At 74.3% G+C, this 115,343-nt stretch carries 71 protein-coding genes and 1 pseudogene (2 of these 72 running past the window's edge); 34 read left to right on the forward strand and 38 right to left on the reverse strand.

The window, feature by feature from the left end; all coding sequences use genetic code 11:
• From J7W19_RS00420 to J7W19_RS00450, 7 genes and pseudogenes are all read right to left on the reverse strand, one after another.
• Positions 1-2,875, reverse strand: partial view of a type I polyketide synthase gene (locus J7W19_RS00420; protein ID WP_004942673.1) — the 5' portion only. It extends 2,651 nt beyond the left edge of the window; only the first 2,875 of its 5,526 coding nucleotides appear in the window; the start codon lies at positions 2,873-2,875; its stop codon lies beyond the left edge, outside the window.
• A complete protein-coding gene (locus tag J7W19_RS00425) occupies positions 2,872-6,072 on the reverse strand; it encodes a non-ribosomal peptide synthetase (protein ID WP_004942674.1) in 3,201 nt (1,066 codons plus the stop codon). Before J7W19_RS00425 ends, J7W19_RS00420 begins: the two co-directional genes overlap by 4 nt.
• On the reverse strand, positions 6,069-12,488 hold the full coding sequence (locus J7W19_RS00430; protein WP_078587912.1) for a non-ribosomal peptide synthetase: 6,420 nt from the start codon (positions 12,486-12,488) through the stop codon (positions 6,069-6,071). Before J7W19_RS00430 ends, J7W19_RS00425 begins: the two co-directional genes overlap by 4 nt.
• Positions 12,489-12,769: 281 nt before the next feature.
• Complete coding sequence (locus J7W19_RS00435; protein ID WP_078587914.1) at positions 12,770-14,836, reverse strand: condensation domain-containing protein; 2,067 nt, start codon at positions 14,834-14,836, stop codon at positions 12,770-12,772.
• 40 nt (positions 14,837-14,876) lie between these two features.
• Positions 14,877-15,596 (reverse strand): phosphatidylserine decarboxylase, encoded by a 720-nt coding sequence (locus J7W19_RS00440; protein ID WP_004942680.1) that lies wholly within the window; start codon positions 15,594-15,596, stop codon positions 14,877-14,879.
• A 457-nt stretch (positions 15,597-16,053) separates the two neighbouring features.
• Positions 16,054-17,731: pseudogene (locus tag J7W19_RS00445) on the reverse strand (SulP family inorganic anion transporter).
• A gap of 68 nt (positions 17,732-17,799) precedes the next feature.
• Positions 17,800-18,141 (reverse strand): ArsR/SmtB family transcription factor, encoded by a 342-nt coding sequence (locus tag J7W19_RS00450; protein ID WP_004942691.1) that lies wholly within the window; start codon positions 18,139-18,141, stop codon positions 17,800-17,802.
• Between the two features lie 162 nt (positions 18,142-18,303).
• Here J7W19_RS00450 and J7W19_RS00455 point away from each other — a divergent pair, with 162 nt between their 5' ends.
• The 9 genes from J7W19_RS00455 (at position 18,304) to J7W19_RS00495 (ending at position 42,504) form a co-directional block, all read left to right on the forward strand.
• Complete coding sequence (locus tag J7W19_RS00455) at positions 18,304-18,657, forward strand: zinc ribbon domain-containing protein YjdM (RefSeq protein ID WP_040889114.1); 354 nt, start codon at positions 18,304-18,306, stop codon at positions 18,655-18,657.
• Between the two features lie 636 nt (positions 18,658-19,293).
• Positions 19,294-27,756 (forward strand): non-ribosomal peptide synthetase, encoded by an 8,463-nt coding sequence (locus tag J7W19_RS00460; RefSeq protein ID WP_210455238.1) that lies wholly within the window; start codon positions 19,294-19,296, stop codon positions 27,754-27,756.
• The gene (gene gntD, locus J7W19_RS00465) at positions 27,749-28,762 is read left to right on the forward strand and encodes a guanitoxin biosynthesis L-enduracididine beta-hydroxylase GntD (protein WP_004942702.1); all 1,014 of its coding nucleotides are present in this window, start codon (positions 27,749-27,751) and stop codon (positions 28,760-28,762) included. Before J7W19_RS00460 ends, gntD begins: the two co-directional genes overlap by 8 nt.
• A 10-nt stretch (positions 28,763-28,772) precedes the next feature.
• A complete protein-coding gene (locus tag J7W19_RS00470; RefSeq protein ID WP_004942705.1) occupies positions 28,773-29,525 on the forward strand; it encodes a thioesterase II family protein in 753 nt (250 codons plus the stop codon).
• Entirely contained in the window at positions 29,522-30,805 is a 1,284-nt protein-coding gene (locus J7W19_RS00475) for an MFS transporter (protein ID WP_004942706.1), read from the forward strand. The genes J7W19_RS00470 and J7W19_RS00475 overlap by 4 nt, the downstream gene beginning before the upstream one ends.
• 7 nt (positions 30,806-30,812) lie before the next feature.
• Positions 30,813-31,631, forward strand: a complete 819-nt coding sequence (locus J7W19_RS00480; RefSeq protein WP_004942709.1) for an alpha/beta hydrolase family protein — start codon at positions 30,813-30,815, stop codon at positions 31,629-31,631.
• On the forward strand, positions 31,628-33,364 hold the full coding sequence (locus J7W19_RS00485; protein WP_004942712.1) for a non-ribosomal peptide synthetase: 1,737 nt from the start codon (positions 31,628-31,630) through the stop codon (positions 33,362-33,364). Before J7W19_RS00480 ends, J7W19_RS00485 begins: the two co-directional genes overlap by 4 nt.
• Entirely contained in the window at positions 33,361-34,347 is a 987-nt protein-coding gene (locus J7W19_RS00490; RefSeq protein ID WP_004942716.1) for a TauD/TfdA family dioxygenase, read from the forward strand. Before J7W19_RS00485 ends, J7W19_RS00490 begins: the two co-directional genes overlap by 4 nt.
• A gap of 183 nt (positions 34,348-34,530) precedes the next feature.
• Positions 34,531-42,504 (forward strand): type I polyketide synthase, encoded by a 7,974-nt coding sequence (locus J7W19_RS00495; protein WP_040889117.1) that lies wholly within the window; start codon positions 34,531-34,533, stop codon positions 42,502-42,504.
• A 91-nt stretch (positions 42,505-42,595) separates the two neighbouring features.
• Here J7W19_RS00495 and J7W19_RS00500 read toward each other — a convergent pair whose 3' ends face one another.
• Positions 42,596-43,249, reverse strand: coding sequence for a helix-turn-helix domain-containing protein (locus tag J7W19_RS00500; protein ID WP_004942727.1), 654 nt, complete (start codon positions 43,247-43,249; stop codon positions 42,596-42,598).
• 145 nt (positions 43,250-43,394) lie between these two features.
• On the opposite strand from J7W19_RS00500, the gene J7W19_RS00505 reads away from it, so the two are divergent.
• The 3 genes from J7W19_RS00505 (at position 43,395) to J7W19_RS00515 (ending at position 47,804) form a co-directional block, all read left to right on the forward strand.
• Positions 43,395-44,411, forward strand: coding sequence for an alpha/beta fold hydrolase (locus J7W19_RS00505; protein ID WP_004942730.1), 1,017 nt, complete (start codon positions 43,395-43,397; stop codon positions 44,409-44,411).
• Positions 44,412-44,903: 492 nt separating this feature from the next.
• Entirely contained in the window at positions 44,904-47,303 is a 2,400-nt protein-coding gene (locus J7W19_RS00510) for a phosphoketolase family protein (RefSeq protein ID WP_004942733.1), read from the forward strand.
• A 177-nt stretch (positions 47,304-47,480) separates the two neighbouring features.
• Positions 47,481-47,804 carry a hypothetical protein gene (locus J7W19_RS00515; RefSeq protein WP_004942736.1) on the forward strand — a complete coding sequence of 108 codons (324 nt, stop codon included), beginning with the start codon at positions 47,481-47,483 and terminating at the stop codon, positions 47,802-47,804.
• Positions 47,805-47,825: 21 nt separating this feature from the next.
• On the opposite strand, the gene J7W19_RS00520 is transcribed toward J7W19_RS00515, so the two are convergent.
• The 7 genes from J7W19_RS00520 to J7W19_RS00550 form a co-directional block, all read right to left on the reverse strand.
• Entirely contained in the window at positions 47,826-48,530 is a 705-nt protein-coding gene (locus J7W19_RS00520; RefSeq protein WP_004942738.1) for a response regulator, read from the reverse strand.
• Entirely contained in the window at positions 48,527-48,934 is a 408-nt protein-coding gene (locus tag J7W19_RS00525) for a pyridoxamine 5'-phosphate oxidase family protein (protein WP_004942741.1), read from the reverse strand. The genes J7W19_RS00520 and J7W19_RS00525 overlap by 4 nt, the downstream gene beginning before the upstream one ends.
• 118 nt (positions 48,935-49,052) lie before the next feature.
• Complete coding sequence (locus tag J7W19_RS00530) at positions 49,053-50,810, reverse strand: GAF domain-containing sensor histidine kinase (RefSeq protein ID WP_004942743.1); 1,758 nt, start codon at positions 50,808-50,810, stop codon at positions 49,053-49,055.
• 231 nt (positions 50,811-51,041) lie between these two features.
• Positions 51,042-52,601: a YfcC family protein gene (locus tag J7W19_RS00535; protein ID WP_004942745.1), complete on the reverse strand. Its 1,560-nt coding sequence runs from the start codon at positions 52,599-52,601 to the stop codon at positions 51,042-51,044.
• Positions 52,598-53,551, reverse strand: coding sequence for a carbamate kinase (gene arcC / locus J7W19_RS00540; protein ID WP_004942748.1), 954 nt, complete (start codon positions 53,549-53,551; stop codon positions 52,598-52,600). Before arcC ends, J7W19_RS00535 begins: the two co-directional genes overlap by 4 nt.
• Before the next feature lie 33 nt (positions 53,552-53,584).
• Positions 53,585-54,586, reverse strand: coding sequence for an ornithine carbamoyltransferase (gene argF, locus J7W19_RS00545; RefSeq protein WP_004942751.1), 1,002 nt, complete (start codon positions 54,584-54,586; stop codon positions 53,585-53,587).
• 42 nt (positions 54,587-54,628) lie between these two features.
• Positions 54,629-55,852: an arginine deiminase gene (locus J7W19_RS00550; RefSeq protein WP_004942756.1), complete on the reverse strand. Its 1,224-nt coding sequence runs from the start codon at positions 55,850-55,852 to the stop codon at positions 54,629-54,631.
• 354 nt (positions 55,853-56,206) lie between these two features.
• Here J7W19_RS00550 and J7W19_RS00555 point away from each other — a divergent pair, with 354 nt between their 5' ends.
• Positions 56,207-57,193 carry an Acg family FMN-binding oxidoreductase gene (locus J7W19_RS00555; protein ID WP_040889138.1) on the forward strand — a complete coding sequence of 329 codons (987 nt, stop codon included), beginning with the start codon at positions 56,207-56,209 and terminating at the stop codon, positions 57,191-57,193.
• A gap of 382 nt (positions 57,194-57,575) precedes the next feature.
• On the opposite strand, the gene J7W19_RS00560 is transcribed toward J7W19_RS00555, so the two are convergent.
• Positions 57,576-58,451 (reverse strand): universal stress protein, encoded by an 876-nt coding sequence (locus J7W19_RS00560; RefSeq protein WP_004940481.1) that lies wholly within the window; start codon positions 58,449-58,451, stop codon positions 57,576-57,578.
• Between the two features lie 679 nt (positions 58,452-59,130).
• Here J7W19_RS00560 and J7W19_RS00565 point away from each other — a divergent pair.
• Entirely contained in the window at positions 59,131-59,697 is a 567-nt protein-coding gene (locus tag J7W19_RS00565) for an Rv1733c family protein (RefSeq protein WP_004940483.1), read from the forward strand.
• A gap of 198 nt (positions 59,698-59,895) precedes the next feature.
• On the opposite strand, the gene J7W19_RS00570 is transcribed toward J7W19_RS00565, so the two are convergent.
• Positions 59,896-60,528, reverse strand: coding sequence for a CBS domain-containing protein (locus tag J7W19_RS00570; RefSeq protein ID WP_004940486.1), 633 nt, complete (start codon positions 60,526-60,528; stop codon positions 59,896-59,898).
• A gap of 331 nt (positions 60,529-60,859) precedes the next feature.
• Between J7W19_RS00570 and adhE the strand changes: the two genes are divergently transcribed.
• A complete protein-coding gene (gene adhE / locus J7W19_RS00575) occupies positions 60,860-63,520 on the forward strand; it encodes a bifunctional acetaldehyde-CoA/alcohol dehydrogenase (protein ID WP_004940488.1) in 2,661 nt (886 codons plus the stop codon).
• A 254-nt stretch (positions 63,521-63,774) separates the two neighbouring features.
• Here adhE and J7W19_RS00580 read toward each other — a convergent pair whose 3' ends face one another.
• Both J7W19_RS00580 and J7W19_RS00585 read right to left on the reverse strand, forming a co-directional pair.
• The gene (locus J7W19_RS00580) at positions 63,775-64,755 is read right to left on the reverse strand and encodes an Acg family FMN-binding oxidoreductase (RefSeq protein ID WP_004940492.1); all 981 of its coding nucleotides are present in this window, start codon (positions 64,753-64,755) and stop codon (positions 63,775-63,777) included.
• Positions 64,756-65,026: 271 nt separating this feature from the next.
• Complete coding sequence (locus J7W19_RS00585) at positions 65,027-65,530, reverse strand: ATP-binding protein (RefSeq protein WP_004940496.1); 504 nt, start codon at positions 65,528-65,530, stop codon at positions 65,027-65,029.
• A gap of 321 nt (positions 65,531-65,851) precedes the next feature.
• Between J7W19_RS00585 and J7W19_RS00590 the strand changes: the two genes are divergently transcribed.
• From J7W19_RS00590 to J7W19_RS00600, 3 genes are all read left to right on the forward strand, one after another.
• Positions 65,852-66,307 (forward strand): Crp/Fnr family transcriptional regulator, encoded by a 456-nt coding sequence (locus J7W19_RS00590; protein WP_040888191.1) that lies wholly within the window; start codon positions 65,852-65,854, stop codon positions 66,305-66,307.
• 270 nt (positions 66,308-66,577) lie between these two features.
• Complete coding sequence (locus J7W19_RS00595) at positions 66,578-66,724, forward strand: hypothetical protein (protein ID WP_158688731.1); 147 nt, start codon at positions 66,578-66,580, stop codon at positions 66,722-66,724.
• Positions 66,721-67,176: a cyclic nucleotide-binding domain-containing protein gene (locus J7W19_RS00600; RefSeq protein ID WP_004940502.1), complete on the forward strand. Its 456-nt coding sequence runs from the start codon at positions 66,721-66,723 to the stop codon at positions 67,174-67,176. Before J7W19_RS00595 ends, J7W19_RS00600 begins: the two co-directional genes overlap by 4 nt.
• Positions 67,177-67,291: 115 nt before the next feature.
• On the opposite strand, the gene J7W19_RS00605 is transcribed toward J7W19_RS00600, so the two are convergent.
• On the reverse strand, positions 67,292-68,317 hold the full coding sequence (locus J7W19_RS00605) for a 2-hydroxyacid dehydrogenase (protein ID WP_040888222.1): 1,026 nt from the start codon (positions 68,315-68,317) through the stop codon (positions 67,292-67,294).
• Between the two features lie 245 nt (positions 68,318-68,562).
• Here J7W19_RS00605 and J7W19_RS00610 point away from each other — a divergent pair, with 245 nt between their 5' ends.
• A complete protein-coding gene (locus J7W19_RS00610) occupies positions 68,563-69,267 on the forward strand; it encodes a helix-turn-helix domain-containing protein (protein ID WP_004940508.1) in 705 nt (234 codons plus the stop codon).
• Positions 69,268-69,458: 191 nt separating this feature from the next.
• Here the strand turns inward: J7W19_RS00610 and J7W19_RS00615 are convergent, their stop codons facing one another.
• Positions 69,459-70,775 carry an RICIN domain-containing protein gene (locus tag J7W19_RS00615; RefSeq protein WP_040888194.1) on the reverse strand — a complete coding sequence of 439 codons (1,317 nt, stop codon included), beginning with the start codon at positions 70,773-70,775 and terminating at the stop codon, positions 69,459-69,461.
• A gap of 941 nt (positions 70,776-71,716) precedes the next feature.
• Here J7W19_RS00615 and J7W19_RS00620 point away from each other — a divergent pair.
• Both J7W19_RS00620 and J7W19_RS00625 read left to right on the forward strand, forming a co-directional pair.
• The gene (locus tag J7W19_RS00620) at positions 71,717-73,012 is read left to right on the forward strand and encodes a DNA/RNA non-specific endonuclease (RefSeq protein ID WP_233478040.1); all 1,296 of its coding nucleotides are present in this window, start codon (positions 71,717-71,719) and stop codon (positions 73,010-73,012) included.
• A 68-nt stretch (positions 73,013-73,080) separates the two neighbouring features.
• The gene (locus J7W19_RS00625; RefSeq protein ID WP_004940518.1) at positions 73,081-74,124 is read left to right on the forward strand and encodes a hypothetical protein; all 1,044 of its coding nucleotides are present in this window, start codon (positions 73,081-73,083) and stop codon (positions 74,122-74,124) included.
• A 135-nt stretch (positions 74,125-74,259) separates the two neighbouring features.
• Here the strand turns inward: J7W19_RS00625 and J7W19_RS00630 are convergent, their stop codons facing one another.
• Complete coding sequence (locus J7W19_RS00630) at positions 74,260-75,426, reverse strand: ABC transporter substrate-binding protein (protein ID WP_004940520.1); 1,167 nt, start codon at positions 75,424-75,426, stop codon at positions 74,260-74,262.
• A 245-nt stretch (positions 75,427-75,671) separates the two neighbouring features.
• On the opposite strand from J7W19_RS00630, the gene J7W19_RS00635 reads away from it, so the two are divergent.
• On the forward strand, positions 75,672-76,175 hold the full coding sequence (locus tag J7W19_RS00635; RefSeq protein ID WP_004940522.1) for a hypothetical protein: 504 nt from the start codon (positions 75,672-75,674) through the stop codon (positions 76,173-76,175).
• 105 nt (positions 76,176-76,280) lie between these two features.
• On the opposite strand, the gene J7W19_RS00640 is transcribed toward J7W19_RS00635, so the two are convergent.
• The 6 genes from J7W19_RS00640 to J7W19_RS00665 are packed head-to-tail and all read right to left on the reverse strand — an operon-like array spanning position 76,281 to position 91,247.
• On the reverse strand, positions 76,281-77,555 hold the full coding sequence (locus J7W19_RS00640) for an Ig-like domain-containing protein (RefSeq protein ID WP_004940524.1): 1,275 nt from the start codon (positions 77,553-77,555) through the stop codon (positions 76,281-76,283).
• Between the two features lie 34 nt (positions 77,556-77,589).
• Positions 77,590-78,543: a WD40 repeat domain-containing protein gene (locus tag J7W19_RS00645; protein ID WP_004940526.1), complete on the reverse strand. Its 954-nt coding sequence runs from the start codon at positions 78,541-78,543 to the stop codon at positions 77,590-77,592.
• Positions 78,540-80,264, reverse strand: coding sequence for a hypothetical protein (locus J7W19_RS00650; RefSeq protein ID WP_004940528.1), 1,725 nt, complete (start codon positions 80,262-80,264; stop codon positions 78,540-78,542). Before J7W19_RS00650 ends, J7W19_RS00645 begins: the two co-directional genes overlap by 4 nt.
• Positions 80,265-80,266: 2 nt before the next feature.
• Positions 80,267-84,937 (reverse strand): hypothetical protein, encoded by a 4,671-nt coding sequence (locus tag J7W19_RS33350; protein WP_004940531.1) that lies wholly within the window; start codon positions 84,935-84,937, stop codon positions 80,267-80,269.
• Entirely contained in the window at positions 84,934-88,569 is a 3,636-nt protein-coding gene (locus J7W19_RS00660; protein ID WP_004940534.1) for a hypothetical protein, read from the reverse strand. Before J7W19_RS00660 ends, J7W19_RS33350 begins: the two co-directional genes overlap by 4 nt.
• Positions 88,566-91,247: a DUF6603 domain-containing protein gene (locus J7W19_RS00665; RefSeq protein WP_004940536.1), complete on the reverse strand. Its 2,682-nt coding sequence runs from the start codon at positions 91,245-91,247 to the stop codon at positions 88,566-88,568. The genes J7W19_RS00660 and J7W19_RS00665 overlap by 4 nt, the downstream gene beginning before the upstream one ends.
• 799 nt (positions 91,248-92,046) lie before the next feature.
• Here J7W19_RS00665 and J7W19_RS00670 point away from each other — a divergent pair.
• The 5 genes from J7W19_RS00670 (at position 92,047) to J7W19_RS00690 (ending at position 95,965) form a co-directional block, all read left to right on the forward strand.
• Positions 92,047-92,727: a CBS domain-containing protein gene (locus tag J7W19_RS00670; RefSeq protein ID WP_004940537.1), complete on the forward strand. Its 681-nt coding sequence runs from the start codon at positions 92,047-92,049 to the stop codon at positions 92,725-92,727.
• 540 nt (positions 92,728-93,267) lie between these two features.
• Complete coding sequence (locus J7W19_RS00675) at positions 93,268-93,816, forward strand: hypothetical protein (RefSeq protein WP_004940541.1); 549 nt, start codon at positions 93,268-93,270, stop codon at positions 93,814-93,816.
• Positions 93,813-94,184 carry a peptidase inhibitor family I36 protein gene (locus J7W19_RS00680; RefSeq protein WP_004940542.1) on the forward strand — a complete coding sequence of 124 codons (372 nt, stop codon included), beginning with the start codon at positions 93,813-93,815 and terminating at the stop codon, positions 94,182-94,184. Before J7W19_RS00675 ends, J7W19_RS00680 begins: the two co-directional genes overlap by 4 nt.
• 261 nt (positions 94,185-94,445) lie before the next feature.
• On the forward strand, positions 94,446-95,111 hold the full coding sequence (locus J7W19_RS00685; RefSeq protein WP_004940544.1) for a TetR/AcrR family transcriptional regulator: 666 nt from the start codon (positions 94,446-94,448) through the stop codon (positions 95,109-95,111).
• A gap of 32 nt (positions 95,112-95,143) precedes the next feature.
• On the forward strand, positions 95,144-95,965 hold the full coding sequence (locus J7W19_RS00690; protein WP_004940545.1) for an alpha/beta fold hydrolase: 822 nt from the start codon (positions 95,144-95,146) through the stop codon (positions 95,963-95,965).
• Positions 95,966-96,020: 55 nt separating this feature from the next.
• Here J7W19_RS00690 and J7W19_RS00695 read toward each other — a convergent pair whose 3' ends face one another.
• The 3 genes from J7W19_RS00695 to J7W19_RS00705 are packed head-to-tail and all read right to left on the reverse strand — an operon-like array spanning position 96,021 to position 99,096.
• Positions 96,021-96,992 (reverse strand): hypothetical protein, encoded by a 972-nt coding sequence (locus J7W19_RS00695; protein ID WP_158688732.1) that lies wholly within the window; start codon positions 96,990-96,992, stop codon positions 96,021-96,023.
• On the reverse strand, positions 96,989-97,489 hold the full coding sequence (locus J7W19_RS00700; RefSeq protein ID WP_004940549.1) for a potassium channel family protein: 501 nt from the start codon (positions 97,487-97,489) through the stop codon (positions 96,989-96,991). The genes J7W19_RS00695 and J7W19_RS00700 overlap by 4 nt, the downstream gene beginning before the upstream one ends.
• Positions 97,486-99,096 carry an MFS transporter gene (locus J7W19_RS00705; RefSeq protein ID WP_004940552.1) on the reverse strand — a complete coding sequence of 537 codons (1,611 nt, stop codon included), beginning with the start codon at positions 99,094-99,096 and terminating at the stop codon, positions 97,486-97,488. The genes J7W19_RS00700 and J7W19_RS00705 overlap by 4 nt, the downstream gene beginning before the upstream one ends.
• Before the next feature lie 431 nt (positions 99,097-99,527).
• On the opposite strand from J7W19_RS00705, the gene J7W19_RS00710 reads away from it, so the two are divergent.
• A complete protein-coding gene (locus tag J7W19_RS00710) occupies positions 99,528-100,865 on the forward strand; it encodes a hypothetical protein (RefSeq protein WP_004940554.1) in 1,338 nt (445 codons plus the stop codon).
• 7 nt (positions 100,866-100,872) lie between these two features.
• The gene (locus J7W19_RS00715) at positions 100,873-101,289 is read left to right on the forward strand and encodes an SHOCT domain-containing protein (protein WP_004940556.1); all 417 of its coding nucleotides are present in this window, start codon (positions 100,873-100,875) and stop codon (positions 101,287-101,289) included.
• A gap of 72 nt (positions 101,290-101,361) precedes the next feature.
• Here J7W19_RS00715 and J7W19_RS00720 read toward each other — a convergent pair whose 3' ends face one another.
• Positions 101,362-102,381: an AraC family transcriptional regulator gene (locus tag J7W19_RS00720; protein ID WP_051072494.1), complete on the reverse strand. Its 1,020-nt coding sequence runs from the start codon at positions 102,379-102,381 to the stop codon at positions 101,362-101,364.
• Positions 102,382-102,415: 34 nt separating this feature from the next.
• Here J7W19_RS00720 and J7W19_RS00725 point away from each other — a divergent pair, with 34 nt between their 5' ends.
• Positions 102,416-102,955: an anthrone oxygenase family protein gene (locus tag J7W19_RS00725; protein WP_233478041.1), complete on the forward strand. Its 540-nt coding sequence runs from the start codon at positions 102,416-102,418 to the stop codon at positions 102,953-102,955.
• A gap of 165 nt (positions 102,956-103,120) precedes the next feature.
• Positions 103,121-103,573, forward strand: coding sequence for an iron chaperone (locus J7W19_RS00730; RefSeq protein WP_004940564.1), 453 nt, complete (start codon positions 103,121-103,123; stop codon positions 103,571-103,573).
• Between the two features lie 143 nt (positions 103,574-103,716).
• Here the strand turns inward: J7W19_RS00730 and J7W19_RS00735 are convergent, their stop codons facing one another.
• Complete coding sequence (locus tag J7W19_RS00735; RefSeq protein WP_004940567.1) at positions 103,717-105,603, reverse strand: DUF11 domain-containing protein; 1,887 nt, start codon at positions 105,601-105,603, stop codon at positions 103,717-103,719.
• 395 nt (positions 105,604-105,998) lie between these two features.
• Between J7W19_RS00735 and J7W19_RS00740 the strand changes: the two genes are divergently transcribed.
• The gene (locus J7W19_RS00740; protein WP_040888235.1) at positions 105,999-106,559 is read left to right on the forward strand and encodes a PadR family transcriptional regulator; all 561 of its coding nucleotides are present in this window, start codon (positions 105,999-106,001) and stop codon (positions 106,557-106,559) included.
• A 94-nt stretch (positions 106,560-106,653) separates the two neighbouring features.
• Positions 106,654-108,375 (forward strand): acyl-CoA dehydrogenase family protein, encoded by a 1,722-nt coding sequence (locus J7W19_RS00745; protein WP_004940571.1) that lies wholly within the window; start codon positions 106,654-106,656, stop codon positions 108,373-108,375.
• A 159-nt stretch (positions 108,376-108,534) separates the two neighbouring features.
• On the opposite strand, the gene J7W19_RS00750 is transcribed toward J7W19_RS00745, so the two are convergent.
• From J7W19_RS00750 to J7W19_RS00770, 5 genes are read right to left on the reverse strand one after another with little or no spacing between them, the layout of a single operon-like run.
• On the reverse strand, positions 108,535-109,701 hold the full coding sequence (locus J7W19_RS00750; protein ID WP_004940574.1) for an MFS transporter: 1,167 nt from the start codon (positions 109,699-109,701) through the stop codon (positions 108,535-108,537).
• Positions 109,701-110,306 (reverse strand): GNAT family N-acetyltransferase, encoded by a 606-nt coding sequence (locus J7W19_RS00755; RefSeq protein WP_051072495.1) that lies wholly within the window; start codon positions 110,304-110,306, stop codon positions 109,701-109,703. Before J7W19_RS00755 ends, J7W19_RS00750 begins: the two co-directional genes overlap by 1 nt.
• Positions 110,303-111,529 (reverse strand): type III PLP-dependent enzyme, encoded by a 1,227-nt coding sequence (locus tag J7W19_RS00760; protein WP_004940578.1) that lies wholly within the window; start codon positions 111,527-111,529, stop codon positions 110,303-110,305. Before J7W19_RS00760 ends, J7W19_RS00755 begins: the two co-directional genes overlap by 4 nt.
• Positions 111,526-112,848, reverse strand: coding sequence for a DUF6271 family protein (locus J7W19_RS00765; RefSeq protein WP_004940580.1), 1,323 nt, complete (start codon positions 112,846-112,848; stop codon positions 111,526-111,528). Before J7W19_RS00765 ends, J7W19_RS00760 begins: the two co-directional genes overlap by 4 nt.
• A complete protein-coding gene (locus J7W19_RS00770) occupies positions 112,830-113,945 on the reverse strand; it encodes a phytanoyl-CoA dioxygenase family protein (protein WP_004940582.1) in 1,116 nt (371 codons plus the stop codon). Before J7W19_RS00770 ends, J7W19_RS00765 begins: the two co-directional genes overlap by 19 nt.
• A 609-nt stretch (positions 113,946-114,554) precedes the next feature.
• Here J7W19_RS00770 and J7W19_RS00775 point away from each other — a divergent pair.
• Positions 114,555-115,343, forward strand: the 5' portion of a protein-coding gene (locus J7W19_RS00775; protein WP_004940587.1) for a glycoside hydrolase family 3 protein. It continues 723 nt past the right edge of the window; 789 of the gene's 1,512 nt are visible here — the first part of the coding sequence; it begins with the start codon at positions 114,555-114,557; its stop codon lies beyond the right edge, outside the window.

Raw genomic sequence — 115,343 nt, forward strand, 5'->3', positions numbered from 1 at the left:
CCGCGTCGTCCGCGGCCGGTGCGGAGGCGGCCAGGGTGCGCAGGTAGTCCAGGAAGCGGTGGAATCCGGGCAGGACCCCGCTCGCTTCGACGCCGGTGGCCAGGTAGTCGCGGGCCAGGGCGGCGCACAGCCGGTTCAGCCCCGTGCGCAGTCCGGGCCGCTGATCGACGGCGAGCGGCGGATCGCCGTCCGTCCGCAACTCCGCGCGCAGGGCGGTGGCGAGGTCCGTGGGTTCGGACTCGTCCGGCGCGTCGATCCAGTGCCGTACCCGTTGGAAGGGGTAGCCGGGCACGGTGGTGCGGCGGGGGCGCCCGGGGCGGTGGAACGCCGTCCAGTCGACGGCGCAGCCCGAGCGCCAGAGTGCGGCGACCGCGTGGGTCAGAGAAGCCGCCTCGTCGGGGGCGGCCAGGCAGCGGACGGTGCAAGGGGGCTCGCCGGGGCCCGCGGCGCGGCGGGCCAGGCCGGTCAGTCCGGCCCGCGGCCCGGTCTCGACCAGGGCGACGGGGCCGAGGTCCAGGCAGCGCCGCAGGCCGTCGGCGAAGCGGACGGGCCGGCGCAGGTGGGCGAGCCAGTACGCGGGGGTGGTGACCGCGGCGTCGGCCCAGTCGCCGGTGAGGGAGGACACGTACCGCAGCCGGGGCGGCCGCAGTCGGACGCCTTCCAGCACGCCCCGGAAGCCGTCCAGCAGCGGTTCGACGGCCGCCGAGTGGAAGGCGTGCGCGGTGGCCAGCTCGGCGGCCGGCACTCCGCGCCGCGCCAGCCGGGCGCGCAGCTCCGCCACCGGCTCCGGGGGCCCGCCGACGACGCAGCGGCCGGGGGCGTTGAAGGCGCTGAACTCCACCTCCGGGGGCAGCAGCGGGCGCAGGTCGTCCGCCGTGAGCGGGACCGCGAGCATGCGGCCGGGCGGCATGGTGTGCTGCGCTTCCGCCCGGGCCCGGACGAGCGTCAGCGCGTCCGGCAGGGACAGCACCCCGGCCAGCGTCGCCGCGACGTACTCGCCGAGGCTGTGCCCGAGCATCGCGGCCGGGCGCACACCCCAGTCCATCAGGGTGCGGGCGAGGGCGTACTCGACGGCGAAGAGGGCGGGTTGCGCGGCCCTGGTGTCGTCGGCCGGGGCCCCGAGCGCGGCGTGGAGGTCGGTGCCGAGCGGGGCGAGCCCTTCGGCACAGGCGTCGAAGTGGGCGCGGAACGCCGGCACGTCCGCGTACAGGCCGCGCCCGGTGTCCGGCGGGAGGGTGCCCTGCCCGGGGAAGAGGAACACGGCCTCCCTGCCGGGGAGCGCGGTCTCGCCGCGCGCGCCGCCCAGCAGGCGCGCGGCCTCGGGCAGGTCGTGGCACACGACGGCGGCGCGGTACGGGAAGGCCCGGCGCCCGGCCAGCGTGGCGGCGAGATCGGCGAGCCGGGTCCCCGGCTCCGGGGCCGACCACGCCGCCAGGTCCCGGACGGCCTCCGCCAGTGCTTCGCGGGTGCGGGCGGACACCACCAACGGCATGGGCACCCCGGCGGTCCGGTCCGTGCGGGGGGCGGCCGGCGGGGCCTGTTCCAGGATCACGTGGGCGTTGGTGCCCCCGATGCCGAAGGAGCTGACGCCGGCCCGGCGGGGGTGGTCCGCCTCCGGCCAGGCGAGGGTGTCGGCGGTGACGTAGAAGGGTGTGGTGGCGAAGTCGATGGCGGGGTTGGGCGAACGGTAGTGCGGGGTGCCGGGGATGACGCCCTCGCGGACCGCCAGCACGGCCTTGATCAGCCCGGTGACGCCCGCCGCCGCGTCCAGGTGGCCCACGTTGGCCTTCACCGAGCCCAGCGCGCAGAAGCCGCTGCGGTCCGTGTGGGCGCGGAACGCCCGGGTGAGCGCGGCCACTTCGACGGGATCGCCCAGCCGGGTGCCGGTGCCGTGCGCCTCCAGGACGCCGACGGTCGCGGCGGAGATCCCGGCCACCGCCAGGGCCTCGGCGACGACGGCGCTCTGGCCGGTGACGCCGGGCGCCGTGTAACCGACCTTGTCGGCGCCGTCGTTGTTCACCGCCGAGCCGAGGATCACCGCGTGGACGCGGTCCCCGTCGCGCACGGCGTCGGCGAGCCGCTTGAGCAGGACGAGGCCCACGCCGCTGCCGCCCACCGTGCCCGCCGCGCCGGCGTCGAAGGGGGCGCAGCGCCCGTCGGGTGAGTAGATGCCGTCGTCGGCGTGCACGTACCCCTGGCCCTGCGGCACTTGGAGCGAGACCCCGCCGGCCAGCGCCATGTCGCATTCCTCGGTGAGCAGGCTCTGGCAGGCCAGGTGCACCGCGACGAGGGAGGACGAGCAGGCCGAGCCGACGGCGTAACTCGGCCCGGTGAGGCCCAGTTTGTGGGACACGGTGGTGGCCAGGAAGTCCTTGTCGTTGTGGATCAGCAGCGGGAAGCCGCCGAGCAGGCGCTGTGCCGCGCCGCCGGGCAGGACGTTGCGGATCAGGTACGAGCTGAGGCTCGCGGAGAGGAACACCCCGACCGCGGTGCCCGTCGCCGCCGGGTCGTAGCCGGCGGTGTCGAAGACGTGCCACGCCTCCTCCAGGCAGAGCCGGTGCTGCGGGTCCATGACTTCGGCCTCGCGCGGCGAGCAGCCGAAGAACTCGGCGTCGAAGAGGGAGACGTCGCCGAGGACGCCTTCCGCGCCGACGAACCGCGGGTGGCGCACCAGTTCGGGGTCGCGGCCCCGGGCGAGGCGTTCGTCGGCGGTGAAGTGGCTGATGGCGTCCTCGCGGTCGAGCAGGTTCGTCCAGAGGCGGTCCACCCGGTCCGCTCCGGGGAAGCGTCCGCCCAGCGAGATCACGGCGATCCCGTCGGCCGCGTCAGTCGTGTCAGCCGCGTCGAGCCCGTCGCCCGCGTCGGCATGGCTCATCGTCCGCCGCCTTTCCTGCGGCGCGCGGCCACCGCGGCGCGGCGCCGGCCGGCCCGGAGGGCCGCGTCGCCGACGGCCGTCTCGCGCGCGTCCTCCTGCCCGTCCACGAACGCGGCGAGCGCGGCGACGGTCGGCAGCCGGAAGACGTCGGCGAGCCGGAGGCCGGGATGGACGGACGCGACCAGCCGGTGGTGAAGGCGCAGCAGCGACAGGGAGGTGCCGCCCGCGTCGAAGAACCCCTGGTGGATCCCGATCCGTTCGGCTCCGAGCACCTCGCGCCAGATCGCGGCGACCGCCTTCTCGACGCGGGTGCGGGGCGGGGCGTACGCGCCGTGGTCCGGCCGGTGTCCGCGCGCCCGCCGGGCGAGGGCGGCCCGGTCGGTCTTCCCGTTGGCGGTCAGCGGCAGGGCGTCGCACACCACCAGCGCGGCGGGCACGAGGGCGGCGGGCAGGCGCGAACGCAGCGCGGCGAGGGTGCGTTCGGGGTCGACGCGGGCGCCGGGCGAAGGGGTGACGAAGCCGACGAGGCGGTGGTTCTCCGCGGTGGTCCCGGCGAGCACGACGGCGGCCGCGGCGACCGGCGCGCACTGGCGGAGGGCGGCTTCCACCTCGCCCGGTTCGATGCGCACCCCGCGGAGTTTGATCTGCTCGTCCTTGCGGCCGAGGAACACGAACCGGCCGTCGGGGCGGCGTACGGCCAGGTCCCCGGTGCGGTAGAGCCGGGAGCCGGGCGGTCCCGTCGGGTCGGGCCGGAAGGCGTCGGCGGTCGGTCCCGGCCGGCCGAGGTAGCCGCGGGCCGGGGCCGTACCGCCGATGAGGAGTTCACCGACGACCGCGCCGGGGAGGGGGCGCTGCAGGTCGTCGGCGGTCCACACGCGGGCCGCGCCGAGCGCCCGGCCGATGGCCGGCGCCCCGGTGCCGCCCGCGGGCACGAGGGCCGCGGTGGCGTAGGTGGTGGCCTCCGTGGGGCCGTAGAGGTTGCGGACGGCGGCCTTCGGCAGGCGGGCGTGCAGCCGGGCGGCCAGCTCCGCGGTCAGGGGCTCGCCCGCCAGGTTGACGGCCGTCAGACCGTCCGGCAGGCCGTCGGCGTCCAGCAGGGCGGCGGCCGCGGAGGGCACGGTGTTCAGGAGCGTGGCCGCGGGCGCCCAGGGCAGGGCGGGCACGTGCAGGGCGCTGTCGGCGAGGACGACGGTGCCGCCGTGGGCCAGGGGGGCGAACAGCTCGAAGACCGACAGGTCGAAGCCGGCGGAGGTGGTGGCCAGGACGGCGGCCAGCTCCCCGCCGTCGAAGGCGCGGCCCGCCCAGCGCAGGAACGCCGCGGCGCTGTCGTGCTGGAGGGCCACGGCCTTGGGCCGGCCCGTCGAGCCGGACGTGTAGAGGAGGTAGGCGAGGCTGGTGGGCAGGTCGGGGCCGGCGTGGTCGGCGTCGTCCCCGGGCCGGGCCGGCGGTGGCGGTCCGTCCACGTGGTGCACGGGGGTGCCGGCCGGGGCCGGCGGGGTGCCGAGCGCGGTCTCGGTGAGCAGCAGCGCGGCCCGGGCGTCGTCGAGCATCAGCCGTACCCGCTCGGCGGGCAGCGCCGGGTCGACGGGCAGGTAGGCGGCGCCGGCCTTGAGGACGGCGAGGAGCGAGACGAGGAGTTCCGGGCCGCGTTCCAGCCGGACGCCGACCACGTCCTCGGTGCCGATGCCCGCGCGGCGCAGCCAGGCGGCACGCCGGTTGGCGCGGCCGTTCAGCTCCCGGTAGCTGAGGTGACGCGTGCCGCCGACGACCGCCAGGGCGTCGGGCCGGCGGGCGGCGGACTCCTCGACCAGCCGGTGCAGGGGGCGGTAGGGGGCCTCCGGCGCGGTGCGGGGGGCCGTGGTGTCGGTGAGCCGGCGCCGCTCCTCGTCGGTGAGCAGCGGCAGGCGGCTCAGCGGTGTGTCCGGCGCGCGGACCCCGGCGGCCAGCAGGACGCCGAAGTGGCGGGCGAAGGCGGCGAGTTCGGCCGGTTCCCCGTGTCCGTGCTCCGCCTCGACGATCAGCCGGAGCCCGTCGGGCGTCTCGGTGGCGGTGACGGCGAGCTCGTACTTGGCGGCCGGGGCGGGGACGGGTACGACGCGGGCGCGGACGCCCGGTAACGCGGGTGGGGCCGGGGGGCGTTCGTGGGCGAAGAGGATCTGGAAGAGGGGGCTGACGTCCGGGTCCCGGTCGGCGCCCACCGCGTCGACGATGTCCTCGAACGGTGTGGTGCGGTGCTCCAGCGCGCCGAGCAGCGTCTCCCGGGTGCGGGCCAGGACCTCGCCGAAGCCGGGGTCGCCGTGCAGCCGGAGGCGCAGCGGCAGCAGGTTGAGCATCGGGCCGACGGTGGCGAGCCCTTCGGGGTCCTCGCGCAGTCCGACGGGTGAGCCGATCACCACGTCCGTCCGGCCGGTGTACCGGGCGACCAGGCAGGCGAGGGCCGCGAGCAGCAGCACGTAGCCGGTGACGGCGTGCTCGCGGCAGAAGTCCGCGGTCGGGGCCGGATCGTCGGTGCCGTAGTGGACGGTGGCGCGGGCGGGCGGTCCGGCGGGCCGGCCGGTGCCCCGGAAGACGGTCGTGCGGGGTGGCGCGCCGGACAGTTCGCGGCGCCAGAACTCCCGCCCGGCCTCGTCCTGTTCCGCCGCCCGCGTCCGGCACTGCCGTCCGTAGCCCGGCGCGGGTGTGCCGAGGGGGTCCGGGCGCCCGGCGAGGGCCGCTCCGTACGCCTCCTCCAGTTCGCGGCAGACCACGTGGAGCGAGCCGCCGTCGAAGACGATGTGGTGGACGGAGAGGACGAGCAGCGCGTGGCCGGGGGCGCGGCGCAGCAGGGTCCATTCCGCCAGGGGGCCGGTGTCGAGCCGGAACGGCCGGGCGGCGGCGCACCGTAGCGTCCGTGCGGTCTCGGCCTCGGCGGCGGCGGGGGTCAGGTGGGTGAGGTCCACGGTCCGCAGGGGCGCCGCCCGGTCGGTGACCCGTTGGCGGGGGGTCTCCCCCACCGACGGGAACACCGTGCGCAGCGCCTCGTGCCTGCGGCCGAGCCGCCGTACCACGTCCCGCAGCGCCGCCGGGCGCGGTGTGCCGGTGAGCTCGATGGCGGTGCAGATGTTGTAGGCGGGCACCTCGGGCGCGAGCCGGTGCAGGAACCACATGCTGCGCTGGGCCGGCGAGAGCGGGTGGGTGGTGTCGGCGGCCGGGGTCATTCGGCGGCACCTCCGGTGGCCGGGGCGGCCGCGGGGCCGGTGAGGCCGGTCCCGCCGCCCGCGAGGCGGGCCTTGTCGATCTCGTGGGCGAACTCCCGCAGGGAGGGCGCCTCGAAGAGGCGGCGGACGGAGACGCGGGTGCGGAACATCTTGTTGGCCGCGGCGGTGGCCTGCATCGCGCGCAGGGATTCGCCGCCGACGTCGAAGAAGCGGTCACCGGCCCCGATCCGGTCCAGTTTGAGGACGTCGGCCCAGATGGCGGCGAGCGCCCGCTCGGTGTCGGTGCCGGGCTCGACGTACTCCTGGTCCCGGGTGAGCTGGGCGTGGCTGGGGGCGGGGAGCGAGGCCCGGTCGACCTTGCCGGCGGCGGTCAGCGGTACCGCGTCGAGGACGATCACCGCGGTGGGCACCATGTAGCGGGGCAGCCGGTCGCGGACGTACCCCTGGATGTCGGCGGGTTCGGGCCGCCGGCCGGGGGCGGGGAGGACGTAGGCGACGAGCACCTGGTCGCCGGGGTGGTCGCCGCGTGCCATGACGATGGTCCGCTGGAGCTCCGGGTGGGTGTCGAGGACGGCCTCGATCTCGCCGAGCTCGACCCGGAAGCCGCGGATCTTGACCTGGTGGTCGGCGCGGCCGAGGAACTCCAGGTTGCCGTCGGGGAGGTAGCGGCCGAGGTCGCCGGTGGCGTAGGCGCGGCCGCCGGGAGCCGTGGCCTCGGGGTCGGGGCGGAAGGCGGCCGCGGTGTCCCGGGGGCGCCCGAGGTAGCCGCGGGCCACGCCGGCGCCGCCGATGGAGAGTTCGCCGGCGACGCCGAGGGGGACGGTGCGTCCGCGGTGGTCGCGGGGGTGCACCCAGGTGCCCGCGACCGGCCGGCCGATGGGGAGGTGGGGTCCGTCGTGCTCGTTCTCCTGGGACCAGACGGTGCTCCACACGGTGGTCTCGGTGGGGCCGTACTCGTTGTGGAAGGTGCTCCCGGGCAGCAGGTCCCGGCAGGCGGCGGCCAGTTCGGCCGGACAGGACTCGCCCGCGGCGATCACCGTGCGCAGGGAGGCGAGGTCGCCGGGGGCGGCCTGGTCCAGGACGGGCGCCAGCAGGGAGGGGATGGCGAGGGTGTGGGTGGGCCGTTGCCGGGCGATGGTCTCCACCAGCGCGGCGGGGTCGAGTTGCTGTCCCTCGCCGGGCAGGACGAGGGTGCCGCCCTGGGTCAGCGTCCAGAAGATGCCGGCGACCGAGCTGTCGAAGGCGAAGGAGGACAGCAGCAGGAACCGGCCGGGTCCGGCCGCGTAGTGGGCGCCGCGGGCGGCGAGGGAGGCCACGACGTTGCGGTGTTCGACGACGATGCCCTTGGGCTCTCCGGTGGATCCGGAGGTGTACATCACGTACGCGGCGTTGCGGGGCGTGGCGGTGGGCCCGGGGTCGTGCGTGGCGGTGCTGCCGTCGGCGGCGTCGGTGGGGAGCGCGCGGACGCCCGCGGGCAGCCGCCCTTCGAGGCCGGGCCGGTGGAGGACGGCGGCGGCCCCGCTCCCGGCGATGACGGCGGCGAGGCGCTCGTCGGGCTGGGCCGGGTCGAGCGGGACGTAGGCGGCGCCCGCCTTGAGGACCGCGAGGAGGCCGATGATCTGGGCGAGGGAGCATTCGGCCAGGACGCCGACGACGCTCTCCGGGCCGATGCCGAGCGAACGCAGGTGGTGGGCCAGCCGGTTGGCGCGGCGGTCGAGCTCGCCGTAGCTGAGCACGTCGGTGTCCAGCTGGACGGCCGGGGCGTCGGGGCGGTCCGCCGCCCGGTCCGCCACCAGGTCGTGCAGGCACCGGTCGGCCGCCGGCGCCTCGGGCCCGCGGGTGAGGACGGCCAGTGCGGCCCGGTCGCGGTCGGAGCGGAACTCGTGCCGGTCGTAGCGCCCGTCGGGGTCGGCGACCAGGGCCGCGAGGACGCGGGCGTAGCTGTCGCGGACGCTCTCCATGAGGGCGTCGGAGAACTGCAGGCTGTCGTACTCGATGCGGACCTCCAGCTCGCCGGTCTCCCGGTTCAGGCGGAAGATGCCACAGAAGGGGAAGGTGGACTCGCCGTAGAGCTCGTTGGCGACGTGGCCGACGCCGCGGTCGATCCAGCGGTCGAGCACGTGGAAGACGTGGTAGTTGGTGAAGAAGAACAGCGTCTCGGCCAGGGGTTCGTTGCCCTGGTGGCGCTTGAGTTCGGCCATCGGCAGCCGCCGGTACGGCATCGAGGCGCGCTCGGACTCCAGCGTGGCGGTGATCAGGTCGGCCCAGGTGCCGCCGGTCATCCGCACGCGGAGCGCGAGGCTGTTGACGAACAGCCCGATCGCGGTGCTGCCGTCGGCGGTCTCGGGGCGGCCGTTGGTGACGGTGTAGGTGAGGGTGTCCTCGTGGCCGCCGTAGAGGGACATCACCACCATGTGCGCGGCCAGGAGCACGGTCTTCAGCGGGACGGCGTGGGCGGCGGCGACCCGCTTGAGGCCGTCGGAGAGTTCGGTGGGGACGGGGACGGCGATGCGGGTGATGTCCCGGTCGCCCTTGTCGGCCCGGGGTCCGGTGCCGGGCCTGGGCAGCCGCATCAGGGTGGCGTCGGCGAGGTAGGAGTCCCAGAACTCGTAGTTGCGGCGGTCCGCGAGGGCCTCCAGCTCCAGGGCGACGGCGTCGCGCATGCCGGCGGTGGGTGGCTTGATCGCGATCGGCTCGTCGTAGATCACCGAGAAGTAGTGGCTGAACAGCTCGGTGATCATCAGGGCTTCGCTCCAGCCGTCCACGATCTCGTGGTGGAAGCCGTAGGTGAACTGGAAGACCTCGTCCTCCAGGCGCTGCGCCATGAAGCGGATCAGCGGGAACTCGTGCAGCTCGAAGCCGCGTTCCTTCTCCCGCTCGATCCACTCCTCGACGCGGGCGTCCTGCTCCTCGGCGCTCCTGCCGCGCAGGTCCTCGTAGTGCAGCGGATCGGCGAACTCGCGGTGCACCAGTTGCAGCGGGCGGCTGAAGCGGCTCATGTCGAAGGAGGTGCGCAGCATCGGGTGCCGCTCGACGAGCTGGCGCACGACCATCCGCAGCACGGCGAGGTCGAACGGGGCGCGCAGCCGCACGGACGCGATGGCGTGGTAGACGGCCGACTTCGCCGCGAAGTCGCGGTGGAAGATCATGCCTTCCTGGAGCAGGTTCAGCGGGAAGGCGTCCTCGACGTCGTCCGGCACCAGCGCCCGGTCCTCGGCGGAGATCAGCGCGAAGGGTTCGGTGACGGGCGTCCGCGGCAGGTCCTCGCGGGCGTCCAGGTGCGCGGCGCAGGCCCGGACGGTGGGGTGCCGGTGCAGGTCGGCCACGGTGACCTCGACCCCGCGGGCCTGGGCCCGGCTGGCGACCATGACGCTGCGGATGGAGTCGCCGCCCAGGACGAAGTAGTTGTCGTCGATGCCGACGCGCTCGACGCCCAGCACCTTCGCGACGGTGGCCGCGAGGATCTCCTCGGTGGCGGTGCGCGGCGCGACGTACGCCGCGCCGTCCCGGGCCCGGGCGTGCGGCTTGGGCAGCGCACCGCGGTCGATCTTGCCGTGGCCGGTGACGGGCAGGGCGTCGAGGGTGACGAGGACGGCCGGGACGAAGTGCTCGGGCAGCCGCTCCCGGCAGTACGCGATGAGCTCCTCGTGCGGGGGCGCCTGGGCACCGCGGGCCGGGACCACGTAGCCGGTCAGCGTCAGCTCGCCGGCGAGCGGCGACGAACGGCCGGGGTCCTCGTCCAGCCGGGCGACCACGACGGCCTGGCCGACGCCGGGGTGGGAGGCGAGGACGGCCTCGGTCTCGGCGGGCTCCACCCGGACGCCGCGGATCTTCACCTGCGCGTCGGTGCGCCCGAGGTACTCCAGGGTGCCGTCGGCGCGCCGGCGGGCCAGGTCGCCGGTGCGGTAGACCCGGCCGCCGTCCGGCGGGTAGTCGCTGGGGAGGAAGCGCTCGCCGGTGAGTTCCGGCCGCCCCAGGTAGCCGTCGGCGACACCGGCGCCGCCGATCCACAGCTCGCCGACGACGCCGTCGGGGACGGGCCGCCGCCGCTGGTCGAGCAGGTGGACGGTGGTGTTGGCGATCGGCCGGCCGATGGGCACCGGGCCGGTACGGGGCGTGGCGGCGTCGACGACGTGCGCGACGCTGCCGACGACCGTCTCGCTGGGCCCGTACTCGTTGACGACCCGCGTCCCGGAGGCCCGGAACGGCTCCAGGCTCTCCGCCCGCACCGCCTCCCCGCCGACGACGAGGGTGCGGACCGCGCCGCGCAGCTCGTCGGGGGTGAGCAGCTGGTTGACGACGTCGAGGTGGGTCGGGGTCAGCTTGACCAGGGTGAGGTCGCGCCGGGAGCGCAGCGCGGCGATCAGGCCGGTCACGCCGGCGGTCTCGGAGAGCATGACCACCTGCCCGCCGGCGAGCAGGGGGCCGAACAGGGTGGTGAGGGTGAGGTCGAAGCTGATGGAGGTGTGCACGAGGGTGCCGGTGCCCCCGTCGAGTCCGTAGGCGCCGGTGCACCAGGTGAGGTAGTTGGTGAGGCCCCGGTGCGGGACGCGTACGCCGTTGGGCTTCCCGGTGGTGCCGGAGGTGTAGACGACGTACGCGGGGGCGTCGGGGGTGGTGGCGATGCCGGTGGGGCCGGCGGGGTGTGCGGCGATGCGCCGCCGGTCGGCGTCCAGCGCGACGGGTGTCACCCCGGCGTCGTCGAGGGTCCGGGTGCCGACGCGGTCCCGTACGTCGGCGGTGCAGAGCAGGACCGGCGCTGCGGTCTCCCTGAGTACGAACTCCAGCCGTTTGCGGGGGAAGCCCACGTCGACGGGGACGAAGGCGCCACCCGCCTTGAGCACCCCGAGGAGCCCGACGAGCAGCTCGGCGGAGCGGCCGACCGAGACCACGACGTGCCGGCCGGGTGTCACCCCGAGCCCGGTCAGGTGGTGTGCCAGCCGATTGGACCGCTCGTCGAGTTCGGCGTACGTGAGGGCGTCCTCGCCCGCGCTGACCGCGACCGCCCCGGGGGTGCGCGCGGCCTGCTCGGCGAAGAGTTCGTGGACCGCCTTGCCCGGAAGTTCCACGCGGGGGCCCAGCCCCGCTTCCCGGAGCAGCCGAGCGGTCTCGTCCGACAGCATGCGGATGTCGCCGACCGGGCCCTCGGGGGCGGAGACGACGCCTTCGAGAATGCGGGTGAGGCAGGCGGCGGCGTTCTCGGGAAACGTCTCGTCGATACGGCCCTCGTCGTATCCCAGTTCCATGTGCAGCCGGGCGCCGTCGCGTCGGGCGGTCAGGCGGACGGGAATCGGCGTACCCGAATCCTGATGGACGGTGGTAAAGGTGATGCCGGCCCGCCGGACCGGTGTATCGGCCTGGTGGTGGGTGAAGGTGAAGCAGGGGCCTTCCGCGGTGCCGTCTAGGCTGCCGAGCAGTTCCGGGTCGCAATGGTCGAGGAGTTCCTCGCCCTCGGCGACGAGCGCGTCCAGAGCGCGCGCGTATTCCGCGAACGCCGTCTCGTGACGGATCTCGTGGACGAGCGGGAGTTCACGCTCGAAGGCGCCGATCGCGGTGCGGAGTTCGGGGTGGGAACGGCCGTCACGAGTGAGGGCGACGGGCAGGTTCCGCTCGCCGGCGAGCCGCCAGACCGCGATACGGAAGGCGGCGTGCAGCACGGTGGCGGGATCGGTGGACAGCTTCCCGGCGACGCCGTCGATCCCCGCCACCAGTTCGGCGGGCAGTTCCCACTCCCGCGCCCGCCACGGGCCCGGGGCGGCGCCGGGCCGTACGACGCCGGGGAGCGGCCCGGTGCCGGCGGTGGCGGTGTGGGCGGCCCAGTGCGCGCGGTCGGGGGCGGCGTCCTCGGCGGTGAGCAGGTCGTGGTGCCAGGCGGCGAAGTCGGCGTACTGCAAGGGCGGCGGGCCATCGGGGGACACGGTCTCCCCGCTGTACGCCGCGAGGATCTGCCCGGCCAGCAGCCGGAGGGAGAGCCGGTCCGCGACCAGGGCGTGCGCGGTGAGCACCAGCACCGCCCGGTCCTCGCCGGCCCGCGCCAGGGCGGCCCGGAAGACGGGCCCGCCGCGCGGGTCGAGGGCGGCGCGTTCGCGGAGCCGGAGCTCGTCCAGTTCCGGGCCCGAGCCGTCGGCGCACGAGGGCGGCAGGTCGACGACGGACAGCGGCTGCTCGTCCGGGTCATGGACGACCTGGACCGGCGCGGTCCGTCCCGCGAGACCGGTGAAGGTCGTCCGCAGCGGCTCGTGGGCGGCCACCACGGTGGCCAGCGCGGCGCGCAGACGTGCGGCGTCCAGGGAACGGTCGACCACCACGGCGGACTGGGTGAACGCACGTCGCCCGCCGTCCCGCCCGCGGGTCAGCATGGCCCATAAATGCCGCTGCTGAGGTGAGACCCGATAGCCGGAATTCGCCGTCTCCATCACGTTCCAACTCCCTTGGCGCGTTGTGTGGACAGCAGTACTGAGCGCACCTCGGGCACACCGAGGCATTCCACTGATCTCTGAGCGTGCCGACTGGCACCGCGAAGTGTCCGACGCGCCGATGAAGGCGTCGAGACGCAGCCGTGGGGCGGCGCACGCTTATCCGCGTACGCCCTTGGTCGAGGGAGCGCCGACGCGCCCCGGAATATCCGGAACAGCTGACCGAAAAGATTGCCGATCAGTGCGGTTCGATTCCGACCCTACCACTCACTCATTGCGCGTTACACCCTCCGTTTCTCAGCCAAATTGTCCTTCACCATACGCAGGTTGGGAGCGCTGAGGAAGTCGGCGAAGGGCACGGTGACGCCGAAGTCCTCCGCCACGCGGGCCAGGAAGCGGAGGGCGTCCTTATCGGTGACGCCGACGCGGAAGAAGGGCTCGGTCACGCTCTTCGGCGGGGCGCCCAGGATCTCGGCCCAGAGCGCGGCCAGCCGCCGCTCGGACGGGTCCGAGGGGGGCCGGCCCTCCTCGGGAAGCGGGACGCAGTCCTCGGGCGGCGGCAGCGGCTCCGCCCGTTCGCCGCCCGCCGCCCGGGCGGCCAGGGCCTTCCGGATCTCCTCCGGCGGGCGCTCGACGAACACGGTCGGCACCCAGCCGTCGGGCAGGCGCTCCCGCAGGCGGCCGCGGATGTCGTGGGCCGCGTTCGGACGCGGCGTGCCCTCGACGGCGCAGTAGGCGACCAGTTCCCGTACGCGCAGCCCGGTGGCCAGGCGCCGGGGCGCCACCGCGACCAGGGCGGCGGTGATCCCGTCGCGCCCCGCCAACTCGCGTTCGACGCGCCGGACGTCGATCTCCCGGCCGCCGAAGGACGTGGCGGACGGCGGTCGCGGCAGGGACAGCAGGGTGCCGAGGGCGGACAGGCGCACGCCGGGGTCGGCGACGACCGCACGGAGCACCGACCGGTAGTGCCCGGCCCACTCCCGGGCCGTCGCCGGATCGGCCAGCCGCCGGTCGAGTATCACGTCGAACGGCATATGGCCGGTGCCGTAGTCGTAGACGTCGAAGGTCAGGTCGGCGGTCCAGGGCACGTACTCCCCGTCGCCGCTCTCCCCGTCGTCCCCCTCCGGGTTCACCGCCGAGACGACGACGTCGCCGGAGAAGTCCATGACCGCGGGAGGGATGTTGTGGAGGTTGAACCCGAGCTGCTCCAGCGGATGGGGGTGCAACTCGCGTCCGGGGTCCATGACTTCGAGGACCTGTGAGAACGGAAGCCGCTGGTGGTCGTGGGCGGTCAGGCACTCGTCGCGTACGCGGCGCAGGGACTCCAGGAAGTCCGGATCGCCCGACAGGTCCCCGACCAGGGCCAGGTAGTCCGAGAACGGGCCGGTCATCCCCTGTACCGCGCTGCCGTGCCGGGCGGCCACGAGCGAGGTGGTCACCAGCCGGCCGGCGCCCGACATCCGCCCCACCAGCCAGTGGAACGCCGCCAGCAGCACCACGTACAGCGTGACGTCGGCGGTGCGTGCCAAGGCGCGCAGCCGGTCGCTCAGTTCGGCGTCGAAGGTGTCCCCGATCAGGAAGCAGTCCCGCCGGCGGCCCGCGGGGCGGGGCCGGTCCAGGGGCAGTTCCACGGCGGACAGCCCGTCCAGCCGCGCCCGCCACCGTCCGGCCTCCCGCTCGGTGCGGTCCCGGTTCCACCACGCGCGCTGCCACTGCGCGAAGTCGGCGTACTGCGCGACGGGGGTGGGGGCCCGGGAGGGAGTCCCCTCGGCCCCCGCCCTGTAGTGCGCCATGAGCTCGTCGTTGAGCAGGGTCGCGGACCACAGGTCCGCGGTGATGTGCGGGATGCCGACGAGGAAGAGGTGCTCCTCGGGCGCCGCCCGGATCAGCGCCACGCGGACGGGCGGCCGCTTGTCGAAGGGGACCGGCGTGGACAGCGTCTCCTCGCGGATCCTCGCGATCTCGCGCGCGCGAAGCGCCTCCGGGAGGTGGCGCAGATCGATGAGCGGCAGCGGGCCCCCCGCTGCTTTCCCGATGTCCTCGATCACCTGCACGGGCTCCCCGTCGATCACGGGGAAGCGGGTGCGCAGGCACTCGTGGCGCCGCACCAGCCGGGCGTAGGCCATCCGCAGGGCGGCGGTGTTCAGCGGGCCGCGGAGCCGCACGATCGTCGGCTGGTGGCTCAGATCTCCGTCGACGAGCTTGTCAAACACCCACTCGAACAACTGCCCGGCGGACAGGGGTAACGGACGGTCCCGCGGCGCCGACGGCCCGTCCGGCCTGAACCGGGCGCTCTCCCGCCGGCCCGCTCCCGGCCCACCGGCCCTCTGCGCTCGACGGAAACCCACGCTGTGTCCCTCCAGTTCGCCATCGCTTCGTACGCGCTCTTCAACGCCACCGGATCTTGACGAGCGGGTCGAGCCCCGCCTTCACGTGCCGGCCGACGGCCTCCACGGGGACGTACTTGCGGTCGGCCGCCAGCGGGATCACCAGGTCGACCTGCGATCCGTAGCGGATCTGGGAGAAGCGGCGCCCCTGGGAGCGGAACATTCCCTGCCGTCTGCAGAACGGGGTGATGGAGTCGACGTCGTAGTCGGCGATCTGGAGCATCCAGTACGGGCCCCGGAGCCGCGGCGCGTCGACCCGGTTGACCATCCGCTCGTTCAGGTGCAGATACCTCGCGTGAGCCGGATTGACCCGGAGCCGTTCGAGCAGGTCCTGCTCCATGGCCAGCATGGGGAGGTTGAACGTCCCGATGGGCTCCTTGAGCGCGAAGGAGAGACGGCCGCCGTAAGGCATCCGGTTGATGTGCACGTCGAAGAAGGTCATGAAGATGCCGATCACCAGGCACCGGTGACCGAACGATTCGTCACGGAGCGCGGCGGCCAGCGAGTACGGCTTCCCCTTGATGTCGATGATCGACTCCTGGGGATCCACTACTTTCTGGTAGACGATCGCGCCATCGGCCGGTGAGAAGAAGTAGGTGTGATCGACATAGGCGGCTCGCGCCGGGTCGCGGAAGAAGTGGTACTGGGAGATCCATTCGAGAGGCTTCTCCTCGTAAGGGACGACCTCGTCCTCGATCCAGTCGTTCAGGTCCTGTGCCATAGGCTCCCCGGCTCACAGCGCCGCACGACCATCATCGGGCGAACCGCCGGCGCGCGACGCGCCGTCGGAAGCCCCCGTGGCACTTAAACACACCCGGGTGGACGCGAGCATCCCAGTTCCGGTCATATTTCCCTGTCACCGCCGGCGCGGCGCCACCTGCCGGACGGGCGGGAAGAAGCACAGGCCCGGCCGCCGGACCCCGCCGCTACCAGGCACCGCGGCAGGCCACGCCCAGCGCGAGGCCGGCCGCCGCGGTGGCCGGGAACACGGTCCCGCCCACGATGCCGCGGGCGCCCACCCGCGCATGGGCGGTGATCACGCCGATCAGCCCGAGGCCGGCGGCGGCAGGCCGTCCACCGCCGCCTCAAGCCGCGGACGGGCCGTCAGGAGGGACCGCCGGCATGGGGCGGCGCAACCGTGGGTGTCCGGGTGACGGAGGAGGACCTCGGTCGGCTCCTCATCGTCGGGCACTCGGAGCGCACGGTGGGGGTACCGGAGGAGGCGGGCCCGGGCAGGCGGGGGCCAGGACACCGGCGCCGTGCAGGTGGCTTCGGGCGGCGGCGATGGCTTCGGGAGTGCCGGTGTAGTCGTCGCCGGTGGCGGCCCGGAGCAGACCGAGGGCGCCGACGGAGTCGAGGACCCGGCGCTGGCCGGGGCGTACCCCGGAGGCCAGGACGGTGATGCCGCGCCGGTTCAGCTTGGTGACCGCGTCCTTCAGGACGAGGGCGCCGGTGGCGTCCATGGTGGTCACGCGGGACATGCGCAGGATCACCACGCGCACGTCCGCGACGTCCGAGAGTTCCAGCAGGAAGCGGTGGGCCCCGGCGAAGAACAGCGGACCGTCGATGCGGTACGCCACGATGTGCTCGGCGAGCAGCGCGTGTTCCTCGGCGCTGTGGTCGCCGGTCAGGTCCTCCTTCAAGGAGACCTGGTCCAGGCGGACCTGCTTGGCCACGGCCCGCAGGGCGAGTGCGCCGGCGACCAGCAGGCCGATGATGACGGCGTAGACGAGGTCCAGGGCCACGGTGGCGACCGCCGTGAGGATCAGTACCAGGCCGTCGGAGCGCGTGGCGCGGGCCATCGCCCGCAGGCTGCCCACTTCGACCATGCGGATCGCGGTCGCGATCAGCACGCCGGCGAGCGCGGCCAGGGGGATGCGGGAGACCAGTGGGGCGGCGGCGAAGACGATGACGGCGAGGATCGCGGCGTGCGTGAGGGCCGCCAGTCGCGAGCTCGCACCGGTACGGACGTTGACGGCGGTGCGGGCTATCGCGCCGGTGGCCGGGACGCCGCCGAACAGCGGGGCGGCCAGGTTGGCGAGACCCTGCCCGAACAGCTCCTTGTCCGGGTCGTGCTTCTGCCCGACCGTCATGCCGTCCGCGACGGACGCCGACAGCAGCGATTCCAACGCGGCAAGGGCCGCCACGGCCACGGCAGGCGCCAGCAGCGAGCCCAGTGCTCCGAGGTCCAGGAAGGCCAGCGACGGGGCGGGCAGCCCCGCGGGCAGGTCCCCGATCGGGCGGGCCGCGTCCAGGTGGCACAGCTGGGCCACGACGGTGGCACCGATCACCGCGAGGAGGGAGAAGGGGACGACCGGCCGCCACCGCGCGCCGGTCAGCATGACCGCGACGACCGCTGCCGCCAGTCCGGCAGCGGTCCAGTTGGGCGCCCCGGCGAAGGTCTCGACCGCGCGCCAGGTCACGACGAGGACCTTGTCGCCCTCCGGCTTGGCGACTCCCAGGGCGTTCGGCACCTGCTGCAAGCCGATCACGCAGGCGATGCCGAGGGTGAAGCCCTCCACCACCGGGGCCGGCACGTACTGCATGTAGCGGCCGGCGCGGACGAGGGCGAGCGCGATCAGCATCAGTCCGGCGAGCAGGCCGACCGTGAGGACACCGCCGGGGCCGTACCGGGCGACGATGGGCACCAGGACCACGGTCATGGCGCCCGTGGGCCCGGACACCTGGAGATTCGACCCACCGAATACCGCGGCCAGCGCGCCCGCCACCACCGCGGTGGCCAGCCCTGCCTCCGCGCCGAGACCGGAGGAGACGCCGAATCCGAGGGCGAGCGGCAGGGCCACGATCGCCACGGTCAGACCGGCCAGTAGATCAACGTCGCGGGCTGCGGCCCATGCCCGCGAGGTCGGCGCGGGTGGGCAGCACGGAACGCACCCGGGCTCCCACCCGGACGGCGAGGGAGCTCACCGGGCACTGACCTCGGCTTCCCTCAGCTCCTCCAGCAGCTCGTGCTGCCCATTGAGCATCTCGGTCAGGATGCGGCGCGCGGCGGACATCAGCTCCGCCACGTCGCCACCGGCCAGCTCGTAGACGACCGTGGAACCCGTGCGGGTGGAGGTCACGATGCCCGAGCGGCGCAACACCGCCAGCTGCTGGGACAGCGCCGAGGGCTCGATCTCGATCGCCGCCAGCAGATCACGCACCGGCATCGGCCCGTCCTGCAGCAGCTCCAGTACGCGGATGCGGACCGGGTGCCCCAGCATCCGGAAGAACTCGGCCTTCGCCTGATACAGCGGAACCGGCACGGAACCTCAGCCTCTCGCCTCACCGGGCCTCCCGCGCGGTGCGCGGAGGCAGCGTCTGGTGCTGTGCCCGCAGCTACCTGCGGGCACAGCCGGACCATCATGTAGCGACTTGCACAATTTTGCAATTCGTCATCCTTGCGGGTTCGGGCTTACAGTGCTCTCGTGACCGAGAACCTTCCGCCGTGCCCCGAATGCTCCAGCGCGTACACCTATGAGATGGGTGCGCTCCTGGTCTGCCCCGAATGCGGCCACGAGTGGCCGCCCGCGACCGCCGAGTCCGCGGACAACCCCGAAGACGGCGCGATCAGGGACGCGGTCGGCAACGTACTCGCCGACGGCGACACCGTCACAGTGGTCAAGAGCCTGAAGGTCAAGGGCCACCCGACCGGCATCAAGGCCGGCACCAAGGTGCGCAACATCCGCCTCGTGGAGGGTGTGGCCGGCCACGACATCGACTGCAAGATCGACGGGTTCGGCGCCATGCAGCTCAAGTCCAGCGTGGTCAAGAAGGCCTGACCGGTTACGCCGGCCCAGGCCCTGCCCAGGCTCCACTACGCCGCGGCGCAACCGAGCCGGAACGGGGCCCGGGCCCGCTCCAAGTCCCGTTCCCTGCGCGGCCGCGGCAGCCAGGCCGTGTTCACCCTGGGGTCGCCGTCCCCGTTCGCACGCGTCGTACACGCCACCACGCACGGCACGGAACTCCCCGAACTCGCCACGTTCCTCAAGTCCCCGCGTGCCCGGATCCGCCCGGACCGGCGTCGGTCCGCCCGCCGGGCCGCGGCCGGGCCCCCGGGCCGCGGCGGGAGGGGGTCTCGCACCGTGGAACGCCGGCCGGAAATTTACGTATAGGTAGAGATCCCGGCGAAGCGATCGGCGCGTTATGGCAGCATCCGCGCCGGCCCGCCGCGCAGTTCCTCGGTCCCGGACCGATGGCGTCAAAAGTGAGCGACGAAATCGCCGGATCGCGCGAGGACCGTCGCGGGCCGCACGAGGACAACCGGGGGATATATCAGCGCATTCCCAGGTCACGCGTTGACTGGAAATCGCCTACTTATCGCGTCACGCCTGTAGGGATCATGGCCGGGAATGGCCTCAGACGCTTTGAGTGCCCACCTTGAGGTTTCCGACTGTCGGCAGCGCGGGGGGATCACGGTGACGAATGACGGATCTGAACTCGCCGGGCAAAACGTGGCGGCGGTCCGCTTCGAGCGGTATTCCGTGATCGCGCCGGAGCGGACCGCCATCCTGCACAAAGGTGCCGCGACCGGTTACGGCGAGCTCAACCGCCGGGCCGAGTTGACAGCCACGCGCCTGGCGGACGCGGGCGCCGGCCCCTCGACCCTGGTGGCAGTGGCCCTCCCACGCGACCCCGACCTCGTCGCCACCCTGTGCGCCCTGCTCAAACTGGGTGCCGCATGCCTTCCCCTGGATCCCGGCATACCGGCCGGGCGGCTGCGCGAGATCATGGCCGACGCGTCCCCCGACGTTCTCGTCACCACCCGTGCCGTCGCTCCGGCATTCACCGGTGACGGACCCGTCCTTTTCCTGGACGACGCTCCTCCGACCTGCTCCGCCGTCCTTCCACGGCACTCAGCGGGGACCGCGTCGGAAATCGCCTATGTGCTGTACCCGACGACTCCTGACGAGAAGTCCGAAAATTCGGTCGTCTCCTATCGTGATATGGCGCGCTACCTTGACGACCCCACTGCCGGGATTCCGGCGAGGGCGGAGATTCTCCGGCTGGTCGCGCCGCTCCTGTCCGGCGGTCGTCTGGTGCTGGACGCCGACGAGACCCGGCCCCGGCCGGTCACCCGTGAGGCGCCGCGCGACATGGTGGAGGACGTCGTGGCGCAGGTCTGGTGCGCCGTGCTCGGCGTGGACCGGGTGGGCGTGCGGGACCGCTTCTTCGACCTGGGCGGCAAGTCGCTGGCGGCGGTCCAGGTGGTGGCGCGCCTGCGGAAGCTGCTCGGCGTCGAGCTGCCGCTGCGGGCCCTGTTCGACGCGCCGACGGTCGAGGAGCTGGCCGCTCGGGTGCGGGCCGAACAGGCCGGCGGCCAGGGCGTCCGGGAGGAGGCGGCGCTCGAGCCGGTGGACCGGAGCGAGCCGCTGCCGCTGTCGTTCGCACAGCAACGCCTGTGGTTCCTGGACCGCTTGATGCCCGACCGCGCCTTCTACACGATGTGCGATGCGTTCCGCGTCCGGGGCGGGATCGACCTGGGTGCGCTGCGGCGGGCCCTGCGGATGCTGGTGGGACGGCACGAGACGCTGCGGACGGCGTTCGTCGAGCGGGACGGTGTGCCGTACCAGCTCGTCGGTCCGGCCGACGGGCCCGGTGCGCGGCGCGTGGCCGCTCCCACGCGGGTCGACCTGTCGCTGCTGGAGCCCGCCGAGCGGGAGGAGGCGGTGCGGAACCTGGTGGCGGCGGAGGCGCGGACCCCGTTCCGGCCGGCGGACGGCGCGCTGCTGCGCGTGGTGGTGGCCCGGCTGGCGGACGACGATCACGTGCTGGTGGTCAGCACGCACCACATCGTCTCCGACGCCTGGTCCGTGGGTGTGCTGGTGGACGAACTCGGACGGCTGTACCGGGAGTGCGTCACCGGAGATCCCGCCGCGCTGCCCCCGCCGGCCGTCCAGTACGCCGACTTCGCGGTCTGGCAGCGGGCCTGGATGGCCGGTCCGGTGCAGGAGGAGCATCTCGCGTACTGGAAGCGGGCCTTGGACGGCGCTCCCTCGGTGCTGCGGCTGCCCATGGACCACCCGCGGCCCGCCGTGCAGTCCGAGCGGGGCGAGACGGTCGGGTTCGCGCTGCCCGACGCGCTGGTCGCCGCGCTGGAGAAGCTGGGCCGGGAGCAGGGCGCCACCCTGTTCATGACGCTGCTCGGCGCCTTCCAGGTCCTGCTGGCGCGTCACGCCGGGCAAGAGGACATCGTGGTCGGCGTGCCGGCGGCGGGGCGCACCCGGACCGAGACGGAACCTCTGGTCGGCTTCTTCGTCAACACGCTTCCCTTGCGGGCGATCTGCGCTCCGGGCCTGTCGTTCCGGGACCTGCTGGACCAGGTGCGCGAGGCCGCCCTCGGTGCCTTCGCCCATCAGGACCTGCCCTTCGAGGCGCTGGTCGAGGCGCTCGCACCCGAGCGCGACCTCGGCCACAATCCCCTCGTCCAGGTCACCTTCCAGCTCCTGGGCACACCGGCGGCGCGGCCGGACCTGATCGGGGCGGAGGTCGAGCGGTACCCGGTCCAGGAGGCCGTCTCGCAGTTCGACCTGTCCTTGGACATCAAGCGGGCCGACGACGGTTCCTACCGGGGGATCCTGAACTACTGCCCCGACCTGTTCGACCGACGCCGCATGGAGGTGCTGGTCGGCCACTATCTGACGCTGCTCGGCGCCGCCGCCGCGGACCCGGGCCGCCCGATCGGTGAGCTGCCGCTGTCCGACGGGGCCGAACGGCTGCGGCTGCTCGACGGGTTCGGGAAGCGGGACGCGGCGTACGCCGGGCCGGGAAGCGTTCCGGAGCGGTTCGCGGAGGTGGCGCGGACGGCACCGGACGCGCGGGCGGTGACGTGTGGCGCGACAACGCTCACCTTCGCCGAGCTGAACGACCGGGTGGAGCGCCTGGCACAGGCACTGCTCGGCGCCGGGGTCACCCGCGAGACGCCGGTCGCGGTCCGCCTGCCCCGTTCCACCGACAGCGTCGTCGCCCTGCTGGCCGTCATGCGGGCGGGCGGCGTCTACGTCCCCCTGGACCCCGACTGGCCCGCGGACCGCACCGCCTACATCCTGGACGACACCGCGGCCTCCGTCGTCATCACCCGCGACCTGCCCGCACTCCCCGGTCGCCTCCACGTCGACCCGCGCCGGCCCGCGGCCGACGGCCTGGTACCCGCGCCCCGCATCGACCCCGATCAGGCCGCGTACGTCATCTACACGTCCGGCTCGACGGGCGCGCCGAAGGGCGTCGTCGTCCGGCACCGCTCCCTGAACCACCTCACCAGCGCCCTGCAGGCCACCTTTCTCGGCCACGACCCGTATCTCGCCGGGGCCGACGGCGTACCGCCCGGGGACGCGAAGCTGCGTACGACGCTCACCGCGCCCTTCACGTTCGACGCGTCCATGGAGCAACTGAGCTGGATGCTGGCCGGTCACGAGCTGTTCATCGTGCCCGAGGACGTGCGGCGCGACCCCTCGGCGCTGGTCCGGTTCGTCCGGGAGCACCGGATCGACGTCATCGACACGACCTCCTCGCAGCTCGAACTCCTCGTATCGCACGGGCTGTTGGACGGAGAGTGGGCGCCGTCCATGGTCATGGTGGGTGGCGAGGCGGTCTCGCCGTCGCTGTGGCGGACCTTGCGGGACCAGCGGCGCACTCGCTGTTTCAACCTGTACGGGCCTACGGAGGCGACGGTCGACGCCACCTGCCACGACCTGTCCGACCCTGCCGACGTCCCCGTCATCGGCACCCCACTCCCCCACACCCACGTCCGCGTGCTCGACGACCGACTGCGACCCGTACCCGTGGGCGTCGCCGGCGAGATCTACCTCGGCGGAACCGGCCTGGCCCGCGGCTACCTCAACCGCCCCGCCCTCACCGCCCGACGCTTCGTCGCCGACCCCTACCCCGACACCCCCGGCAGCCGCCTGTACCGCACCGGCGACCGCGCCCGCTGGCGCCCCGACGGCACCCTCGAATACCTGGGACGCACCGACGACCAAATCAAGATCCGCGGCTTCCGCGTCGAACCCGGCGAAATCGAGGCCGTCCTCACCCACCACCCCGCCGTCAAGGAAGCCGCCGTCGTCGACGACGCGCACGCGCGGCTGGTCGCCTACGTCACGCTCGCGGAAGGCGGCGGCGCCGGCCCCACCGACGTACGCCGGTTCGCGCAGGGGCGGCTGCCCGCCCACATGGTGCCGTCGGCGGTGGTCGTCCTGGAGGCGCTGCCACTGACGTCGAACGGAAAGCTGGACCGCGCGCGCCTGCCGGCGCCCGCGGCGGGCAGACCGGAACTGGATGTCCGCTTCGTGGCGCCGCGCGACATGGTGGAGGAGGTCGTGGCGCAGGTCTGGTGCGCCGTGCTGGGCGTCGACCGGGTCGGTGTGCACGACGACTTCTTCGAGCTGGGCGGGCACTCGTTGCTGGTGGTCCAGGTGATGACCCGGATCCGGAAGCTGCTCGGCGTCGAGGTGCCGTTGCGGGAGCTGTTCGACGCCGCGACGGTCGAGGAGCTCGCCGCCCGCGTCCGTGCCGCACGGACCGAGGGCCTCGGCCGGGGGGCCGCCCCGCCCCTCGGGCCGGTGGACCGGAGCGGGCCGCTGCCGCTGTCGTTCGCGCAGCAACGCCTTTGGTACCTCGATCAGTTGGCGCCCGACAGTGTCTCCTACAACATGTGCGACGCCTACCGGGTCCGCGGGCCCCTCGACCTGGACGCGCTGCGGCGGGCGCTGCGGACGCTGGTCGAGCGGCACGAGACGCTGCGGACGGCGTTCGTCGAGCGGGACGGGGTGCCCCACCAGGTGGTCTCGGCGCCCGACGCGCCGGCCGCGCGGCGCGCGGCGGAGGTCGTGCGGATCGAAGCGGCCGGGCGGACCGACGAGGCGGTGCGGGACCTGGTGGCCGCGGAGGCGCGCACCCCGTTCCGGCCGGCGGACGGCGCGCTGATGCGCGTGGCGGTGGCCCGGCTGGCGGACGACGATCACGTGCTGGTGGTCACCACGCACCACATCGTCTCCGACGGCTGGTCGGTCGACATCCTGGTGGACGAATTGGGGCGCCTGTATCGGGAACACGTCACGGGTGACTCCGCCGGGCTCCCTCCGCTCGACGTCCAGTACGCCGACTTCGCCGTCTGGCAGCGGTCCTGGATGACCGGCCCCGTGCGGGAGGAGCACCTCGCGTACTGGAAGCGGGCCCTGGACGGGGCACCCTCGGTCCTGCGGCTGCCTGCGGACCATCCGCGTCCCGCCGTCCAGTCCCAGCGGGGCGAGACCGTCGAGTTCCCCCTGCCCGCACCACTGGTCGCGCGGCTGGAAGCGCTCTGCCGGGAGCAGGGCGTCACCCTGTTCATGGCGCTCTTCGGCGCGTTCCAGGTGTTGCTGGCGCGCTACAGCGGTCAGGACGACGTGGTCGTGGGCGTGCCGACGGCGAACCGCACCCGGGCGGAGACCGAGCCCCTGGTCGGCTTCTTCGTCAACACCCTTCCGGTACGGGTCGCGTGCTCGCCGGAGCTGTCGTTCCGCGCCCTGCTCGACCGGGTCCGCGAGGCCGCGCTGGGCGCCTTCGCCCATCAGGACCTGCCCTTCGAGGCGCTGGTCGAGGCGCTCGCGCCCGAGCGCGACCTGGGCCACCACCCTCTCGTGCAGGTCACCTTCCAGCTCCTCGACGCTCCCGACGAGAGGCTCGTCCTGCACGGCACGGACTGCGTCTCGCTCGGCTTCGGCGGTGTGACCAGCCGGTTCGACCTGTCCCTCGACGTCGTCTCGGGGCGGCGGGGGAAGCGGTGCGTGCTGACGTACTGTCCCGACCTGTTCGACCGGCCCCGCATGGAGGTGCTGGCCGGCCACTACCTGACCCTGCTCGGCGCGGCGGCCGACGATCCCGGTCTCCGCGTCGGCGACCTCCCGCTGAGCGACGACGTCGAACGCCTGCGCCTGCTGGGCGGGTCCCGCCCGCGGTACGTGCCCGCGCCCGGGGCGGAGACCGTCCCTGACGCCTTCGCCGCGCAGGTGCGGGCGACACCGGACGCGCCCGCGCTGGTCCACGGGGACTCGACGCTGACGTTCGCCGAGCTGGACACCCGGGTCACCGCCCTGGCCGTGCGGTTGCGGCGCTGCGGCGTGGCCGCCGAGACGCCGGTCGCGGTGTGCCTGCCGCGCTCCGCCGACGCCGTCGTGGCCCTCCTGGCCGTCCTGCGGGCGGGCGGCGTCTATGTGCCAGTGGATCCGGAGTGGCCCTCCGGCCGCGTCGCCCACGTCCTCGACGAGACCGCGGCCCCCGTCGTCATCACCCGCGACCTGCCCGCCGATCCCGGCCGCGTCCACCTCGACCCGCGCCAGGCCCCGGCCGGCGACCGGGATCCCCTGCCGCGCCTCCACCCCGACCAGGCCGCGTACACCATCTACACCTCGGGTTCCACCGGCACCCCCAAGGGCGTCACCGTCCAACACCGCTCCCTGTACCACCTCCTGGGCCACGTACGGCGCATGGCGGAGGGCAGCCCCCGGCGGAACGTCGCGCACACCACCGCTATGACCTTCGACCCGTCGCTGGAACAGTTCCTGTGGCTCGTCGCCGGACACACCCTGCACGTCGCGCCCGAGGAGGTGCGCCGCGATCCCGAGGCGCTGGTGGCCCTGGTGCGGCGCGCCGCGATCGACGTCCTCAACGTCACCCCGTCCCACCTGACCCTGCTGATCGAGGCCGGGCTGCTGGAGGGCGACCGGGTGCCGGGTACGGTCCTGGTGGGTGGCGAGGCGGTGCCCGCGGCGCTGTGGCGGACCCTGCGCGAACGGACGGGAGCCACCCGCTTCTTCAACCTGTACGGGCCTACGGAGGCGACGGTCGACGCCACCTGCCACGACCTGTCCGACCCTGCCGACGTCCCCGTCATCGGCACCCCACTCCCCCACACCCACGTCCGCGTGCTCGACGACCGACTGCGACCCGTATCCGTGGGCGTCGCCGGCGAAATCTACCTCGGCGGAACCGGCCTGGCCCGCGGCTACCTCAACCGCCCCGCCCTCACCGCCCAACGCTTCGTCGCCGACCCCTACCCCGACACCCCCGGCAGCCGCCTGTACCGCACCGGCGACCGCGCCCGCTGGCGCCCCGACGGCACCCTCGAATACCTGGGACGCACCGACGACCAAATCAAGATCCGCGGCTTCCGCGTCGAACCCGGCGAGATCGAAGCCGTCCTCACCCACCACCCCGCCGTCAAGGAAGCCGCCGTCACCGTGGCCACCGACGACGGTGCCGCCCGGCTGGTCGCCCTCGTCGTCCCCGCCCCCCGCGCCCCGCACGGCGATTCGGCCGACGGCGCCCCGGACGCCCAGGTCGAGGAGTGGAACGCCGTCTTCGAGGCGACCCACACCGACGCCGCCGACGGCGAACTCACCTTCAACATCAAGGGCTGGAACGACAGCCTCACCGGTGCGCCGATCCCCGCCGAACACATGCGGGAATGGGTCGACACCACCGTCGCCCGGCTCCTGGAACGGCCGGCCGAGCGCGTCCTGGAGATCGGCAGTGGCACCGGGCTGCTGATGTGGCGGCTGCTGCCGCACGTCACCGAGTACACCGGAACCGACTTCTCGCGGCCCGCCGTGGACTGGCTCCGGGACGGGCTGCGCCGCCGCCCCGCGCACCGGGTACGGCTGCTGCACCGCGAGGCGACCGACTTCACCGGCGTCCGCGCCGCGTCCACCGACCTCGTCGTCGTCAACTCGGTCGTCCAGTACTTCCCCGACCGCGCCTACCTCGACACCGTCCTGGCCCGCGCCCTCGACGCCACGGCCGACCGAGGGCGCGTCTTCGTGGGCGACGTGCGCAACCTGGCCCTCGCCCCGCAGTTCTACGCCCGTCAGGCCCTCGCCCACGCCGGTCCGGGCGCGGCGGCGCGGGACGTGGCGCGCGCCGCCGGCGAGTTCGCGGCCATGGACGGCGAGTTGCTGGTGTCCCCCGCGTACTTCGCCGCGCTCGCCGCCCGCTCGCCCCGCGTCACCGGCGTCGAGATCCTGCCCCGCCGGGGACGGCACCGCAACGAGATGAGCCTGTACCGCTACGACGTGGTGCTGCACGTGGGCGGTGACCGCCCGGCGGCCCCGGAGGCGGAGGTGCTCACCTGGGGCGACCAGGTGCACGACCTCGCGTCGCTGTCCGCCCGCCTCGGCCGCGGGGGCCCGGACGCCCTGCTCGTGCGCGGCGTCGCCAACGACCGTCTGACGCGGGACAACGAGCTGCTCGACGCACCCGCCCGCACGACGGCCGTCGAGCCCGAGGACCTGTGGGGGCTGGCGGACTCCACCCCCTACCGGGTGAGCGTCAGCTGGGCCGCCGCCGATCCGCGGGGCGCGATGGACGTCCTGCTGGTCCGGCGGGACGCCCACGACGACGGTCCGCTGCTCGTCCCCCACCCCGTACCGGAGCCGTCGGCACCGCTGACGAACGCGCCGACCCGGCACCCGGCCGCGCGGCAAGGGGGCTCGGCCGCGGACGGGCTGCGTTCCTGGCTCGCCGAGCGGCTTCCCGCGCACCTGCTGCCCGCGAGGATCACCGAGGTGGACGCGCTGCCCCGCACCGGCACCGGCAAGCTCGACCGGGGCGCGCTCGGCGGACTCGTGACCGCGGGCCGTGGCGCCCGGGCGGGCGACCGCCCCGCCACCGCCCCCCGTACGGGTCTCGAACGGACCCTGGCCGACGCGTGGGCGCGGGTGCTCGGCCTCCCCGAAGTCGGCGTGCACGAGAACTTCTTCGCCCTCGGCGGCGACTCCCTCCTCGCCGTCAGGGCTGTCGCCCGGTGCCGCCGTGCCGGGGTCCGACTGACCGTCCGGCAGTTGCTGAGCGAGCAGACCGTCGCCGCGCTCGCGGCGGCCCTCGAGGAGGAGAACCATGACTGACCTGCCGTTGCGTACCGTCGCACTCACCGGTGAGGAGAGCGCGGAGGTCGACGACCTGCTGCGCACGCTGGCCGACGTGCCGGTCGACTCCACCGTGGGACTGCTGCACCGCACCCGGCTCGCCGCACAGGAACTGCCGCTGCGCATCCGCGCCGAGCTCACGGGGATGCGGCTCTACGACAGCCCGCGCGCCCTCGTCGTCACGGGCTTCGGCGTCGACGACGAACGGATCGGACCGACCCCCGCGGCCCGTCCCGCCCCGGATCCCGAGCGGACCCGCGACCTGGAGCTGCTGCTTTTGCTGCACGCGGCCCTGCTCGGCGAGGCGTTCGGCTGGGCGACCCAGCAGAACGGCCGGCTCGTCCACGACGTGCTGCCCGTTCCCGGTGAGGAGACCGCGCAGATGGGTTCCAGCAGCGAGACCGAGCTGCTGTGGCACACCGAGGACGCGTTCCACCCGCTGCGCTGCGACTACGTGGGCCTGCTGTGCCTGCGCAACCACCAGCGCGCCGCGACCACCGTGGGCTGGCCCGACCTGTCCCGGCTCACCACCGAGGACCGTGCCGTGCTCCTCGAACCCCGCTATCTGATCCGCCCGGACACCTCGCACACGCCCGCGCAGAACGCGACGGGCACGCGGTCCGCCGAGCGTTTCGCGGCGATCGCCGAGATGGACGACGCCCCGGGGCGCGTCGCCGTCCTGTTCGGCGACCCCGAGGACCCGTACCTGCGGATCGACCCGGCCTACATGAGCCCGGCCCCCGGGGACGCGGCCGCCCGGCGGGCGTACGACACCGTCACCGCGCTCATCGAGGACGAGCTGCGGCACGTCGTCCTGGACGCCGGTTCACTGCTGCTGGTCGACAACTACCAGGCGGTGCACGGCCGCAAGCCGTTCGCCGCCGCCTACGACGGCCGCGACCGCTGGCTCAAACGCGTCAACATCACCCGCGACCTGCGCCGTTCCCGGTCCGCGCGGCGGTCGGCCACCTCGCTGCTGGTGTGAGGGAGGCACCATGGATTTCCCCCTCACCCGCGTCAACCCCTGGTTCAGCGGCGGCTGCGACGGCCGCCCCCGGGTGCGGCTGTGCGCGCTGCCGTACGCGGGCGGCACCGCCGCCGTCTTCAAGGACTGGCCCGCCGCGCTGCCCCCCGGAGTGGAGCTGCTCACCGCGCACCTGCCGGGACGCGGCGACCGGTTCACCGAACCGCCCCCGGCCACCCTGGAGGAGACCGCCGAGCGGCTGTGCGAGGCGCTGCCGCCGAGTGACCTGCCCACGGTCGTCCTCGGCCACAGCATGGGCGCCCTGCTGGGGTACGAAGTGGCGGCGCGGCTCGCGGCGCGGGGCCGCGCCCCCAACCTGCTGATCGCCGCGGCCTGCCGTCCCCCGCACGTTCCGCCGGACGCCTCCGGTCCGGTGACCGAGGCCGAGCTGGCGGCCACCCTGCGGGCCGAACGCCCATGGGACACGGCCCTGAGGGACGAGGAACTGATGGAAGCGGTGCTGCCCGCCCTGGTCGCCGACATCACGGCCGGCGACCGCTACCACCGCCCGCGGCCCCGCCCGCTCGACCTCCCGCTGAAGGTCTACATCGGCGCCGACGACGACGGCACCGACTGGCGCACCACCCTGGGCTGGCGCGCGTGCACCGCCCGGGACTGCGAGGTCGTCGTCCTGCCCGGCGGCCACTACTTCCTGGAGACCGACCGCGCGGCCGTCCTCACCCGCGTCGCCACGGACCTCGCCGAAGCCGAGGCAGGGGCATGACCGCGCGCGTCGACGCCACACCCACCTACCTGGCGGTGCTGGCGGTGCGCGAGGCCCGCGCCCCGCTCCTCGGCAGCTGCCTGGCCCGCATGTCCTTCGCGGTGCTGCCGCTCGCCCTGCTGCTGTCGGTCCGGGACGCGACGGGGTCGTTCGCCGTCGCCGGACTGACCTCCGGCGCGCTGTCGGCCACGCTCACGCTGTTCGCGCCCGCCCGCGCCCGGCTGATCGACCGCCGGGGCTCACGGTCCGGACTGGTCCGGCTGACCGTCCCGTACCTGCTGGGGCTCGCCGTGCTGATCACATTGGCCGAGGCGGAAGCGCCCACCGCGGCGCTGCTCGTCGCCGCCGCGGTCGCGGGCGTGTTCGCGCCGCCGCTCGGTCCGACCATGCGCGTGCTGTGGGCGAGGATCCTGCACGGCCGTCAGCCCCTGCTGCACACCGCCTACGCCCTCGACTCCGTCACCGAGGAGGTGGTCTTCACCGTGGGGCCGCTGCTGGCGGGCGGCCTGATCGCGGTCGCGGCACCGCTCGCGTCGATGATCACGGTCATGGTGCTGATCGCGGCCGGTACCGCCTGCTTCGTGCTGTCCGCCGCGACCGCCGCCGCCCCCGCGTCGGGCGAAGCCGACGAGGACCGGCCGCACGGCCGGCCCATGGCTCTGCCCGGGATGCGCACGATCGTGCTGTCCTTCGGCGGCGTCGGCCTGGTCGTCGGGGTGCTCCAGGTCGTCCTGCCGTTCATCGCCGACCACGCGGGCTCGCCCGGCGCGGGCGGCATCCTGCTGTCCATGCTGTCGGCGGGCAGCGCGGTCGGCGGCCTCGCCTACGGGCGGATCGCCTGGCGCTCGACGCCCGTGCGGCGGTTCGTGGTGCTCGTCACCGGGTTCACGCTGGCGGTGCTGCCGCTGTGCCTGACCGCGAGCCCGGTGCCGGCCGGGGCCTTCGCCCTCCTCGTGGGACTCTGCCTCGCCCCGCTGTTCACCACCGCCTACCTGCTGGTCAACGACCTGGTGACGGCGTCGGGGACCGCACCCACCGAGGCCAACACCTGGGTCTCCACGGCCAATAACGGAGGGTTCGCCGCGGGCAGCGCCGCCGCCGGTGTGCTGCTCGACTCCCGGGGCCCCACCGTCACCGTCACCGCCGCGTTCGCGGTCGCCGCCGCGACCGCCGTCATGACCGTTCTGCGCCGCCGGACCCTGCTCCTCGGCGCCGGACACCCCGAACCGGCCGCCGCCACACCCGCCGACCGCACCGCACCCGCCGAAGCCGAGGAGTGAACCGATCGTGTCCAAGAACGCGGCGCACTGGTCGCGCATCCGCACAGGGGACGCCCCCGGCGTCGTACTCGCCGTGGACTTCTACGGAACGGGCCGCCAGGAAGCCACCTTCCGCCACCTGTGCGACCTGCTCACGGATCCGGTCGAGGTCTGGCACGCGGTCCCGCCCGCCCCGGACGGCGACTGGTCCACGGCCACCGGCGCCGGTCACCTGCGCTGGTGGACCGAGGGGCTCGACACGGTCCTCGCGGGACGGCCGGTGCGGGCCCTCGTCGGCTACTGCGCGGGCGGCGTCTTCGCCTCGGCCCTCGCCGACGCCCTCGTCGAACGGGAGGGCCACCGGCCGCGGGTCGTGCTGTTCAACCCCGGCGCGCCCGGCGTCGCCACGCTCACCCGCGACTTCCGCGGTCTGATCGCCGGCATGGACCTCCTCACGGACGGGGAACGCGCCGCTCTGCTGGCCGAGACGACCGCGATCCGGCGGGCACACGCCCCCGACGCGCTGGTACCGGTCGCCGAACGCTACGCCGCCCTGTACCGCGAGGGCTGCGACCTCCTGTGCGAGCGGCTCGGCGTGGACGCCTCCTTCGGCGCCGAACTGGCCGCCGTCCTCCACTCCTACCTGGCCTACCTCACGGCGGCGCTCGACGTGCCCCCCACCCCGCTGTGGCGCGGCGCCGTCTCGCTCACCTCCCGCGAGCACCAGGGCACCGACTTCACCGACGTCGAGCACGGCTTCGACGTCGCCCGTGCCGAACTGCTGAGCTCCCCCCAGGTCGTCGCGGCGCTGACCGCGCTCCTCCGCGAACACGAGGCGAGCCGATGACCCTCACCCTGCGGGACGCCTTCCTCGACCAGGCCGCCCGGACCCCCGACGCCCACGCCCTCGTACACGGCGACACTGTATGGACGTACCGCGAACTGGAACTGCGGGCCGGCCGCATGGCCCGGACGCTGGCCGCACGCGGCGCGGGCCCCGGCACGCTGGTGGCGGTACGCCTGCCGCGCGGTCCCGAACCGGTCGCCGCGCTCCTCGCGGTCGTGCTGACGGGAGCGGGCTACGTGCCGCTCGCCGACGACGACCCGCCGGACCGGTGCCGGCACATCCTCGACGACTGCGCCGCCGCGCTGCTGCTGGCCGAGCACCCCTCGCGGGACGGACGCACCCTCACCCCGGACGAGGCGCTGGCACCCGCCCGCCCGTTCGACGCGGCCCCGGTGCGGGCCGGCGACCCGGCGTACGTGATCTACACCTCCGGCTCCAGTGGCCGTCCGAAGGGCGTGCTGGTCGAACAGGGCGCGCTCGGCGCCTACCTGGCACAGGCCCGCGCGCGCTACGACGGGCTGTCCGGACGGACGGTGCTGCACTCCTCGCTGTCCTTCGACATGGCCGTGACCAGTCTGTGGGGCCCGCTCGTCAGCGGCGGCGCGATCCACGTGCTCGACCTGAAGGCGATCGCCTCCGGCACCCAGCCGCCGCCCGCCGCCTCGGCACGTCCGTCCTTCCTCAAGGTCACTCCGTCCCACCTGCCGCTGCTGGGCCTGCTGCCGGACTCCTGCCTGCCCACCGGGCAACTCGTGATCGGCGGCGAGGCGCTGACCGGCTCCGCGCTCGGACCCTGGCGCGCCGCGCACCCCGACGTCACGGTCGTCAACGAGTACGGGCCCACCGAGGCGACCGTCGGCTGCTGCGCGTACACCGTCCGCCCCGGTGACGCCGTGGACCCGGGTGCCGTCCCCATCGGACGGCCGTTCGCGGGCACCCGCCTGTACGTGCTCGACGCGGACGGCGAGCCGGTCGCCGTGGGCGGTGTGGGTGAACTGCACATCGCGGGCGACCAGTTGGCGCGCGGATACCTGGGGCGCCCGCGGCTGACCGAGGAACGCTTCGTCCCGGACCCGTTCGCCGCCGACGGCTCCCGGATGTACCGCACCGGCGACCTGGTGCGCGAACGCCCGGACGGCGACCTGGAGTACCTCGGGCGCGCGGACGGGCAGGTGAAGGTCTCCGGGTACCGGATCGAGCCCGGCGAGATCGAGGCCGTGCTCCGCGGCCACGCGGGGGTGAGGGACTGCGCGGTCGTCGCCGTCGGCGAGGCGGACGCCCGCCGGCTCGTCGCCTACGTGGTACCGGACCCGGACTCCCCGCCCGGCACCGCCGCGCCGGCGCGGCACGCGGCCGAGGCGCTGCCGCCGTACATGGTGCCGGCGACGTTCGTCACCGTGCCCGAACTGCCGCTCACCCCCAACGGGAAGCTCGACCGGGACGCGCTGCCCGGCCCCCCTGCCGGCGACGCCGGGCCGGGCGACCGCACCCCGGCCGAGACCCTGCTGTGCGAGCTGCTGGCACGGGCCCTGGGCATCCCGGAGATCGACGCCGACGCCGACTTCCTGACGTCCGGCGGCACCAGCATCACCGCGCTGAAGCTGGTCGCCGGCGCCCGCCGGGTCGGCATCCGCCTCGAACTCACCACCGTCCTGCGCGAACGCACGGTGCGCCGCATCCTGGCGGCCCAGCCCGACGCCGCCTCGCCCCTCGTCGAAGGAGTGCCCGAGTGACCGGTTCCGTAACGCTCACCCCCCTCGGCGGGATCATCCCCAGGCCCCGCGGCGAGGGGCTCACCACCGGCGCCGAGTACGACCTGGGGCCGCTCGGCGACGCGGGCCCCGACTGGGTGCGGGCCCACGGCCCGCGACTGCGCGAGCGCCTCGCCACCGACGGGCTGATCCTGCTGCACGGTCTGCCCACCGACGGAGACGGCGTCGACGGCTTCCACGACGTCGTCGGCTCCGTCGGCGGCGACCCGCTGCCCTACACCGAGCGCTCCACCCCGCGCAGCGTGGTCAAGGGCAACATCTACACCTCGACCGAGTACCCGGCCGACCAGCCCATCCCGATGCACAACGAGAACTCCTACGCCGCCCATTGGCCGTCCACGCTCTACTTCTTCTGCCACACCGCGCCGGACACCGGCGGGGCCACGCCGATCGCCGACGGCCGCGCCGTCCTCGACCTCATCCCGGCCGAGGTCAGGCGGCGGTTCTCCCAAGGGGTCGTCTACACCCGTACGTTCCGCGCCGACATGGGACTGAGCTGGCAGGAAGCGTTCCAGACCGAGGACCGCGGCGACGTCGAACGCCATTGCCGCGCCCACGGCCAGGAGTTCTCCTGGGACGGCGACGTCCTGCGCACCCGCCACCACCGCCCGGCGACCGCCGTCGACCCCGGCACCGGAGCCGAGGTGTGGTTCAACCAGGCGCACCTGTTCCACCCGTCCAGCCTGGATCCCGACCTGCGCCAGGTGCTCCTGGAGACGTACGGCGAGAACGGCCTGCCCCGCGACGCCCTGTTCGCCGACGGCACCCCGATCCCCGACGCCGACCTGGCAACGGTCCGCGCGGCCTACACCCGCGCCGCGCTCGCGCTGCCGTGGCGAGAGGGCGACATCATGCTGGTCGACAACCTGAGGATGGCCCACGGCCGCGAGCCCTTCACCGGCGAGCGCCGCGTACTCGTCGCGATGACCTCGGCGGACTCATGAGCCGTGCCGACGCATCGGCACGCCGTCCTCCCGTCGGGGCGCTACCATCGCCGCTGTCTCGGCCATCGCCCCACCCGGGCGGAGGCAACCGGCCGTGCACATCCCCGCCGTGGTCGCCACGGCACGCGCGATCACCCGCGCCATGACCGCCCAGCCCGTTGTCACATCTGCGGAGGCGCCGCGATGACAGAGGTCCGAGGTGAACTGATCCGGGCGCTGCCGGGTGTGCTGGAGGCGCGTGCGGCGCGGGCGGGGCACACGACCGCCTTCCTCGACGCACGACGGTGTGTCACGTACCGGGAGTTGGAGGCGCGGACCCGCCGGCTGGCGGGTCACCTGGTGCGGTTGGGGGTGCGCAGGGGCGACCGGGTGGCGCTCGTCATGGGCAACCGGGTGGAGATGGCGGAGGGTTCCCTCGCGGTGCTGCGGGCGGGAGCGGTAGGGGTGCCGCTCGATTCCGGGGCCACGGACGCGGAGCTCGCGTACTTCCTCGACGACTGTGGAGCGGTGGCGGTGGTCACCGAGGAGACGCTGCTGCCGCGGGTCTCGCGATCGGCGGGCGTACGGATCCTGGTGGGGGGTTCGGACGCCGTCCCGGAGGGAGCGGCTGCCGGCACCCACTCCTTCGAGCGGCTCGCGGCGTCGGATCCGGGGTGCGCGCCACGGGACGACCTCGGCCTCGACGAGCCGGCCTGGATCCTCTACACGTCGGGGACCACGGGCCGGAGCAAGGGCGTGGTCTGCGGCCAGCGCGCCGCGCTGTGGTCCGTGGCGGCGGCGTACGTGCCGTCGTGGGGTCTGGGGCCGCAGGACCGGCTGTTGTGGCCGCTGCCCATGTTCCACGCCTACGCGCACTCGCTGTGCCTGCTCGGGGTGGTGGCCGTGGGCGCGAGCGCGTACCTCCTCGACCGGGGCGCGAGCGTCGTCCGGGCGCTTGAGGAACAGCGGTGCAGCGTCGTGGCCGGTGTACCCGCCACCTACCGCCTGCTCACGAGCGCCTTCCGCGACGCCCCCCGGCCACCGGCCGGCCTGCGACTGTGCGTCACCGGGGGCGCGCCGTGCCCGCCGGGGCTGCGGGCGGACGTCGAGGAGCTGCTGGGCGTCCCGCTGCTCGACGGTTACGGCAGTACCGAGACCTGCGGCAAGATCACGGTTGAGCGGCTCGGCGGCTCCGGGGAGGGCGGCTTGCCGGTGCCCGGCGTCGAGGTGCGGCTGACCGACCCCACCGGGGACGGCGATGTCGCCGGCGGGGAGGAAGGGGAGATCCGGGTCCGCGGCCCGAACCTGATGCTCGGGTACCACGACCGCCCCGACGAGACGGCGCGCGCGGTGCGGGACGGCTGGTACCGCACCGGAGACCTCGGCCGTCGCGAACGGCACGGCGGTCTGCGCGTCACCGGCCGCGTCAAGGAACTGATCATCCGCGGTGGCGAGAACGTCAATCCGGTCGAGGTCGAGCACGTGCTCCTCGGCTGCCCCGGCGTCGTGGACGCGGCCGTCGTCGGCAGGCCGCACGACACGCTGGGCGAGGTGCCGGTCGCCTTCGTCGTCGCCGATCCGCGGCGCGGCGTCGACCCGGACCGGGTACGCGCCCTGTGCCGGGAGCGGCTGTCGGACTTCAAGGTGCCCGACGAGGTGTACGAGACCGACGCCGTGCCCCGCACTCCGTCCGGCAAGACCGACCGCCCCGCCCTGGCCCGGCAGTTGGCGGAGGGCCCGGGCCCGGCGCGCGAGGCGACGGCGTCCGCCCTCCGCCGGCGCCTGTCGGCGCTGTCCCCGTCCGGGCGGTACGACGCCGTGCTGCGTCTCGTCCTGGCCACGGTGGCACACGCGAGCGGCGCGCCGGAACGGGAGCCGGAGCCGGGCCGGTCCTTCACCTCCTTCGGGATCACGTCCCTCGGAGGCGTACTGCTGCGCGACCGGCTGGGCACGGCCACCGGCCTGGAGCTGCCCGCGACCTTGGTGTTCGACCACCCGACGCCCGCCGCGGTGGCGGCGTTCCTGGAGACCGCGCTGCTCGGCGGCCCGGTCCCGGACGGCCAGGGGACGCGGGCGTCCTCGGCGGAGCCCGTCGCCATCGTCGCGATGGCCTGCCGGTATCCGGGCGGCGTGACCTCGCCCGAGGACTTGTGGCGACTGGTCGCCGACGGGGTCGACGCGACCTCGGACCTCCCGGCCGACCGTGGCTGGGACCCCTCCGCTCTCCACGACCGGGACCCCGACCGGCTCGGCACCTCCGTCACCCGCCGCGGCGGATTCCTGCGCGGGGCGGCCGACTTCGACGCGGCCTTCTTCGGGATGTCCCCACGGGAGGCGCTGGCCACCGATCCGCAGCAGCGGCTGCTGCTGGAGACCACCTGGGAGGTGTGCGAGCGGGCCGGCATCGACCCGACGTCCCTGCGCGGCACCGACACGGGCGTGTTCGTCGGCGTGATGCACGACGACTACGCCGGCCGCTTCCTGCACCGCGGCCCGCACGAGCTGGAGGCGCACCTCGCGCTGGGCTCGGCGGGCAGCGTGGCCTCGGGTCGTGTCGCCTACGTCATGGACCTGCGCGGGCCGGCCGTGACCGTGGACACGGCCTGTTCGTCGTCGCTGGTGGCGATGGACTCGGCGGCACGGGCGCTGCGCTCGGGCGAGTGCTCGCTGGCCGTGGCGGGAGGCGTGACCGTGATGGCGACTCCGGCGTCGTTCGTCGCGTTCAGCAGGTTGCGCGGCCTGGCGCCGGACGGCCGGTGCAAACCGTTCTCGGCCGCGGCCGACGGCACCGCCTGGGCCGAGGGGGTGGGCGTGGTCCTGCTGGAGCGGCTGTCCGACGCCCGGCGCAACGGGCATCCGGTGCTGGCCGTGCTCCGCGGGTCGGCGGTCGCGTCCGACGGCGCGTCCAACGGCCTGACCGCGCCGAGCGGCCCGGCCCAGCAGGAGGTGATCCGCCGGGCCCTGGCCGCCGCCGGGCTGTCCCCGGCGGACGTCGACACGGTCGAGACGCACGGCACGGGTACCGCGCTCGGCGACCCGGTGGAGGCGCGGGCGTTGCAGGCCGCGTACGGGAAGGAGCGGCCCGGCGGCCGGCCGCTGTGGCTCGGGGCGCTCAAGTCCAACATCGGGCACACGCAGGCCGCGGCCGGTGTGGGAGGGGTCATCAAGACCGTCATGGCCATGCGCCACGGGCGACTGCCGCGCCTGCTGCACTGCGAGGAGCCGTCACCGCACGTGGACTGGGCGTCGGGCACCGTACGGATTCCGACGCGCGAGGAGGAGTGGCACCCGGCGCCCGGCGGCCCGCGCCGGGCAGGGGTGTCCGCGTTCGGCATCGGCGGGACGAACGCCCACGTCATCCTGGAGGAGGCCGAGGAGGAGAGCACCGAGAAGGCTTCCCCGGAACGGTCCCGGAGTACGGTGCCCCCTCTGCTGCTGTCGGCCGCCGATCCGCGAGCCCTGCGCGCGCAGGCCGGGCGGGTGGCCTCCCTGCTGCAGGAGCGGCCCGGGCTGTCCGCGCTGGATGTCGCGTTCTCCCTGGCCACCACCCGAGCGGCGCTCACGCACCGCGCGGCTGTGCCCGTAGGGGACCGCGAGACGCTGCTGACCGCCCTGGACAGGTGGGCGGCGACCGGGGCCGGACCGGGCAGCGCCGGGACGGGGCGGGGCGCGCCCGCCCGGCGGTTGGCCCTGCTGTTCTCGGGGCAGGGCTCGCAGCGGCTCGGCATGGGCCGGCACCTGCACGCCGCGTACGGCGACTTCGCGACCGTCTTCGACGCCCTGTGCGAACGGTTCGACGGCACCGGTGTCCTGGAACGGCCCCTGCGGTCCGTGCTGTGGGCGGACGGGAACACCGGTGACGCCGCTCTGCTGGACCGGACCGACTTCGCGCAGGCCGGGCTGTTCGTCTTCGAAGTGGCGCTGTTCCGGCTGCTGGAGTCCTGGGGAGTGCGGCCGTACGCCGTCGCCGGCCATTCCGTGGGCGAGCCGGCGGCAGCTCATGTCGCGGGCGTCCTGTCGGAGTCGGACGCGGTGGAGCTGGTCGCGGCCCGGGGCCGGCTGATGCGTCACCTCCCCGGCAGTGGCGCCATGGTGGCCCTGGAGGCCACGGAGGACGAAGCGGCGGAAGAACTGGCGGGGTCGGCACGCGAGTTGGCGATCGCGGCGGTGAACGGTCCGCGGTCGGTGGTCGTCTCCGGGGAGGAGGACGCGGTGCGGGCCGTCGCGGCCCGGTTCGCCGGGCGCGGACGCCGCACCGCGCGGCTGCGGGCGAGCCACGCCTTCCACTCGCCGCTGGTGGAACCGATGCTCGCCGAGTTCGGCCGGATCGCGTCGGGGATGGCGTACGGGAGGCCGCGCATCCCGGTGATCTCGACCCTGACGGGGCGCCGGGCGGACGGGGACGATCTGCGCTCGGCGGCGTACTGGGTGCGCCAGGCCCGCGAGACCGTACGGTTCGGCGACGCGGTGCGGCACCTCGTGGGCGTCGAGCAGGTCACCGCCTGCGCCGAGGTGGGCCCCGACGCGCAGCTCACAGCGGCTGCCATGGGCGCCGCCGCCGGGAAGGGGCCGGTGTGCACGGCCACCGCACGGGCCGGGGTACCGGAGGCGGAGGCGGTACTGACCGCGCTCGGCGAACTGCACGCGCACGGCCTGCCGGTGGACTGGGCCCGGGTGTACGCGGGCAGCGGCGCCCGGCGGGTGGACCTGCCCACCTACCCCTTCCAGCGGCAGCGCTACTGGCTGGACGACACGGTCACCGCCTCCACCACCCCCGTGTCGGCCGGCGGCGGGCACCCTCTGCTGACCGGGGCGACCACCGTTCCCGGCACGGAACGCCTGCTGTGCACCGGCCACCTCTCCGTCGCGGCCCAGCCGTGGCTGCGCGACCACGTCGTCGCCGGGCGGGTGCTCGTACCCGCCGCCGCCTTCGCCGAGATGCTGGTCCACGCGGGCGACCTGTGCGGGCTGGACGTCGTCGAGGACTTCGTGCTGCCGACCCCGCTGCCCCTGGCCGGATCGGGGGAAGGGGTCCGGATACAGGTGGCGCTCGGCGAACCGGACGCCTCCGGCCGCCGTACCGCCGACGTCCGCTCCCGCCCGTGGGAGGCGGGCCCGCTCGGCGCCTGGACGCACCACGCGACCGGGCGGCTCGGCCCGGCCACCAGCCGGGGAGAGCACGATTCCGGTGCCTCCGTGTGGCCGGCCCCGGGTGCCGTGCCCGTGGACCTCACGGATGCGTATGACCGCCTGGCCGACGCCGGTTACGCGTACGGCCCCGCCTTCCGGGGTGTCTCGGCCGTCTGGCGGGGGCCGGACGGGGAGGTGTTCGCCGACGTCCGGCTGCCCGGGGCGACGCGCGCCGAGGCCGGCCGGTACGGCGTGCACCCCGCCCTTCTGGACGCCGCCCTGCACGCGTCGCTGCTCGCCGCGCCGCCCACCGGTCCCGCCTGGATGCCGTTCGCCTGGCGCGGCCTGAGGGTGTACGCGGTCGGTGCCACGGCACTGCGCGTCCGCACGCGCGCCACCGGCACCGGCACGGTCTCCGTGGAGCTCGCCGATCCGGCGGGGAGGCCGGTGGCCGAGGTGGAGTCCCTGACCACCCGGGCGGTGCCGGCGGCCACCGACGCCGCGGCCCGGGGACTGTACGGCCTGCGATGGACCGGCGTTCCGGCCGGCGGCGACGGGCCGCCCCTGTCCGTGGCGGACCCCGACGACCTCGGCCTGCGCTCCGCGCTCCCCGCACCGCCGGCCGGACGGCGCGACGTCCCCGAGGCGGTGACGGTCTCCCTGTCCTCCCGCTCCACGGACCCGGACCCGGTCGCGGACGCCCATGCCCTGACGGCACGCGCCCTGGCCGTGCTCCGAGCCCGCCTGTCCGCCCCGGCCGCGCCCGGATCGCGCCTCGTCGTGGTGACCCGTGGCGCCACCTCCGCGACGCCGGACCTGCCGGCCGCGGCGGTATGGGGCCTGGCGCGTTCCGCGCAGGCGGAGTATCCCGGGCGCCTCACGGTCGTGGACACCGACGGCCGGCCCGAGTCGCTGCGCCTCCTGCCCGCCGCCGTCGCCACCGGCGAACCCCAACTCTCCCTGGTGGAAGGAGCGGTGCTCGTCCCCCGGCTCGTCGGCTCGGAGTCCCGGCCGGGCGGTTTTCCGGCAGAGGGCACAGTCCTGATGACAGGAGGCACCGGAGCCCTCGGCGGCCTGCTGGCCCGGCACCTCGTCGCCCGGCACCACGTCCGCCGCCTCGTCCTCGTCAGCCGTCAGGGCACGCGGTCGCGGGCCGCGCGGCGGCTGCGGGCGGAGCTGGCGGAGTCCGGCGCCCGCGTGGACGTGATCGCGTGCGATGCCGCCGACCGCCCCCGGCTGGCCGGCGTCGTGCGGACGTACGCGCACGAGCTGAGCGCCGTCGTGCACGCGGCCGGGGTCCTGGACGACGGCGTGCTGGAGTCCCTGACGCCCGGGCGGCTCGCGGCGGTGCTGCGGCCGAAGGCCGACGCCGCCTGGAACCTCCACGAGCTGACGAAGGTCCTGCCCCTGTCGCACTTCGTCCTCTTCTCCTCGGCGGCCGGCCTGCTGGGCACCGCCGGCCAGGCCAACTACGCCGCCGCGAACGCCTTCCTGGACGCCCTCGCACACCACCGCGCCGCCCTCGGCCTGCCCGCGCTCTCCCTCGCCTGGGGCCCGTGGGCGGGCGGGGAGGGGATGGCGGCACGCACCCCGGACCGCGGCCAGGGCCTGGGCGGCGTGCTGCGGGCCGTCTCCCCCGCACAGGGCCTGGCGATGTTCGACGCCGCGCTGGGCAGCGGTGAACCGGTGCTCGCCCCGCTGCTGCTGGACCGTTCCCAGCGGGCGGAGACCGCCGGGCGCCCGGTGCCGCCGCCGCTGCGCGGGCTGTTGCGCGCGGCCCGTCCGGCGGCCGGGGCGGGCGACGCACCCGGAGGCGACGCACCCGGAAGCGCGGCCGGAGCCTGGCGCGAACGGCTCGCCGCGCTGCCCGTACCCGACCGGGCGCCGGCCCTGCTGGAGCTCGTCCGCGAGGAAGCCGCCACGGTGCTCGGCCATGCCGGGGCGGACGCCGTGGCCCCCGAACACCCCTTCACCGAGCTGGGATTCGACTCTCTGACGGGAGTGCACCTGCGCAACCGTCTGAGTACGCTCACCGGTCTGCCGTTGCCCGCCACGGTCGTGTTCGAGCGGCCCAGCGCCGCGGAGCTGGCCGGCCATCTCCACCAGGAGTTGAGCGCTCTGCTCGACGACGCCGCCACGACCGGACCGGCCGCACCAGGGACAACGCCGCGACCGCCGCAGACCCTCGCCTCCCTCTACCGGCGCGTGTGCGAGACGGGCGACGTCGTCTCGGCGATGCACATGCTGGTGACCGCCTCACTCGCCGTGCCCGCCTTCGAACGCGCCGACAGCGCCCCGCACGAGCTCGCACCCCTGAAGCTCGCCGCAGGCACCGCCGGTCCCGCGCTCGTGTGCTTCCCCGGCTTCTCCCCCGCCCTCGGCCGCCCCTGGCACGCCGCGCTGGCCGCCTCCTTCGACGGCGAGCGGGACGTTCTCGAGATCCGGCACCCGGGCGTCGTCCACGGCCGGGCCGTTCCGCGCGACTGGGAGACCCTCGTCGACCTGCACGCCGGCACCGTGCGCAAGCACCTCGGCGACCGCCCGTACGCCGTCCTCGGCTCCTCGATGGGCGGCTGCCCGGCGCACTCGGTGGCCGCGCGCCTCGCGGCGACCGGCACACCGCCGGTCGGCCTCGTTCTCCTCGACAGCCACCACGTCACCCCCGACCTCGAACACGAGCCGTGGCTGCTCGCCCTGCCCGCCCGCCTCCCGCTGCGGATGGGCGAACGCTTCGACACGGCCGTGGACGACATGTCCATGGCCGCCCTCGGCGCCTACACCCGCATCGCCCGCGGTTGGCGGCCGGAACCCATGGACGTCCCCACCCTCCTGCTCCGCGCCGGCGATCCGCTGCCGAAGCCGTCGATCGACGGCGGGCTCCACCCGGCGACCAGGGAGCCGCGAACCTCGTGGCCGGTGCCGCACACCACCGTGCACGTCCCCGGTGACCACTGGAGCATGACCGAGGAGCACGCCGACACGACCGCGCAGGCGATCAGGGCATGGCTCGGCACGCCGCTCACGACCGCTCCCGACAACCGGGTCTGACCGAACGCCCCTTTCAACAGGCGTGCCCCGCACGGCGCATCCGTGTGGCGGTGCAGCGCGTCGCCGAGCGACCCGGGTGTCCCACCGGCAACTACCGCGCGAATACGCCTTGCTGGTGACTTGATACCGAATGCGCGCCGGTTCCGCGGCCGGCGGCCGGAGGGGTGCGCGGCCGTAGACGTTCTCCTTGGGGCCCGAACAGGATCAGGTACTCGACCGGTCCGGCGGACCCCGCGTTCGCGACGCCGTGGGGGACGCGGGTGTCGAACTCGACGACGTCCCCGGCGGTCAGGACGAGGTCCTGGTCGCCGAGTGCGAGCCACAACCGCCCGTACAGCACGCACAACCACTCGTAGCCCTCGTGGGACACCTGCCGGGGCCGCCCGGGCGGCTTCGCGACCGCGGGCAGGACGTGCTTGTGGGCGTGCAGGCCGCCGACGTACGGGGTCAGCGGCAACACCGCCTTGTCGTCGCCGAAGCTGTGCGGCGCCGTGCCGCGGGGCTCGGCCGCGGGGGCGGGCGCGGTGCCGGCCAACTCGTCCAGGGCGACCGCGTACTCCTTCGCCAGCCGCAACACCACCTCCAGGGTGGGCTTGCGCCGGCCGGTCTCGATCCGCGACAGCGTGCTGGACGAGATGCCGGTCGCGCGGCCGACATCGGCCAGTGTGACGCCACGGCGCTCGCGCACGGCCCGCAGTCGCGGCCCCATCGCCGTCAGCCTCCGGGTCACGTCGTCATCCGCCACCGTGCCCGTTCCCTCCCGCCGTGCCGCTTCGCCGCCCTGTCTCGCACCCTTGCCAGTATGGCAACGCCGATCGCGCCGAGTGGCCGCGGCGTCGCATGATCGACGGGTTCCCGCCGGCCGCCCGCGAACCGAGGAGAAGTCCGCCATGCGATCCGACCCGTCCACCGCACTCCGCCACCGCACCGTCGAGGTCCCGGCCGGGCGCCTTCACCTGGTCGAGCAGGGCACCGGCCCGTTGGTCCTGCTCGTCCACGGCTTCCCCGAGTCCTGGTACTCCTGGCGCCGCCAACTCCCGGCCCTGGCCGCGGCCGGCTACCGGGCGGTGGCGATCGACGTGCGCGGCTACGGCCGCTCCTCCAAGCCCGCGCGGACCGACGCCTACCGGATGCTGGACCTGGTGGCGGACAACGTCGCCCTCGTGCACGCCCTCGGCGAGGAGAGCGCGGTGGTCGTCGGCCACGACTGGGGCTCCACCATCGCCGCCACCTCCGCCCTGCTCCACCCCGAGGTCTTCCGGGCCGTCGGCCTGCTGAGCGTCCCCTACGCGCCGCCCGGCGGCCCCCGCCCCACCGACGTCTTCGGCCGAATCGGCGGGCCCGGGCAGGAGTTCTACGTCTCGTACTTCCAGGAGCCCGGCCGCGCCGAGAGGGAGATCGAGCCCGACGTCCGCGGCTGGCTCGCGGGCTTCTACGCGGCCCTGTCCGCCGACACCATGCCCGCCGAGGACGAGCCCGACCCGCACTTCGTCGTCCGCGGCGGCCGGTTGCGCGACCGCTTCCCAGCCGGCCCGCTCCCGGCCTGGCTGGGCGAGGACGACCTCGACGTCTACGCCGGGGAGTTCGAGCGCACCGGCCTGACCGGCGCCCTCAACCGCTACCGCAACATGGACCGCGACTGGGAAGACCTCGCCCCGCACCGCGGAGCCCCGATCAGGCAGCCTGCCCTGTTCATCGGCGGCGCCCTGGACGCCTCCACCACCTGGATGTCCGACGCCATCGACGCCTACCCCACCACCCTCCCCCGCCTGTCCGCCTCCCACATCCTGGAAGGCTGCGGCCACTGGATCCAGCAGGAACGCCCCGACGAGGTCAACGACCTGCTGACCGACTGGCTCGCCACGGAGGCGGGCCCCTGTTCCGCGGGAGGCAGGCCCCATGCCTGACAAGCCCGCGATCGTCCCGACTGCCGACCGGCCCCCACCAGCTGCTCCGAGCGCGGACGTCGGCGAACCGGCCACGCCGCCGGCCCCGGACACACGGCGGTTGGGGCCCAGGCGCCGCAGGGCCGCTCCGGATGCCGCCGGCGTCCGGCCGGTGACCTGTCACGGTCCGCCCGCCGCGGGCGCCGTCATCGCGGCGCCGCCGCCGGGTGCGCGGGCGGACACGGCGAAGGCCCGGGTGTCGGCTGCCGCGGTCCGCGGCCGGGACCTTCGGCCCTTCTGATGTGCGCCCGGTAGGCCCTCCGCGGACCCCGCGGCGCGCGTCAGCCTGTAGCTGGGAACCGGGAAACGAGACGGCGGGCGAACGGGCGGCGGGCAGCCGCACCGGCTCCCCCTGCCGCACCGCCCGGGTCTCCGGCCTGGCCGTCCGCCCGCCCCGGCCCCCTGGCCGGGGACCGGACCGCCGGGGCCGATCCCGACGACAAGGAGACGTTCATGCAGGACGCTACGGAGACGACAGGGACGGTCGGCGGCGTGTCCGGCCTCACCGACGACGAACTGCGGGAGCTGGACGCGCACTGGCGGGCCGCGAACTATCTGGCCGCCGGGCAGATCTATCTGATGGGCAACCCGCTGCTCACCGAGCCCCTGCGGCCGGAGCACGTCAAACCCCGGCTGCTCGGGCACTGGGGCACTTCGCCCGGTCTGAACCTCGTGTACACCCACCTCAACCGGGTGATCAAGAAGCGGGGGACGGAAGCGCTCTGCGTCTGGGGACCCGGGCACGGCGGACCGGCTGTGCTGGCCGGCTCCTGGCTGGAAGGTTCCTACTCCGAGACCTACGCCGACGTCGGCCGCGACGCGGCGGGCATGGAGCGGCTGTTCCGGCAGTTCTCCTTCCCCGGCGGCGTGCCCAGCCACGTCGCGCCGGAGACGCCGGGATCGATCCACGAGGGCGGGGAGCTCGGCTACGCGCTCTCCCACGCCTACGGCGCCGCGCTGGACAACCCGCACCTCGTGGTCGCCTGCGTGATCGGGGACGGCGAGGCGGAGACGGGGCCGTCGGCCGCCTCCTGGCACTCCAACAAGTTCCTCGATCCCGTACGCGACGGTGCCGTGCTGCCGATCCTCCATCTCAACGGGTACAAGATCGCCAACCCGGCGGTCCTGGCCCGCCTGCCCGAGGCGGAGCTCGACGAACTGCTGCGCGGCTACGGTCACGAACCCCTGCACGTGACCGGCGACGACCCCCTCACCGTGCACCGGGCCATGGCCGCCGCCATGGACACCGCCCTCGACCGGATAGCCCTGCTCCAGCGCACCGCGCGGGAGGAGGGCATGGCCGAACGGGCCCGCTGGCCGGTGATCGTGCTGCGGACGCCCAAGGGCTGGACCGGACCGGCGGAGGTGGACGGCCTCCCGGTGGAGGGCACGTGGCGTGCCCATCAAGTACCGCTCTCCGAGGTCCGCGACAATCCCGAGCACCTGCGGCAGTTGGAGGCGTGGCTGCGGTCGTACCGGCCGGAGGAGCTGTTCGACGAGCAGGGGCGTCCCCGCCCGGACGTGCTGGCCTGCGTGCCCGAGGGATCCCGCAGGCTCGGGGCGACCCCGCACGCCAACGGCGGCCTGCTGCTGCGCGAGTTGCCCCTTCCCCCGCTCGAACGCTTCGCGGTGCCGGTCGAGAAACCGGGCGGCACCCTGCACGAGCCCACCCGCGTCCTCGGCGACCTGCTGGAGGAGGTGATGGCGGCCACCTCCGACCGTCGCGACTTCCGTCTCGTGGGCCCTGACGAGACCGCTTCCAACCGGCTGCAGGCGGTCTACGGTGCGACGGGCAAGGCGTGGCAGGCGGGCACTTTGCCCACTGATGAGCATCTGGACCGGCACGGGCGGGTGATGGAGATCCTGTCCGAGCACACCTGCCAGGGGTGGCTGGAGGGGTACCTGCTCACCGGGCGGCACGGGCTGTTCTCCTGCTACGAGGCGTTCGTGCACATCGTCGACTCGATGGTCAACCAGCACATCAAGTGGCTGCGCGTCTCCCGGCGGCTGCCCTGGCGGCGGCCCATCGCCTCCCTGAACTACCTGCTCACCTCGCACGTGTGGCGCCAGGACCACAACGGCTTCTCCCACCAGGACCCCGGGTTCGTCGACCACGTCCTGAACAAGAGCCCCGAAGTCGTGCGGGTGTATCTGCCGCCGGACGCCAACACCCTGCTGTCCGTCGCCGACCACGCCCTGCGCAGCCGCGACTACGTCAACGTCATCGTCGCCGGCAAACAGCCCTGCTACGACTGGCTCACCCTGGAACAGGCCCGCGCCCACTGCGCCCGCGGCGCCGGCGTCTGGGAATGGGCCGGCACGGAGGACGGGCGGCGGGAACCCGACGTCGTCCTCGCCTGCGCCGGGGACGTACCCACCCAGGAGGTCCTCGCGGCGGCGAGCCTCCTCCGCCACCACTTGCCCGACCTCGCCGTCCGCGTCGTCAACGTCGTGGACCTGGCCCGGCTGCTGCCGGCCGAGGAACACCCGCACGGCATGACCGACGCCGAGTACGACGCGCTGTTCACCCCGGACAAACCGGTGATCTTCGCGTACCACGGCTACCCGTGGCTCATCCACCGCCTCACCTACCGGCGGACCGGCCACCACGACCTGCACGTCCGCGGCTACAAGGAGATCGGCACCACGACCACGCCGTTCGACATGCTCGTCCGCAACGACCTCGACCGCTACCGCCTCGTCATGGACGTCATCGACCGCGTCCCCGGCCTCGCCGCCCGCGCCGCCGCCGTGCGGCAGGCGATGGACGACGTCCGGACCCGCCACCACGCCTGGATCCGCGAGCACGGCACGGACCTGCCGGAGGTCGCGGAGTGGGGGTGGTCCGGCTGACGGACGGCGCAAGCCGCTCCTCCGGCCCGCGGGTGGGCCGGAGGAGCGGCTTGTCCGTCAACGCGGCCTGTCCCTACTGGCCGGCGCCCCCCGAACAGGCAAGCGAGCCGCCCTTCGATCAGGTGGCGGCGCGTGCGGAGGCTCATCGGTACGTCGGTGCCCGGGAAACCTCCCACCATGAAGAGCCTCAGGTTCACCGCCCGTGCCGTACTGACCGCCGGCGCCGCGTTCCTCCTGCTGACCGGGCCCGCCCTTGACGCGCAAGCGGCCACCGGCACGTTCGTCTACGACCGGATCGACGGCACCCATGGGACGATCACGAACCCGGTCGACGGCGTGTGCTACGACTTCGACACGCCGGCCCGGGGCGCCGACAACCAGACCGACACCGACGCCGTCGTGTACGACACCTACGGCTGCGGCGGCACCAGGCAGCCGTTGCCGAAGCGCACCGGCGAGTCATGGGGGACGTACAGGGGGGAGAGTGTGGTGTTCGGCTGACGGCCCAGGTGCGTGGGGTGGTCACAACCGACTCGTGTCGGACTGCTGCCGGCGCTCGGCCCTGGCCTCCGTGGCGATGACCGCCGCCTGGACGCGGCGTTCCACACCCAGTTTGGCGAGCAGCCGCGAGATGTGGTTCTTGACCGTCTTCTCGGCGAGGTAGAGCCGCTTGCCGATCTCGCGGTTGGTCAGGCCGTCGCCGATCAGGTCGAGGATCTCGCGCTCCCGCTCGGTCAGCGAGGTCAGGGCCGCCGGCTCCGGCGGCTCCGGCGCGGTCGTCTGGCCGCGGAGCTTGGCCATGAGCCGGGTGGTGGCGCCGGGGTCCAGGGTGGACTGCCCGCCGGCGACGGTACGGACCGCCGTCACCAGGTCCGTACCGCTGATCTGCTTGAGGACGTACCCCGAGGCGCCGGCCATGACGGCGTCCAGCAGGGCCTCCTCGTCGTCGAAGGAGGTGAGCATGAGGCAGCCGAGCCCCGGTACGCGCGAGCGCAGTTCGCGGCAGACGCCGACCCCGTCGCCGTCCGGGAGCCGCACGTCCAGCACCGCGACCTTCGGGCGGAGCGCGGGGATGCGGACCAGGGCCTGCTCGACGGTGCCGGCCTCGCCGACCACGACGAGGTCGTCCTCGGCCTCCACCAGGTCGCGGATGCCGCGCCGGACGACCTCGTGGTCGTCGAGGAGGAACACGGTCACCGGCTCGGTGGCCGTCGCGTCGTCGGTCACGCTGTCTCCGTCCTGATGCGGTAGCCCGTCACCAAGTCGAGGCTGATGCTCACCGTATGGGCCATCTCGCCGCCGATCCAGGGGGTGAGGGCGGCCTGGTAGCGGCTCTGCAGGGCCGGATCGGTCACCAGGTGCGCGGCGCCGGTCACGACCACGCTCCATCCGGTGCGCCGTTCGTTGTCGAGTTCGTCCGCCTCGTAGGCGACCACCGCGCCGTCCCGGGCCGGGCCGAGCAGCGCGGCACCGGTGTGGGCACGGATGATGATCCGGTCGTCCATGAGGACGTGGTTGACGGGGCGGATGGCGGGCAGCGCCTGGTGGCTGAAGACCAGACGTCCGATCTGCGCGCCCTTCAGCAGTGCGAGCGCTTCCTGACGCGGGAGCGGCTCGGTGATGGGGGCCATGCCCCCAGTAGACGTATCACCCGGGCCGGACGGACAGGGCCGAACGGCCCTTGCGTCCGGCCCGGTCGGCCCCGTCGGCCTTGCCGGGGCCGCCGGTGCGTCGTCGGGCGGCCTCCGGCTACGGGACGTCGAGCCGCGCGTCTCCCTGCCGTGGGACGGGCCCGCCCGGCCGGAGGGGGGCCGACCACTCCAGGCGGGTGCCGCCGCCGGGTGGCACGGACAGGGCCAGGGTGCCGCCGAGTTCCTCGGCGCGCCGGGCCAGGTTGCGCAGGCCGCTGCGCCGGCCGCCGGCGGGGATGCCGACGCCGTCGTCGGTGACCGTGAGCACGACGTGGGTGTCGGTGGCCTTCAGGTTCACCCTCACGCTGGAGGCGCCGGCGTGGCGGGCGGCGTTGCTCAGCGCCTCGCCGAGCACCGCCACCACATGGTCGGCGACCTCCTGCGGCACGTCCGTGTCCAGCAGGCCCTCCATGCCGAGTTGCGGGGCGAAGCCCAGCAGCGGCTGGACCTCGCTCACGGCGCGCACCGCACGGGCGCGCAGGCCCTGCGCGGTGTCGTCCCCGCGGTCCCGGAGGCCGAAGATGGTCGTACGGATGATCTTGATGGTCTCGTCCAGGTCGCCGACCGCGCGCACCACGCGTTCCTCGGCGCCCGGGTGGTCGATGAACCGGGCGGCGCTCTGCAGGGTCATGCCGGTGGCGAACAGCCGCTGGATGGCCAGGTCGTGCAGGTCGCGGGCGATGCGGTCGCGGTCCTCCAGCAGCGCCAGCTGCTCGGTGTCCCGCCGCCGCTCGGCCAGTTCCAGCGCCAGGGCCGCCTGGTCGGCGAAGCCCAGCAGCGGGCCGATCTCGTCGGGGCTGAACTCCGGGCCCCCGCTCTCGCGCGCCAGCAGCAGGACGCCCTCGACCTTGCCCTTGGCCGAGCCCAGCGGCACCGCGACGGCCGACCCCAGGCCGTCGGACCGGCGCGGACTCGTGGCGAAGCGGGGGTCGGCGGACAGGTCGGGCGTGGTCACCGGGGACGCGTCGGCGGAGGCGGCGCCGGACAGCGTGCCGTCGGCGGGCACGGTCAGGCCGCGCCGGGTGGCGGCGTCGCCGCCCACCGCGAACTCGACGACGAGCCGGCCGGTGTCGCCCACCGGCGCGTAGACGTCCGCGACCGCCGCTCCGGTGATCTCCCGGGCCCGCCGGGCGATCAGCTCCAGCACCTCGGCCCGCGAACTGCCCGACAGCAGGCTCCGGGTGATCTCGGCGTTGGCGCGCAGCCACGCCTGCTGCCTGCGCGCCTCCTCGAAGAGGCGGGCGTTGTCGATCGCCACGCCCGCGGCCACCGCCAGGGTGGACAGCACCGCCTCGTCCTCGGCGTCGAACTCCCCGCCGCCGCGCTTGTCGGTGAGGTAGAGATTGCCGAACACCTCGTCGCGGACCCGGACGGGGACGCCGAGGAACGTCCGCATCGGCGGATGCCCGGCCGGGAAGCCGTACGAGGCGGGGTGCGTGGCCAGGTCGGAGAGCCGGAGCGGTTCGGGGTGCCGGATCAGCTCCCCGAGGAGGCCCTTGCCCGTCGGGTACGGACCGATGGCCGCGATCTCCTCGTCGGACAGCCCGACGGTGAGGAACTGCGCCAGCGTCCTGCCGTCCGGGCCGATGACGCCCAGTGCCGCGTACCGGGCGTCGACCAGGGTCGCCGCCGCCTCCACGATCCGCTGCAGGACCTGGGTGAGGTCCAATTGGCGGCCCACCGACAGCACGGCCTCCAACAGGCTGTGCACCCGGTCACGGGTGCCCCGCGCGGCGTCGATCCGTGCCTGGAGCTCCTCCAGGAGCTCGTCCAGCCGCAGGCGCGGAATCCGTGCCGACGAGTCCGCTGTGTCCACGCCTTCTCTCCTTCTGACCCCCGGCGGCTCCCGGCCGCCGACACCGGCCCTCACCGTAGCGGCCGTGGTTTCCGCGCGGTAAGTGGAGCGGTCGGTGGGAGGGGGCGCGGGGGCCGTGCGGCGGGGCCGGTCCGTTCCCCGGGCGGGAAACGGAACGCGCCGCGGGGTCGGCCCGACGGAGGGCCGGCCCCGCGGCGCGGCGTCCGGGAAGCGGACGGCCGGGGTGCCGATTCAGCCAAGGGCCGCGCCCAGCACCATGAACCCGGCGACCGCCACGAGCAGGATGCCCATGAGAGGGGCGATGAACCGCAGGTAGCGGTCGTAGCGAACCTTGGCCAGGGCCAGGCCGCCCATCACCACCGCCGAGGTGGGGGTGATCAGATTCACCCAGCCCGAGGCCGACTGGTAGGCGGTGACGACCGCGGCCCGGCTCACTCCGGCGAAGTCGGCGAGCGGGGCGAGGATGGGCATGGCCAGGGCCGCGTGGCCCGAGGACGAGGGCACGAAGAACGCCAGCGGCAGGTTGACCAGGAACATCAGCACCGCGAAGAACCCGGACGAGGTGCCGGACACCGCGTGCTGGAGCCGGTCGAGGATGGTGTCGGTGACGCTGGCGTTGTTCATGATGACGGTGACACCGCGGGCCAGCATGATGATCATCGCCGCGCCGATGAAGTCCCCGGCGCCCGCCGTGATGGCGTTGGTGATTCCCTTCTCGCCGAGCCCCGCCACCAGTCCGACCAGCACGGCGGCGGCGATGAACAGGGCGGCCAGTTCGGGGAAGTACCAGCCCAGGGTGGGCAGGAAGGTGACGTGGAGGTCGGCCCAGGGGATCACCGCGAAGATCATGAAGAGGAAGGTGGCGGCGAAGAGGGCGAGGACGGCCTTCTGCCGTGCGGTGAGCTTCCCCGCGTCCGCGCCCTCCTTCCGCAGCGCCTCGTCCTCCGGCAGCGGCGCGACGAGCGAGCGCCCGGGTGCGGCGTGGACGCGGTCGGCGTAGCGGACCACGTAGCCGGCGGCCAGCGCGGTCAGCACCGCCCACATCAGCAGCCGGAGCACGATGCCGTCGCCGGTGCCGATGCCTGCGCTGTCGGAGGCCACGCCGGTGGCGAAGGGGTTGACGGTGGAGGCGAGGGTGCCGACGCCGGCGCCGACCATGATGACCGTCGCGCCGACCATGCGGTCGTAGCCCAGCTTGAGCATCAGCGGGATCATCAGCCCGTAGAAGCCCAGGGTCTCCTCCGCCATCCCGTAGGTGGTGCCGCCGAGGGAGAACAGGCTCATCAGCACGATCAGCAGCAGCGTGCGGTGCCGCTGGAGGCGGTCCGCCAGCCGGGCCACGCCGGAGGTCAGGGCGCCGGTGCGGAGGGTGACGGTGATGAACGCGCCGACGGCGAGGACGAAGAGGAAGACGCCGGCGGCGCCGAAGAAGGCACCGGTGCCGCCGGGGGCGGTGAGGCCGGACGTGTCGTCGGTGACGCCGTAGAGCCCGTTCACCGGGGAGAGGAAGAGGTCCTTGAGGCGGGCGCCGAAGTCCTGGGTGAGGTGGACGGAGTGGTAGGTGCCGGGGACGGGGCCGCCGTCCTTGGTCTCGTACCGGCCCGAGGGGATGACGAAGGTCAGCGCCCACACGGCGAGCGTGACGGCGGCCAGCACGGTGAAGGCGGAGGGGAAGTGGAACCCCTTCTTCTTGGGCACGGCGGGGGGCGCCGGAGTTCCGGGTGCCGCGGGGGCCCCGCCCCCGGCCTCGTCGGCCGGGGCGGGGGTGGGAGCGGAGGCGCGGGGGCTCATGACCGGTCCTGTGGCTGGTCGTCCGCGCCGTCGAAGGGGCGGCCGCTGGGGGTGACGACGGTGCCGGCGGCTCCGTCGAGGAGGGCGGCGGCGTCCTGGAGGGCGCCGATGGCGGCCATGCCGCCGGTCAGTTCCACGAACCGGCAGACGGCCTCGACCTTGGGTCCCATCGAGCCGGCGGGGAACTCCTCGGCCCGCAGCCGGCCCGGCGTGGTGTACCGGATCGGCTCCGCGTCCGGCGTGCCGTACCCGCGGACGACCGCGGGCACGTCCGTCAGCAGGAGCAGGGCATCGGCGTCCAGCGCCTCGGCGAGCAGGGCGGCGGTGAGGTCCTTGTCGACGACCGCCTCCACGCCGGTGAGCCGCCCGGCCTCGTCGCGGACGACGGGGACCCCGCCGCCGCCGGCGCACACGGCCACCGCGCCGGAGTTGAGCAGCAGTCGGATCAGCCGGGTCTCGACGACGCGCTGGGGATCGGGCGAGGGGACGACGCGCCGCCAGTGGTCCCCGTCCCGCCGGACGGTCCAGCCGCGCTCGGCGGCGAGCCGTTCGGCCGTTTCCTCGTCGTACACCGGCCCGACGAACTTGGTCGGTTCGGCGAAGGCCGGGTCGGCGGCGGAGACGAGGGTCTGGTTGAGCAGGGCGCAGATCTGGCGGCCGGGGAGGGCGTTCTGCAGGGACTGGAGGAGCCAGTAGCCGATCATGCCCTGGGTCTCGGCGCCCAGGACGTCGAAGGGGTAGGGCGAGGTGAGGCTGTGGTCGGCGGCGCTCTGCAGGGCGAGCAGGCCGACCTGGGGGCCGTTGCCGTGGGTGATGACCACCTCGTGCCGGTGGGCGAGGGGGGCGAGGGCGGCCACGGCCGTCCGGACGTTGGCGAGCTGCACGGCCGCGTCCGGCCGGTCTCCTCTGCGCAGCAGGGCGTTTCCGCCGAGCGCGACGACGACGCGCATGATGTCTCCTGTGGAGGGCGGGAGTCGGGGGCGTCAGTCGCCGAGGGTGGCGACGAGGACGGCCTTGATGGTGTGCAGCCGGTTCTCGGCCTGGTCGAAGACGACGGAGTGGGGCGACTCGAAGACCTCGTCGGTGACTTCGAGGGCCGTCATGCCGGTGCGGGCGAGTATCTCCGCGCCCACGGTGGTGCCGCTGTCGTGGAAGGCGGGCAGGCAGTGCATGAACTTGACGCGCGGGTTGCCGGTGGCCTTCAGCACGTCCATGGTCACCTGGTAGGGCTTGAGGAGTGCGATCCGCTCGTCCCAGATCTCCTTGGGCTCGCCCATGGAGACCCAGACGTCGGTGTAGACGAAGTCGACGCCGGCCACTCCCCCGTCGACGTCCTCGGTGACGGTGATCCGCGCGCCGGTGGACCCGGCGACGCGCCGGGCCTCCTTGACGACGTCGGGGCTGTTGCGCAGGCTCGCCGGGCCGACCATGCGGACGTCCATGCCGAGCATCGCGCCCATGACGAGCAGGGAGTTGCCGACGTTGTTGCGGGCGTCGCCGAGGTAGGCGAAGGAGATCTCGTGCAGCGGCTTCTGGGTGTTCTCCCACATGGTCAGGGCGTCGGCGAGCGACTGGGTGGGGTGCCACTCGTCGGTCAGGCCGTTCCACACCGGGACGCCCGAGTGGTCGGCCAGTTCCTCGACGGCGTGCTGACTGCTGCCGCGGTACTCGATGCCGTCGTACATCCGGCCCAGGACGCGGGCGGTGTCCTTCACGGACTCCTTGTGGCCCATCTGCGAGCCGGTGGGCTCCAGGTAGGTGACGTGGGCGCCCTGCTGGTGGGCGGCGGCCTCGAAGGCGCAGCGGGTGCGGGTGGAGGTCTTCTCGAAGATGATGACGATGTTGCGGCCGCGCAGCCGCTGCTGCTCGGTGCCGCTGTTGCGGGCGGTCTTCAGCTGGGCGGACAGGTCGAGGAGGTAGCGGAACTCGGCGGTGGTGAAGTCGAGTTCCTTGAGGAAGCTGCGGTGGCGGAGGTTGAGGGCCATGGTCGTGTGCTCCTGACAGGTGGGATGCGGCGGGCGGTGGGGTCAGACGGCGTCGCGCTCGACGGGGCAGCTCATGCAGCGCGGGCCGCCGCGCCCGCGGCCGAGTTCGCTGCCGCGGATGGTGATGACCTCGATGCCGTTGCGGCGCAGGTGGGTGTTGGTGGTGACGTTGCGTTCGTAGGCGACGACGACGCCGGGCTCGACGGCCAGGACGTTGCAGCCGTCGTCCCACTGCTCCCGTTCGGCGGAGTGGACGTTCTGCGTCGCGGTGAGCACCTTGATCGCGGGCAGGCCCAGCGCGTCGGCGATGGCGTGGCGCGTGTCGCCGGGCGCGTGGTCGGTGAGGTGCAGCTTCTCGCCGTCGCCGCCCGGTTCGACGGTGACCGACGGCAGCGCGCCGAGGCCGGCGTACTGGGTGAAGGTGTCACCGCTCACCATGGTCATGACAGTGTCGAGGTGCATGAAGGTGCGCTTCTTGGGCATCTCCAGCGCCACCACCTTGCGGGCCGAGCCGGCCGCGAACATCCGCAGGGCGAGGGCCTCGACGGCCTGCGGCGTGGTGCGCTCGCTCATCCCCACCAGGACCGCGCCGTTGCCGATGACCAGGACGTCGCCGCCCTCGATCGTGGACGGGTGGTCGGCCTGGCCCGCCGACCAGCGCTGGAACTCCTGCTTCTCGAACAGCGGGTGATGCGCGTAGATCGCCTCGAAGTGCACCGTCTCGCGGCGCCGGGCCCGCTTCTTCATGGCGTTCACGCTGACGCCGTCGTAGACCCAGCAGGAAGTGTCGCGGGTGAAGAGGTGGTTGGGCAGCGGCGCGAGGACGAAGTCGTCGGGGGCCATGGCGTGCAGCCGCACGCTGGGCAGGACGCCCATGCGCTGGTCGAGCTCGCGCTTGGTCACGCCGCCGATGAGGCAACCGGTCAGCTCGGCCGGCTCCATGGCGTCGAAGACGGCCCGCATGCGGTCGGTGGCCAGGATCCCGAACTCCCGCTCGTCGAACACCCGGTCGACGACCAGTGAGCGGGCGGCCGGCAGGGCCAGGGTCTCGGTGAGCAGGTCGGCCAGGTAGTGCACGCGCACACCGCGGTCCCGGAGGGTGTCGGCGAACGCGTCGTGCTCCTCGCGGGCGCGCTTGACCCACAGCACGTCGTCGAAGAGCAACTCGTCCTTGTTGCCGGGGGTCAGCCGCTTCAGTTCGAGGTCGGGGCGATGGAGGATCACCTGCCGCAGCCGGCCGGTCTCGGAATCCACGTGGAAGGTCATGAGGGTCTCCTGCACGGAGGGGGAGCGGCGCGCCGGGCGGTGCCGGGCGCTCGTCTCCGAAGGACCGGAAGCCTCGGAAGGGGAGTCCGGTTCGAGCGGTTCCACCGTGTCACGGGGACCTCGCCCGGCCGCACCGCCGCTGGTCCCCAACGCAGGCCCCCTGGTCCCGGCTTCACCAGGGACCACGCCCGTCACGACCGGGACCATCGGCCCCGGGACCGTCCCGGCCGGGGACGGACTCCGGCGGGCCCGGGACGGATGGTCCATGGCCCGTGCCCGCCTCGCGGGCGGACGGTGGAGGCGCCGGAGGACGACGGGCCCGGCCCGGCCGGGCCCGGAGAGGACTCGATCGCCATGTATGTGCCCGAACTCGACGCCGCGGCCCTGGAGACCCTGGTCGCCGCCGCGGTCGCCGCTCCCTCCCTCCACGCCGCGCGGCCCTGGCGGCTACGGCTGGAACCCGACTCCCGGGCGCTGGAGGTGCGGTCCGCACGGGGACTTCCGCCGTCACCGGCGGACCCGGCGGCGCGGTCCCTGCACTTGTCCGCGGGGGCCGCGGTGTTCAACCTGCGGGTGGCCGCCGCCCACCTGGGCTGGGAGGCGGTGGTCCGGCCGCTGCCGGCTCCGGACGACCCCGGCCTGCTCGCCGTCGTCACGCTCCGGGCGGCAGGGGCCGGCCGCTCGCGCGACCGGGACCTCTACGCGGCCGTGGCCCGGTGCCCCGTCAGCCGGCTGCCGTTCACCGCGCGGCCGGTCCCCGCGTCCGTCGTGGCGGAGCTGTGCGCGGGCGCCCGCGCCGAGGGCACACGGCTGTACGTCCCGGATCCCGCCGCCACGCGCCGCGTCCTCGGGCTGACCGCGGAGGGCGAACAACGCTCCTTCGGCGGGTGGGGCCACCGGGCGGACACGGGCCGCTCGCGGGAGCACCGCGCCTGGGTCACACCGCCCGGCGCCTGCCCGTACGGCACCCCGCCCATCGCCCCGGAACCGCTCGACCTGACACGGAAGGCGCCGGTGGGGGACTTCCTGGGCAGCGGCCGCACGGCGCGGATCCGCGCGCTGCCCCTGGAACCCCATGTCAGGGTGGCGCTGTTGCTGACCGACGGCGACGGGCCGGAGGACTGGCTGCGGGCCGGGCAGGCCGTGGAGCGGGTACTCCTGGTGGCCGCCGCCCGGGGCGTGCGGACGGCCGTGCTCCAACAGGCGCTCGACTGGCCGGATCTGCGCCGCGAGTTGCCGGGCGGCGGCTTTGGGCGCCCGCAGTGCCTCATCCGCTTCGGCTACGGCCCCGACGACGAGCCGGTCCCGCGCGCGACGGCCGGCGCGGTGACGCGGATGTGACGGGGACTGTGCCGAGGACGACGGGGCGCGAAGGCCCCCGGCCGATCGCGGCCGGGGGCCTTCTTCCGTGGGCGGACGGGCGTTCGCGACGAAGGCCCGGTCATGGTCCGTGCGACGGGTGTACGCGGGCGTGGGCGCGGGGCCGCACAAGGGGCACCCGGGCGGCAGCGGATCACCCGAGCGCACGTCGTCCGGCAGGTCACGCGCCCGCCCACCACCTCACCGCATGCCGGTGCGCCGGGCCGCGCACGGCAGCGGCCGGGCCCGCGCGAGTGCCCGATCCCGTCGGACCGCGTGGGGAACGGCGAACGGCCCGCCACCGCGGGCGCGGTGGCGGGCCGTTCGCCGTTCCCGGTCCGGGCCCGGGCGGCCGGGCCCGGGACTACGGGCAGGGGACCACGGCGACGGGGCAGGGCGCATGGTGGAGGACCGCCTGGGTGACCGCGCCGATCCGGGCGCGTCCGTGCTCTCCCCCGGTCCGGTGGCCGACGACCATGAGGGCGGCCGACCCGCCGTAGGACAGCAACAGCTCGCCGGCGCTCCCCAGTTCGAGGGTCTCGACGACCTCCACCCCGGGGTACCTGGCACGCCACGGCCGGAGCGCCTCGGTCAGCCGCTCCCGCTCCAGCGCCGACAGGCCGCCCGTCTCCTCGCCCACCCACGCCGAGCCGGCGCTCCAGGCGAAGACCGGCGGGAGGTGCCAGGCCCGGACGGCTCGCAGCCGGACGCCGCGTGCCGCCGCGGCGGCGAAGGCGAAGTCCAGGGCCGGTCCGGAACCGTCGTCGTCGACGTCCTGGACACCCACCACGATCTCCGTCGCCGTCGCGTCCGCCCGCTTCTCGTCCGGCCGGCGCACCAGGACCACCGGCCCGCCGGCCCGCGGCAGCACCCGGAGGGCGACGGACCCCAGCAGCCGGCCGACGAGCGCGCCGTGGCCGCGGGAGCCCAGCACGAGCAGGTCGGTCTGCCCGGCCTCGGCGACCAGGGCGGGCACCGGATCGTCGGAGAGCACCTGGGTGACGACCGTCAGCTCCGGGTGCGCGGAGCCCGCCCGCTTCTCCGCCTCCCGCAGCACGTTCTCGGCCCACTCCCGCTGCACGGCCTCGTCGGCGGCGACCGGCACGTCCAAGGGCCGCCACACCCAGGCGAACACGACGCGAAGGACCGCGGCACGGCGGGACGCCTCGGCGGCCGCCCAGTCGACGGCGGCGAGGCTGTGGTCGGTTCCGTCGACTCCGACGGTGATGGTGCCGGGCATGGAGTGCCTCCTTGTGGCGGGGAGCGGATGGACTCCCGTCCACTGTGGCGCCGGGCGCGGCCGGGCGCACGGAGGACGGAGTCCTCGACACCGGGGCCGGACGGTCCTGCTCCGCGCGGCCCGCCGCTCCGGGTGGCCCGGGCACGGCCGGGACCTTCGGCCCTGCGAACCGGTCAGGGCACGGGCACCGGGGTCACCCGGCGGCGGGCGCGGCACAGCGCGGAGTGGGTGCCGGGGCCGAGCCGCTATCCGGCACCGTGCCGCCCGCGCCGCGCACCGGGAGCGGGGTCGCTCGCCGCGGCCAGTGGCCGCCCGGCGGCCCGTACTCGGCCTCGGCGCGGACCCCGGCGTCCGGGTGCTTCGGGGCGCCGCCGAGCCGCGCCGTCCCGGTGCCGCTCCGCGGGAGGCAGCGTGCAGGGCACTACCAGTAGCGCAAGCCGCGCGGCACGCGCAGGTCAGTGCGGCGGCGCGCGGCCTCCTCGGAGCCGAAGCGCGGACGTTGCGCCCGGGCCGTCACCGAAGGGCCATGGCACGGCTCCGCGGGGGCCCGTTCGGTCCCCTCCGGTGCCGCCGGGCGTCCTGGCCTCGGGACCTTCGGCCTCGTGACGCCGGACCGCCGGGGGTCCCACGGTCGGAGCAGCGCGCCGAGCCGTACGGATTCCCGCCCGCGGAGGCACCCATGACGACGCACCACCCACGCCGCCGGCACGACTCCGTGCGGCGCGCCTGCGACCGCTGCCAGAGCCGGCTCTGCGCCTGCCTGCTGGTCCTGCTGGTCCTCGCCCTGGCCACCGTGCCGTTCCTGGCGGGCGAGGCCGCCTACGCCGCCGAGTCGCGGGTCGCGGCACGGCAGTCGGCCGCCCGGCACCGGGTCACCGCGCACGCGGTGACCGACGCTCAGGGGGTCTCGGCCGCGAGCGGTGTCCGGTGGGCACCGGTCCGCTGGACCGACGGGCGGGGCGGGTCCCACACCGGTTTCACCGAGGTCCCCGGAGACATCGTCGAGGGCGGAGCGGTCGAGGTGTGGGTGGACGGGTCGGGGCGGCTCGTCAAGCCTCCGACGACCCGTCAGGAGGCTCTGAGCACCGGGTGGTTCACGGGCGCCATGGCGGCCGTGGCGGTGCTGCTCGTCCACCTCGGCGCGCGGACCGCGCTGATCGCCGCGATCGACCGCCGACGGTACGAGCAGTGGGCGGCCGAGTGGCGCGTCGTGGAACCGCTCTGGTCGAAGCGGCTGCCCACCTGACGTCCGGCACCGGCCCCTCCAGTCGTCACCCGCGCGGCCCCGAACCGACCACACATGGCCTCGGGACCGCGACTGAACCGCGCGCGGTCCCGGAGCCGCTGCGGGCCGGCCCGCTGAACGGGCCCGGCCGGCCGAGCCCGACCGACCCGCCCATCCCCACTCACCGCCCCGCACAACCCGCCCGACCCGCCCGCCGGCTCACCCCGTCGGCCCGCGCTCGGCGGCCCGCCCGCGCCCACCGCCCCACCCCGGTTCGCCACCGGTGTGCAGTCGGCTGACGACGCCGGTGACGCCGTCCACCCGCCAGGTCTCCCGCACGGCCCCCGGGACGTCCACGGTGGCCGGCACCCGGCCGTCCAGCGTGACGAGGCCGTCGCGGACCGCGACGCGCACGGCCCCCTCGGGTACCCGCAACACCCCGGGCAGGACGCGGCCCTCGATGTCCTCGCGGATCGCGGCGTCGGTCCGCAGGAAGACGCGCAGCAGGTCGCCGCGGGTGACGATGCCGATGAGCCGGTCCTCCTCGTCCACGACGGGCAGCCGGTTGACGCGGTGGCGGTCCATGACGCGGGCGGCGTCGGCCGCGCGCTGTTCGGGGTGCACGGTGAGGGCGGGGCTGGACATCAGCTCCGCCGCGGTGCCGCCGCGCTCCCGATGGCGTGCCAGGTCCTTCTCGGACACCACCCCGACGACCTTGTCGTCCGGGTCGAGCACCGGAACGCCGCTGACGCCGCGCCGGCGCAGCAGCCGTACGAGGCCCTCGAACGACGTGCCCGGACGGGCACGCGCCACGGGGCTCGTCATGATCTCCCCGACGATCGGCGTCTGCACGGGGCTGCCCTCCTCTCCTACCGGTTCCTCGGTGACGCGTCCCCCGGCCGCCCGGGAACCGGCGGGCGTCCGTTCCCTCCAGCGTGCCGCGCCGTCCGCCACGCCGCTGGGGCCGACCGGTCCCGTACGCGGTCCCTCCCCGGTGCGGGGCCGAACGGCCTCCCGGCAGGCGCCGGTTCGCGGACCACCGGGCCGCGGCGGGGGACCTTCGTACCCTCGGTGCCGCGGGGGCGGTGGGTGAGGCTGGCGGTGCGGGCGGCACCCCGGGCGGGCGCCGCCCGGTCAGGCCGCCGGCACCCCGGCCGCGTACCGACCACGACGGAGTCCCCCCATGAACCGACACGACGACGGACGGCGCACCGCCACCGACGTACCCTCCGACACCGCCGTGGCGGTGGACCGGCTGGTCGCCAACGGGCTGAAGGCGCTCGACGACTACGCCGCCCTGACCCAGGAGCAGGTCGACCACATCGTGGCCAAGGCGTCCGTGGCCGCGCTGGACCGGCATACGTACCTGGCCCGGCTGGCGGTGGACGAGACCGGCCGGGGGGTGTTCGAGGACAAGGCGGCGAAGAACATGTTCGCCTGCGAGCACGTCACGGACGGCATGGCCCGGACGCGGACGGTCGGGGTCGTCTCCCGGGACGAGACGGAGGGCATGGTCGAGATCGCCGAGCCGGTGGGCGTGGTCTGCGCGGTCACCCCCGTCACCAACCCCACCTCCACCACCGTTTTCAAGGCGCTGGTGGCGCTGAAGACCCGCAACCCCGTCGTCTTCGCCTTCCACCCCGCCGCCCAGCGGTGCAGTGCCGAGGCGGCGCGCGTCGTCCGGGACGCGGCCGTCGCGGCCGGGGCGCCGGAGCACTGCGTGCAGTGGATCGAGGAGCCCTCGCTGGAGGCGACGCGGCTGCTGATGCGCCACGAGGGCGTCGCGCTGATCCTCGCCACCGGGGGCAACTCCATGGTCCGGGCCGCCTATTCGGCGGGGAAGCCGGCCATCGGCGTGGGCGCCGGGAACGTCCCCGCGTACGTCCACCGCAGCGCGGACGTCCGGCGGGCGGTCAACGACCTGGTGCTGTCGAAGTCCTTCGACAACGGCATGATCTGCGCGTCGGAGCAGGCCGTGATCCTGGACGACGAGGTGTACGACCGGGGGCTGGCGGAGTTCCGCCGGCTGCACGCGCACGTGGCGACGGCGGAGGAGAAGCGGCTGCTGGAGGAGTTCCTGTTCCCCCCGGACCCCGCGGCCGAGGGCGAGCCGCGGGTGAACCCGGCCGTCGTCGGGCGGGGACCCGCGTGGATCGCCGACCAGGCGGGGTTCAGCGTGCCGGAGGAGACCTCCGTCATCCTGGTCGAGGCGGAACGCGTGGGCCCCGCCGAGCCGCTGACCCGCGAGAAGCTCTGCCCGGTGCTGGCGGTCCTGCGGGCCGGGAGCCAGGCCGAGGGCTTCGGCCTCGCCGCGGACATGGTGGCCTTCAACGGCCGGGGGCACAGCGCCGTCGTGCACACCGGGGACCCGGCGGTCGCCGAGGAGTTCGGGCACCGGATGCAGACGGTACGGGTCATCGTCAACGCGCCGTCGTCGCAGGGCGCCATCGGCGGCGTCTACAACCACCTGGTGCCGTCGCTGACGCTGGGCTGCGGCTCCTGGAGCCACACCTCGGTCTCCGACAACGTCTCGGCGGTCAACCTGCTGAACATCAAGCGCGTCAGCTCGCGCCGCAACAACCTCCAGTGGTTCAAGGTCCCGCCGAAGGTCTACTTCGAACCGCAGGCCATCCGCTACCTCGCGGCCATGGCGGGGGTCCGGCGCGTCACCGTCGTCACGGACGCCACCATGACCCGCCTCGGCTACGTCGACCGCGTCTCCCGGGTCCTGCGGCACCGGGCCGAGCCGGTGACCCTCCAGATCATCGACAACGTGGAGCCGGAGCCGAGCATCGACTCCGTGCGGCACGGGGCGCGGCTGATGCGGGAGTTCAGGCCCGACACCATCATCGCCCTGGGCGGCGGCTCCCCGATGGACGCGGCGAAGGTGATGTGGCTCCTCTACGAGCAGCCCGACGTCGACTTCTCCGACATGCGGCAGAAGTTCTCCGACATCCGCAAGCGGGCCTTCCGCTTCCCCGAACTGGGCGGGCGGGCGCGGCTGGTGTGCGTCCCGACGACGTCCGGCACCGGCGCGGAGGTCACCCCGTTCGCGGTCATCTCCGACCCGGCGACCGGCCGCAAGTACCCGCTGGCCGACTACGCGCTGACCCCGAGCGTCGCCATCGTCGACCCGCTGCTGGCGAAGGACCTGCCCGCGGCCCTGGCGGCGGACAGCGGCTTCGACGCGCTGACGCACGCGACGGAGGCGTACGTCTCCGTGTACGCCAGTGACTTCACCGACGGCCTCGCCCTGCACGCCATCAAGCTGATCTTCGAGAACCTGGAGGCGGCCGTCACCGACCGGGCCGCGCGTCCCGCGGCCCGGGAGAAGGTGCACAACGCCTCCACCATCGCCGGCATGGCCTTCGGCAACGCCTTCCTCGGCATCGTGCACGCCATGGCGCACACCCTGGGCGCCACCTTCCACGTCGCCCACGGCCGGACCAACGCGATCCTGCTGCCGCACGTCATCCGCTACAACGGCACCGTCCCCACCAAGCTGACCGGCTGGCCCAAGTACGAGACGTACCGGGCCCCCGAGCGCTTCCAGGAGCTCGCCCGCGCCCTGGGCCTGCCGGCCGCCACGCCCGAGGAGGGCGTCGCCTCCTACGCGGCGGCCGTGGAGCGGCTGCGCGAGGCGGTGGGCATCGAACCGTCGTTCCGGGCGCTGGGCATCGACGAGGGCGTCTTCCTCGACGCCCTCCCCCGGCAGGCGCTCAACGCCTTCGAGGACCAGTGCGCGCCCGCCAATCCGCGTATGCCCATGCTCGACGACCTGCGGGAGATCATGCGCACCGCCTACTACGGGAGCGACGACGCGGCCCCGGCGGACGGCCGCTGAACCGGCGCACACCGTACGGGCGTCGCCCGTCACCACATGCTCGGTGGTGACGGGCGACGCCCGTACGGCGGAACTCTTGGCGGTCTTCTCGGCGAGGTTCGCAGCGGGCCTTCGGCGGACTCTCTACGCGCCTCGCGGCGGGTCTCGCGACGGGCCTCACGACGGCCCTCTCAGCGAACCTCGCGGCGGACCTCTCAACGGGCCCCTCCGCGGGCTTCTGTGCGGGCTTCTGTGCGGGCTTCTGTGCGGGCTTCTCAGTGGGCCATGACGGACGTCACGGCGGCCCGTGGTGTCAACGCCCCCTGCGGGCCGTAGCCGAAACGGATGAGGAACTGCGCGCGCCCCGAGCGGCCGCCCAGCAGTGCCCTGCGCAGGTCGGGCCATTCCAGGGCCTGGTGGAGGGGGGAGGTCCGCACTCCGTGCGCGGTCGCCAGCAGCAGCACCCGCTCCAGCGCCTGTCCCGCGCGCAGCCAGTCCAGGGGCCGGTCGTAGCCCGTGCACACCAGTGCCAGCTGGGGGTGGCGTTCGAAGGGCAGGGGGCGTACGGGGTAGGCGCGGGGCGCCCCGGTGAAGTCCCGCATCGGCACGCGCCCGCGCGCGTCCTGGGCGCCCAGGGCGGTGACGGGGATCCCGTACGGCCCGGCGCCCGGAGGAACGACCCAGGCCCGGCTCTCCCGGACGCGCGCCCAGTCCACGTGGTTGCGCCGCTCGGCCTCCGCCGTCAGGGCGAGGGTCCGGCGGGCGCCGACGATGTCCGGCAGGAGGAGCCGGGCCCCTTCGGCCCGCGCGCCGGCGGCCATCCGGGCGACGACCCCTTCCGGCACGGGCCGGCCGGTGAACGGCATCCGGCTGCTGCGCCGCTGCCGGATGGCGTCGTACAGCCGAGGGTGCCGGGAGCGGTCGGGGGGACCGTCGTGCAGGGCCACCCTGGCCAGCAGGCCGGGGTCGCGGGGTTCGGGCAGCAACTCCACCGCGGGCGTCAGACCGGCCTCGGCGGCGGCGATCCGCAGGTTGAACACGGCGGCGCCGACCGCCAGGTACTGGGCCCGGCGCCACGGATCGGCCAGCGGCGCCGTCCAGCCGGGAACGGCACGGATCCCGAGGGTGCGCGCGGCGGGATCGGCACTGAACCGCCACGGCTGGGAGTTGTACATCGACGGCGCGGCCACCGCGGCGGCCACCAGACTGTCCAGGATGCCGGCCCGAACAGGCGCGGCGGTCTCCGGTAGGGACATGCGGATCCGTCCTCTCTCCGGCCCCTGACGTACGGAGGAGCCGGTGGTGCTTCGGTCCAGGCTGGGCCGCCGACCGCCGGCGCGGTACGGGCCGGGGGTCCCTGCCGGCCGGAATCCGGTCCCTTTCGGCCGCGATCGCGCCACCTGCCCGAGGCCGTCGGGGCGTCAGAGCCGCCCGAAGACCCGCCGGCGCCGGCACTCGCATCGCGTCCGGTCCCGTCGCGCCGCGTCCCGTCCCGTCGCGGCAGGGACGGACGGCGCCCGCAGGACCTCACGGCCCGTCGCCGCCGGTACACCTCCCTCCATACGGGCCCATGCCCTCGGGCAGGCGGAACCGGGCCACCACCACCACCTTCCCCGGGCCGCGCGCCGGCCGCTCCACGGTGAGGGAGCCGCCGTAGCCGGCCACCAGGCCGGCGACGGTCCGCAGGCCGGCGCCGGGGGCTCCGGGCGACAGGTCGGGCAGGCGGGGGTCCCGGTCGGCGACGCCGACCGCGAGTTCCCCCTCCCCCACCGCGAGGGTCACGTCGGCGGTCGGGGAACGCCGGGCGGCGTGGCGGACGGCGTTGGTCACCAGCTCGCTCACCACCAGAAGCACGGTCCCGCCGAAGACGGAGTCCGGGGGGACCACCCGTCCGGTCAGGGCCATGGCCGTGTCGCGCCGCGTCTGCCGTACGGCCTCGGGGACCAGCGGCACGGTCAGGACGCACCACCACACCGACGGGGCGTCACTCTGGTACGCGGTCCCGGCCGTGGGACGGAGCCGCCTGATCACCGGTCCTCCCCCGGCCCGCCGGACCGCCCGGGCGTGTCGTTGTCCATGCCGGTGAACACTAGGCGGAACCACCCGTGCCGCCCTGAGGCCGAAGGTCCCCGCTTCCCGGCCCGGCCGGCATCCGAACGGGCCGGGGAGAGAGGGCCTCCCGCGCTTGCCCGCGCTGTCAAGGGGGACCCTTGTCCCTCGCCCTCCGTACCGTCCGGCCCTGTCCCGCGGGCCCACGGGCCCGGCAGGCTGGAACGCGAACCGGCCGGACGGGCCGCGGCGGCGAAGGGCAGGTCCGCGGCGCGTCACCCGCCGAGAGAGGGACGGACCACCATGAGGCGTACGGGTTTGCTTGCCGCCATCCCCGAGGGGCCCCGGGAGCGGTTGACGGCGTTGGGCCGTGAGGTGTCGTTCCCCGCGGGCACCCGGATCTTCGAGGAGGGCGGCCGGGCCGACCGTTTCTGGGTCATCCGCACCGGCAGCGTCAGCCTCGACCTCCATGTGCCCGGGAGCCGAGCGGCGGTCGTGGAGACCCTGGGCGCGGGCCGGCTGCTGGGCTGGTCCTGGTTGTGCCCGCCGCACCGCTGGCACTTGGGCGCCGAGGCCGAAAGCCCCGTACGCGCCTGGGAGTACGACGCGGCGCGGGTGCTGGACCTCTGCCGGACCGATCCGGAACTCGACCACGCCCTCCTCTCGTACGTCGTCGGCGTCATGGGCCAACGCCTGCGGTCGGCCAGGAGCAGGCTGCTCGACCTGTACGGGCCGTACGCCAGCCGCCGCACGGCCTGACGGGCCGCCGCTCCACTCGTTCGCGCGCACGGGCGGAGTGATGGCGCTCGCGTCATGGCGCTCGGCGCGCAGCACACGACCCGCCCGTACACGTGCGCGGCGCCCGCGCTGACGCCTGGTCGACCCGCACCCCTCCGACGCGCTCGGCGTGCGGGCCGCCACGGGCGCGGTCAGGCTGGGGGCAGCACCGCCTTCGAAGCACCGCCCCTTCGGGCATCGGGCTTTCCGGGCTCCGAGCCCTTCGAGCCCTTCGAGCGAGCAGGAGACGCCATGCCCTCCGCGACGGCATCGCCGCACGCCGACGCCACGGCGTGCGTGCCGGACGGGGACGGCAACGGGACGCCGGCACGGGAGTCGCGCGCCGAGGGCCGGACGGTCGTCGGCCCGGCCGGTGACGGAGAGGACGCGGCGTCGTGAATCGTTCGGGAGTGCTGGCCGCCCTGCCCGACGGGCCCCGGGAACGGCTGACGGAGCTGGGCCGCGAGGTGTCCTTCGACGCCGGCACGCGCCTGTTCGAGGAAGGCGGCCACGCCGACCGCTTCTGGATCCTGCGCACCGGCAACGTCAACCTCGACATCCACGTGCCCGGCCGCCGGCCCGCGGTCGTCGAGACCCTCGGCCCGGGGCGCATGCTGGGCTGGTCCTGGCTGTGCCCGCCGCACCGGTGGCACCTCGGCGCGGAGGCGATCAGTCCGGTACGGGCCTGGGAGTTCGACGCCGCCGAGGTGCTGGCCCTCTGCGAGCGCGACCACGAACTCGACCACGCCCTCCTCACCTACGTCGTCGAGGTCATCGGCCGCCGCCTGCGCGCCGCCCGCACCCGGCTCCTCGACCTCTACGGCCCCTACGGCAGCGGACCGACGCCGTGACCGCCTTCGCCTCGCCGGCCGGACGCGGCCGATCGTGCGGTTGTCCGCGGCCCGGAAGGGCACGGGACCGGATGGACCGGACGGCGACGCTCCCGCGCCGGCTGACGCCCCCGCGCTACCCCCCTCCGCCGCCTTCCCCGTCCGCCCGCCCGGGCGCGACCAGCGTGTCGTCGCCGGTCCGGCCGGCGAGGTGGTCCGCGATGTTGCGGGCGGTGGTCTCGACGATCTGTCGCACGGCGTCCCGGCTGAAGTAGCCCTGGTGGGAGGTGACCAGGACGTTGCCGAAGGTCATCAGCCGGGCGAGCGTGTCGTCGGTCATCACCTCCAGGGACTTGTCGAAGAAGAAGACGCCGGCCTCCTCCTCGTACACGTCCAGGCCCACCCCCAGGAGCCGCCCCGCGAGCAGGGTCTCGACGAGCGCGTGGGCGTCGACGAGCCCTCCCCTGCTGGTGTTGATCAGGATGGCGTCGTCCTTCATCCGTGCCAGCGCCGCCGCGTCCACCACGTGGCGGGTATCGGGCACCAGCGGCGCGTGCAGGCTCAGCAGGTCGGACTCGGCGAACAGCCGGTCCCGGCCGACGTACTCCACGCCCAGCGCACGGCACTCCTCGCTCGGGGCCACGTCGTTCCCCAGCAGCCGCATGCCGAATCCGGCGGCGACGCGGGCGAACGCGGTGCCGATCCGGCCGGTGCCCAGGATGCCGGCCGTCCGTCCGTGGAAGTCCCGGCCCATGAGGCCGTCCAGCCGGAAGTCGAAGTCCCGGGTGCGGGACACCGCCCGGGGGATCCTCCGGTTGACGGCGAGGGCGAGCGCCCAGGCGAACTCGGCCACGGCGTACGGCGAGTAGGACGACACCCGGGCCACCGACAGGCCGAGGGCGCGCGCCGCGCTCAGGTCGATGTTGTTGTAGCCGGTGGCCCGCTGCGTGACCAGCTCGGTCCCGCCGTCGGCGAGGACGCGCAGCACCTCCTCGTCGAGGACGTCGTTGACGCTGCTGCACACCACACGTCGCCCCGCTGCGGTCGCGGCCGTGTCCCGGTTGAGGATCAGGTCCAGACACCGCAGGTCGTACGTTCCGCCGAGGGCCCGCTCCAGCAGTGGCCGCTCGTCGGCGGTCACCCCGTACGCGACGACTCCCACCATGTTCCGCACTCCCGTAGCCGGCCCCGTACCCATGGTCCCGGAATTCGGAACGGCGCCTCGGGGGAACCGTCCATCAGGGTGACGGAGTACGCGCCAAGTCCCGGAAGCCGACGGCGTCCGCCCGGTTCCGGTCCCGAACGGCGGCGCAGCGCTGGCACGGACCGTCGGTCTCTGGTCCCCTGGAGGGCGGGCGCGGCTCAGCGGCCCCAGGCGTACCTGACGCGCACGCGGAGGTCGAGGAGATGCACAGCGACGGTCCGCAGGCTCCTTCCTCGCGGCCACCGGGCGACCCCGGGGACACGGCGGACCCCACGGACACCGTCGCCACACGCTGTGCCGTCCGCCGTCGGCAACTCGGGCTGACGCGGGAGGAGCTGGCACACCGCGCCGGCATGTCCGTGGCCTATCTGGACCGGCTGGAGTCCTTGAGCGACGACTTCGACCCCAACGCCCTCATGCGGCTCGCCGCCGCCTTGGAAATGCCCTACCCCGAACTCCTCGAAGGCCCCCCGCAAGCCGCTCCCGGGAAGAGGGAAGCCGCTCCCCACCCGCTGCTGGCACGGCTGTCGGAGGACGAGTGCTGGCGGCTGCTGGGCACACACGGCATCGGCCGGGTCGGGCTGACCGACGCGGGCGGAACCCCCGTCGTCCTGCCCGTGAACTTCCTGGTCGACGGCCGCACCATCGTCTACCGCACCGAGTCCGGCGACGCGGCGGCCCCGGCGGAAGGCGGCCCGATGGCGTTCGAGGCCGACCACATCGACGAACACCTCAGCCGCGGCTGGAGCGTCCTGGTCACCGGATCGGCCGAACACGTCACCGACACGGACACGATCGAAGACCTGGTCACCCGGCCCGGCGCACGCCCCTGGGCCGGAGGCCGACGCGACCTGTGGGTCCGGCTCCGGCCCGGCGAGGTGACCGGACGCACCATCCGCACAGGGTGAGCGGTCGGCCGACGCGCCTCAGGCGGTCCGGCAACGCTCGGCAGACCTCGACGGTCGCCTCGTCACCGTCGCCTCGTACCACCGGCCCGTCGCACGGCTCGCCACCACCGGCCTGAGTCCACCCGGGCGCCACTGCCGCCCGGGTTTCCTCAGCCGGTGCTCCTGCCCACGCCGACGGGCGGGCGGGGCGGCTACGCCGGTACCAGTACGTACGTTCCGGTGCCGTCCTGCTTGCCGCTGCTGTACTGGCGCAGGGGCTGGCCGTCGGCGTAGCGGTCATGGCCGATCATGGAGCCGGTGTACTTGTTCTGGACCCCGATCTTTCCGGAGCCGGGGACGTCGCGGTAGACGTAGAACCGCTGGAGGTCGTCCGCCTTGCAGTCGGCCTGGATCAGGGGCGCGCCCTCGTCGGCCGCGTTCTGCTCCGGGACGGCCAGGCACATGAAGGTGCGGTGGTTGACGAGGACCTCCTCGGCGATGCCGTTGTGCTCCGGTCCGTGGCACAGCGACCACTGGTCCAGGTCGCCGCTGAAGATCGTGGAGGGCCTGAGCCGGACGTAGTCGGCTCCCAGGAGGGGCGCGGTCCAGAAGAGTGCCCGGTCGGGAGTGCCGATCTTGTAGAAGCCCGCGTCGCAGGCGAAGCCCGACAACGCGGCGGGGCGGGCGGGCCGGCCGGTCGCGTCCCGCTTCGCCGTCGCGGAGGAGTTCAGCGTCGCGGAGGACTTGGCCGCCGCGGGTGCCTTCGCCGTCGCGGACGGTTTCACGGCCGCAGATGCCTTCACGGCCGGCGTGTGGGCGCGCCGGACGGCGGTGGTCCCGCAGTCGAGGAGTTCCTGCGCCTTGCGCATGATGCTGTTCGCCGGCACCTTGTCCTCGCACCGCACCGCGCCCTCTTCGAGGGTCGTGTAGGTGGTGTAGCTGCCGCTGTCGGGGCCCTCGACCCACTTCAGGCCGTAGGTGTTGTCACCCAGGTCCACCCGGTTGCAGTTGAGGCTGCCGTACTGGCCGGTGACCTTCTTCGTGCCCTCGTAGAGGCCGTAGTAGCCGGGGCGGCGGAAGTCCCAGGAGATCGTCTTGGACTGGCTGCTGGTGGTCGAGGAGGACATCTGCACGTTCAGGCCCAGGCTCCCGCCCACCTGGCCGAGCACGCCGATCTGGAAGCTGCCCTGGATGTTGGAGGAGAGGCCGACCTGGACCGTGACCACGGTCTGTGTGCTGGTCTCGACCGTCTGGGAACCCGTCGATCCCTCGGTGACGTACCAGCCTTTGAAGTGGGTGATCGTCGGCTGGACTTGGGCGCTCTTGACGTACGGGTACCGCTTGCCGAGGTCGGCGGAGGTACAGGCGTCGCCGAGCCTCGGCTGGTCGGCGGTGGTGACGGGCTTCGGGTGCCCTGCCGCGGCGGCGGGGCCGGCCGTGAACTGGAGAGCGGCGAGCGCCGAGGTGGCGGTCACGGCAAGGGCGACCAGCCCCCTGGCCCGGCGGCCGGAGGATCTCAGATGATTCACGATGCCCTTTCCCTGGCCGGGTGCCCTGCGTCCCCAGGCCGGATCCCTGCCAGTGGTGTGGTGGGAGCGGTGCTCGATCGAGGTGAACTTAGCGTCGTCGGCGGCGGGTTGATGACGACGGAATCGGCCGGTCCGGGGGTGGGACGCCTAGCCCCTCATGGGCTGTTCGGCGGCTTTGCCCCGCCCTGACTCGACGGAATTCCCCCGTGCGCGGCGACGTTCGGCCGCCGCCCTCGTGCGGACGCGCTACCTGGTCGGAACCACTGCCGCCCGTTCCCCGCGCGCCGGCTGCCGGAACGGCCTTCGGCATCCGCCGACGTGGCCGTCCGCCGTCGAGCGGTCACGGCGTCTGGCCGACTTGCGCCTTCCCAAACCGCGCCGGTGCGGCGCTCCGTGACGGCCCGGGCACGCACCGCCGCCCGAACACGTCCGTGGACGACGGAGGCGGGCCATCGCCGGCCCGGCGTGGCGCGGGGATCCGGCGGGGGCGGAACCTGCCTTCCGGTGACCCCGTTCGAGCCGGAGGCAGGCATTTCGATTGAGGAGACCATGTCAAGGACGGGTGGCCGGGCCCCTGTCACGCGCTATCACTGGTGCCGCACCTCGTGTCAGGAACACCGCCCTCCCAAGGAGAGGCAGGCCCTCCATGGCCTCGTCCGGTCGGCACGGAGCGTTCTCTCATGACCACGCCCGGAGGCGTTCTCCGGACCGGGCGCGGGTGCGAGCGCCGGAGACCCCCGTCGTCCCGCGGGCCGGACGCGTGGCGACACGGCACGACCACCTCACCAGCCTCACCCGCCGGCCTCCTGAGCCACCCTGCGGCTGAGGCCCGACCCCGCCCCGCAGCCGGCCCGCCCGGCAGCCGCGGCCGTTGAGGCCCTGGCACCTCCGAGGACGGGCACGGAATAGCACCGACCGGAAGACAGGAAGAGGGGACGAGCATGCCCATACCTGGTTTACGCCGCCGTCACAGAGGGCCGGACCGGAAGCCGAACCGGCTGCGCCGCGTCCTGTCCGGTGCGACGGTGGCCGCGACGGCGGCCGCCGTCGCCTTCGGCGGCACGGCGACGGCCGCCACCGCGCCCGCACCGCCCGCCGACCGCTCGGGCACCGTCACGAAGGGCCCGGCGGAACGCACCGTCACGTCCCCCATGACCACGGTGCGGGTGACCGGCCTGGTCGACGGGACCCCGGACCGCGCGGGCAAGGTCACCGTGCGGCTGGCCGACGGAAAGACCCTCGCCATCCCGGCGGCCGCCAAGGACGTCGTGCTGCGGCGCGCCGCCCAGCAGGCCAGGGCCCACGCCAAGGACTCGGGCGAGAGACCGTGCGGCGTCTCCTGGGTCAGGCTCAAGGAGAAGGCCGACCACCACCCGGTCGCCATGGAGACCGGGTTCGACCTGAACTCGCCGGCCACCGGCTACGAGTGGCTCGTCACCACCACGGGACCGAACGACTACGCGCAGAAGTTCAGCCAACACGGCAACCTCGCCCTGCGCGAGAGCTGGCAGGGCGGTGACAAGAGCGACAAGGACCAGGCCGACGGCTTCTACTCGGCCGCCGTCGACCCGGAGGTGTCGTACGTCCGGCTCCTGTCCGGCGAGTTGTGCCGCGACATGGGAGCGCACACCACGGTGCGCCTCACCGGACCGAAGGCCGCGTGCCTGAAGACCGTGTCGGCCAATTCCGGCGCCGGCTGGATCCTGAACAGCACCCAACCGGTCCCGCACCGCAACCGGACGGACCCGAGCAGCCCGGCCGGTACCCGGGCCACCGGGGCGCAGGCTTGCCTGCGGAACCCGCTCGGCACGGGCAGCGCGGCTTCGGGGGACATCACCGGCTGGCAGGACGCGCAGCAGTTCGTCGCCACGCACCCGCCCGCGGCCGCGATCGCCCGGTGCCACCTGATCGCCAACATCCTCGGCGGGAAGGGGCAGATCCTGGACGGCGGACAGGCCAACCTCGTCCCCTGCTGGCAGGTGGGGATGAACACCGGAACGCCCAGCATGCGGACCTACGAGAAGCAGGTGCAGGACCAGGTCGCGGACCCCGGCATGGGGCCGGACGACGCGGTCTTCTACCAGGTGACGCCCCTCTACCAGGACGGCGCCAGCACCATCCCCACGGGGGTCGTCATGAGCGCCAAGGTCCAGCGTGCGAACGGGACGGAGAGCCTGATGTTCACCACCAGCGTCCCCAACACGCAGGCCACCAGCGGACTCAACCTCGGAAACTGATCGGATCCGGCCCTCCGGCCGGAATCCGACCTCGCGATCCGGCCCGACGCGCACCCCAGGGAGCCGCAATGCCCGGAACGGGCCGAACCACCCCGCCGCGACCGGTCGACGTCACGGCCGTCCTCCCGCGGCTGGCTCCGCTGGCGCGCACGGCGACCCGGCTGCACCCGCGCCCCGGGTCGCCGTCACCGCACCACAGCTCGGTCGGCGGGCCACCGCTGTGGCCCGCCGGCGAACCGTGGCCGTACTGCGCCGGCCCGCACGTGCCGGACGGGAACCCGGCCACCTCGCCACAGGACGTGCGACTGGGCCGGCGCATCCGGGCGGCGGCGGAGAGCAGACCGCCGGGCCACCCCCGCTTCACCCCCGAGGAGACGGCGGTCCTCCGGCGGATCAGCGCCGGCCACCCATGGCCCGACGGCCCGGTCGCCATGCTGCCCGTGGCCCAGCTGTACGCACGCGACGTCCCCTCACTGCGCCCGCCCGGGCGGGCGGATCTGCTCCAGGTGCTGTGGTGCCCCTTCGACCACCCGCCGGAGCCCAAGCCCAGGACCGCGCTGTTCCGGCGGTCGGCCGCCGCCGTCACCGACGTCCTCACCACGCCTCCGGAGCCGGCCGTGGTCCAGTCAGGCGGCTACGTGCCGCGGCCGTGCCTGCTCGACCCGGAGCAGGTCACCGAGTACCCCGACCTCATGGAACTGGACGGGGAGTCGCGGGCGTTGCTGGGGAAGTGGAGCACGTGGCAGGCGGCGGGCGCCGCTCCGGACGCCTACTACGAGCCCGCCCCGCAGGAGTTCTACCGGAACGAGCTGTCCGTGGCTCCCGGCTGGAAGGCCGGCGGCTGGACGCGCTGGGGACTCACCGACCCCGTCCCCCGCGTCTGCCCCGCCTGCGGCACCGGGATGGCTCCTCTGCTGACCGTGGCCTCGGCCGAATGGGACGACAGCACCCGTAGTTGGAGCCCGTACGAGGAACCGGCCCCCACCCCACCGTCCACCGCCCGCCCGCAGGCCGCGACCCCGGCCATGGTCCAACTCGCCGGAGGCTACGACCTGCAGCTCTACACCTGCCCGGCGGCACCGGACCACCCGCATGTCGACCTGATCCAGTGAGGACCGCCGGGCCCGCCGTCGCAGGCCGTGTCCGCGCGCACACTCGCCGCCTCGGGACACGGCCGTACCGGCGGTCCGGCCGGACCGTCGCGGACCGGCCCCGACCGGTCGCCCGGGCGGGGCCGTCGGTACCGCCTAGCCCTGCGTGCCGGCCTGGTCCACCGGGTACAGCCCCAGCTTCCCCTCCGGGTCCGCCGGATCAGCGCCCTTCACATCACCCACGAAGAGGTTGATCTTCGCCTTGAAGCGGTCGAGCGCCGTGCGGTCGCCCATGAACTCGCCGAGGCCGAGCGGGTTCATGTTCGCGTAGTCGAAGATCCCCTTGCGGCCGGCCGGTGCGGGGACGTCCGTCCGGGCGCTCCAGCCGTACGACTTCTCCTGGTATCCCTTCGACAGGACCCAGCTCAGGTACAGCTTGGCCGCCGCCTTGTGCGGCGCGTCCTTCAGGATCGCGCCGGTCTGCGGCCAGGCGACCCACGGCGACTTCTCGGGGATGCTCGTCTTGGAGAGGCCGCCGGAGCTGCCGGAGCTGCCGAAGTTGGCGACGTAGCCGTCCTTGCCGACGGCCGCGGACGCGTCCGCCGTGCCGCGTACGAACTTGGGGTTCTGCGCCATGAGCTTCTTCAGGTAGCCCGTGCCGTACTTGTCGGTCAGCTGCTTGAAGTAGTACAGGACGGCGTCGTCGTCGTTCGGGTACGTGAAGACGAGCTTGTTCTTGAACTCGGGCTTCAGGAAGTCCTCGGCCTCGACGGGCGCCTTGTCGCCGAGCGTCGTGGCGGTGACGTTGGCGAAGCCGATGAAGAACAGGCCGGTGTAGTAGCCGTCCTTGTCCTTGATCTTGTCGTAGACCTTGTTCCAGCCCACCGGCTTGTACTTCTCCAGCGCGCCTTCCTTCTTCCAGCGCGGGAAGTCGTCCAGGGTCTGGAGGTGGACGACGTCGGCGACGACCTTGTGCTCGGCGATCTGCTGGTCGAGGCGCGCGTCGTGGTTCTTGCTGAAGTCGACGACCGTGTCGACCTTCATCTTCGGGAACTGCTTGAGGAAGGCGTTCTTGAGGTAGTCGGCCTGGCCCGGCTTGTCGCCGCCGGCGTAGACCACCAGCCGGCCACCCTCGGCGAGCGCCTCCTTGTACAGCTTCCGCAGCTGCGCGTCCTCGCTCGCCGTGGCGGACTTCGAGGTGCGCGAGGAGGCGGAGGCGGCGGAGGAAGAGGCGGACGGTGCGGCGGCGGCGACGGTGACGCCGCTCGCGGCGAGCACACCGAGGGTGGCGGCCGCGGCCCAGACCTTCCGGGTGGACTTCACGAGGACTCCTTATGGGGGGACACGTGTGGGGACGCGTACGGGATGCGATACGGCGAGCCCTCTCTTGAACTTTCAAGGACTTGCCTGCGCTCACCCTAGAACCAAGGTGCTTAAACTTTCAATAAACACCGGGCCTGCCCTGCGGACGGGTGGCCGGGAACGGCCCTGGGTCAGACGCCGGCCCGGTGGAATCATGGGCATGTCAAAGGCCGCGTCGGTCGATCCACACGCCTCCAGGGGGAATCATGCGGACACCCACCCGTATACGTACGGTCTCGGCCGCGCTCGCCGTCGCCGCGGCAAGCATCACCTTCACCACCGCCGGAACCGGGTCCGCCCACGCGGCAGGCTGCCCTGCGAACGGCCAGGTGCTCGGGGCCATCCAGAGCATCAAGGTGGGCTCGCAGACCATCGGCCAGTTCTACCTCGGATGGAACTGCAGCGGCGCCTACACCGAGGTCAACCTGTGGAACACCAACTACGTCAACAACTGGCGTTTCGGCCAGGTGGACGTGAAGTCCAGCTCGCACTACGCCGTGAACTCGAACAAGCCGGTACTGAACAACGGCTCGTACTGGTTCGACGCCGGGTACATCCCGGTGACCGGCGTGTCGAACACCCGTGAGTACAAGGGCAACTGGAACTTCACCGCCTATGGGCACTCGTGCTCCGGCCAGACCACCACGTGGAACTTCTCCTACGGCGGCCCGAGCAACACCGACAACAGTCCGTACTCGAACTGCAGCTGAACGCCCCGGCTGCGGCGCCGCGCCTACACCCTGGACGGCAAACGGGTCGTCAGCGGCTCCCCGCCGGTCCGCGACCCCGACCGGAAGCCTTAGGCAGCCTGCCGATCAGGCCCCCTCCCGCAGCCGCAGCGTCGTCGTGCACGGACGGTGCGCGTCGTCCCCCTCGTACGCGACGACGATCTCCCGGGTACCCGCCGGCACGGCCGCCGTGCGCAGGCTCGCCAGGCCGACCCCGTCCAGGAGGACCGTGCCGAGGGGCCGCCCGTCGGCCGTGAACGCCACCCTGCCGCGGGGCGGCGGCCCGCCGGGCACCGCGCGGGCGATCCGGACCGTGAGGCCGGCCGGGGGGCCTTCGGCCGCCGCTCGCGGTCCTTCGTCGCCGGCGCGGTACGAGCGGGCACCCGCCGGGTCGGCGGCCGGCGTGCCGTCGCGCCCGACGCGGAAGCCGCTGCACACGCCGTAGGCGGTGCGTGGCTGGTAGCCCTTCGCCGGGACGAGGACGGCGGCCAGTTCACGGGGTGGGCGGGGCGCCGGGTCCGGCAGCCCTTCGAGGCCGAGGATGTCGCTGTCGGCGCCGGCCGCGCTCAGCACCACCGGGAACCCGCCCACGACGAGCGTCCCCGTGCCGCGTCCGCTCAGGAACCGGTCGCACGACGCGTCGTAGTCGACCGTGCCGTCCGGGCGGACCGTGTACGAGAAGTCGGCCGCCACACCGGGACCGGCGAGGAAGACGTACCCGGCGGCCGGCAGCAGGGTGAGCCGGTGCACGGTGTCCGGCGGCAGGAAGGTGCCGGCGCCGACCGGCAGCAGTCCGTGGGAGAGTCCGCGCCCGTCGACGGTGACGGTGCGCCCCCGGACGGTCAGGACGCCGCCGACGGCCGAGGCGAACCCGGCCGACTCCGAGGCGGGCGTGACCCCGCCGTCGAGGGTGACGGAGAAGGCGAGTTCCCCGTCGGCGGTGCCCGCCTCGACCCGCAACCGGTACCCGGAGGCGGGCAGCAGCCGCAGCGCGTGCGTCCGGTCCGGGGAGAGCGGAGCCGCGCCCGGCAGGTCGGGAGCGAGCGGGTGGTCCAGACTCCGGGCGTCGACGACGACCGGCGCGCCGCGTACGGTCAGCCGGCGGCCGCCGCGACCGCCGAGGAAGGCGTCGTACTCCGGCGCGAAGGCCAGGGTGCCGTCCTCGTGCACGTCGAAGGCGACAGCGGCCGTCGTGCCGTCGCCGAGCCGAAGCCGGTAGCCCGTGCCGGCGGGCAGCCGTACCTCGGGCGGCGGATCGGCCGAACCGTCGACGAACGCGACGCCCCCGCCCTCGTTCCCGGGCCCCTGGACGGCGACGAGGGGATACGTCAGCTGCGCGGTGTCGATGGTGATGGCGGGCATCGGTGCTCCCGGGGGGAGAGGGGGGAGAAGCGGGTCAGAAGGGCGTGCTGCCGTGCAGTTCCAGGCGGGGCACCGGCTCGATCCGGGTGTCCGTCCTGGCCGGCCGGAGCGGTACCCCGGTGATCCGCTCCCAGCGCAGGACGATCGTGTCCCAGCCGGCCGTGACCAGCTCGGTCTCGTCAGGGGTCGTCGCCATGGCCCACACGACGTCGTAGTGGGCCGGGAGGACCGGCCCGACGGGCTGGCCGCCCGCGTCCCACCGGTGCACGGTGCCGTCGGCGCAGCCGGCGGTGATCTCACCGTCCCCGGTCAGCACCAGCGACCGTACCGGCGAGCCCGTCACCAGCGGCCCGCCGGCCTGCCGCCCCAGGTCGCGGTCCCAGCGGCGGACGGTGCCGTCGCGGCCGCCGGAGACGAACCGCCGCCCAGTGGAGCCCGCCGCGAGCACCTGGACGGGTCCGCTGTGGCCGAGCAGCGGCGCCCCGACGGGGGCGCCCGACGTCCGGTTCCAGCGGCGGACGGTGCCGTCCACGCCGCCCGAGACGATCTCCTCGTCGTCGGGGGTGACGGCCACCGCCTGTACGGAGCCGGTGTGTCCGCGCAGCGGTTCGGCGAGGGAGGCCCCGGTCGAGCGCTCCCAGCGGCGGACGGTGCCGTCCTGGGAGGCGGAGACGATCTCGCCCCCGTCGCGGGTGCGGGCCACGGCCAGCGCCGGGCCCTCGTGGGCGGGGATCGGCGTGCTCAGGGACTGCCCGCTCGCCCGGTCCCAGCGGCCCACGGTGCCGTCGCTGCACGCGGTGACGGCCTCCCGGCCGTCGGGTGTCAGCACCATGCCCCAGATCGTCCGCTGCGTCAGGGTCACCGGAGGGGACAGGGGCGTTTCGTGCCTCCGGTCCCAGCGGTAGAGCCGTCCGTAGAAGTCCGTCGCGACGATCTCCGCCGCGTCGGGGGTGACGGTCACCGCCGACGCGTACAGGTTCGCCTTCATCCCGTCCCCCCGGGCGGTACGGCTCCGTCGAACGCGAGCGCGCTGGACGCCTCGCCCCGGCCGGCGCCGACCCGGCGGCCCACCCAGGAGCGGACCGTGCCGTCCTCGTCGCGCGCGACCACCGGCACGCGGCGGGCCGTCACGCCCGAGCGGGGTACCTCCTCGTCGCGGAAGAACACCCGTGGAACCTCCGGTTCCAGGATCCGGCCGGCCGCCTTGAGCTGGGGCAGCCGGTCGCCGTTCGGTCCGAAACGGGGGATCTGTCCGCGCCTCAGACACACCGCCGCCGAGTCCGGCGCCAGGGGCACCGGAACCAACGGGATCCAGTGCGCGGGGACGGCGGTGACCAGCCGGTAGGCGAGCGCCGCCGGGTCGGTCGGCGCCACCTGGGGGTCGTCGTCCGATGGTTCGTCGCCGCGGGCCCGCGCCCGGCCGGTGGCGCTCGGCACGATCCGTTCGATGGCGAACGCCAGGTTGGCCATCTCGTCGCGGGCGAAGAGCACCTCCTCCACGGGGGCGCCCTCGACGCGGGCCGAGGCCGTGGGCAGCAGCGGCAGCAACGGCGGTCCGGGCTTGCCGCCGTGGACGTCGGTCAGCCGGAACACCGACCAGTGGCGGTCCTCGACCGGGTCCACGGCCGTCTCGCCCCCGAAGGTGTCGACGACCGTGAGGCCGGTGAGGCGGTGCAGCGCGCCCGTGGCCAGCTCGACCGGGATCATCCAGTGGTCGTTGCCGTAGAGGTTCGCGAACTCGACGACCAGCAGCCGGGCCAGGTCCGGAGCGCCCGCCCCGATGGCGGGCAGGTTGACCGTCGCGTCCTCGAACTCCCACCAGCGCTCGGCCGGCATGCCCGGATACGTCACCCGGGTGGGCAGCACCTGCGCGGACTGGGAACCGACCGGGGCGGGCAGCGGTGTCGTACCGGCGTCGAGGTCGAACTCGTACGCCTCGGCGGTGCCCCCGGTGTACTCGGGCGCCGACAGGGTGACCGGCCGGCCGCCCGGCGCCGCCGTGACCGCGAAGCGGTGTTCGAGCCGCTCGCGTACCCAGCTCGACGGCACCGGCGGCTGGTGGCGTCCCTTGAACCACTCCAGCCACTGCTGCGCCGCCTGGTCGAAGGCGGTCCGCTGCGCCCCGGTGAGGTCGGGCGGGTGCCAGCCGCTGCCCAGGAGTCCGGCGAGCGCGACCCCGTCGGGTGCCCGGTGGGCGAGCACCGCGCGCAGGGCCTGGCCACCGGGGTCGCGGCGCAGCGGATCCTTCTCCGGGTCCGCGGGCAGCGCGGGCAGCGGTGCCTTGGCGAGCACCGCTTCGTCGACGGCGTCCAGCGCGGCGGTCAGGGCGGGCTGGGTGCGCAGGGTGTCGAGGAAGCGCCGGCCGGCCCGGGCGGCGGCGCGCAGCGGCAGGTCCCGGAGGGCGTCGGCGGGTGCGGCTCCGGCCTCCGCCAGGTACTCCAGCGGCACGCCCTTCGGCAGCGGGACGGCCGCCGCGCCGCCGCCCGCGCGGAACGCGTCGAGCGGGGTGGTCTCGGTGCCGATGCGGCACCAGACCGGTGAGCCGGAGTCCTCGCCCGCGAACTCGGCCGTCTGCCACTGCCGGGCGAGGAGGAAGAGCGGGTCGGCCACCCGCGCCGCGAGGGCCTCGTCGAGCTGACCGCCGGTGCCGTACGGCCGGACCGCCGGCTCCAGGCGGTGGAACTGGCCGAAGGCCATGACGTCGAACATCGTCAGGACTCCTTCTCGATCAGCCGCTTCATGATGTCGGCCAGGTCCGTCCGCTTCATCAGGTCCTTCACGTGCACGCTGGGTTCCGTCCCCATCGCCGACTCCGGCAGATAGGCGGCGGGCAGGTAGCGGCCCAGCCAGCCCAGCGCGTCCAGGTCCACCAGGCGCAGTTTCGCGAGGTCGAGCGCCTCGCCGATGGTGGCGGCGAGCACGTCGGGGGTCCACGGCGCGCCGACCGCCGGGGGCACGGCGAGGAGGACGGCCTGCGGGGCCCGCGCACCGGGCGCGTCGAAGTGGAAGGTGGCGCCCGCCGTGTGCCGTTGCGCGGGGATCAGCTCCGACCAGGCGTCGACGACGAGGACGGCGGCGGTGCCCGTGGCGAGCGGCCGGTCCGGTCCGTACACCACGAGCCCGGTGGCCGGCTTGTCCTCGTCCTCGGGCGTGCGCCGGGCGCCCACCCAGCGGTCCTTCGGCGCGAACGGTGTCTGGCCGATCCGTACGGTGTGGCCGCCGCCGGTGGCCGCGGCCCCGGTGTGCAGCAGCAGGTCCGCCAGGGCGCCGGTGCCGGGCCGGACCGTGCCCATCAGGTCCACCCAGTCCCCCGGCACCAGCCGGGAGTCGCCGCCTCGTTCCAGGCCGGTGCCGAACGAGGCGTCGAGCCTCGCCGCGTCGGGCGGCGCCACCAGGCCCACGGCGCGGAAGCCGGAGCCGAAGACCGCCTCCAGGACGGCGCTGTCGGCCCGCGGCCCGGCCGGCGCCGCCGCCTCGTCCGCCCGCGCCAGCCGGGCCCGGGCCTCGCGCAGCGCGGCGGCCAGCTGGTCGGCCCGCTCCTCGGGGGAGGCGGCCGGCGGTCCGGTCACGCCGAACGCGGCGAGCGCGTCCGGGTCCTTGTCGGTCACGGCCGTCAGCAGGCCGGCCCGGGCCTGCTCCGCCCGGGCGTGCAGTTCCGGGTCCGCGGCCGGCGTCGGCGCGGTGTACGTGTGGGCCAGGTCGGCCGCGGTGCCGGGCCGGCCGGAGGCGAGCACCTGGGCGACCGCCGCGCCGAGCGCCTCCACCTGGAGGATGTCCAGGGTCGTCCGCGACCAGCCGGCGCCCCGGTCGGTGAGCGGCACGGGGACGGCGTCGGCGGGCACGCCGGACGGCCGTTGCGGGAGGAGCGCGGTGGCGAGCACCGCCCGCAGCCGGCCGCCCGCCGCCAGGGCCACCACGTCGAGCGCGCAGTGCACGGTGAGCGGCCAGGCGTGCTCGGTGACCGTGGCCGCGCCCGGCGCGTACTCCTGACCCGGCCGCAGCCAGGCGACCCGGAGCCGGATCCGGTCGGTGGTGCCCAGCTGGTGTCCGGCCCAGGTGTCGAGGCGCGGCTCGGCGCTCGCCCGCGGCCGTGCGATCTGCCGGTCGCCGTCCCAGCCCGTGGCGCGCGGCGTCCCGTCCGGCACCACGACGAGGACCCGGTGGCTCACCGGGACGCCCCGGCGCGGTGTGTCGAGCACCTGGGGCCGCGGCGGCGCCTGTCCGCCGGCGGCGAGCGACTCCAGGGTGGCGCCGGCCCGGTCCGGGTTTCCCTGGGTCAGCTGGTGGACGCTCTCGGCGAGCAGCAGGTCGCCGACGGCGTCGAGGTCGTCGCGCAGTGCCTCGAGAGCCCCCCGTACGGCCTGTTCCTCCGGGCCGGTCATCGGCGGGGTGCCCGAGGCGGCCCGCAGGTACGCGATGACCTCGTCATCGGGCACGTCGGCGAGCCGCGCGCCGTCCGTGACGTCGTGGGCGCCGATGAACTCCTGGGCTCCGGTGCCCGGGTGCTGCGCGGTCTGCACCGACCACTTGGCGCGCAGCGGGGCGACGAAGCGGTCGAGGACCAGTGTGGAGCCGGGCGCCTCGCCCTCGTCGTGCAGCCGGCGCTCCAGCCGGTAGCCGAGCAGCGCCCCGAACGGCTGCCCCTGGGAGATCCCGTCGAGGACGGCCATGGCCACCCGCATCCGCCGCGAGGAGAGGTCCACCGCGAAGGCGCCGGGGTCGGTGGGGTGCGACAGGGCGCCGCTGCGCAGGATGGCGGCGGTGGCCGCCTGGGGCGGGGAGGGTGCGAGGATCCAGCCCCGGCTGAGCGGGTCCGAGCGCGGCGAGAGGTTCTCCACCCAGCCGTAGGCGCCCAGTTGCACGCCGGCCGGCCGCCGGGCGCGCAGCGCGGTGAGCCGGGCGGTGGCCAGGGAGCCGATCCAGGCGTCGAGCCGGTGGGAGACCAGGTCGAGGCATTCGCCGAGCAGCCGCTCCAGGGGGCCGAAGGCGTCCTTTCGGGCGTCCCAGTCCTTCACCCGTCCGGCGAGGTACTGCAGGGCCGCGTCGATCTCCGCGAGCCGCAGGCTCCAGGGGCGTTCGGTGCCGATCGGGGTGAGGACGCCCCGGTTCCGCGTCACCGCCTTGAAGACCTGGTCGGCCATGGCCGTCCGGGCGTTCTGGATGGTCTCGAACACCGTGGGGACCGCGGCGGCTTCCGTTCCGGCGCCGGCCGCGGCGGCCGTGGGCGTCGGCAGCCCCATGATCGTGCCTAGGGTGAAGGGCTTCGCCTTCAGGCCGGACTCGGCGAGGGTGCTCGCCTTGCGCTCCGGGTTGAACAGCACCTGGGCGAACCTCAACCGGGCCCGGACCTCCTCCGGGTCCTTGACCCCGGCGGCGGCCCGGCCGTACTCCAGGTTGGCGGTGTGCTTCAGCAGCGCCTCCAGGAGGGTGCGGGCCTCCTGGTTGCCGACGACCAGCGCGAGCGTGTCGAAGCGGTTGACGACCCCGTTCAGGAAGTCCGTCAGCGCCGCGACCGGGTCCTGGCCCTCGGGCAGGTTCGGCCGGACGTACGGCAGCCAGAGCCGGGTGGCCGCGCCGTTGACGTGGTGGCTGATCCGCGGCCGGTAGGTGATGCCCAGCGCCTCGTCGAGGGCTCTGGACTGCATGTCCTCGGGGGTGTCGGCCATGCAGAAGCCGGTGGTGGTGAAGTCGAGGCCGGCCAGGCCGAGTCCGATGTCCTTGAAGCAGGCGAGCAGCCCGCCCTGGACGGCCCGTACCGACACGGTCCGCGACACCGGGGCCATGCCCAGGGCGCGCAGGACGTCCCGCTCGGGCTTGGCGAGCTGGAGGGTCTCCCCCGGCTGGTCGGGGCCGCCGACCCGGGGCAGGGTGCCGACGCCCGCCTCCCAGAACGGGCGCAGCACGCCGAGCACCCGGTGGAGCCCCGTGAGGCCCGGCGGCTCGTGCTCGTCCGCCTGCCAGCGCGCGGTGGCGGTGACGGGCAGCAGGCCGTACGGCTGTCTGCCGACGCGCAGCACCGGCAGCGGGCCGCGGGCCCGGACGTTCTCGATGTAGTGGCGGCGCAACCAGCCCCGGTCGACGGGGAGTTCGGTGCCGCCCTGGTCGCTCTCCAGGAGTTCGTCGAGGTAGAAGTCGCCGGTGGCGCTCCACAGGGCGATCTGGAGGGCGCGGGCGTCGGCCTGTTCCGGCTCCTGCCCGCCGGGCAGTGCCGCGAGGGGCCCGGCGGGCACGCCGAGCGCGGCGGCGGTGCGGGCACTGTTCGCCCACGGGTCGGGGTCGGGGGCGGGGGTGGCTCCGAGCAGCCGGTCGACGTCGGGAGGGGCGGGCGCGGCGCGTTCGTCACCGGGCAGGTTGTTGGTCGCCGTGCCCTGGGGGACGAAGGCGGCCTCGCCGTCCCCGTCGTGCCCCGCCAGCAGCCGGGCGAGCCGGTCGGCGGACGCCTCGGGGGTGAGAGTCGCGGACACGCCGAAGGCGACGACCCGGGTGAGCAGGGGCTCCCGGTTCCGGTCGTACCCCAGGGCAGCGCGGAGGGGGACGGTGACGGCGAGCCCGTCGGCCTCGGCTTCCTGGTACTCCGTCAGCCAGCGCAGCCCCGGGTCGAGGGGCGAGTCGGCCGCCGCGGGGACGGCGTCCGGGTCGGGGCCCATCTGGACCGTGTCGGGGACCGGCTTGCCCGGCTCCTCGCCGACCAGCGTGTCGCCCTGGTAGGCGCGTACGACGAACTGGTCCGGCAGGGTGGAGGCGGTGGCCGCCCGGTTCCAGCCCCGGCCGCGGACGGGCACGGCCGGCCAGTCCGGCTCCGGCACCGGGTCGGTGCCGGGCACCGGCGCCGCCGGCCGGGTGTCCGCCGTCGGGGTGAGCAGCCGGACGAGCCAACGCGCCCGTTCGGCTCCGAGCGTCCCGGTCAGCTGTCCCCAGGCGGCGAGCAGCAGCCGGGCGCGGTCGCCGTCGGCGTTCTCGGTACGGCCGGCCCGCCACACGGTCCGCCAGTAGCGGCGGCCTTCCTGGACCTCGGCGTCCGTGGGGAGGGGTTCGTGGGAGTCGACGTGGATGTCGTCGGGGAAGATCCGGACCAGCAGGGTGTCCGTCGTGGTCCCGTCCCCCGCCGGCGGGTGCGTCCCCTCGCCTCCGGCGGCGAGCCGCAGCCTGGTCTCCAGCCGTACGGGCAGGAGGGCGAGCGGCACCTCGGGGTCGAGCCCGGCCAGCAGCGGGGCGAACCCCTGGCCGACGACGGCGCGCACCTCCGCGTCCAGGGTCCGCCGGGCCGTTCGCAGCCGGTCGAAGGCGGCCCGCCGGTCGTCCGCGGTGGCCTGGGCGCCGAGCAGCGCGCGGTGCTGCTCGGCCTCGGCCACCGCCCGGCGCAGGGCGCCGAGTTCTCTCATCGGTCGTTCTCCTCGGGATGCAGCAGCCGGTCGGCGGGCATGACGACCCTGACGGGCTGCTGGAAACACTGCCGGGCGGTCCCGGCGGCGCTGGTGCCCCAGACGAGGCCGTCGTAGGCGACGTTGGGGCGCACGGTCCCCGGGGCGTGGGTGGCGGCCTGGTACGCCGCCTCGGAGTCGAAGAGGTGCGTCCAGCTGAGGTTGTTCCAGTCGTCCGCCGTGTCCCCGGGCGTGTTCGGCGCCTGGTAGGCGGATCCCCAGCCGAGGTGGGGGTCCGGGTCGTCGAGGCCGAACCGGGGCTCGGTCGGCTGCTCGGCGATCACGAAGCACCAGGGGGACGCCGTGAGGTCGGTCTCGGTGAGGTCGAATCCCAGCATGGCGGTGTCGGGGTCCAGGCCGCCGCGGAAGATCGGGTGCCGGGCGTGGTCCTCGTCGGGGTCGCTGCCGTTCAGCGGGGCCGCGTAGATGATCGCGCCGGGGTAGCGGCGCAGCAGCGCGCTGCGCAGCACGAGGACGACCCGGTCGGGCGGGGCGGTCAGGTGGGCTCCCAGCGGCAGGCCGAGCTGCCAGGTGTGCAGCGGCGGCAGGTCCGTTCCGTACCCCCAGAACGAGGCGAAGTACGTGCCGCGCTGGTCGGTGGGGTAGGCGCGCCAGCGCAGTTCGCGGGCGAACTCGTGGTTGAGGCCCACCATGTACGCGGCGACGAAGGGCGCGTTGGTGAGCGCGAGCACCGCCGTGTCCGCCGGTACGTGCTCCAGCCCGCCGAACATCCACTCGCGGGACTGGCCTGACAAGGGGGGCCACATGGCGTCGGTGAAGACCGGCGCCCACTGCACCGGGGTCTGCGGATCGCCGCCGTCCGGCGGGTCCACCCGCGCCGCGACGGCGGCGGGCACGGTGACCGCCGGATCGGTCAGCCCCACGATCAGCTGCCCGTTCTGCTGGGCGGGGAAGGGGTCCCGGGTCGGGACCGGTGGCGCGTCCGACGGTTTGAGGGAACGGTCGTGGGCGGAGACGACCATGTCCCTGAGGTCCTCGGGCCGGGCGCCGACGACGACCGGGACGGGCAGCTGGTCCTGTTGCTCGACGAGGACGCCCGGGTCGGTGAAGACGCCGAGGCCGAGCGGGTGGGCGTCCCCCCACTGGTCGACGAGGCCCTGGAGGACGCCGGTGTCCCAGGGGGCCTGGTCGCCCCCGGGGCCGTCGCCGGTGATCCGGAGGTCGCCGTGGCAGTCCGCCCACCACACGCCGGTCTTGTTGTCCGTGTTCCAGTCCCAGGTGCCCGGGCAGGTGCCCTGGAACGTGCCGTGGCGGAGGGCGGACCGCCAGGTTCCGGTGAAGACGCCGTCGGAGTCGTTGTCGTTCTCCCGCCAGGTGCCGGTGCAGGCGCCGCGCCAGGTCCCGTTCTCCGTTTCGGTCTCCCAGGTCCCGGTGAAGAGGGCGAGCCAGGTGTAGTCCGTGCCGCCCGCGGGGGGCCTGCCGCTCCAGGTTCCGACGAAGTCGCCCTTCCAGCGGCCCGACCGGCCGGCTCCGAGGTTCCAGGTGCCGTGGCAGGCGCCCTTCCAGTTCCCCGCGGCGTCCCCGTGGGCGACGGAGTCCCACGGTCCGATCCACTGGCCGGCGAAGCCGCCCCGCGGCGCGCCGGGGGCGGTCCGCTCGGTGAAGAGGCCGAGTCCGGCCGCGCCGGTCCGGCCGCTGGGGAAGACGAGATCGCCCTCCGGCGTCACCGCGGTGCGGGCCAGGAAGTCCGCCGGGGCCTCGGCCTCGGGCAGGTCCGGGATGCGGAACGCGCGGTTGAGCGCGGTCGCGGGCACCGGCGGGGTGGCGGCGAGTTGTTCGGTGGTCACCCGCCGTTTGAGGGAACGCCCCGCCGCGTCGGCCGCGACCTGCTTCCAGGCGTCCGAAGCCCCGTCCAGGGGCGCGAAGACCTTCCGCACGGCCTCCAGCCGCTCGGCGGCCACGACCCGCTCGGGCGGGACGGCGAAGCACACCGCGCCGTCCGGGTCGCGCGGGGTGACGGCGAGCCCGGTGGGGGACGCGGCGACGGCGGTCAGCACACCGGCGAAGGGCGGTGGCCGCGACGCGTCCCGCTCGTCCGCCGTCGCGACGGGTCCGGCCGTCCCCACCGGGTCCGCCGTCTCCACCGTCCCCACAGCCCTCGCCGACCTCATCGGCTTCGCCGGGTCCACCGGCACCGCCGCGGCCCCCGAGACGAGCGCCACCCGGCGGCTGAGCACCCCCATGGGGCGCACCGCGCGGAAGAAGGCGGTGGTGGCCATCGCGTTGGGGAGCGGGCTCGACCGGATCGACGACCAGAGAGTGGTGTCCGCGGCCAGCGGGAGACGGCTCTGCGACGGGGTGACCAGGCGCAGCACCTCGTCGGCGGAGAGCGGGGTGACGTGCCTCAGGTGCAGCCGGCCGGCGACCAGACGTGCGAACCGGCCCAGGTCGACGACCCTGTTCGCCGCCCGGACGTCGGCGAGCTGCCGCCACGCCGAGGCCATGAGGTCTTCCTGTTCGGCCTGCACGGCGCGGGCGCCGAGCCCGGCCGCGACCCGCCAGCGCGGGTCGAGGTTGAGGATGTCGAGCCAGCCCTGCGACGTGGGATCGGCCCGTTTGCGCAGCGCGTGGAAGCCGCCGTACAGCGGGGGCAGGACATCGGGGTCCTCGTCGCCCGAGCCGTCGCCGATCGGCGCGATCGCGTCGGCGAGCCGCTGCCGCCACCGCGCGCTCTGGGGGCCGGTGGGCCAGGCGGCCTCGACCGGGGCGCCGGGTGCGCGCAGCGCGCTCTCCACCTCCTGGACGACGGAGCCCGGGCCCTCCGCGAACAGCCCGGGGCGGCTGATGTCGAGGGGCCTGCGGCCCGCTTGGGCGGGCAGCGGGCGGGCCCGCAGCCGGTCGGCCAGCGTCTCGAAGTCGCCGGCCTCGGCGGTGGCGAACGTCCAGGAGAAGTAGACCGGCAGATCGCGTGTCTCGGTGCCGGTGCCCCAGGCGGGTGCCAGGCCCGCGCCGTCCAGGGGCTGTTCGAGGCCGGCCAGTCGCCCGGCCTCGAAGGCGGGGACGAGGCAGGCGGTGTAGGTGGTGTACGGCAGCAGGCGGCGCGGGCAGAGCAGCCGGGACACGGACCGCCGGGGGTCGGTCTCGTGGCCCGGCAGGGTCTGGGCGTGCGCCCAGAGGTGGAGGGTCGCCGGGTCGGGCAGTTCGCCGCCCTCGACGCGGAGCACCGGCAGCCGGGCACCGGGGACGCGCTCGGGCCGCCCCTTCGAGAGAGGTACGCAGACCAGGGCGAGCCAGGGGCGGAGGTGGCCCGAGGGACCGGGCGTCAGCGGGGTGAACAGCCAGGGGTGTTCGGTCCGTTCGAACTCCACGAGCGGGAAGCGGGTGGTCTCCGCGTCCGGTGTGCCGGGGAGCGGGAAGATCCGCACGATCTCGTTGGGTTCGATCGCCCTGACGTCACCGGGTCCGTACAGCCGGAGCGCCGGGACCGGCACCGAGCGCCCCGTGCCGCCGTTCACGGAGGCGGTGGCCGCGAGCGCGCCCCGGACCGGCGTGGTGCGGACCAGGTCGTCGGGGTCGGTCAGGGAGGCGGCGGCGCCGGACCGGTCCCAGGACGCGAAGGTGTACGTGGTCACGGCCTCACCTCGTATGCGGGCACGACCTGGTGCAGCGCGGACCGGCCCGACACGGTCCTCAGCTGGGCGGTTGCTTCGGTGAAGGTGTTCGTCCGCGCGAATCCGGCCTCCTTGAGGGTGCCGGTCGGGACGATGGCGTACGAGCGGTCCTTGAGGACCGGTTTGTCCGGTGTGGTGATCGGTGGGGAGACGTAGCGTTCGCGCAGCTCGTGCACGAGGCTGCGGCCCACCGCCCCGAAGGGCAGCGCGGCGAGGAAGGCCGCGTCGGTGATCCGCCAGGGGGGTTTCGGGGTGCTGACGGGACCGCCGAGCCACTTGGTCTCGTACTCCACCGGCACGGAGTAGGCGGGGGCGGTGACCGCGGGGGCGGGCGGCGTCAGTTCGCTGCCGGAGCGGAACTGTTCGAAGGCCGGCTGGGTGAGCTTCTCGTCGTCCGTGAGGTCGAAGAAGTCGGCGCGCGCGAAGTCCGCCGTGACCGGCTGCGCGGTGCCCGCGCCGCCGGCGAACGTCACGGTGACGTCGAAGGCGGTCGGCCGCGGCAGCCGGCCCGGCCCGTACTTGGCCACCTCGATGCCCAGTGGGACGATGCGCTGGCTGAACCGCGGCCGGCCCAGCGGGTGCAGCAGCCGCCCGCCGGCCGCGTCGTCGGCGCCCAGCGACGCCATCGTGCGCACCCCGTCCGGCAGGACCGGTTCCCAGTTGCGCGGGTCGTCCAGGGCCTGTTCCAGGAGCCGGCGGACGTCGGGGAGCGGCGGGAGGTCGGTCTCCCCGGAGCAGTCCCAGCGCTCGTCGAAGGGGAAGCTGACGTCGAAGAAGAGGAAGGAGACGCCGGCCCGGCCGGCGACGTGCCAGCAGGGTGTCGGCCCGTCCACGTGGACGCGCAGCCCGAGCGAGCACAGCGTCTTGGAGGCGAAGCGCAGTTCGAAGGAGCCGCTGAGGTCGAGCTGGACGCCGAAGCTGGGTTCCCAGCGCACCAGCGCGTCGAAGGTCAGCCGTCCGGTGACGCCGGTACCGCGGGAGCCGATCACGGCGGACAGCTCGGCGCCCGCCTGCACGGTGCCGGGGGTGAGCGCGAAGTAGCCGGAGAACACGATGTGCAGCAGCGGGCTGTCCGCGATCGCGATGGTGAGGCGCTTCGGCGTCGGGAAGCCGTCGGGCGGGGTGAAGCGGGGGTGGAAGCCCCCGGCGCTGAGGACGAAGGTCGCGTCCTGTCCGCTCTTCACGCGCAGGGCGAGACCGCCCGCGATCGAGGCGGTGAGGAGCCGGGACCCGGCCAGGTCGGCGACGATCTCGACCAGGCCGTTGGCGGCGTCGACGACGCCCGCGACCGAGGCCCGCAGGTCGAGGACGGGCGCCTGGGGAGCGGGCAGGGCGACGCGCAGCCGTCCGAGGATGCCCACCACACCGCCGGGCAGTTCGAGCACCACCCCGATGTCGGCGGTGAGGAACGAGACCGGGCGGCCCCAGCCGATCCGGAACATGGGGCCCACGACGGTGCTGCCGGGGCGGGCCGGGAAGACCGCGCCCAGTTCGGCCAGGACGCGGGGCGCCGCGGCGACCGGGTCGGCGGGGAACAGCAGGTCGTCGACGTGCCCGGCCTGGACGACCTGGGCGAGGCCGGCCCGGTCGAGCGCGCGGCCGACGCCGACGATGCCGCCGACGGCGTTGAGGGTGACGGCGAGGCCCAGTTCGATGGGCGGGGTGAACAGGGCGCTCAGGACGACGAGGACCGACACCGGGCGGGTGTCCAGGATCCCGAAGGCCCGTACTTCGACGATGCCCAGGCTGAGCGAGAGCGCTCCCTCGTACCGGCCGTCGTGTGCGGCGAGGAAGCCGCCGCCCTTTGCCGGGCCGACGGCGAGGGCGAGTCCGAAGCCCGTCGGCATGACGGGGGTCGCCGTGAACCCCCCGCCGCTCGGGCGGACTTCGAGGCCGGCCCCGTCGACGGTCGCCTCGCCGATGCCGAGGAGCGAGGCGCGGAAGGAGGTGTCGAGCCGGAGCCCGCCGTCCCTGACCGAGACGTGCAGCGCGGGCGCGCGCAGCACGGACGGCACCTGGTTCAGGGGGATCGCGACGCCTTTGCCGGCGGCGCCGCCTTCGAGGCGCAGTCCGTTCTTGTCGAGCCGGACTCCCAGCCTGCCCTTGACGGCGAGGCCGCCGGGGACGAGCAGTCCCAGCAGGTCGTCCCCGGTGAGCGTCAGGGCGATGCCGTCGGCGCGGAAGGCGAGGGAGCAGTCGTCGGGCGTGGCCGAGGGCAGGGAGAGGACGAGGCTGATCCCGTCGCGCACGGCCAGGCCGGGTACCAGGGAGAGGGCGCCGGTCAGGTCGAACGAGAGGTTGATCGTCGGAGGCAGGGCCGTGACGGCCGGCACGGGCACGGGGCCGGGGCCCACCGTGAGGACGTCCTTGATGGCCAGCTGCCATCCTGGCGGTGCCTGCCCGACCGCCGTCCGCAGCAGCTCGACGAGGACGGACCACACGTCGCCGTGGGACCCGGCGTCCGGCAGGGCCAGCCGTACGAGCAGCGCGTCCGGGGTCAGCGCGCCCCCCGGCAGGCCGAGGCCCTGCGCGAGCCGTTGTCTGCGGGTGGCGTCGTCGGGGAGGCCGGCGAGGAGGGGGAGGACCGGGTCGAGGCCCGCCCGGAGCTGGGCCGCCAGTTGTGGCAGCGGGGTCGTCATCAGCGGGCCGCGAGGAGAGGGGCGAGGGGGGTGAGAGGAGTGAGGGGAGCGTTCATCTGCTCGTCGCCGTTCTCCGTCCGGTGCCGGGAACGCTGCCGCTGCCGCTGCCACCGAGACGGATGGGGATCGGGAACGCGTCGACGCTAACGCCGCCCGGGGAGCGGGGCACGGCCGCGGGCCGCGGAACAGCGCCGGTCCGGTGCGGAATTCACCCGGCCGGAACAGCGGCGGCCCCCGGCCCGGGGCGGGCTCGGGACGTCGCCCCTCGTACCCCGTCGTCCTCCGTCCGGGGATCCCTCCCCCGGTCCACCCCCGGGTGCCGTACGCGACGGGGACGGTACGGGTGGGCGCGGCGCGGCCTCGGCAGCCGGTGGGCGAGCCGGGGGTGCTCTCTTCGGTCTGCCGACCGCCGGCTGCGGGCCAGGGGTGGGCACCGGAGCGGGTGCCGTGGTCGGCCACCGTTCTGGGCGTACGGACGTCGCTGCCCGGATCAGGCCCCCGAACCGCCTTGAGCACGCCGGGAGTTGACGCCCGGGGCCGCGCGAAGCGGCCGGCGCGGCGATGGAGGGCGCGGCCGGTGCGGGGGCCCGGGCGCCCCGCCGCGCAAGGAGCCGCTGGTCGGTGATCAGGGGCCGGACGGGGGTCGGCGGGCCCTCGCCGACCGGGGCGGTCGGCGGGACGGTCGGCCCGTGCGGGACGGCGAGCCGGCGGCGAGGCTGAAAGCCGGGCCGACGGGACGGGCGTCCGGGAGGCCCGGCCCGCCCCGGGACGGAAGCCCGAGACGAGAGGAGCGACCGCCGTGTACCACCGCAGCGTCGGCGAGATCATGACCAGCGAGGTCGCCCACGCGCGCGCTGACACCCCGCACCGGGACCTGGTGACGCTGTTGCGGCTGCGCCGCGTGAGCGGCGTCCCGGTGGTCGACCACGACGACAAGGTGATCGGCGTGGTGTCGGAGGCGGACCTGCTGCGCCTGCGCACCGACGGCACGGGGGCGGGCCACCGGGGCCGGTGGCCGGGGCTGCCGCCGCTCGTTCCGGTGCCCCGCCGCCTGGGGGCGGGGGCGGCCCGGGCGCCGGTCACGGCGGCGGCGTTGATGTCGACGCCCGCGGTCACCGTCCACCCGTATCAGCGGGCCGCCGACGCGGCCCGGGTGATGGACCGGCACCACGTCAACCGGCTGCCCGTGGTCGACGAGGAGGACCGGCTGATCGGCATCGTCACCCGGCACGACCTGCTGCGCGTCTTCGTCCGGACGGACGAGGCGATCCGCGCGGAGGTCGCCGAGGTACTCGTGCCCGCGGCCGGGGCCGCACCGCCCGGAGGGGTGACCGTCTCCGTGCGGGACGGGGTGGTGACGCTCGGCGGCACGGCCGCCCCGGAGGCCGCGGCGGCTGCCGTCCGGGGCGCCTGGCGGGTGGACGGGGTGGTCGGCGTGGTGAGCCGCTTGTCGTCCGGCCGCCGTCGGGACGGTATCTGACGGCACATCAGGAGCGCATGGGGTGAGCGGGGCCGATCCATCCGGCACCTCACCGCGCCGACCGGATCGACGCGCTCGAAACGGCCACCCCGTCCGGGCACTTGGCGCGTCGGGGCCACGGGGCCTCGGCGAGCCGTCGCCTCCCGACCGGCGCCGGGCCGTCGTTCACGCACGCCCGTACGCGAGGATCTACTGCGCGCCGGGGTGCCGCACGCGCCGTCAGGGAAGAGGACCGACCCGTGCCCAGCCGACTCGGTCGACGACATACCGGGGTCACGGATCCGCCCCTACGCGGCCGGTCCCGCCATGGCACTCACCGCACGGCTTCGGCACGCCCGGCTCGCTCAAGAGACCTCCTATAGTCACCTTTTCGGGTGGTAGGGCGCAGGGAGCGCATGGTCGGGCAGACAGTGGAGAGAGTGACCGTGCACGCATCGACCACCAACCCCCCGGCCCCCGGAGAGCACCCCCATGCGCCCACGCCTCACGGTGCCGAACCGGTCGGCCCGCACGGCCGGAGGGCAGGCCCGGAGAACAGCGGTGACGCACCCCCGCACGCCAACCGCCCGTCGCCGGGCCGCCGCCACGCTCCTCGCCGGGCTCGCGCTGCTGGCCTCCGTCCTGGCCGGCTGCGCGAGCCGGCCGCAGCCGCGCCCCGCCGCGCCGGACGACGTCGTCAAGGCGGCCACGCGGCGTCTCACGGACGCCTGTCTCATCCGGCGGGGCCTCACCCCGCCGGGCTCCGGGCGGGCCGCCGACCAGCGGCGGGTCACCGACGCGCTCTTCGGCACGGGCCGCCCGGAGTTGTCCGTCGCCCTGCCCACCGGCTACGTCGTACGCGCCCACACCGACGGCTGCCTGGCCGCCGCCCAGCAGCGCCTCTACGGTGACCAGCCCCGCTGGTTCCGGACGTCCGTGATCGTCGACAACCTGGTGCCCGAGGCCGACCACACCCACCGCAGCCTCGCCGAGGTCCGCGCCCGGCACCGCGCGGAGATCGCCGACTGGCGGCGGATGCGGGCACACGCCCTCACCGCGGCCGCCACCGTGCTCAACACCCCACCACCGACGGGAGAACCACGTCCATGAAGCGCCTGACCGCCCTCCTCGCCGCCGTCCTGATCTCGGCCGGTACCGCCCTGGCCACCTCGGCCGATGCCCAGGCGGCGCCGTGCCGCAGCGGTTATTTCTGCGTCTGGACGGACGCGAACTTCACCGGCATGAAGATCGAGCACAGCGGCGACGACCACTGGTGGGAGGGCGACATGAACAACCACGACTCGTCCTGGGCGAACCACGGCGTCTCCGGGCCGGGCGTCAAGGACCACGTCAAGATCTACGACGGCCGCGAGCTGACCGGAGGCGTCACCCTCTGCCTGTCCCCCGGCCAGGAAGTCGCCTACAACGGCCATGCGAACGACAGGGGTGGCTCCCACACTTGGACCATGGGGTGCTGACGCGTCACTGACGTCACAGTCCTCAGGAGCGTTCGCGGTGCGGTCCCCACCGCACGATGGCGGTGTGCCCGGTCAGGGTGGCAGCCCTCGCTGATGTGCCCGCTCAAGGCGGCGACGGCGGCCGGGCCGGCGACGTCCCACAGCCGGACGGTGGGGTCGCCACCGCAACCGGGAAGCCGCCGCCGGTCTCTTGACCGCGTCCGCGGGCGCCGCCGAAACTTGGAGAGGTCTCCAAGTTTCTTGCGGAAGGGCGTGGGGCGTATGCGGCCGGCCGAAGGAGGGCTGCGCGAGCGGCAGAAGGCCCAGCGGCGTGCCCGGATCCTCGACGCCACGCGCGAACTCCTGCGGGAGAACCCGGAGTCGGTGATCAGCGCCGAGCGGATCGCCCGGCGCGCGGGGGTCGCCCCGGCCACCGTCTACAACCTGATCGGTCCGCGCGAGAAGATCTGGGAGGCGCTCGCCGCCGGCTTCACGGACCGGCTGGAGCGCCGCCTGGCGGCGTCGGCGCGCGGCACCGCCGGGGGAACCGTCGATGGGACGGCCGGAGGAGCGGTCGATCCGAGGGAAGTCGTGGTGGCGACCGTCCGGTTGTTCGTGAGCGACCCGGTCGTGTCGCGCCGCATGGTGCGCGAATGGGAGGCGAGCGGCCTCGTGTTCCGCCGCAGCCCGCTCACGCAGCTCCGCCGGGCGATGGCGGACGCGCGGGATCGGGGCCTGCTGCGCGCCGACGTCGACACGGGCGCGCTGGCCGCCGCCGTCGCCACGTCGTGCGTGGGTGTGCTGCACCAGTGGGTCGCCGGTCTGATCGACGACGACCGGTTCTGCGCGCACGCCGTGTTCGCGCTGGACGTCGCGCTCGCCGCGGCGGCCGCGGCCCCTCACCGCGACCGGTTCCTGGCGCCGCTGCTCGTCCGGGGCGCGGCGTGACGCCCGGAGACCGCCCCCGTCTCCGGAGCTTCGTGGGCGGCGGCGGGGTCCCGCTCGCCGCGGACGTGTGGGGCGAGGCGTCCGCGCCGCCCGTCGTCCTGCTCCACGGCGGCGGCCAGACCCGGCACGCCTGGCACGGAGCGGGTCCCCGGCTGGCCGCGCTCGGATGGCGGGTCGTCGCTCCGGACCTGCGCGGGCACGGCGCCAGCGGATGGTCGCCCGATGGCGCCTACCACCTCGGCCTGTTCGCCGACGACGTCCGGGCGCTCGTCGCCGAACTCGGCGGCCGGCCGGTGCTCGTGGGCGCCTCGCTCGGCGGCTTGGGGTCGCTGCTCGCCGCCGGGGAGGCGCCCGGGGCGGACGTACGCGCTCTGGTGCTCGTCGACGTCGCCCACCGGCCCGATCCCCACGGGGCCCGCCGGATCGTCGAGTTCATGCGGAGTCGGCCCGACGGCTTCGCCGGCCTCGACGAGGCGGCAGCGGCGGTCGCCGCGCACCTGCCGCACCGCCCGCGGCCGGACGGCATCGAGGGGATGCGGAAGAACCTGCGGCGCCACGGCGACCGCTGGGTCTGGCACTGGGACCCCCGGCTGCTGGACGGCTTCGAGGGGCGGATGGACCCGCCCGGCATGGCCGCCCGCCTCCTCACCGCCGCGCGCGGCGCCGACGTACCGATCCTGCTCGTCCGCGGCGGGCTCAGCGACGTGGTGCGCGCGGACATCGCCGAGCGGTTCTGCGACGCGGTCCCCCGGGCGCGACGCGTCGATGTCGCCGGCGCGGGGCACATGGTGGCCGGTGACCGGAACGAGCACTTCGTCGACGCGATCGTGCCGTTCCTGGAGGAAGTCGGGTGAGGGCGGGGGCCGCCGGCCCTCCGGACGTCCCGGCCCAGGCGGGGCGCCGCCGGGCTCACCGGCCGCGGGACCGGCGGCGCGCGAACCAGACGCCCGCCGCGAGCAGGGAGACCGCGACGAGGACGAGCCCCGCGGTGCCCCAGAACCCGCCGGCGAGCCGGACGTCCGCCGCGGCGACCGCGGCGGCGGCGCCGAACGGCACCACGGCGAGAGCGACGACGCGCAGCAGCGCGACGAGCCCGGCCGTCCGGGGCACGTGGAGGCGCCGTCTGCGGACTCCGCCCGGCCGTGCGTCGGCGCCGGGGGTGTAGTAGCCGACGGCCTTGGCGCCCAGCCGCAGGGTGTTCTTCCGGTAGAGCACCGCCAGGGCGGGCACCCAGATCAGCGGCAGGACCATTCCGACGAGGAACAGGGCCACGATCGGGGCCGTCGAGATCACCTGCCGCACCCAGTCGCTCTTCTCCATTTTCCCCACGATGCCGAGGAGTTCGGCCATCCTGACGATCAGCGACCACCGGGTGCGCCGGGGGACCCGGCCCCGGCCCCCCTGCGGGTGCCGCTCCACCGCGCGCAGGGCCTCCATGGCCTCCTCGGCCGACGGGTACACGTCCTGGAGGACGAGCAGGTCCGCCACCCGCCGTTCGTCGCACGGGTCGTGTCCGGCGAGGACGGCCAGTTCGAGCACCATCTGGGCCTGGGAGAGCAGGGCGGCGACGAAGCTGACGGGCATGAGGACCACGAACGGGCCGCCGAGCACCGCGCCGTCGGCCATGGTCAGGCGCGTGCCGTGGACGATCACGTCCCGGCGGAGCGCGTCCTCCCCCGCCAGGGGGTCGCGCTGCCGCCGGCGGCTCACGTAGCCGGCGGCGCGCGGGCCGAACCGCCGTACCGCGAAGAAGGCGAGCTGCTCGGGCATGTGCCGGGGATCGGCCCAGATCATCGGCAGCAGCGCCTGGGCCTCCACCACCGTCGACTCGTCCGGCCGCGGGGACGGCTCTCCCCCGGTTCCCGGTCCGCCTCCGTTCATCCGGGCCCGCTTCCGCCGGCCGGCGGCCGGGCCAGCGCGGACTGTACGGCGCCGACGACGACGTGGGCGGCGACGCCGAGGAGCAGGATGTCGCCCGCCATCTGCACCATGGTGACGATCCGCGCCGGCTCCGTGCGCGGGACGATGTCGCCGAATCCGACGGTGCTGAACACGGTGAGGGCGAAGTACAGCGCGCCGGTCCGGTCGAGGTGCTCGGCGAAGCTGCCCGCCCGGGACTGCTCCATGAGGTAGTAGGTGGCGGCGAAGATCAGCAGGAACAGCGGGACCGTGACGGCGAGCGCCTCGACGGCCCGCAGGCGGGGCCGGGAGGAGCCCAGGATCGAGCGGATCTGCCAGGCGAACAGGGCCGCGACGGCGGCCAGTCCGAGGACGAGGCCCAGTGCGGTGGAGCCTTCGAACCTCTCGTTCAGGGGCAGGAGGTAGTAGGCGAGGACGAGCCCGGTCGCGGTGGCCAGAGGACGCAGCACGACGCTCATCGGCCGGCCTCCCCGGCCCGTCGCCCGGCGGGTCGCCCGGCCGCCCGCTCGGCCGGCAGCCGGCGGGTGAAGGCGAGGGCGCCGAGGGTGACGCCCGCGGTGGCCAGGATGGCGGCCCGGAGGGCGTCGAGCTGGGCCGTGGCGTAGGAGTCGACGACCGCGTCGGCCTCGGAGGGCGGGAGTCCGGCGCGTCGGGTGGCGGCGCGCACCTGGTCCGTGCCGACGAAGCTGACTCCGGCCTCCATGGCGGTCCCGGCCTGGTGCCGGGCGGCGTCCGAGATCTTCGGGTTGTCGTCGATCTGCGTGGTGAAGGCGTGCACGAGGGCGCCGATCAGCAGGGAGCCGATGAGCGCGGTGCCCAGGGACGAACCGAGGTTCTGCGCGGTGTACTGCAGGCCGCCCGCCTCGCTGCGTTCGTCCTCGCCGACGCTGGACTGCGTCACGTTCCCGAGCTGGGAGGCGAGGAGTCCCATGCCGAGACCGATGCCGCCCATCGCCAGGCCGAAGGCGAGGTTGTCGATCCGCGGTTCGATCGTGCCCAGCAGCCACAGGGCCGCCGCCAGCAGCACCAGCAGCCCGCACCGCACCACCGTGCGCGGTGCGGCGACGCGGCCGAGGAGGGGGCCGGCCATGGCGGACAGCAGCATGGTCACGGACACGGGCAGCAGCCGGAGACCGGTCTGGAAGGCGTCGAGGCCCTGGACGACCTGGAGGTAGAGGGGGATGACGAAGAACAGGCCGAGCAGCACGAGGTTCTGGCAGAGCAGCATGGTCAGCCCGGCGCGCAGCGGGGGGACGCGGAACAGGGAGAGGTGCACCAGCGGTTCCCTCCCCCGGTGCTGTTGCCGCCGCTCCCAGGCGCAGAACAGCCACAGCAGGACGGCGCCGGCCGCGACGACGAAGAGGGTCGGCGCGAAGCCGAGCAGGGTGAAGGGCGGGTTGCGGGGCTTGAGCCAGCCCCAGGAGCTGCTCTGCAGCACGCCCAGGACGACGAGGGCGAGCCCGGCGGCGGACAGGGCGACGCCCCCGGCGTCGAGCTTCCGCCGCGGCCCCGGCGGGACGTCGGGGATCCACCGCACGACGCACAGCATGGCGAGGACCACCACGACCTCGCCGGCGAACACCAGCCGCCAGGTCAGATACGTCGTCACCCACCCGCCGAGCAGCGGTCCGACGGCGATCCCGGCTCCGGCCAGCCCGCCGATGACGCCGTAGGCGACCGACCGCTCCCGGTCGCGGTACGCGCCGGCGACGAGCGCCGCGAGCGCGGGGAGGACGAGAGTGGCACCCAGCCCCTCGATCACCGACCAGCCCAGCGCCAGGACCCACAGCGACGGTGCCAGCGCGGTGATGGCGGACCCGGTGCCGTACACGATCAGCCCGAGGGTGAAGGCCCGGCGGCGCCCGAACGCGTCGCCGAGCTTGCCGCCGGTGATCATCAAGGCGGCCATGACCAGGGTGTAGAGGGTGATGACGCCCTGGATCGCCGTGACCTCGGTGTGGAAGTCCTCGACCAGCTTGCTGATCGAGACGTTCATCACCGACGTGTCCAGCACCATCAGGAACTGGGCCGTGCCGAGCACGATCAGGGCCCGCCATCGTTTCACGCCTGCACCTACTCCCGCGTCCGGTGCGCCCCCGGTGGGGCGAGGGGCTCCTGATCGCACCCTAGGACCGCACGGCGGCCGACCGGCGCCTTGGGCGCCCGCGTGCCACTCGCCCGGCCCAGTGAGCAGGGCCGGAACGCCCCGTATGCGATCACCGGCCGATGGTGGTGACCATGGGCATGAGGGGTCCGCCACCGCCGGACCCGCCGGGCCCGGCCCACGGGGCGACGATCCCGCGGCCACCGGACGACGCCCGGCCCGTCCACCGGCTCGCCGGGCCCACGCCGTCGAGGCGTCGGCCGCCCGCCGGGGACCGCACCGTCCGTCATCCGACGGCCGGCGCCCGCCCGCCGCCGGGGCCGCGGGCGCGGCACGCACCTTCCGTCTCAGGCCCGTCCCGATGCCGGGGCGGCGCCGGAGGGGAACAGCCCATGAGTCCACCCGCCACTCCCGGCCCGGCACCGGACGACCGTCCGCTGGGCCCCGGTGAACGCGCCGACTACGACCGGCTCCGCAAACGCGAGTCGCTGCGCGGCCGCCGGCTGCGGTACTCCGTGACGTCCGTGCTGCTGCTCCTGGTCTTCGTCCTCTCGCCGCTCGCGGTGGTGGCGACCTGGGCGAACAGCCAGGTCTCGGACACCGACCGCTATGTGCAGACCGTCGCCCCGCTGGCGAAGGACCCGTCCGTGCAGAAGGCCGTCACGGACCGGCTGACCACCCGCGTCGTCGACAACGTCGACGTCAACGGGATCAGCGACGCCCTGAGCAGCGCGCTGGCCAAGGCCGACGCCCCGCCGGGGATCGTGGACAAGTCGCACCTCCTCGCCGGGCCCCTCAAGAACGCGGTCACCACGGCCGTCCGCGAGGTGATCGACAAGGTCGTCACCAGCGACGAGTTCGCGGAGGCGTGGGACGGCGCCAACCGGCGGGCCCACGCGGCCCTGGTCAAGACGCTCACCGGCGAGGGGACCAGCGCGGTGGAGGCCAAGGGCGACGCCGTCGTCCTGGACCTCGGGACCGTCGTGGACAAGGTCCAGCAGAAGCTGGTCGACGCGGGCTTCGAGAAGGCCGCGAAGATCCCCGACACCGACCGGACGATCACCCTGTTCAAGACCGAGAAGCTCGACAAGGCGCAGGACGCCATGCGCCTGCTGAACACCCTGGGCGTGTGGCTGCCCGTCATCGTGGTCGTCCTGGCGGCGCTCGCCGTGTGGACGTCCCCCGCGCACCGGGTGACACTCGTCGCCGCGGCCGTGGGCATCGGCGTGATGATGGTCGTGCTGCTCGTCGGGCTCGCCATCGCACGGCGCGTCTACCTGGACTCCGTCCCGGCCGACGTCCTGCCCCCGGACGCGGCCGCCTCCGTCTACGACACGTTCGTCCGCTTCCTGCGGAACGGCACCCGCACGGTCCTCGTCGCCGCGGTCGTCACCGCGCTGGCGGGCTACCTCTACGGCCCCGGCCGGGGTGCCCGGTTCGTCCGCTCGGTGAGCACCAGGGGCACCGGGGCCACGGGACGGGCCCTGGCCCGCTCCGGGCTGCGCACCGGCGCCACGGGCCACTGGCTGGAGAGCCACCGGAAGTGGACCACCGGCGTCGTCATCGCGGCGGCGGCCCTGACCCTGTTCCTCTGGAACTACCCCACACCGGCCGCCGTGGCCCTGGTCCTCGGCGTCGCCGTCCTCGTCCTGGTGATCCTCGCGATCCTCGGCGCCGCGTCCACCGTGAACGGCGCACAGGACCGGAACCGACCGTTGCGACAGGAGTGATCCGATCATGAACGACACCGTCAACCTGGCCTACGACTACCCGCTCCTGGGCGCGTTGTGGACGGTCTTGTGGATCGTGCTGTGGGTCGCGTGGTTCATCCTGCTGTTCCGCGTCATCGCCGACGTCTTCCGCGACGACGACCTCAGCGGATGGGCCAAGGCGGGATGGCTGATCCTCACCATCCTGCTGCCCTTCCTCGGCGTCTTCGTCTACGTCCTCGTCCGGGGCCGGAGCATGGGCGCCCGGGAACGGCGCCACCTCCAGGCCCAACAGGAGGCGGTCGACCGGTACATCCGCGAGACGGCCGGCGAGACCGGCGCCACGAGCACCGCGGACGAGCTCCACAAGCTGTCGGAGATGCGCACCAGAGGCGACATCACCGACGAGGAGTTCCGCCTGGCCAAGGAGCGGATCCTGCGCTGACCGCCCGGAGGATCCGAAGGCGCGCCGGGCGGCCGGCGCGCGCTCTCGCGGGCGGGGTCGGCGGCCGGGGTGTCAGCGGGGGCCGGAGGCCGGGCCCGGGGCGCGGAAGGCGTCGCGGTGCCGGGCGGGGCTGAGGCCGCGGACCCGTTTGAAGGCGGCGCTGAGCGCGAAGGCGCTGCCGTAGCCGACCTGCCGGGCGACGGACGCCAGGGTGGCGTCGGACGAGGCGAGGAGGTCGGCGGCGAGGGAGAGGCGCCAGCCGGTGAGGTAGGACATCGGCGGGTCGCCCACCAGCTCGGTGAAGCGGCGGGCGAGGACCGTCCGGGAGACGCCGACCTCGGCGGCGAGCGCGGCGACCGTCCACGGCCGGGCGGGGTCGGCGTGCAGCAGTCCGAGGGCGGGGCCCGCCACCGGGTCGCCGTGGGCGCGGTACCAGGCCGGGGCCGCGGCGCCCTCCCGCGTCAGCCAGGCGCGCAGCGCGCCGATCAGGACGAGGTCGAGCAGCCGGTCCAGGACGGCGGCCTGCCCCGGTTCGTCGCGGCCCATCTCCTCCTCCAGCAGCGGCAGCAGGGGCGAGTGCCAGGCGCCGGCGGCCAGGTGCAGCACGTTCGGCAGGGTGTGCAGCAGGCGGCGGCCGACCTCGCCGGGGAGCTGGTAGGTGCCGCTGACGAGGACGTGCGCCGCGTCGGGGCGCGTGCCCCAGGTCCGTACGCCGCGGTCGAGTTCCGCGCACAGGCGGGCGCCGGCCGGGTCGGTCGCCACCTGGCCCGGGTGGATGATCGCGCGTGGTTCGGTCGAGGGGTGGTCGGCGACCGTGTACGGCTCGGGACCGCGGACGACCGCCAGGTCGCCGGTGCGCAGCCGCACGGGCGGGCGCCGGTCGTGCACGATCCAGCCGTCGCCGCGGAACATGGTCAGGACGGTCAGTGGCGCCTGGTCCCGGACGTGGATCGCCCAGGGCGGGTCGAACACCGAGCGCAGCAGGAAGGCGCCTTGGGCCCGGGTGCCGGCGAGGAGCGCGCCCAGCGGGTCGCCGCCGGCCGGTGCGGGGTCCGCGGGACGCTCGCGTATGCGGCCGAGGTCCTCGGCCATGGCCGCGGGCGGGGCCAGCGGGTTGACTTGCGGCATGGCACTGCGAACGGGGGTTACGGGAATGTCGGTCGTACGCATGGCGGTCCTGTTCGGGGCGGTGGTGACCACCGGGCTCGGCGCCGGGCTGTTCTACTCCTATGCCTGCTCGGTGATGCCGGGGCTGGCCCGCGCCGACGACCGGACGTTCGTCGACGCGATGCAGCGGATCAACGTGGCCATTCTCAACGGCTGGTTCATGCTCTCCTTCCTGGGTTCGCTGGCGCTGATCGTGCTCGCCGCCGTGCTGGAGTGGCGCGGTGGCGGTGGCGGCCGGACGGTGCTGCTGTGGATCGGGGCGGCCGGCGTCTTCCAGCTCGCCGTTCTGGTGATCACGGGTGCGGTCAACGTACCGCTGAACAACACGCTCGCGGCGGCCGGTTCCCCGGATCGCATCACGGACTTCGCCGCCGTGCGCGGCGCCTTCGAGGCCACCTGGGTCCGGTGGAACCTGGTGCGCGCGCTGGCCTCCACCGCCTCCTTCGCGTGCGTCTCCTGGGCCCTGCTGCTCGCCGCCCGCACTCCGGCCGCCGACTGAGCCCGCAGCGGACGAGCAGGGGCGGAGGCGCGGACTGTGCGGCGGGGCGGCCGCGGCACCGCCGCCCCCGGGCTCGCGGCGGGGGCGTTGTCAGTGGGCCGGGATATGGTCCCTCACACGATCCCGAACAGCGCGAACTCACGGCATCCAAGGGGGAGATCAGTCATGTCCAGCACCGGAAGCGGCACGTACGAGGGGTTCACGGCCGAGGAGCGGGCCGCGATGAAGGACCATGCCCGGGAGGTCAAGGCCGCGGCGCGGCGCGCTTCGCGGGCGGACAAGGCAGCGGAGGCGGAGCGCGAGGTCCTCGCCAAGATCGCGGGTATGCGGGAGTCGGACCGGGTCATGGCCGAGCGCGTCCACGCCGTCGTCACGGCCGGTGCCCCGGAGCTCGCGCCGAAGCTCTGGTACGGGATGCCCGCCTACGCCCGGGACGGCAGGATCGTCTGCTTCTTCCAGAGCGCGGAGAAGTTCAAGGCGCGGTACGCGACGCTCGGGTTCAGCGACCAGGCGCGGCTGGACGACGGCCCGATGTGGGCGGCCGGGTTCGCCCTGACCGAGGTGACGGCCGAGGTGGAGGAGCGCATAGCGGAGCTGGTGAAGCGGGCGGTGGGCTGAGGCGCGCGCCCGGCCGTCCCGGTACGGGCGGTACGGGCGGTACGAGCGGGAGCGGGCCCGGCCCCTGGGAGCCGGGCCTGGGCCGGGCTCGCCGGGCCGGACCCGCCGGAGCCGGGCCCATCCGGAGCCGGGCTCGCCGTGCCTCAGCGGCCGCCCTCCCTCAAGGCGATCCCCTGGAGGTTGTAGACCAGGCCCTCGTTGGACTCGGCGAGGGAGCGGTGCAGCACCTGCACCTGGACGTCCAGCGGTGTCCCGGGCTCGATGCTGTGCCCGGTCGCCGGGGACTCGATGACGACGTGTCCGTCCGCGCTGCCGTCCTTCACCACCGTGTACCAGTGGTCCGTGACCGCCGGGTTGACCCGGCTCCCGGCCGGCAGCCCGTCGAAGGAGAGCTGCCACTGCTGGACGCGGTTCTCGCTGGCGGCCAGGGTGAAGGTGTAGGACCAGACGTATCCGGCGGCCTCGGGAGGCCAGCTCTGCTCGAACCCGTTCTTCGTCTTGATGGTGATGTCGATCTTCGGCGGGCTCACCCTGGTCGTCACGCTCCCGGCCTTGTCCGGCGAGGTGTTGACGACGTCCGGTGTCTCGATCTTCGACGTGCTGGTGATGTCGCCGGTGAAGCCGCGCTCGACCGTGCCGGTGACGCGGATGACGGCCGCCCCGCCCCGGGGCAGGTGCAGGGGCTGGGTGAAGTCCCCGCCCGAGATGGTGCCTTCGCCGGCCGTCGCGCCCCCGGAGAGCTGGGGCGTCTCGAACGCCGGTCCGGTGAGGTGCGGGGTGAGGGTGCCCGTGAGCCTGGCGGCGGGTACGGCGTCCGGGCCCTTGTTCTCGACCGTCATGGTGTAGGAGATCTGCTTGCCCGAGTCGGCCGTGGCCGGCCCCCGCATTCCGAGGGGGACTTCGGCGGACGGCGGTGCCGTGACCGTCGTGGTGACGGAGTCGGAGTACCGGGTCGCGATGTTGGCCCGCGTCTCCGAGGTGACGGTCGCGTCGCAGGTGATGCTGCCGCTGGTACCGGTCGCGACGGTGCCGTCGAGCGGGATGACGGCCGTGCCGCCCACCGGGAGGCACAGCGGCTGGGTGAACGTCCCGTCGGTGACGGTGCCGGTGCCCGCCGTGGCGCCGCCGCCGAGTTCGAGCGGTCCGAAGGCGGCACCGGTCACCTCGGTCGGGAGCTTGCCGGTGACCTTGGCGTCCGGGACGGCGTTGGGGCCCTTGTTCTCGACCGTGATCCGGTAGCCGATCGGCGAGCCGGCCCTCACCGTCCGGGGTCCCGTCATGGCCAGCGGGAATTCGGCGGGGAGCGTCACTTCGAGGTCGCGGACCTCGTAGTTGTTGGTGAGCGCGCCCGTGGCGGCCGACAGGCCGAGCTTCAGCGTGGCCGGGAGCGCGGCTTGCCCGGGGGCGTTCCGCAGGTCGTAACCGTCGATCAGGCGCCGCCAGTTGTCGTCCTCGCGGACGGAGACGGTCACCTTGCGGTCGATGATCGAGAGGAGGAGGCGGGTGGGCTGCTCCCGGCCGGTGCCCAGCGGGGGCAGGGACGCGCCGACGAGGTAGCGGTAGCCGTCGTACGCGTCGCCCGAGCCGCGCAGCACGGCGCTGTCCGGCCGCGACCCGGGCCCGGTGTCGCCGGCCTCGCTCGGGTTGGAGAACGAGCCGTGCTGGTCGACGCCGATGCCGACGTAGCCGTGGGAGACCCCGGGCCGCCGGTCCGGCTGCCCCTTGCGGTAGCAGGCGTAGCCGAGGGCGCCGCCGGGGCCGCCCACGTCGGTCTCGTGCGCGCCGTCGATGAGGAAGAACGACATCCCGTCGGCCGGGTCGCCGCCGCCGTACGCGGCGAGGTCGAACTGTACCGAGATGCCGTCGCTGCTGGGGAAGGCGACGTCCAGCAGGGCGGTCCCCGCCTTGAACGGCTGCGCCGGCGTGAGGCTGAGCCAGCCCTGGCCGGTCATCCGCGCGGAGCCGTGCAGCTTCCAGCCGGGCGGGGTGGCGGAGCCGGCGAAGGACTGCTTGTAGGGGAACAACGACATCCCGGAACCTCCGTTGCGGGGGGGAGGAGCGCATGCGGACGCGCCACAAATGCGCGGACGTGCGTGACGACGCGAACGTACGGGCGCTCCGGACCGCCCGCACCGGCGGCATCCCGCCACCGGTGCGGGAACCGGCCCCTCCGGCCGCGGGGGCGGCCACCCGGCGCACCCGGCCCGCCCCGGTGGCCCGGCCGTGCGCCCGGCGCACCCGGAATATGCCCCTGACCATGGCCGGAAGGAGTCCATAACCGTTTCTGCCACCGGGTGCCCGGAGCGTCATTGGCCTGCTTTGGCGCCTGGCCGCGCCCGCCCGGCCCCGAGCGGGCGGGGTGAGTCCGGTCTCACTCGGGCGGCGGGCCTTTCCTATGAAACAAGTTGCATAGATGATCCAGGGCATGGCGCTCGAGCACGCGATCCTCGTTTCCCTGCTGGAGAAGCCGGGCTCCGGCTATGAGCTGGCCCGGCGGTTCGAGCGGTCCATCGGGTACTTCTGGACCGCCACCCACCAGCAGATCTACCGCGTCCTGAAGCGGATGGTGGGCGACGGCTGGATCGACGTCCGGGAGGTGCCCCAGCAAGGGCGGCCGGACAAGAAGGAGTACTCGGTGGCGGGCCCGGGCCGCGAGGCGCTCGCCCGCTGGCTGCGGGAGCCGGTCGAGCCGGAGGGCCTCCGGCACGATCTGGCGGTGAAGATCCGGGGCGCGGCCTTCGGGGATCCGGCCGAGCTGGTCGACGAGGTCGAGCGGCACCGCCGGGTGCACGCCGAGCGGCTCACCCACTATCTCGCGGGCGAGCGGCGCGACTTCACCGGCCCCGAGGCGCCTCCGGCGCTCGACGCCGGGCAGGAGCTCCAGCACGCCGTCCTGCGCGGCGGGATCGCCTACGAGCGGATGACGCTCGCCTGGCTGGACGACGTCCTCGCCACCCTGCGCCGCATCGGCTCCGGACGCCGTTGAGCGGCCGGACATTCCCCACTCCCCCACCCTCCAGCCCCCGAGTCCCCTCGAGTCCCCCAGTCCCTGGTCCTCCGAGCCGGAAAGGCGAGCCTCCATGGCCGACCCGCTGCTGTTCAACCCGCGCACCTACGACCCCGCGCACTTCGACCCCGAGACCCGCCGGCTGCTGCGCGCCACGGTCGACTGGTTCGAGGAGCGCGGCAAGCGCAAGCTGATCGAGGACTACCGTTCCCGTGCCTGGCTCGCGGACTTCCTGGCCTTCGCCGCCAAGGAGGGGCTGTTCGCGACGTTCCTCACCCCGGCCGCGGCCGCCGAGGGCGACGCGGACAAGCGCTGGGACACCGCCCGCATCGCCGCGCTCAACGAGATCCTCGGCTTCTACGGGCTCGACTACTGGTACGCGTGGCAGGTCACCATCCTCGGCCTCGGCCCGGTGTGGCAGAGCGACAACGCCGCCGCCCGCGCCCGCGCCGCGGAACTCCTCGCGGACGGCGAGGTGTTCGCGTTCGGCCTGTCCGAGAAGACGCACGGCGCGGACATCTACTCCACCGACATGCTGCTGACGCCCGACGGCGAGGGCGGCTTCCGCGCCACCGGCTCGAAGTACTACATCGGCAACGGCAACGCCGCGGGCCTCGTCTCCGTCTTCGGCCGCCGCACCGACGTCGAGGGCCCCGACGGCTACGTCTTCTTCGCCGCGGACAGCCGGCATCCGGCGTACCACCTGGTGAAGAACGTCGTCGATTCCTCGAAGTTCGTCAGCGAGTTCCGGCTGGAGGAATACCCGGTCCGCGCCGAGGACGTGCTGCACACCGGCCGCGCCGCCTTCGACGCGGCGCTGAACACGGTGAACGTCGGCAAGTTCAACCTCTGCACCGCCTCGATCGGCATCTGCGAGCACGCGATGTACGAGGCCGTCACCCACGCGCACAACCGCGTCCTGTACGGCCGACCGGTCACCGCCTTCCCGCACGTGCGCCGCGAGCTGACCGACGCCTACGTCCGGCTGGTCGGGATGAAGCTGTTCAGCGACCGCGCGGTCGACTACTTCCGCTCGGCCGGCCCCGACGACCGCCGCTACCTCCTCTTCAACCCCATGACGAAGATGAAGGTGACCACGGAGGGCGAGAAGGTCGTCGACCTGATGTGGGACGTCATCGCGGCCAAGGGCTTCGAGAAGGACAACTACTTCGCGCAGGCCGCCGTCGAGATCCGGAGCCTGCCGAAGCTGGAGGGCACGGTCCACGTCAATCTGGCGCTGATCCTCAAGTTTCTCCGCAACCACCTGCTGGAGCCCGCCGGGTACGCGCCCGTGCCCACCCGCCTCGACGCCGCCGACGACGCGTTCCTCTTCCGCCAGGGTCCCGCCCGCGGCCTGGGCTCGATCCGCTTCCACGACTGGCGGACCGCCTTCGACGCGTACGCCCACCTGCCCAACGTGGCCCGCTTCCGGGAGCAGGCGGACGCCCTGTGCGCGTTCGTCACCACCGCCGCGCCGGACGAGGAGCAGAGCCGCGACCTCGATCTGCTGCTGTCCGTGGGGCAGTTGTTCGCGCTCGTCGTGCACGGGCAGCTGATCCTTGAGCAGGCGCGGCTGACGGGGCTGGACGAGGATGTGCTCGACGAGCTGTGTGCGGTGCTCGTCCGTGACTTCTCGGCGCATGCCGTCGAGTTGCACGGCAAGGACTCGGCTACGGAGGCGCAGCAGCGGTGGGCGCTCGGTGCGGTCCGCCGGCCCGTCGTGGACGAGGGGCGCTCGGCGCGGGTCTGGGATCGGGTGGAGGCGCTGTCCGGGGCGTACGAGATGGCGCCGTAGGGGGCGCCTGCGGCGGGCCGTGCCCCGGTCCCGCCCTTTCACCGTTTCTTGCGGGGGCTCCGCCCCCGCACCCCCGAGGACGAGCGGCGAAGCCGCGACCAGGGGGTCTGGGGCGCAGCCCCAGGAAACGGCGAAAGGGCGGGATTGGGGACCGGCACCTCAGCCACTCACCGGTGTCCACCGGATACGCGTGCTGCACACCGACACCACCCCCGCCGCCACCGCCACCGCGGCGAACCCCCACGCCAGGCCGCTCGCGTTGGCGATGAAGCCGATGAGGGGCGGGCCGGCGAGCAGACCCGTGGTGCCCATCGCGGCGACCAGGGTCAGGGAGTCGGAGCCCTGCCGGGCCGCCGCCGCGTAGACGCAGGGAGTGACGGCCGCGATGCCCAGCCCGACGCAGGCGAACCCGGCGAGGGCCGCCGCCACGCCGCCGCTCAGCAGCGCGAAGGCGAGTCCGGCGGCGGCGAGGGCGCTGCCGAGGAGGACGACGCGGCCGTCGCCCCAGCGGTCCCGCCAGCCGTCGGCGAAGAGGCGGGCCACGACCATCATTCCGGAGACGACGGCGATACCCAGCGGCGCGAGCCCGGCGGACGCGTCGGCGACGTCCTTCATGTAGAGGGTGGACCAGTCGTTCATGGCGCCCTCGGTGACGGTGCCGAAGGCCATGGCGCAGCACATCCAGAGGGTGATCCGGGACGGCAGGGCCCGCCGTCCGCCGCGCGTCCGCTTCTTGACGGCCTCCCCCGGCTGATGGTCCGTCAGCAGTCCCTTCCACGCGGATGCGTTGAGCAGGACGAGGAGGGCCGCGGCGACGCCGAAGTGCGCCATCACGGACGAGGTGACCGCGGTCGTACCGGAGGCGAGCAGGGCGGCGAGCAGCGAGCCGCCGCTGAACGTCGCGTGCAGCCGGGCCATGGCCGTGCGCTCGAACCTCGCTTCGAGGGCGGCACCCTGGGCGTTCATGGCGACGTTCAGGCAGCCGACGCAGACGCCGTCCACGGCCAGCACCAGCAGCGCCACCGGGTAGTTGGGGGCCGCCGCCAGAGCCGGGAGCAGCAGGGCCAGGGCGAGCTGGGACAGCAGGGCGAGCCGCCGGGAGCCCAGCCGCTTCATCAGCAGCGCCACCAGGGGGAACGACACCGCCGCGCCGATCCCCGCGGCCATCAGCAGGACGCCGACCTCGGCCGTGGACAGGCCGAGTTCCGTCTTGAGGGCCGGGATCCGGGCGGCCCAGGTGGCGTACTGGAAGCCCAGGGAGCAGAACAGCGCGACGATCGCCAACTGGGCGCGCTGGAAGGGGTCGTGGAGTCGGAACACGTACATCAGCTCGCTTCGTGGTGCACGGGCGGGCCGTGCGGCGCCGTCCCGCCCGGTGGGGGGTCGTCGGTGTCGTCGGCGGGCACCGGCCGGGACATGTAGACGGCCTGCGGGCCGTAGCCGTCGGGCAGCGCCACGTCCGGGTGCGCGGCGAACCCGCGGGCCGACCAGAACGCCTCGCTGCCGCCGACGGCGACGAGCGAGATCCGTTCGTCGCCGCGCGTCCGGGCGGTGCGCGCGAGGTGCCGCAGCAGGTGCCGGGCCAGTCCCCTGCGGCGCAGGTGGGGTGCGACGACGATGTCGTGCAGGTGCAGGTTGGCGGCCGGGTCCACGGGCTCCTCCCGCTCTCCCGGCTCCCCCGGCTCTTCCGGCTCTTCCGGCCGGGTGAGGTCGGGGCAGCGGAAGGCCGGGTAGGGCAGGGCCAGCAGGTAGCCGGCCGGCCGGGAGTCGACGTCCAGGACGAAGCAGGTGTCCGGGGAGGCGTCCGCGCGGGACCGCAGCGCGGCGCGCCCTTCGGAGAGGCCGAGCGCGGTGTAGGCGCCGGCCTCCAGCGCCACGACGGCGTCCCAGTCGCGTTCGGCGATGCCGCGGACGCGGATACCGCCGCTCACCGGGTCCACTCCGCTCCGTCGTCCGGGGAGCCCGGGGTGCCGGCGCAGGTGTACGGCAGCGGGGCGATCCCGTTGAAGCCCTGGGTCATGTAGCTGGTGGCGTAGGCGCCGCTGGACAGCACCCACACCGGGTCGCCGGAGGCGAGGTCGCCCGGCACCTCGACGGGCGCGTGCCCGGGGGTGTGGGCATCGTCGCTGTCGCAGGTGGGCCCGGCGAGGACGGCGGGGACGTACGCGGCGTCGTGGTGTCCGGGGAACACCAGCCGGTACTGGAGTGCGTCCATCTCGTACAGGCCGTTGAACTTGCCGACGCTGAGGTAGAGCCAGTGCTGCCGGCCCCCGTCCGGACGGGGGCGTTCCGCGAGGCGGACGACATGGGCCCGGACGGCGCCGTGGTCGGCGACGAGGTGCCGTCCGGGTTCCACGACGAAGTCCAGCGGCGCGCCGTGGATCCGCCGCAGCGCGGCCGCTCCCTCGCGGATGGCCGCGAAAATGGCGCCGAGCGGCGGGTCGAGGGGCAGGCCGCGCCGGTCGAGGTAGCCGAGGGCGGGCAGGCCGCCGCCGAGGTTGACGTGGTCCAGGGTGATCCCGCGCCCGCGCAGGGTGGCCAGCACCTCGCCGAGGGACGTCAGCGCGTCGCGCCACGCCTCGGCCGTCATCTGCTGGGAGCCGACGTGCACGGAGAGGCCGGACGGGGTCAGGCCGAGTTCGCGGGCGCGTTCCAGGACGCGGACGGCCTGGCCGGGCGGGCAGCCGAACTTGTGGGTGAGGCCCCACAGGGCGCCCTCGCCGCTGGTGGCCACGCGGCAGAAGACGCGGGCGCCGGGGGCGTGCCGGGCGATGGCCGCCACGTCCTCCAGGCTGTCGGTCGCGAAGTCGCGGATGCCGAGCCGGTGGGCGTGGGCGATGTCCCGGTCCGACTTGACGGTGTTGCCGTAGTGGATGCGGCCGGCCGGTACGCCCGCCCGGAGCGCCTGCTCCATTTCCAGCGGGCTCGCGGCGTCGGCTCCGGCGCCCGCGCGGGCCAGGGTGGCGAGCACCTCGTCGACCGGGCACGCCTTCATGGCGAACCGGACGTCCACGCCCGGGAGTTGCCGGCGCAGTTCGGTGTAACGGGCGCGGATGCCGTCCAGGTCGTAGACGATCCGGTCCTCGTCGGCGGCGGCGAGCGCCGCGAAGAGGGGGGTGGCGGCGGGGCTGTCGCACAGGGTCGTGGTGCTCATCGGGACCGTCCCGACGGGGTGCGGACGAGGGGGGTGGTGCGGGCGGCGCGGATCAGGGCCTCCCACGCCTCGGTGAGCAGGGCGAAGTCCTCGATGTCGCGCCGGGCCTCGTCGAGGAGGCGCTCGCGGCGGCCGGCCAGCAGGTCGGCGAAGGCCGCGTACCGGCCGCCGAGGCGGCGGTAGGCGGCGTCGAGGGCGTCGAGCCGCCGGACGTTCCCGGCCCGGTCGAGGCCGGCGCTCTCCCGGGCGAGCGCGGCGACGGCGGAGGCCCGGACCCGTCCGCCGTCGTCGAGCAGCGCGTCGCCGGCCTCGGCCATCCGGGCGTAGACGGCGTTGAAGTAGAGCATGGACAGCAGGAACTTGGCGTAGCGCAGCTGGTAGGCCGTGAAGCCGGTGTCGGTACGGCGCTCGCCGGTGTAGTAGTTGACGATGTGCCGGTTGTGCAGGACGCCGGGGAGTCCGGCGTCGTGGACGAGGTGGATGAGGAAGTAGTCGCTGCCGATGGTGTCGGTGGCGGGCGGCAGCGGTACGCGTTCGTGGACGTCGTGGAAGGCGATGTTGCACATGTCCACGCGCATCGGGTCGACGAGGGTGAGCAGGGAGCGGTCGGCGCGGAAGGGTTCCGTGCCGGCGCCGCGGAAGGACTCGGCGACGAGGTCGCGCTTCTGCTCGTCGGTCCAGTCCTCGGGCGCCCAGAGGCTGACCACGTCGTGGTAGACGGCGGGGTCGAGGGCCTCGATCTCGCCGATGTCGACGGAGAGTTCGCCGATGAACGAGGCGCCGACCATGGCGACCCGGCGGTCCAGCCGCTCCGGGGCGAGGGCCGTCGCGGTGACGTCGGCGCCGGCGTCCGCGGCGCGCCGGCCCAGCGACGTCAGCTCGTGGTGGATGGGGTACACCGGTGCGCCGTCGAGGGTCTGGTACCGGCTGTCGGAATCCCTGCGGTGGACGGACGCGCAGCCGAGCGCGGCGGCGATGAGGAACGCGCGGTTGGTGCAGGCGCCGTAGGAGAGGCGGTCGGGGAGCATCAGGTCGAGCAGCAGCTCGGGCTTGGGCCCGCCGGCGTCCGTGATCACCCGGCGGAGGAAGTCCCGCTGCGCGGCCTCGTCGAGGTGGTGCGCCGTGATCCGGGGGTGCGCGGGCAGCCGGCGGACGGCCTCGGCGTGCGCGGCGGTGTCGGCGGGCGCGCAGGAGTCGAGGACGAGCAGGTGCACCTCGACGTCGAAGTGCTCGACGGCGTAGGCGGCTTCGCGGCCGACGGCGGCGATGGTCTCGGCGCAGGGCCTGTTGGTGGGCAGGGTCAGACAGATTCCGCGCATATCTCTTCCTCGGTGGCCCGGCCGGTGTCGGCGGTCGTGGCGGCCTCGGTGGGCGTGCCGGCGTCGTCGGCGTCGGTGGGTCCGCCGTGCCACGTGCGCAGGCCCAGCAGCTTGGCGCCCAGGTCGTTCAGTTCGGCCCGCCCGTAGCGCAGGGACTCGTGCCGGACGGCGTCGCCGAGGAGCGTGGCGTTCCAGTCCGGTGTGGCGAGGTCCCGCCAGGAGGCGATGCGGGAGGCGCGCAGGGCCCGGTGGTTCTCCAGGGCGGGCATCATGGACAGGTACTGGACGGCGCGCACCCCGTTCTCCGAGGTGTTGGGCGCCACGCCGTGGGCCAGCAGGCCGTTCCAGATGAGCAGGTCGCCGGCGCGCAGTTCGGGGCGGACGACGGGCATGTCGTCGCGGTCGACCCGGGGCCGGATGGGGTCCCGGTCGTCGGGCTGGAGGGCCTTCCAGCGGTCGAAGCGGCGGAAGAGTTCGGGGCAGCACTGGAAGCCGCCGACGTCGGGCCGGGTGTCGTCGAGGGCGATGATGCCCTGGACGCGCTGCGGGAGGATGCCCTGGGAGGTGTCGACGTCCCAGTGCAGCTCGATGTCGAAGCCGCGTTCGCGGTGTTCGATCAGGGAGCGGGAGCGGTTGCGGACGTTGGGCGGGTTGAGGTTGAGCCGGTCCAGGGTCACCCACAGCTCTTCGCAGTCCCACACGTCGACGAAGGCGTCGTAGACGCGCCGGGTCTGCCGGCTGTCCCAGATGAGCTGGTGGTGGTACGCCTCGACGAAGCCGTAGACGTGCAGTTCCCGGTCCAGGTCGGAGCGCCACTCGCGGTCCTGGTACCAGGTGTCCGGCCGGTCGGGGTCCATGCCCTGGAAGTCCCAGGCGAAGTCGAGCAGGCGCCGGGCGGCGGCCGCGGGGATCGCCTCGCGGACGACGACGTAGCCGTAGGTCTGCCAGAAGGCGAAGTCCTCCTCGGACAGCACTCTGAGGGGCCGTCTCTTGCGCAGGTCCCTCAGCTGGGTGCGGGCGAGGTAGGTCTCGCCGTCCGCGCTGAAGTAGGGGACGTCGGTGACGGCTCGGTGGAGGTAAGGGTCAGCGGTCGGCATGCGGTACTCCGGATCCTTTCTGTCGCCCCCCGGATCTGGGAACGCCAAACGGTGCACGGTGGGCGCGAGGGGCGCCGGCGCATGCCGGGGGCCGCCTTCGCGCAGGGGTGGGTCGCGGTCCGGCCGGTGGGTCCGGAACGAGGGGTGGCTGGGGCCGTGGGGCCGCCTGTGGGGGGTGGGAGCCGGGTCGCGGCTCGTTCACGCCTCCGAGAACGGCGCCCGTCTCGGGCCGTGGTCCCGGGCGCCGCCCGGGGGCCGGTGAGTCCGTGTCGGTTCTTCCGGGCCGCGCGCCTCACGCGCCCCACGCTGTATGTGCACCCGATCAAGGTGGACTAGACCAACTCAGAATGTCAACATCCGAATTGAGATCATTTCAGCCGCTCATGATCCATTCGCCCGCTCTGCGCGGGCGCGCGTGAGACCCCGTCAGGCGGTGAACGAACCTCGCGAATGCGGACGTTGCCCGTCGAAGTGATGCCGCCCACCCTCTTGACACATGCGGTTAACCTAGGCGCACCCTTGTTGGTCTATACCAAATCCGGCGAGCGTGTCGCCGTCGCTCCGCCGACGCCCTCGCCGGCCGCTCCCCCACCCGAAAGGCACCGGCCGATGTCCTCCAGTCAGCACAGCACCACGTTGCGGCGACTCGCCCTCTCCGTCCTGCAGCCGGGTTTCGTGGGCACCGAGGCGCCGGACTGGGTGCTGCGGGACATCGGTGACGGGCTGGCCTCCGTCGTCCTCTTCTCGCGCAACATCGTCTCCCCCGAGCAGGTCGCCCGGCTCACCGAGCGCCTGCGGGCGGAGAACCCCGACCTGGTCGTCGCGATCGACGAGGAGGCCGGGGACGTCACCCGGATCGAGTCCGGGACCGGCTCCACCCGGCCGGGCAACCTCGCCCTCGGCACGGTCGACGACACCGGGCTGACCGAGGCCGTCGCCGCCGACCTGGGCGGCCAGTTGCGCGCCGCCGGGGTGAGCCTCGACTACGCGCCCAGCGCGGACGTCAACTCCAACCCGGACAACCCGATCATCGGCGTCCGGTCCTTCGGCTCCGACCCGGCGGTGGTCTCCCGGCACACCGCCGCGTGGATCCGCGGACTCCAGTCGTCCGGCGTGGCGGCCTGCGCCAAGCACTTCCCCGGCCACGGCGACGTCGCCGTCGACTCCCACCACGACCTGCCGGTCTACGGCGCCGACCGCGAGGAGATCGCCGCGCAGGCGCTGCCCCCGTTCCGCGCCGCCCTGGACGCGGGCGTCCGCGCCGTCATGAGCGGCCACCTCCTGGTGCCCGCGTACGACCCCGGTCTGCCCGCCACGCTGAGCCGGCGGATCCTGATCGACCTGCTCCGCGGGGAACTCGCATTCGACGGCCTGATCGTGAGCGACGCCATCGAGATG

It is taken from the genome of Streptomyces mobaraensis NBRC 13819 = DSM 40847 (assembly GCF_017916255.1).
GTDB classification, from domain to species: domain Bacteria; phylum Actinomycetota; class Actinomycetes; order Streptomycetales; family Streptomycetaceae; genus Streptomyces; species Streptomyces mobaraensis.

Excerpts from the sequence above, each read along its gene's own strand:
- J7W19_RS00425 (WP_004942674.1), bottom strand. The coding sequence starts at position 6,072 with ATGACCCCGGCCGCCGACACCACCCACCCGCTCTCGCCGGCCCAGCGC.
- J7W19_RS00430 (WP_078587912.1), bottom strand. The coding sequence starts at position 12,488 with ATGGAGACGGCGAATTCCGGCTATCGGGTCTCACCTCAGCAGCGGCAT.
- J7W19_RS00440 (WP_004942680.1), bottom strand. The coding sequence starts at position 15,596 with ATGGCACAGGACCTGAACGACTGGATCGAGGACGAGGTCGTCCCTTAC.
- gntD (WP_004942702.1), top strand. The coding sequence starts at position 27,749 with ATGACTGACCTGCCGTTGCGTACCGTCGCACTCACCGGTGAGGAGAGC.
- J7W19_RS00470 (WP_004942705.1), top strand. The coding sequence starts at position 28,773 with ATGGATTTCCCCCTCACCCGCGTCAACCCCTGGTTCAGCGGCGGCTGC.
- J7W19_RS00475 (WP_004942706.1), top strand. The coding sequence starts at position 29,522 with ATGACCGCGCGCGTCGACGCCACACCCACCTACCTGGCGGTGCTGGCG.
- J7W19_RS00485 (WP_004942712.1), top strand. The coding sequence starts at position 31,628 with ATGACCCTCACCCTGCGGGACGCCTTCCTCGACCAGGCCGCCCGGACC.
- J7W19_RS00495 (WP_040889117.1), top strand. The coding sequence starts at position 34,531 with ATGACAGAGGTCCGAGGTGAACTGATCCGGGCGCTGCCGGGTGTGCTG.
- J7W19_RS00505 (WP_004942730.1), top strand. The coding sequence starts at position 43,395 with ATGCGATCCGACCCGTCCACCGCACTCCGCCACCGCACCGTCGAGGTC.
- J7W19_RS00510 (WP_004942733.1), top strand. The coding sequence starts at position 44,904 with ATGCAGGACGCTACGGAGACGACAGGGACGGTCGGCGGCGTGTCCGGC.
- J7W19_RS00515 (WP_004942736.1), top strand. The coding sequence starts at position 47,481 with ATGAAGAGCCTCAGGTTCACCGCCCGTGCCGTACTGACCGCCGGCGCC.
- J7W19_RS00525 (WP_004942741.1), bottom strand. The coding sequence starts at position 48,934 with ATGGCCCCCATCACCGAGCCGCTCCCGCGTCAGGAAGCGCTCGCACTG.
- J7W19_RS00535 (WP_004942745.1), bottom strand. The coding sequence starts at position 52,601 with ATGAGCCCCCGCGCCTCCGCTCCCACCCCCGCCCCGGCCGACGAGGCC.
- arcC (WP_004942748.1), bottom strand. The coding sequence starts at position 53,551 with ATGCGCGTCGTCGTCGCGCTCGGCGGAAACGCCCTGCTGCGCAGAGGA.
- argF (WP_004942751.1), bottom strand. The coding sequence starts at position 54,586 with ATGGCCCTCAACCTCCGCCACCGCAGCTTCCTCAAGGAACTCGACTTC.
- J7W19_RS00550 (WP_004942756.1), bottom strand. The coding sequence starts at position 55,852 with ATGACCTTCCACGTGGATTCCGAGACCGGCCGGCTGCGGCAGGTGATC.
- J7W19_RS00555 (WP_040889138.1), top strand. The coding sequence starts at position 56,207 with ATGTATGTGCCCGAACTCGACGCCGCGGCCCTGGAGACCCTGGTCGCC.
- J7W19_RS00560 (WP_004940481.1), bottom strand. The coding sequence starts at position 58,451 with ATGCCCGGCACCATCACCGTCGGAGTCGACGGAACCGACCACAGCCTC.
- J7W19_RS00565 (WP_004940483.1), top strand. The coding sequence starts at position 59,131 with ATGACGACGCACCACCCACGCCGCCGGCACGACTCCGTGCGGCGCGCC.
- adhE (WP_004940488.1), top strand. The coding sequence starts at position 60,860 with ATGAACCGACACGACGACGGACGGCGCACCGCCACCGACGTACCCTCC.
- J7W19_RS00580 (WP_004940492.1), bottom strand. The coding sequence starts at position 64,755 with ATGTCCCTACCGGAGACCGCCGCGCCTGTTCGGGCCGGCATCCTGGAC.
- J7W19_RS00590 (WP_040888191.1), top strand. The coding sequence starts at position 65,852 with ATGAGGCGTACGGGTTTGCTTGCCGCCATCCCCGAGGGGCCCCGGGAG.
- J7W19_RS00595 (WP_158688731.1), top strand. The coding sequence starts at position 66,578 with ATGCCCTCCGCGACGGCATCGCCGCACGCCGACGCCACGGCGTGCGTG.
- J7W19_RS00610 (WP_004940508.1), top strand. The coding sequence starts at position 68,563 with ATGCACAGCGACGGTCCGCAGGCTCCTTCCTCGCGGCCACCGGGCGAC.
- J7W19_RS00620 (WP_233478040.1), top strand. The coding sequence starts at position 71,717 with ATGCCCATACCTGGTTTACGCCGCCGTCACAGAGGGCCGGACCGGAAG.
- J7W19_RS00625 (WP_004940518.1), top strand. The coding sequence starts at position 73,081 with ATGCCCGGAACGGGCCGAACCACCCCGCCGCGACCGGTCGACGTCACG.
- J7W19_RS00635 (WP_004940522.1), top strand. The coding sequence starts at position 75,672 with ATGCGGACACCCACCCGTATACGTACGGTCTCGGCCGCGCTCGCCGTC.
- J7W19_RS00640 (WP_004940524.1), bottom strand. The coding sequence starts at position 77,555 with ATGCCCGCCATCACCATCGACACCGCGCAGCTGACGTATCCCCTCGTC.
- J7W19_RS00645 (WP_004940526.1), bottom strand. The coding sequence starts at position 78,543 with ATGAAGGCGAACCTGTACGCGTCGGCGGTGACCGTCACCCCCGACGCG.
- J7W19_RS00650 (WP_004940528.1), bottom strand. The coding sequence starts at position 80,264 with ATGTTCGACGTCATGGCCTTCGGCCAGTTCCACCGCCTGGAGCCGGCG.
- J7W19_RS33350 (WP_004940531.1), bottom strand. The coding sequence starts at position 84,937 with ATGAGAGAACTCGGCGCCCTGCGCCGGGCGGTGGCCGAGGCCGAGCAG.
- J7W19_RS00665 (WP_004940536.1), bottom strand. The coding sequence starts at position 91,247 with ATGACGACCCCGCTGCCACAACTGGCGGCCCAGCTCCGGGCGGGCCTC.
- J7W19_RS00680 (WP_004940542.1), top strand. The coding sequence starts at position 93,813 with ATGAAGCGCCTGACCGCCCTCCTCGCCGCCGTCCTGATCTCGGCCGGT.
- J7W19_RS00685 (WP_004940544.1), top strand. The coding sequence starts at position 94,446 with ATGCGGCCGGCCGAAGGAGGGCTGCGCGAGCGGCAGAAGGCCCAGCGG.
- J7W19_RS00695 (WP_158688732.1), bottom strand. The coding sequence starts at position 96,992 with ATGAACGGAGGCGGACCGGGAACCGGGGGAGAGCCGTCCCCGCGGCCG.
- J7W19_RS00700 (WP_004940549.1), bottom strand. The coding sequence starts at position 97,489 with ATGAGCGTCGTGCTGCGTCCTCTGGCCACCGCGACCGGGCTCGTCCTC.
- J7W19_RS00710 (WP_004940554.1), top strand. The coding sequence starts at position 99,528 with ATGAGTCCACCCGCCACTCCCGGCCCGGCACCGGACGACCGTCCGCTG.
- J7W19_RS00715 (WP_004940556.1), top strand. The coding sequence starts at position 100,873 with ATGAACGACACCGTCAACCTGGCCTACGACTACCCGCTCCTGGGCGCG.
- J7W19_RS00720 (WP_051072494.1), bottom strand. The coding sequence starts at position 102,381 with ATGGCCGAGGACCTCGGCCGCATACGCGAGCGTCCCGCGGACCCCGCA.
- J7W19_RS00725 (WP_233478041.1), top strand. The coding sequence starts at position 102,416 with ATGGCACTGCGAACGGGGGTTACGGGAATGTCGGTCGTACGCATGGCG.
- J7W19_RS00730 (WP_004940564.1), top strand. The coding sequence starts at position 103,121 with ATGTCCAGCACCGGAAGCGGCACGTACGAGGGGTTCACGGCCGAGGAG.
- J7W19_RS00735 (WP_004940567.1), bottom strand. The coding sequence starts at position 105,603 with ATGTCGTTGTTCCCCTACAAGCAGTCCTTCGCCGGCTCCGCCACCCCG.
- J7W19_RS00740 (WP_040888235.1), top strand. The coding sequence starts at position 105,999 with ATGGCGCTCGAGCACGCGATCCTCGTTTCCCTGCTGGAGAAGCCGGGC.
- J7W19_RS00745 (WP_004940571.1), top strand. The coding sequence starts at position 106,654 with ATGGCCGACCCGCTGCTGTTCAACCCGCGCACCTACGACCCCGCGCAC.
- J7W19_RS00750 (WP_004940574.1), bottom strand. The coding sequence starts at position 109,701 with ATGTACGTGTTCCGACTCCACGACCCCTTCCAGCGCGCCCAGTTGGCG.
- J7W19_RS00760 (WP_004940578.1), bottom strand. The coding sequence starts at position 111,529 with ATGAGCACCACGACCCTGTGCGACAGCCCCGCCGCCACCCCCCTCTTC.
- J7W19_RS00765 (WP_004940580.1), bottom strand. The coding sequence starts at position 112,848 with ATGCGCGGAATCTGTCTGACCCTGCCCACCAACAGGCCCTGCGCCGAG.
- J7W19_RS00770 (WP_004940582.1), bottom strand. The coding sequence starts at position 113,945 with ATGCCGACCGCTGACCCTTACCTCCACCGAGCCGTCACCGACGTCCCC.